At 72.2% G+C, this 112844-nt stretch carries 95 protein-coding genes, 2 tRNA genes and 1 riboswitch; of the genes, 39 read left to right on the forward strand and 58 right to left on the reverse strand.

Annotated elements, in window-relative coordinates:
* Window positions 1–303: 303 nt before the first annotated feature.
* On the reverse strand, window positions 304–1308 hold the full coding sequence (locus ACFYO5_RS36505; RefSeq protein ID WP_388717711.1) for a stage II sporulation protein M: 1005 nt from the start codon (window positions 1306–1308) through the stop codon (window positions 304–306).
* Window positions 1309–1433: 125 nt separating this feature from the next.
* Between ACFYO5_RS36505 and ACFYO5_RS36510 the strand changes: the two genes are divergently transcribed.
* A complete protein-coding gene (locus ACFYO5_RS36510; protein WP_388717714.1) occupies window positions 1434–2390 on the forward strand; it encodes an RDD family protein in 957 nt (318 codons plus the stop codon).
* A gap of 25 nt (window positions 2391–2415) precedes the next feature.
* Here the strand turns inward: ACFYO5_RS36510 and ACFYO5_RS36515 are convergent, their stop codons facing one another.
* The 8 genes from ACFYO5_RS36515 to ACFYO5_RS36550 form a co-directional block, all read right to left on the reverse strand.
* Entirely contained in the window at window positions 2416–3030 is a 615-nt protein-coding gene (locus tag ACFYO5_RS36515; protein ID WP_388717717.1) for a hypothetical protein, read from the reverse strand.
* Window positions 3031–3218: 188 nt separating this feature from the next.
* On the reverse strand, window positions 3219–4676 hold the full coding sequence (gene ahcY, locus ACFYO5_RS36520; protein WP_388717720.1) for an adenosylhomocysteinase: 1458 nt from the start codon (window positions 4674–4676) through the stop codon (window positions 3219–3221).
* A gap of 321 nt (window positions 4677–4997) precedes the next feature.
* Window positions 4998–5978, reverse strand: coding sequence for a cation diffusion facilitator family transporter (locus ACFYO5_RS36525; RefSeq protein ID WP_388717722.1), 981 nt, complete (start codon window positions 5976–5978; stop codon window positions 4998–5000).
* A gap of 192 nt (window positions 5979–6170) precedes the next feature.
* Window positions 6171–7322 carry a mannose-6-phosphate isomerase, class I gene (gene manA / locus ACFYO5_RS36530; protein ID WP_388717725.1) on the reverse strand — a complete coding sequence of 384 codons (1152 nt, stop codon included), beginning with the start codon at window positions 7320–7322 and terminating at the stop codon, window positions 6171–6173.
* A 540-nt stretch (window positions 7323–7862) separates the two neighbouring features.
* Complete coding sequence (locus ACFYO5_RS36535) at window positions 7863–8996, reverse strand: SIS domain-containing protein (protein ID WP_356568527.1); 1134 nt, start codon at window positions 8994–8996, stop codon at window positions 7863–7865.
* Between the two features lie 125 nt (window positions 8997–9121).
* Entirely contained in the window at window positions 9122–9292 is a 171-nt protein-coding gene (locus ACFYO5_RS36540) for a Trm112 family protein (protein WP_150471318.1), read from the reverse strand.
* Between the two features lie 817 nt (window positions 9293–10109).
* On the reverse strand, window positions 10110–11477 hold the full coding sequence (locus tag ACFYO5_RS36545) for a phosphomannomutase/phosphoglucomutase (RefSeq protein ID WP_388717728.1): 1368 nt from the start codon (window positions 11475–11477) through the stop codon (window positions 10110–10112).
* Between the two features lie 210 nt (window positions 11478–11687).
* Complete coding sequence (locus tag ACFYO5_RS36550) at window positions 11688–12110, reverse strand: DUF3499 domain-containing protein (RefSeq protein ID WP_383237281.1); 423 nt, start codon at window positions 12108–12110, stop codon at window positions 11688–11690.
* Between the two features lie 294 nt (window positions 12111–12404).
* Here ACFYO5_RS36550 and ACFYO5_RS36555 point away from each other — a divergent pair, with 294 nt between their 5' ends.
* Window positions 12405–12854 (forward strand): metallopeptidase family protein, encoded by a 450-nt coding sequence (locus tag ACFYO5_RS36555; protein WP_356568724.1) that lies wholly within the window; start codon window positions 12405–12407, stop codon window positions 12852–12854.
* 135 nt (window positions 12855–12989) lie between these two features.
* Here ACFYO5_RS36555 and ACFYO5_RS36560 read toward each other — a convergent pair whose 3' ends face one another.
* The 3 genes from ACFYO5_RS36560 to ACFYO5_RS36570 form a co-directional block, all read right to left on the reverse strand.
* Complete coding sequence (locus ACFYO5_RS36560; RefSeq protein ID WP_388717732.1) at window positions 12990–14609, reverse strand: DUF5719 family protein; 1620 nt, start codon at window positions 14607–14609, stop codon at window positions 12990–12992.
* Complete coding sequence (locus tag ACFYO5_RS36565) at window positions 14606–18274, reverse strand: glycosyltransferase (protein WP_388717735.1); 3669 nt, start codon at window positions 18272–18274, stop codon at window positions 14606–14608. Before ACFYO5_RS36565 ends, ACFYO5_RS36560 begins: the two co-directional genes overlap by 4 nt.
* A gap of 168 nt (window positions 18275–18442) precedes the next feature.
* Window positions 18443–18712: a WhiB family transcriptional regulator gene (locus tag ACFYO5_RS36570; protein WP_020128551.1), complete on the reverse strand. Its 270-nt coding sequence runs from the start codon at window positions 18710–18712 to the stop codon at window positions 18443–18445.
* A gap of 716 nt (window positions 18713–19428) precedes the next feature.
* Between ACFYO5_RS36570 and ACFYO5_RS36575 the strand changes: the two genes are divergently transcribed.
* The 4 genes from ACFYO5_RS36575 to ACFYO5_RS36590 all read left to right on the forward strand — a co-directional run bounded on the left by ACFYO5_RS36575 (window position 19429) and on the right by ACFYO5_RS36590 (window position 23569).
* On the forward strand, window positions 19429–19959 hold the full coding sequence (locus tag ACFYO5_RS36575) for a cysteine dioxygenase (RefSeq protein WP_388717739.1): 531 nt from the start codon (window positions 19429–19431) through the stop codon (window positions 19957–19959).
* Window positions 19960–20109: 150 nt separating this feature from the next.
* Window positions 20110–21069 carry a 2-phospho-L-lactate transferase gene (cofD, locus tag ACFYO5_RS36580; RefSeq protein WP_388717742.1) on the forward strand — a complete coding sequence of 320 codons (960 nt, stop codon included), beginning with the start codon at window positions 20110–20112 and terminating at the stop codon, window positions 21067–21069.
* The gene (locus ACFYO5_RS36585) at window positions 21066–22370 is read left to right on the forward strand and encodes a coenzyme F420-0:L-glutamate ligase (RefSeq protein ID WP_388717745.1); all 1305 of its coding nucleotides are present in this window, start codon (window positions 21066–21068) and stop codon (window positions 22368–22370) included. Before cofD ends, ACFYO5_RS36585 begins: the two co-directional genes overlap by 4 nt.
* Window positions 22371–22558: 188 nt before the next feature.
* Window positions 22559–23569 (forward strand): DNA-3-methyladenine glycosylase family protein, encoded by a 1011-nt coding sequence (locus tag ACFYO5_RS36590; protein WP_388717747.1) that lies wholly within the window; start codon window positions 22559–22561, stop codon window positions 23567–23569.
* 289 nt (window positions 23570–23858) lie between these two features.
* Here ACFYO5_RS36590 and ACFYO5_RS36595 read toward each other — a convergent pair whose 3' ends face one another.
* Entirely contained in the window at window positions 23859–24941 is a 1083-nt protein-coding gene (locus ACFYO5_RS36595) for a sugar phosphate nucleotidyltransferase (RefSeq protein ID WP_388717750.1), read from the reverse strand.
* Window positions 24942–25070: 129 nt separating this feature from the next.
* The gene (locus tag ACFYO5_RS36600; protein WP_388717753.1) at window positions 25071–26600 is read right to left on the reverse strand and encodes a peptidoglycan recognition protein; all 1530 of its coding nucleotides are present in this window, start codon (window positions 26598–26600) and stop codon (window positions 25071–25073) included.
* A 129-nt stretch (window positions 26601–26729) separates the two neighbouring features.
* Between ACFYO5_RS36600 and ACFYO5_RS36605 the strand changes: the two genes are divergently transcribed.
* From ACFYO5_RS36605 to ACFYO5_RS36620, 4 genes are all read left to right on the forward strand, one after another.
* On the forward strand, window positions 26730–27488 hold the full coding sequence (locus ACFYO5_RS36605; RefSeq protein ID WP_388717756.1) for a TIGR03089 family protein: 759 nt from the start codon (window positions 26730–26732) through the stop codon (window positions 27486–27488).
* Window positions 27489–28229: 741 nt separating this feature from the next.
* On the forward strand, window positions 28230–29360 hold the full coding sequence (locus tag ACFYO5_RS36610) for an LCP family protein (protein ID WP_388717759.1): 1131 nt from the start codon (window positions 28230–28232) through the stop codon (window positions 29358–29360).
* 265 nt (window positions 29361–29625) lie between these two features.
* The gene (locus tag ACFYO5_RS36615) at window positions 29626–31455 is read left to right on the forward strand and encodes an LCP family protein (RefSeq protein WP_388717761.1); all 1830 of its coding nucleotides are present in this window, start codon (window positions 29626–29628) and stop codon (window positions 31453–31455) included.
* Window positions 31456–31508: 53 nt separating this feature from the next.
* Window positions 31509–33182, forward strand: a complete 1674-nt coding sequence (locus ACFYO5_RS36620) for an LCP family protein (RefSeq protein ID WP_388717764.1) — start codon at window positions 31509–31511, stop codon at window positions 33180–33182.
* Window positions 33183–33210: 28 nt separating this feature from the next.
* Here ACFYO5_RS36620 and ACFYO5_RS36625 read toward each other — a convergent pair whose 3' ends face one another.
* On the reverse strand, window positions 33211–34254 hold the full coding sequence (locus ACFYO5_RS36625; protein WP_388717767.1) for a glycosyltransferase family 2 protein: 1044 nt from the start codon (window positions 34252–34254) through the stop codon (window positions 33211–33213).
* 239 nt (window positions 34255–34493) lie between these two features.
* Here ACFYO5_RS36625 and ACFYO5_RS36630 point away from each other — a divergent pair, with 239 nt between their 5' ends.
* On the forward strand, window positions 34494–35858 hold the full coding sequence (locus ACFYO5_RS36630; protein WP_388718074.1) for an LCP family protein: 1365 nt from the start codon (window positions 34494–34496) through the stop codon (window positions 35856–35858).
* 21 nt (window positions 35859–35879) lie between these two features.
* Here the strand turns inward: ACFYO5_RS36630 and ACFYO5_RS36635 are convergent, their stop codons facing one another.
* The gene (locus ACFYO5_RS36635; RefSeq protein WP_356568558.1) at window positions 35880–36437 is read right to left on the reverse strand and encodes an acyl-CoA thioesterase; all 558 of its coding nucleotides are present in this window, start codon (window positions 36435–36437) and stop codon (window positions 35880–35882) included.
* 118 nt (window positions 36438–36555) lie between these two features.
* On the opposite strand from ACFYO5_RS36635, the gene ACFYO5_RS36640 reads away from it, so the two are divergent.
* The 7 genes from ACFYO5_RS36640 (at window position 36556) to ACFYO5_RS36670 (ending at window position 41514) form a co-directional block, all read left to right on the forward strand.
* Entirely contained in the window at window positions 36556–37842 is a 1287-nt protein-coding gene (locus tag ACFYO5_RS36640) for an LCP family protein (protein WP_388717771.1), read from the forward strand.
* Window positions 37835–38464, forward strand: coding sequence for an HAD-IA family hydrolase (locus ACFYO5_RS36645; protein ID WP_388717774.1), 630 nt, complete (start codon window positions 37835–37837; stop codon window positions 38462–38464). The genes ACFYO5_RS36640 and ACFYO5_RS36645 overlap by 8 nt, the downstream gene beginning before the upstream one ends.
* 204 nt (window positions 38465–38668) lie before the next feature.
* On the forward strand, window positions 38669–38860 hold the full coding sequence (locus ACFYO5_RS36650) for a hypothetical protein (protein WP_356568564.1): 192 nt from the start codon (window positions 38669–38671) through the stop codon (window positions 38858–38860).
* Window positions 38844–39368, forward strand: a complete 525-nt coding sequence (locus tag ACFYO5_RS36655; protein ID WP_388717776.1) for a DUF6879 family protein — start codon at window positions 38844–38846, stop codon at window positions 39366–39368. The genes ACFYO5_RS36650 and ACFYO5_RS36655 overlap by 17 nt, the downstream gene beginning before the upstream one ends.
* Window positions 39365–40195, forward strand: coding sequence for a helix-turn-helix domain-containing protein (locus tag ACFYO5_RS36660; protein WP_388717780.1), 831 nt, complete (start codon window positions 39365–39367; stop codon window positions 40193–40195). Before ACFYO5_RS36655 ends, ACFYO5_RS36660 begins: the two co-directional genes overlap by 4 nt.
* Window positions 40196–40729: 534 nt before the next feature.
* A complete protein-coding gene (locus tag ACFYO5_RS36665; protein WP_356568570.1) occupies window positions 40730–40954 on the forward strand; it encodes a DUF397 domain-containing protein in 225 nt (74 codons plus the stop codon).
* A 92-nt stretch (window positions 40955–41046) separates the two neighbouring features.
* Window positions 41047–41514 (forward strand): hypothetical protein, encoded by a 468-nt coding sequence (locus ACFYO5_RS36670; RefSeq protein WP_388717783.1) that lies wholly within the window; start codon window positions 41047–41049, stop codon window positions 41512–41514.
* Between the two features lie 409 nt (window positions 41515–41923).
* Here the strand turns inward: ACFYO5_RS36670 and ACFYO5_RS36675 are convergent, their stop codons facing one another.
* Window positions 41924–43081, reverse strand: coding sequence for an acyl-CoA dehydrogenase (locus ACFYO5_RS36675; protein WP_388717786.1), 1158 nt, complete (start codon window positions 43079–43081; stop codon window positions 41924–41926).
* A 206-nt stretch (window positions 43082–43287) separates the two neighbouring features.
* Between ACFYO5_RS36675 and ACFYO5_RS36680 the strand changes: the two genes are divergently transcribed.
* Window positions 43288–44631, forward strand: a complete 1344-nt coding sequence (locus ACFYO5_RS36680; protein ID WP_356568576.1) for a UDP-glucose/GDP-mannose dehydrogenase family protein — start codon at window positions 43288–43290, stop codon at window positions 44629–44631.
* 209 nt (window positions 44632–44840) lie between these two features.
* A complete protein-coding gene (locus ACFYO5_RS36685; protein ID WP_388717789.1) occupies window positions 44841–45239 on the forward strand; it encodes a VOC family protein in 399 nt (132 codons plus the stop codon).
* A 4-nt stretch (window positions 45240–45243) separates the two neighbouring features.
* Here ACFYO5_RS36685 and ACFYO5_RS36690 read toward each other — a convergent pair whose 3' ends face one another.
* The 4 genes from ACFYO5_RS36690 to ACFYO5_RS36705 all read right to left on the reverse strand — a co-directional run bounded on the left by ACFYO5_RS36690 (window position 45244) and on the right by ACFYO5_RS36705 (window position 49401).
* Window positions 45244–46368 carry a dipeptidase gene (locus tag ACFYO5_RS36690; protein WP_356568579.1) on the reverse strand — a complete coding sequence of 375 codons (1125 nt, stop codon included), beginning with the start codon at window positions 46366–46368 and terminating at the stop codon, window positions 45244–45246.
* A gap of 188 nt (window positions 46369–46556) precedes the next feature.
* The gene (locus tag ACFYO5_RS36695) at window positions 46557–47735 is read right to left on the reverse strand and encodes a dipeptidase (protein ID WP_388717792.1); all 1179 of its coding nucleotides are present in this window, start codon (window positions 47733–47735) and stop codon (window positions 46557–46559) included.
* Between the two features lie 5 nt (window positions 47736–47740).
* On the reverse strand, window positions 47741–48265 hold the full coding sequence (purE, locus tag ACFYO5_RS36700; RefSeq protein ID WP_356568583.1) for a 5-(carboxyamino)imidazole ribonucleotide mutase: 525 nt from the start codon (window positions 48263–48265) through the stop codon (window positions 47741–47743).
* Window positions 48262–49401, reverse strand: a complete 1140-nt coding sequence (locus ACFYO5_RS36705) for a 5-(carboxyamino)imidazole ribonucleotide synthase (protein WP_356568585.1) — start codon at window positions 49399–49401, stop codon at window positions 48262–48264. The genes purE and ACFYO5_RS36705 overlap by 4 nt, the downstream gene beginning before the upstream one ends.
* A 199-nt stretch (window positions 49402–49600) precedes the next feature.
* Between ACFYO5_RS36705 and ACFYO5_RS36710 the strand changes: the two genes are divergently transcribed.
* A complete protein-coding gene (locus ACFYO5_RS36710) occupies window positions 49601–50098 on the forward strand; it encodes a GtrA family protein (RefSeq protein WP_388717796.1) in 498 nt (165 codons plus the stop codon).
* Between the two features lie 108 nt (window positions 50099–50206).
* Here ACFYO5_RS36710 and ACFYO5_RS36715 read toward each other — a convergent pair whose 3' ends face one another.
* Together ACFYO5_RS36715 and ACFYO5_RS36720 are read right to left on the reverse strand one after the other, a co-directional pair.
* Window positions 50207–51481, reverse strand: coding sequence for an ATP-binding protein (locus tag ACFYO5_RS36715; RefSeq protein WP_356568589.1), 1275 nt, complete (start codon window positions 51479–51481; stop codon window positions 50207–50209).
* Between the two features lie 146 nt (window positions 51482–51627).
* Window positions 51628–52305: a response regulator transcription factor gene (locus ACFYO5_RS36720; RefSeq protein WP_356568591.1), complete on the reverse strand. Its 678-nt coding sequence runs from the start codon at window positions 52303–52305 to the stop codon at window positions 51628–51630.
* 510 nt (window positions 52306–52815) lie between these two features.
* Here ACFYO5_RS36720 and ACFYO5_RS36725 point away from each other — a divergent pair.
* Window positions 52816–54312 carry an oligopeptide:H+ symporter gene (locus ACFYO5_RS36725; RefSeq protein ID WP_388717800.1) on the forward strand — a complete coding sequence of 499 codons (1497 nt, stop codon included), beginning with the start codon at window positions 52816–52818 and terminating at the stop codon, window positions 54310–54312.
* 64 nt (window positions 54313–54376) lie between these two features.
* Here the strand turns inward: ACFYO5_RS36725 and ACFYO5_RS36730 are convergent, their stop codons facing one another.
* From ACFYO5_RS36730 to ACFYO5_RS36755, 6 genes are all read right to left on the reverse strand, one after another.
* Entirely contained in the window at window positions 54377–55639 is a 1263-nt protein-coding gene (locus ACFYO5_RS36730) for a hypothetical protein (RefSeq protein WP_388718077.1), read from the reverse strand.
* Between the two features lie 62 nt (window positions 55640–55701).
* Window positions 55702–56844, reverse strand: a complete 1143-nt coding sequence (locus ACFYO5_RS36735) for a hypothetical protein (protein ID WP_388717803.1) — start codon at window positions 56842–56844, stop codon at window positions 55702–55704.
* On the reverse strand, window positions 56841–57662 hold the full coding sequence (locus ACFYO5_RS36740) for a hypothetical protein (RefSeq protein WP_388717806.1): 822 nt from the start codon (window positions 57660–57662) through the stop codon (window positions 56841–56843). The genes ACFYO5_RS36735 and ACFYO5_RS36740 overlap by 4 nt, the downstream gene beginning before the upstream one ends.
* Before the next feature lie 25 nt (window positions 57663–57687).
* The gene (locus tag ACFYO5_RS36745; protein WP_388717809.1) at window positions 57688–58389 is read right to left on the reverse strand and encodes an LPXTG cell wall anchor domain-containing protein; all 702 of its coding nucleotides are present in this window, start codon (window positions 58387–58389) and stop codon (window positions 57688–57690) included.
* Window positions 58390–59293: 904 nt separating this feature from the next.
* On the reverse strand, window positions 59294–59779 hold the full coding sequence (locus tag ACFYO5_RS36750; protein WP_388717812.1) for an ATP-binding protein: 486 nt from the start codon (window positions 59777–59779) through the stop codon (window positions 59294–59296).
* Window positions 59780–60121: 342 nt separating this feature from the next.
* Window positions 60122–60499, reverse strand: a complete 378-nt coding sequence (locus tag ACFYO5_RS36755) for an STAS domain-containing protein (protein ID WP_356568601.1) — start codon at window positions 60497–60499, stop codon at window positions 60122–60124.
* Between the two features lie 234 nt (window positions 60500–60733).
* On the opposite strand from ACFYO5_RS36755, the gene ACFYO5_RS36760 reads away from it, so the two are divergent.
* A complete protein-coding gene (locus tag ACFYO5_RS36760; protein WP_356568603.1) occupies window positions 60734–61651 on the forward strand; it encodes an RNA polymerase sigma factor SigF in 918 nt (305 codons plus the stop codon).
* A 378-nt stretch (window positions 61652–62029) separates the two neighbouring features.
* Window positions 62030–63010, forward strand: a complete 981-nt coding sequence (locus tag ACFYO5_RS36765; protein ID WP_388717816.1) for a DMT family transporter — start codon at window positions 62030–62032, stop codon at window positions 63008–63010.
* On the opposite strand, the gene hutI is transcribed toward ACFYO5_RS36765, so the two are convergent.
* From hutI to hutU, 4 genes are all read right to left on the reverse strand, one after another.
* A complete protein-coding gene (hutI, locus tag ACFYO5_RS36770; RefSeq protein ID WP_388717819.1) occupies window positions 62950–64122 on the reverse strand; it encodes an imidazolonepropionase in 1173 nt (390 codons plus the stop codon). The two genes, ACFYO5_RS36765 and hutI, sit on opposite strands and share 61 nt — an antisense overlap.
* Before the next feature lie 59 nt (window positions 64123–64181).
* Window positions 64182–65555, reverse strand: a complete 1374-nt coding sequence (locus tag ACFYO5_RS36775; RefSeq protein WP_388717822.1) for a formimidoylglutamate deiminase — start codon at window positions 65553–65555, stop codon at window positions 64182–64184.
* A complete protein-coding gene (locus tag ACFYO5_RS36780) occupies window positions 65552–66754 on the reverse strand; it encodes an allantoate amidohydrolase (RefSeq protein ID WP_388717825.1) in 1203 nt (400 codons plus the stop codon). Before ACFYO5_RS36780 ends, ACFYO5_RS36775 begins: the two co-directional genes overlap by 4 nt.
* A 302-nt stretch (window positions 66755–67056) precedes the next feature.
* The gene (hutU, locus tag ACFYO5_RS36785) at window positions 67057–68721 is read right to left on the reverse strand and encodes a urocanate hydratase (protein ID WP_388717828.1); all 1665 of its coding nucleotides are present in this window, start codon (window positions 68719–68721) and stop codon (window positions 67057–67059) included.
* Window positions 68722–69387: 666 nt separating this feature from the next.
* Here hutU and ACFYO5_RS36790 point away from each other — a divergent pair.
* Genes ACFYO5_RS36790 through ACFYO5_RS36805 form a run of 4 tightly spaced genes read left to right on the forward strand, consistent with a single transcriptional unit; the run spans window position 69388 to window position 71521 of the window.
* Complete coding sequence (locus tag ACFYO5_RS36790) at window positions 69388–69789, forward strand: hypothetical protein (RefSeq protein WP_388717831.1); 402 nt, start codon at window positions 69388–69390, stop codon at window positions 69787–69789.
* Window positions 69786–70610, forward strand: coding sequence for a transcriptional regulator (locus ACFYO5_RS36795; protein ID WP_388717834.1), 825 nt, complete (start codon window positions 69786–69788; stop codon window positions 70608–70610). The genes ACFYO5_RS36790 and ACFYO5_RS36795 overlap by 4 nt, the downstream gene beginning before the upstream one ends.
* Before the next feature lie 34 nt (window positions 70611–70644).
* Window positions 70645–71127, forward strand: a complete 483-nt coding sequence (locus ACFYO5_RS36800; RefSeq protein WP_388717837.1) for a roadblock/LC7 domain-containing protein — start codon at window positions 70645–70647, stop codon at window positions 71125–71127.
* Between the two features lie 19 nt (window positions 71128–71146).
* Window positions 71147–71521 carry a hypothetical protein gene (locus ACFYO5_RS36805; protein WP_356568617.1) on the forward strand — a complete coding sequence of 125 codons (375 nt, stop codon included), beginning with the start codon at window positions 71147–71149 and terminating at the stop codon, window positions 71519–71521.
* Between the two features lie 27 nt (window positions 71522–71548).
* Here the strand turns inward: ACFYO5_RS36805 and ACFYO5_RS36810 are convergent, their stop codons facing one another.
* Window positions 71549–72133 (reverse strand): hypothetical protein, encoded by a 585-nt coding sequence (locus ACFYO5_RS36810; RefSeq protein ID WP_388717840.1) that lies wholly within the window; start codon window positions 72131–72133, stop codon window positions 71549–71551.
* Window positions 72134–72297: 164 nt separating this feature from the next.
* The gene (locus ACFYO5_RS36815; protein ID WP_388718080.1) at window positions 72298–73296 is read right to left on the reverse strand and encodes a MurR/RpiR family transcriptional regulator; all 999 of its coding nucleotides are present in this window, start codon (window positions 73294–73296) and stop codon (window positions 72298–72300) included.
* A gap of 307 nt (window positions 73297–73603) precedes the next feature.
* Between ACFYO5_RS36815 and ACFYO5_RS36820 the strand changes: the two genes are divergently transcribed.
* The gene (locus ACFYO5_RS36820) at window positions 73604–74029 is read left to right on the forward strand and encodes a hypothetical protein (protein WP_388718083.1); all 426 of its coding nucleotides are present in this window, start codon (window positions 73604–73606) and stop codon (window positions 74027–74029) included.
* 461 nt (window positions 74030–74490) lie between these two features.
* On the opposite strand, the gene ACFYO5_RS36825 is transcribed toward ACFYO5_RS36820, so the two are convergent.
* Window positions 74491–75249, reverse strand: coding sequence for an SDR family oxidoreductase (locus ACFYO5_RS36825; protein ID WP_388717843.1), 759 nt, complete (start codon window positions 75247–75249; stop codon window positions 74491–74493).
* A gap of 146 nt (window positions 75250–75395) precedes the next feature.
* Between ACFYO5_RS36825 and ACFYO5_RS36830 the strand changes: the two genes are divergently transcribed.
* Complete coding sequence (locus ACFYO5_RS36830) at window positions 75396–76238, forward strand: helix-turn-helix transcriptional regulator (RefSeq protein ID WP_388717846.1); 843 nt, start codon at window positions 75396–75398, stop codon at window positions 76236–76238.
* Between the two features lie 426 nt (window positions 76239–76664).
* Here the strand turns inward: ACFYO5_RS36830 and ACFYO5_RS36835 are convergent, their stop codons facing one another.
* Window positions 76665–78053: a cystathionine beta-synthase gene (locus ACFYO5_RS36835; RefSeq protein ID WP_388717848.1), complete on the reverse strand. Its 1389-nt coding sequence runs from the start codon at window positions 78051–78053 to the stop codon at window positions 76665–76667.
* A gap of 151 nt (window positions 78054–78204) precedes the next feature.
* On the opposite strand from ACFYO5_RS36835, the gene ACFYO5_RS36840 reads away from it, so the two are divergent.
* From ACFYO5_RS36840 to ACFYO5_RS36850, 3 genes are all read left to right on the forward strand, one after another.
* On the forward strand, window positions 78205–79224 hold the full coding sequence (locus ACFYO5_RS36840; protein ID WP_388717851.1) for an SGNH/GDSL hydrolase family protein: 1020 nt from the start codon (window positions 78205–78207) through the stop codon (window positions 79222–79224).
* A gap of 395 nt (window positions 79225–79619) precedes the next feature.
* Complete coding sequence (locus tag ACFYO5_RS36845) at window positions 79620–80840, forward strand: acetyl-CoA C-acetyltransferase (RefSeq protein WP_388717854.1); 1221 nt, start codon at window positions 79620–79622, stop codon at window positions 80838–80840.
* Between the two features lie 294 nt (window positions 80841–81134).
* Window positions 81135–81914, forward strand: coding sequence for a hypothetical protein (locus tag ACFYO5_RS36850; protein ID WP_388717857.1), 780 nt, complete (start codon window positions 81135–81137; stop codon window positions 81912–81914).
* Between the two features lie 20 nt (window positions 81915–81934).
* Here ACFYO5_RS36850 and ACFYO5_RS36855 read toward each other — a convergent pair whose 3' ends face one another.
* On the reverse strand, window positions 81935–82216 hold the full coding sequence (locus tag ACFYO5_RS36855; RefSeq protein ID WP_356568738.1) for a hypothetical protein: 282 nt from the start codon (window positions 82214–82216) through the stop codon (window positions 81935–81937).
* 134 nt (window positions 82217–82350) lie between these two features.
* Between ACFYO5_RS36855 and ACFYO5_RS36860 the strand changes: the two genes are divergently transcribed.
* Window positions 82351–82581: a DUF4287 domain-containing protein gene (locus ACFYO5_RS36860; protein ID WP_356568632.1), complete on the forward strand. Its 231-nt coding sequence runs from the start codon at window positions 82351–82353 to the stop codon at window positions 82579–82581.
* 101 nt (window positions 82582–82682) lie between these two features.
* Here ACFYO5_RS36860 and ACFYO5_RS36865 read toward each other — a convergent pair whose 3' ends face one another.
* From ACFYO5_RS36865 to ACFYO5_RS36885, 5 genes are all read right to left on the reverse strand, one after another.
* Window positions 82683–83597 (reverse strand): Bax inhibitor-1/YccA family protein, encoded by a 915-nt coding sequence (locus tag ACFYO5_RS36865; protein ID WP_388717860.1) that lies wholly within the window; start codon window positions 83595–83597, stop codon window positions 82683–82685.
* Window positions 83598–83875: 278 nt separating this feature from the next.
* Window positions 83876–85051: a 4-hydroxybenzoate 3-monooxygenase gene (locus tag ACFYO5_RS36870; protein ID WP_388717863.1), complete on the reverse strand. Its 1176-nt coding sequence runs from the start codon at window positions 85049–85051 to the stop codon at window positions 83876–83878.
* A gap of 419 nt (window positions 85052–85470) precedes the next feature.
* Window positions 85471–85860, reverse strand: coding sequence for a hypothetical protein (locus ACFYO5_RS36875; protein ID WP_388717865.1), 390 nt, complete (start codon window positions 85858–85860; stop codon window positions 85471–85473).
* Between the two features lie 383 nt (window positions 85861–86243).
* Window positions 86244–86317: transfer RNA gene (locus ACFYO5_RS36880), tRNA-Leu, on the reverse strand.
* 575 nt (window positions 86318–86892) lie between these two features.
* Window positions 86893–86975, reverse strand: a tRNA-Leu gene (locus ACFYO5_RS36885).
* A gap of 391 nt (window positions 86976–87366) precedes the next feature.
* Between ACFYO5_RS36885 and ACFYO5_RS36890 the strand changes: the two genes are divergently transcribed.
* The gene (locus ACFYO5_RS36890) at window positions 87367–88137 is read left to right on the forward strand and encodes an ABC transporter ATP-binding protein (protein WP_356568640.1); all 771 of its coding nucleotides are present in this window, start codon (window positions 87367–87369) and stop codon (window positions 88135–88137) included.
* 164 nt (window positions 88138–88301) lie between these two features.
* Complete coding sequence (locus tag ACFYO5_RS36895; protein ID WP_388717868.1) at window positions 88302–90830, forward strand: ABC transporter permease; 2529 nt, start codon at window positions 88302–88304, stop codon at window positions 90828–90830.
* 66 nt (window positions 90831–90896) lie between these two features.
* Here ACFYO5_RS36895 and ACFYO5_RS36900 read toward each other — a convergent pair whose 3' ends face one another.
* The 12 genes from ACFYO5_RS36900 to ACFYO5_RS36955 form a co-directional block, all read right to left on the reverse strand.
* Entirely contained in the window at window positions 90897–92186 is a 1290-nt protein-coding gene (locus ACFYO5_RS36900; protein WP_388717871.1) for a class I SAM-dependent methyltransferase, read from the reverse strand.
* Between the two features lie 409 nt (window positions 92187–92595).
* The gene (locus tag ACFYO5_RS36905; RefSeq protein ID WP_388717874.1) at window positions 92596–93999 is read right to left on the reverse strand and encodes an NAD(P)/FAD-dependent oxidoreductase; all 1404 of its coding nucleotides are present in this window, start codon (window positions 93997–93999) and stop codon (window positions 92596–92598) included.
* Window positions 94000–94452: 453 nt separating this feature from the next.
* Window positions 94453–95394, reverse strand: a complete 942-nt coding sequence (locus ACFYO5_RS36910) for an exopolyphosphatase (RefSeq protein WP_388717877.1) — start codon at window positions 95392–95394, stop codon at window positions 94453–94455.
* Entirely contained in the window at window positions 95394–95996 is a 603-nt protein-coding gene (locus ACFYO5_RS36915) for a DUF501 domain-containing protein (protein ID WP_388717880.1), read from the reverse strand. Before ACFYO5_RS36915 ends, ACFYO5_RS36910 begins: the two co-directional genes overlap by 1 nt.
* Before the next feature lie 55 nt (window positions 95997–96051).
* Entirely contained in the window at window positions 96052–96531 is a 480-nt protein-coding gene (locus ACFYO5_RS36920) for a septum formation initiator family protein (protein ID WP_388717883.1), read from the reverse strand.
* Window positions 96532–96701: 170 nt separating this feature from the next.
* Window positions 96702–97988, reverse strand: a complete 1287-nt coding sequence (gene eno / locus ACFYO5_RS36925) for a phosphopyruvate hydratase (RefSeq protein ID WP_388717886.1) — start codon at window positions 97986–97988, stop codon at window positions 96702–96704.
* A gap of 328 nt (window positions 97989–98316) precedes the next feature.
* Window positions 98317–99042, reverse strand: coding sequence for a transglycosylase family protein (locus ACFYO5_RS36930; protein ID WP_388717889.1), 726 nt, complete (start codon window positions 99040–99042; stop codon window positions 98317–98319).
* Window positions 99043–99045: 3 nt separating this feature from the next.
* A riboswitch (cyclic di-AMP (ydaO/yuaA leader) is annotated at window positions 99046–99227 on the reverse strand.
* A gap of 203 nt (window positions 99228–99430) precedes the next feature.
* The gene (locus ACFYO5_RS36935; protein WP_388717891.1) at window positions 99431–100420 is read right to left on the reverse strand and encodes a transglycosylase family protein; all 990 of its coding nucleotides are present in this window, start codon (window positions 100418–100420) and stop codon (window positions 99431–99433) included.
* Window positions 100421–100600: 180 nt separating this feature from the next.
* Window positions 100601–101899 carry a cytochrome P450 gene (locus tag ACFYO5_RS36940; protein WP_388717894.1) on the reverse strand — a complete coding sequence of 433 codons (1299 nt, stop codon included), beginning with the start codon at window positions 101897–101899 and terminating at the stop codon, window positions 100601–100603.
* Window positions 101900–102429: 530 nt separating this feature from the next.
* Window positions 102430–103413, reverse strand: coding sequence for a nucleoside triphosphate pyrophosphohydrolase (locus ACFYO5_RS36945; protein ID WP_388717897.1), 984 nt, complete (start codon window positions 103411–103413; stop codon window positions 102430–102432).
* 73 nt (window positions 103414–103486) lie between these two features.
* On the reverse strand, window positions 103487–104137 hold the full coding sequence (locus ACFYO5_RS36950; RefSeq protein WP_388717899.1) for a SurA N-terminal domain-containing protein: 651 nt from the start codon (window positions 104135–104137) through the stop codon (window positions 103487–103489).
* Between the two features lie 141 nt (window positions 104138–104278).
* Window positions 104279–105109 carry a glycoside hydrolase domain-containing protein gene (locus tag ACFYO5_RS36955; protein ID WP_388717902.1) on the reverse strand — a complete coding sequence of 277 codons (831 nt, stop codon included), beginning with the start codon at window positions 105107–105109 and terminating at the stop codon, window positions 104279–104281.
* Between the two features lie 227 nt (window positions 105110–105336).
* Here ACFYO5_RS36955 and ACFYO5_RS36960 point away from each other — a divergent pair, with 227 nt between their 5' ends.
* Entirely contained in the window at window positions 105337–105726 is a 390-nt protein-coding gene (locus tag ACFYO5_RS36960; protein WP_356568666.1) for a hypothetical protein, read from the forward strand.
* Between the two features lie 116 nt (window positions 105727–105842).
* Here the strand turns inward: ACFYO5_RS36960 and ACFYO5_RS36965 are convergent, their stop codons facing one another.
* The gene (locus ACFYO5_RS36965; protein ID WP_388718086.1) at window positions 105843–106541 is read right to left on the reverse strand and encodes an HNH endonuclease family protein; all 699 of its coding nucleotides are present in this window, start codon (window positions 106539–106541) and stop codon (window positions 105843–105845) included.
* Between the two features lie 230 nt (window positions 106542–106771).
* Between ACFYO5_RS36965 and ACFYO5_RS36970 the strand changes: the two genes are divergently transcribed.
* Window positions 106772–106957 (forward strand): antitoxin, encoded by a 186-nt coding sequence (locus ACFYO5_RS36970; protein ID WP_356568670.1) that lies wholly within the window; start codon window positions 106772–106774, stop codon window positions 106955–106957.
* A 290-nt stretch (window positions 106958–107247) separates the two neighbouring features.
* On the opposite strand, the gene ACFYO5_RS36975 is transcribed toward ACFYO5_RS36970, so the two are convergent.
* Window positions 107248–108171: a hypothetical protein gene (locus ACFYO5_RS36975; RefSeq protein ID WP_388717905.1), complete on the reverse strand. Its 924-nt coding sequence runs from the start codon at window positions 108169–108171 to the stop codon at window positions 107248–107250.
* Between the two features lie 108 nt (window positions 108172–108279).
* Here ACFYO5_RS36975 and ACFYO5_RS36980 point away from each other — a divergent pair, with 108 nt between their 5' ends.
* Window positions 108280–108873 (forward strand): TetR/AcrR family transcriptional regulator, encoded by a 594-nt coding sequence (locus ACFYO5_RS36980; RefSeq protein WP_388717908.1) that lies wholly within the window; start codon window positions 108280–108282, stop codon window positions 108871–108873.
* A gap of 58 nt (window positions 108874–108931) precedes the next feature.
* On the opposite strand, the gene mfd is transcribed toward ACFYO5_RS36980, so the two are convergent.
* The gene (gene mfd, locus ACFYO5_RS36985) at window positions 108932–112462 is read right to left on the reverse strand and encodes a transcription-repair coupling factor (protein ID WP_388717911.1); all 3531 of its coding nucleotides are present in this window, start codon (window positions 112460–112462) and stop codon (window positions 108932–108934) included.
* Window positions 112463–112844: the final 382 nt, after the last annotated feature.

Below are 112844 nucleotides of genomic sequence, written 5' to 3' on the forward strand. Positions count from 1 at the left end.
AGACCGTTTCCGGTTCCGATTTCCTCGGTGCTTTCCAGGTTCCCGCTTTTGTTTCGCGGTTTCCTTTCCGGCGGTTCCGACTTTATCAGAAGTTCCGGGCCAGTCTGACCGGCCGCTTTTTCCGATTCATCGGGGTGCTTCTGCGGAATCCAGTTCCGAGAGGCTTTATAGATACTAACCCTGCCGCCGACCGGTTCAAGTCCAGTCCAGGCAACTGTTCGAATCTACCTCCCCGCACGACCCGTGTCAACAGGTCCTGTGGGGCGAAGAGGAGACTAGCAGTTCACCTGCCGTACATGCACATCAGGCGGCGGTCGGCACCGTGGCGCTGCGTTCTGCCGCTTCCACGTCGCCCGTGTCCCCGGCTCGGGCGGCCCTGCCGCCCAGGACGTAGACGTAGGCGAGGAAGGTCAGCTCGGCTGCGATGCCGATCGTGATGCGGGTCCAGGTGGGCAGGCCCGAGGGGGTGACGAAGCCTTCGATGGCGCCCGAGACGAAGAGGATCAGGGCCAGGCCGATGGCCATGCCGAGGGCGGCGCGGCCCTCCTCGGCCAGGGCTGTGCGACGGGTGCGGGGGCCGGGATCGACAACGGTCCAGCCGAGACGCAGACCGGTGCCGGCGGCGACGAAGACTGCGGTCAGTTCGAGCAGGCCGTGGGGAAGGACCAGCCCCAGGAAGGTGTCGAGGCGGCCCACCGAGGACATGAGGCCCGTTCCGATGCCGAGGTTGAGCATGTTCTGGAAGAGGATCCACAGGACGGGGATGCCGAGGAAGACGCCGAGCACCAGGCACATCGCGGCGGCCTGGGCGTTGTTCGTCCAGACCTGGGCGGCGAAGGACGTCGCGGGGTGGCTGGAGTAGTACGTCTCGTACTGGCCGCCGGGGCGGGTGAGCGCGTGCAGTTCGTCCGGGGCCGCTATGGAGGACCGGACCTCCGGGTGGGTGCCGATCCACCACCCCAGGAGCGCCGCGAGCGCGGTGGAGGCGAGGGCCGTGGGAACCCACCAGTGCCGCGAACGGTAGACCGCGGCGGGGAAGCCGAGGGTGAGGAAACGGGTGGCGTCGCGCCAGGAGGCTCTGCGGGTGCCCGTCACGGCACTGCGCGCGCGTGCCACCAACTGGCTGAGCCGGCCCGTGAGCTGGGGGTCGGGTGCGCTGGACCGGATGACGGACAGGTGGGTGGCGGTGCGCTGGTAGAGGGTGACGAGTTCGTCCGCCTCGGTACCGGTGAGGTCGCGGCGGCGCAGCAGGGCGTCGAGGCGGTCCCATTCGGCTCGGTGTGCGGAGACGAAGACGTCCAGGTCCATCGGGTGCCTGCTCCTCGGCTGTTCGTCGGCGGACCGGTCGAGGTCAGCTTGTCGTACTGCGGCGCGATGTGCCTCCAGCTTGGCAGACTGGCCGTGTCGGGGCAGGTCAGGGAAGGGGCACGGGCGTGAGCGAGCTGGTGACGGGTGAGGCGGTGGCGTTGGAGCTTCAGCCCGCGCGGCTGCCCAGCAGGGCACTGGCGACGCTGCTGGATCTGACCGTGGCTCTGGTGGTCTACGTGGTGGTGGGTGTGGCGTTGCTGGTGGCGACGGCGTCGTTGGACGAGGCGGCACAGGTCGCGGTGTCGATCGCCGCGTTCCTGCTGGTGCTGGTGGGCGGTCCGGTCGCGGTGGAGACGCTCAGCCACGGGCGGTCGCTCGGGAAGGCGGCGTGCGGGCTTCGGGTCGTGCGGGATGACGGCGGGCCGATCCGATTCCGCCACGCGCTGGTGCGGGGCGCGCTCGGGGTGGTGGAGCTTCTGCTGACGGCCGGGGTGGTGGCATGTGTCGCCTCGCTGGTGTCGGCGCGGGGGCGTCGGCTGGGTGACGTGTTCGCGGGGACGCTGGTGGTGCGGGAGCGGGTGCCCGCGGCGCGGGCGGGGTTCGTTCCGTCTCCCCCGCCGTGGCTGGCCGGGAGGTTCTCCGGGCTCGATCTGTCGGGGGTGCCCGATGGGCTGTGGTTGGCCGTCCGGCAGTACCTGGGGCGGATGAACCAGCTGGATCCGCAGGTGGGGCAGGCGATGGCGGTGCGTCTGGCGGGTGACCTCGCGGAACGTACGGGGGCCGCGGTGCCGCCGGAGGTCGCGCCGGTCGCGTTCCTGGCCGCGGTGGTGCAGGAGCGGCAGGCCCGGGAGGCGCGGCGGGCCTTCGCAGGGGGTGCGGTGGTGGGGCAGGGTGCGGTCTGGCCGGGTCCTTCGGTCGCGCCGGTCACGGGTCCGCCGGCTGCGCAGCGGGGTGACGGGGCCGGTCGCGCGCCGACTGCGGCGCCGGAGTCAAAAGCGGGGGCGGGGGCGGGGTACCCGGCGGTTTCGGTGGAGCGGCCGTCGGGTGAGCGGCCGGCCACGGGGTTCGTACCGCCGGCGTAGCCGTCGTGGGCTTCACGGGTGGGGTTCAGTCGAAGGTGGACGGGGGCGATTCGAGGTCTTCCAGCTCGATTCCAGGAGCGGCGAGGACGACGTCCCCGGCGATGTGCACGCTGTGCTGTTCGCCGGTGTCCAGGGCTGTGACCTGGTATTCGTCCACGGTCAGCGGTCCGTTGTCAGTGGCGTGTGCTTCTCTTCCCAGCAAGGCCCAGGACTGGTCCACGGTGCGCGGGGCGAGCACCGGGTCGGTGAAGGCGACGAGGCGTACGCGGGTCGCCGTCGTGGAGGGGGTGAGGCGCAGGAGGCGGGTGGTGGCGACCAGGAAGGCGGGGGATGTGCCGGTGAAGGCGTGAGCGGGGACGTTGCCTTCTGTGGCATGGACGCCGGTGGGGTCGGTGCGGACCCAGGTGACGCCGTCGAGGGCCGCGCCGCGTACCTGCCAGTCGCTCGCGTGGAGTTCGAGGCGGAGGGGGCGTCCGAGGGCGTCGAGGGTGAGGTCGACGGAGCCGTGGTGATCGCCGGTGGGGGTGGTCAGCCGGGAGACGTAGCGCCAGCCGGAGGGGCCGGGGGCGCATTGGAAGTGCTCGTGTGCGAGGAGGGTGTGATCGTGCGGATCGGAGAGCGCGTAGCGGCCGCGGGGCATGGGGGTCCTGGGGTGTGACGGGCTGGTCCGGTCATCTCGGCGTGCCGGACCTGGTGCGGGTGACGGCCGGTCCGGCCGGAGGCCGACGGGGCAGGCCCCCGACACGGGGGTGCGGGGGCCTGTCTCGGAGGGACCTGGTGCTGAGGAGTGCGTCGGTGACGGACGCGCTCCTCAGCGGCGGGCCGGGCTCAGTAGCGGTACTGGTCCGACTTGTACGGGCCGTCGACGTCGACGCCGATGTAGGAGGCCTGCTCGGGGCGGAGCGTCGTGAGCTTCACGCCGAGCGCGTCCAGGTGGAGACGGGCGACCTTCTCGTCGAGGTGCTTGGGCAGCACGTAGACGCCCACGGGGTACTCGTCGGGCTTGGTGAACAGCTCGATCTGGGCCAGGGTCTGGTCCGCGAAGGAGTTGGACATCACGAACGACGGGTGGCCGGTGGCGTTGCCCAGGTTCAGCAGGCGGCCCTCGGAGAGGACGATGAGCTTCTTGCCGTCGGGGTAGGTCCAGGTGTGGACCTGCGGCTTGATCTCGTCCTTGACGATGCCGGGGGTCTTGGCGAGGCCGGCCATGTCGATCTCGTTGTCGAAGTGGCCGATGTTGCCGACGATGGCCTGGTGCTTCATCTTGGCCATGTCGGAGGCCATGATGATGTCCTTGTTGCCGGTCGTGGTGATGAAGATGTCGGCCTTGTCGACGACCTCGTCGAGGGTCGTGACCTGGTAGCCGTCCATCGCCGCCTGGAGGGCGCAGATGGGGTCGATCTCGGTGATGATGACGCGGGCTCCCTGGCCGCGCAGGGACTCGGCGCAGCCCTTGCCGACGTCGCCGTAGCCGAAGACGACCGCGGTCTTGCCGCCGATGAGGACGTCGGTGGCGCGGTTGATGCCGTCGATCAGGGAGTGGCGGCAGCCGTACTTGTTGTCGAACTTCGACTTGGTCACGGCGTCGTTGACGTTGATCGCCGGGAACAGGAGGATGCCGTCGCGCTGCATCTCGTACAGGCGGTGGACGCCGGTGGTGGTCTCCTCGGTGACGCCGCGGATCTCGGACGCCAGCTGGGTCCACTTCTGCGAGCCGTCGGTGATGGTGCGGTTGAGGAGTTCGAGGACGACGCGGTGCTCGTCGTTCTCGGCGGTGTCGACGGAGGGGACCTTGCCGTCCTTCTCGTACTCGACGCCCTTGTGGACGAGGAGGGTGGCGTCACCGCCGTCGTCGAGGATCATGTTCGGGCCGCCGGTGGGGCTGTCCGGCCAGGTGAGGGCCTGCTCGGTGCACCACCAGTACTCCTCCAGCGTCTCGCCCTTCCAGGCGAAGACGGGGACGCCCTGGGGGTTGTCCGGGGTGCCGGTGGGGCCGACGGCGATGGCCGCGGCCGCGTGGTCCTGGGTGGAGAAGATGTTGCAGGAGGCCCAGCGGACCCGGGCGCCGAGGGCGACGAGGGTCTCGATGAGGACGGCGGTCTGCACGGTCATGTGCAGGGAGCCGGTGACGCGGGCGCCGGCGAGGGGCTGGGCCTCGGCGTATTCCCTGCGGATCGACATCAGGCCGGGCATCTCGTGCTCGGCGAGGGTGATCTCCTTGCGGCCGAACTCGGCCAGGGAGAGATCGGCGACCTTGAAGTCCTGCCGGTTGTCGACAGTCGTCATGTGGAGCTGCTCCTCGGGTTGGGAGAGGTCGGGGTACGGCTGGTCTGCGCGGCGGCGGACACAGGGGTGCCCGAAAGGGGACACAGGCATGCCCGCGTGCGCGCAGCGCAGTCCGTCGGAGGCCCTCTCTCCCTCGGACGATCCGGTGTGGGACCGCCCGACCGCCATCAGCAGCGACGTCTGGCTCCGTTCCAAGCTACACCGGTGGCGGCGGACGGCCCCAGTCCATCGGCGAACAGATCACGCCGATATGGCGGCCGGGGCCGGAAAAGGCGGCGGGGCCCGCCGGTTCTCGGCGGGCCCCGTCGGGTGGGCCGGGGGTCAGTGCGCGGCCGGGGGGTGGGCCGGGCCGCCCGGGGCGGCCTCGGGGTCGGGGCCCTTGGTGGCCTCGGTCTCGCTGTAGATGTCGGGCTCGAGGTAGATGACGCGGGCGATCGGGACGGCGTGGCGGATGCGGGACTCGGCGGCGTCGATGGCCCGTGCGACCTCGGTGGCCGTGTCGTCGTGCCGTACGGCGATCTTCGCGGCGACGAGGAGTTCCTCGGGGCCGAGGTGGAGGGTGCGCATGTGGATGATGCGGGTGACGGTGGTGCCGTCGACGACGGCGGCCTCGATCTTGCGGGTCTGCTCCGGGCCGGCCGACTCGCCGAGGAGGAGGGACTTGGTCTCGACGGCCAGGACGAGGGCGATCAGGACGAGCAGGACGCCGATGCAGACGGTGCCGACACCGTCCCAGACGCCGTCGCCGGTGGCCAGAGCGATGCCGACGCCGCCGAGGGCGAGGACGAGGCCGACGAGCGCGCCGAAGTCCTCCAGGAGGACGACCGGGAGTTCGGGGGCCTTGGCGCGGCGTACGAACTCCGTCCAGGAGAGGTTGCCGCGCTGCGGGTTGGACTCCTTGATGGCCGTCCGGAAGGAGAAGGACTCGGCGATGATCGCGAAGACGAGGACGCCGACCGGCCAGTACCAGTGTTCGATCTCGTGGGGGTGCTTGATCTTCTCGTAGCCCTCGTAGATGGCGAACATGCCGCCGACCGAGAACAGGACGATGGAGACCAGGAAGGCGTAGATGTAGCGCTCGCGGCCGTAGCCGAAGGGGTGTTGCGGGGTGGCCTCGCGCTGGGCCTTCTTGCCTCCGACGAGGAGGAGGGCCTGGTTGCCGGAGTCGGCGAGCGAGTGCACGCCTTCGGCGAGCATCGACGACGAGCCGCTGAACGCGAACGCCACGAACTTCGATGCCGCGATCGCGAGGTTGGCGGCGAGTGCCGCCACGATCGCCCTGGTGCCGCCTGACGCGCTCATGTGTTCGCGTTGTCCCTTCGTCCTCGGGTCGTTCTCGGGGTCGTCCCCGTGGCGTGTGCGGTCGCCTCGGGGTCGCCTCGTGCGGGTACCGGTCGGGCTGCGCGCCGTCGCCGGCTTTGCCCGTCCTTTGCGGTGGGCCATTGTTGCAGTCCGGCCCGTGGTGCGTGTGCCCGGACGGGCGGGTGGGATGCGTCAGGCGATGACGGTGGCCCTGAAGACGGTGCCGCTTCCGGACACTTCGGCCGGTTCGGCCGCGGGGACGAAGACGGACTGACCGGGTGTCAGGGTGTGCTCGCCCGCTCGGACGGTGCCGGCCGTGCAGAGCAGGATCTGCGGGGTCGTCAGGGTGAGGTCGTGCGGGGCGGCGCCCTCGGGGAGGACGTAGCGGGAGAGGCGGAACTCGTCGATGGGCGTTTCGTAGACCTCCTCGCCGTCGGGGGCGGCCTCGGGGCGCAGCACGCCCGGGTCGCCGGGCTCGAAGCGGACGACGCGCAGGAGTTCGGGGACGTCGACGTGCTTGGGGGTGAGGCCGCAGCGCAGGACGTTGTCGGAGTTGGCCATGATCTCGACGCCGAGGCCGTCGAGGTAGGCGTGCGGGATGCCGGCGCCGAGGTAGAGGGCCTCGCCGGGCTGGAGGCGGACGTGGTTGAGGAGCATCGCCGCGATGACGCCGGGGTCGCCGGGGTAGTGGTGGGCGAGGCCGGCGTAGGGGGCGTGGTCGCCGCCGAGGCGGTCGCAGGCGGCTGTCGCGGCCGCGACCGTGTGGGCCATCTCGTCGGGGTCCGCGGTGAGGATCGCCGTCAGGACCTCGCGCAGGGCGGCTTCCTCGGGCTGGGCGTGCAGCAGGTCGACGTACGGCTTGAGGGAGTCGACGCCGAGGGCGTCGAGGAGGTCGGCGGCGCGGGCCGGGTCCCGGAAGCCGCACAGGCCGTCGAACTCGGTGAGGGCGCAGATCAGTTCGGGCTTGTGGTTGGCGTCCTTGTAGTTGCGGTGCGGGGCGTCGGCCGGGACACCCCGGCGTTCCTCGTCGGCGTAACCGTCCCTGGCCTGGGCGAGGTCGGGGTGGACCTGGAGGGAGAGCGGGGCGCCGGCGGCGAGAAGCTTGAGGAGGAACGGGAGGCGGGGGCCGAACCTGGCGACGGCCTTCTCGCCCAGTTCCCGTTCCGGGGCGGCCGCGATGACCTCGTTGAGGGTGCCCCGCCCGGTGCGGGAGGGGGCGCCGGGGTGGGCGCCCATCCACATCTCGGCCTGGGGTTCGCCGGTGGGTTCGACGCCGAGCAGGTGCGGGAGCGCGGTGGGGGAACCCCAGGCGTAGGGGCGGATGGTGTTGTCGAGGCGGTCCATGCGGTGTCTGCCTGCCTGTTCTGTCTGTCCTGGGGTCGGGCGGCGGGCGGCGGGGCGCTCTGCCGCCCGCCGGCGGCTTGGTTGCTGTCGCCGCCCGGTGCTGCCTCTGCCCGGGATCGGCCTGGGTCCGCCGGCGGCTGTGTGCCTGCTGTCGGCCGCGCGTGCTGGCGCTGGTCGGGGGCTTGGCCCTGGCCGGGTGCTTGCCCCTGGCTAGGTGCTTGCCCCTGGCCGGGTGCTTGCCACTGGCCAGGTGCTTGCCCCTGGCCGGGTGCTTGCCACTGGCCGGGTGCTTGCCGCTCGGCGCGTCGGCTGTCCGCAGTCGACTTGTCGACGTCGGCGGTCGGGTGGCGGTGGTCGGGTGGCGTCGGTCGGTTGCCGGCGATCGGGCGCCGGCGATCGGTTGCCGACGATCCGTTGCCGGCGATCGGGCAGATCTTCGTCGAGGGATCGGCTGGACGGCCGCCGGGTGGGCGGCTACCGGCCGCCTGTCCGGGGCGGCCGCCCGTTCCCGCTTGCGGGTGCCGGGCGGCCGTCGTCGGATCAGGCTCCCGAGGCGAGCGCCAGGTAGACGGCGGCGAAATCCGTCATGGCGATGAGGTCGGCGAGGGTCACGAGTTCGTCGCCGGCCTCCGGTTCCAGCTCGCTGATTGGTGTGTCGTGGCTGAGGGCCAGTTCGCGGGCGGCCGGGGCGGCGGTGAGACCGCCGATCGGACGGTCGCGCAGCAGCACCACGCGCGCGTGCAGGGCCGGCGCTTCCTCGACGCGGTCGCGGAAGAAGTCGTCCGGGTCGGCGCCTGCGGCGAGCGGACCCGCGAGCAGGGCGTTGTGCGCGGCGAGGGCCTCGGGGAGTTCGGCCACGAGGGAGGGGCGGCCGGCGAGTTCGGCGAGCGCGGCGGCGAAGCGGCGGCCCGCGGGGCCGGCCGAGACGCCCTCCGTCCAGATCACGGGGAGGGAGTCGGCGAGTTCGGTGGCCAGGGTCTTCGCGGGGTTGCTGTAGGTCGCGACGGCCGGGCCGCAGCGTTCGGCGATGTGGTCCAGGCGGTCGGCGACCTTCTCGAGTTCCCCGGGTGGGGCCGAGATCAGGGTGATGCGGTCCAGGAGCACGAGGAGGGGGGTGAGGAGCGCCCACAGGACACCGGGGGCGGAGGCCGCGACCGGAGGTTGCTCGTCCTGTTCGTACGGGGCGGTCGCCATCGGCACGAACAGGCCGTGCGCCGCGTCGGCCGCCTCGGCGAGCGGGGAGCCGGCGGGGGCCACGGCGACGACGGTGCAGCCGCGGCGGTACGCCTGCTCGGCGAGGAGCGAGAGGCCGGGCTCGGTGCCGTCGGGGGTGGTGATGAGGAGGAGGTCCACGGAGCCCGCCCAGCCGGGGAGTTCCCAGCGGAGGGCGCCCGCGGCGGGGGCGACGCCGGCGGGCGCGAGGCGGGTGACCGGGCAGGCGGCGCCGGCGAGGGTGCCGAGGAGATCGGCGACGCAGGTGGCGGCGGCACCGGGGCCCGCGAGGAGGATGGCGCGCGGGCGGCCGTCGGGTACGAGCTGCTGCACACCTGCCTCGGTGGCGTGCCGCACGGCGGTGCGGACGCGGGCGCCGGCCTCGGCCGCTCCGCGCAGAAGGGCGCGGTGGTCCGCCTCGGCCAGGGCCTCCGGCGTGTCGAGCAGCGATTCGTCGAGCATGGCGTCAGGTCTCCGATCGCCTGTGGTCGTCGGTGTGCGGGGGCGCCGCGCGGCCGGTGCGGGTCGCTCGCGTGCGCTCGCCCCGCTTGCGGCCGTTTCGGCCCGTACGGCGGGCTGGGCGGCCGTTACGCGGGGCGGCGGGCCTCGTCGATGAGGAGGACGGGGATGCCGTCGCGGATCGGGTACGCCAGACCGCAGTCCTGGCCTGTGCAGATCAGCTCGGTGTCCTGCTCCTTGAGGGGGGCGTGGCAGGCGGGGCAGGCGAGGATCTCCAGGAGGCCGGCTTCGAGCGGCATGGGGTGTCCCTTCGGGGCGAGTTCGGGTGTGTTCCGTGTGGGTGGGGCTGTGGATGTGCCTGGTCAGGGTACCGCTGGTGGGGGTGGGGTGGGGGGTGGTTCGGGTGGGGGGTTCGTCGCCCCCGCCGCCCCTTCCCGTCCCGTCCTGAAGGGGCGCTGCCCCTTCGAGACCCCGCAGAGGTTCCGCGCACTGGACCCGATCGGCCTGGCCCCCGATCGGGCCGGACCCGACCGGTCTCGATCTCGGCCCCGATCGGGCCGGACCCCGACCGATACGGACCCCGTCGACTCGGACCCGACCGGTCTCGACCCTGATCGAGCCGGGCTCTGATCGAGCCGGGCTCTGATCGGGCCGGACTCTGATCGGGCCGATCCACGACCGACCCCGGCTCCCGCCCGACCCGGTCCCCGGCGGGACTCGCCCTCGCTCGGCTCCGGCTCCCCGGCCGACCCGGACCCCGGCCGACGTCGTCCCCGCTCGCTCCGGCTTCCCGACGGACCTCGTCGCCATTCGACTCCGGGTTCCCGACCAACCTCGTCCCCCCGTTCGCCTCCGGCTCCCCGACTGACCCGGTCCCCGCCCGACATCGACCCCGACCGGCCTCGCCCCGTTCGACTCCGGGTCCCCGACCGACCCCGGCCCCAACCGACCTCGCCCCCCGTTCGACTCCGGCTCCCCGACCGACCTCGCCCTCCCCCCGCTCGGCTCCGGCTCCCGGCCGCCCCCGACCCCCGGCCGACCCGGCCGGCCTCGGCCCCGTCGTCGTATCGGCTGGAGGTGACCGGCGTCGACGGGTTCGTTCGGCGGGCTCGTGCCTCAGCCTCTGATGACCGCCAGCACCTCGTCCCGGATCCTCCTCATCGTCGCCTCGTCGCGGGCCTCGGCGTTGAGGCGGAGGAGGGGTTCGGTGTTGGAGGGGCGGACGTTGAACCACCAGTCGGGGGCGGTGACCGTGAGGCCGTCCAGTTGGTCGAGGGTGGTGTCGGGGCGGGCGCCGTACATGGTCCTGATCGCGGCGATGCGGGCGCTCTGGTCGTCGACCGTGGAGTTGATCTCTCCGGAGCCGGCGTAGCGGTCGTACTGGGCGACGAGGGCGGAGAGGGGGGTGTCCTGGCCGCCGAGGGTCGCGAGGACGTGGAGGGCGGCCAGCATGCCGGTGTCGGCGTTCCAGAAGTCCTTGAAGTAGTAGTGGGCGGAGTGCTCGCCTCCGAAGATCGCCCCGGTGCGGGCCATCTCCGCCTTGATGAAGGAGTGGCCGACGCGGGTGCGGACGGGGGTGCCGCCGTTCTCCCTCACGACCTCGGGGACGGTCCAGGAGGTGATCAGGTTGTGGATGACCGTGCCCTCGCCGCCGTGGCGCGCCAGTTCGCGGGCGGCGACGAGGGCGGTGATCGCGGACGGGGAGACCGGGTCGCCCTGTTCGTCGATCACGAAGCAGCGGTCCGCGTCGCCGTCGAAGGCGAGGCCGAGGTCGGCACTCTCCTCGCGGACCCGCTTCTGGAGGTCGACGAGGTTGGCGGGGTCGAGGGGGTTGGCCTCGTGGTTGGGGAAGGTGCCGTCCAGTTCGAAGTACAGGGGGACGACGGTCAGGGGCAGGCCTTCGAGGACGGTGGGGACGGTGTGTCCGCCCATGCCGTTGCCCGCGTCGACGACGACCTTCAGGCTGCGGATGGAGGTGATGTCGACGAGGGAGCGGAGGTGGGCCGCGTAGTCGTTCAACGTGTCGGCCCGGGTGATCGTGCCGGGCCGGGCGGCCGGTTCGGGGCCGCTCGTCGCGGACCAGGTCTCCACCAGTTCGCGGATCTGCGTCAGGCCGGTGTCCTGGCCGACCGGGGCGGCGCCGGCACGGCACAACTTGATGCCGTTGTAGCGCGCCGGGTTGTGCGAGGCGGTGAACATCGCGCCCGGCAGGTTCAGCGCGCCCGAGGCGTAGTACAGCTGGTCCGTGGAGCACAGGCCGATCTCGGTGACGTGCACGCCGAGGGCGGCGGCGCCGCGGGCGAAGGCGCCGGACAGGCCGGGGGACGAGGGGCGCATGTCGTGGCCGACGACGATCGCCTCGGCGTCGGTCACCCGGGCGAAGGCCGCCCCGAACAGTTCGGCCAGCGACTCGTCCCACTGATCCGGGACCACCCCGCGTACGTCGTACGCCTTCACGATCTGCGACAGATCAGCAGCAGCCACGGCCAAACCTTCCTGGAAGTCCTGTCGGTCACCACAAACTACCCGGCGCCGTTCACGGGCCGTCCTGGGTGCGCCGGGCCGGCCCGCGGGGGTGACGTGCGCCATAACCTCAGGTCAGTGCCGCTTCGCCAGGATCATCCGGGCGGTTCCGGTCGCCGGCGACGGCACGTGCGGGGGCGCTCGGCGGGGCCGCGGAGGGGAGCGGGCGGATCAGTTGTCCGGTGAGCGCAGTACTCGCAGGTGGCCGCGGCGGGCGACCTCCATCGGGTCCGCCCCGCGGCTCGCGCCGCCGGCGCCGGCCGCGCGTCCCTGCGGGCGGGCTGCCTCGCGGACCGCGTTGGCAAGCGCTTCCAGGTCGTCGCCGCTGGGGCGGGCGGGAGCCGAACCGTCGAGGAGCCGGACGACTTCCCAGCCGCGCGGGGCGGTGAGGCGCTCGGAGTGCTCGGCGCACAGGTCGTAGCAGTGGGGTTCGGCGTAGGTGGCGAGCGGGCCGAGGACTGCGGTCGAGTCGGCATAGACGTACGTCAGCGTCGCGACGGCGGGTCGGCCGCAGGCGGTTCGCGAACAGCGACGTACAGGGCTCACGACGTTGGACGGTACCGCACTCTTGAGCGGGCCGCGACGACTCTCCACCAGGTCACTCCACCGTGTCGGGTTGTGAAACGCCCCACAGACCACTCCAGTCATACCCCGCTGACCTGCGCGAACACCAGTCCTGAGGGTGAGGAAGGCGTTCAGGTCCGGTCACCGGTGCGGACAAACGCCATCAATTGCCATGAGTTCAACGGCCGTGGAGAGATACGGAATCGAGCCGGACCTTGGCCGGAACGGTCATTCCGCGACATGCGGAGCGGGACGGCCGGACGGTGCGCGGTTGCCGCGTGGAGCGGGGCGGCCGGTGGCGGCGGGGACTACGCTTCGGTAGTGATGGACAGCCCCGTACCGCCTCGTGCCGCAGCCCCCGGCCCTCGTCGTCGTGATCGCCACGGACGGGGCATGCGCGGGCCGATCGCGCCCCCTCAGGTACCGCTGGCCGCGAGCCGCGCGGAAGTGTTCGCGGATCTGGTGCAGGACTCCGTGGACCGGCTGGAGCGGCGGTGGCCGCAGCTCGCCGACATCGACTTCATGGTGCTGGAGGTGCCGCGGCTGGACGGGGCCGGGGAACCGTGGAACGACGAGGCGGTTCCGCTGGGCGGCACGATCTCCGCCCAGGACGGCCGCCGCGCGCGGGTGGTCGTGTACCGGCGGCCCGTCGAGATCCGCACCAAGGGCCGGGACGAACGGGCCGCGCTGGTGCACGAGATCGTCGTCGAACAGGTGGCGGAGCTGCTGGGCCTCACTCCGGAGACGGTGGATCCCCGCTACGGGGAGGACTGAGCGCGCGGACGCCCGCGGGCCCCTCCGGGGGTCCGGGGGCCAACTCCACCAGTGCCGAGTCCACCCGGCGCCTACGTCTCCGGGCGCCGACCTCTCCGGGCGCCTGCTTCTCCCGGCGCCCACTTCTCCCGGCGCCTACCTCTGCACCACCGTCAGGTCCTCGTCCGCCTCCGGGACCGCCACCGTGCCCCGGTCGTCCGGCAGCGTCTGGACGGTGAAGCCGGGGACGCCGCCCTCCGTCGCCGTCAGGGTGCGGGAGGCGTACACGGGGGCCGCGGTGAGGTTCTCCACGGTCAGCGCGCAGGTGCCCTTCAGGCCCGCGGGGACCGGGAGTTGGACGTCCTGGGTGGTGCCCTGCCTGATCGTGTAGGTCCTGGAGGCCGCCGTGCCTCCCCCGGTGCCCGTCGACGCGGTCACCTTGACCTTGGCGGTGCCCGTGGGCGCGGTCAGGGAGAGCGTGGCGTCCTTGGCTCCGTTGCCCACGACGGACGCGCGGGTGCCGACCGGGCCGGTGGCGGGGATGAACGCCGACTCCTGCTTGTCGCCCTTGCCGCGCACGACCCGGACGGCCGCGACGACCGGCGCCGACCCGTCGGTGGGCGTCAGGACGAGCGAGCCGGCCTCGCCGCGCGTGACGTCGCCCAGGTCGACCGCGGTGGTCATGCCTCCCTTGACGTGCATCGTCTCCTGGCCGGCGGGGGTGATCAGGCCGGTGGGGGAGGCGAGGCGGACCTTGAGGTCGGCGTCGGCGTCGCCCGGCGCGAAGGCGACCAGGCGGACCGCCGTGGCGTCCTTGGGAATGCCGGGGACGACCAGGGTGCCCGCCGGATCGGTGGACGCGGCCAGCCAGTCGCCGCCGAGCTTGTCGTCCAGGGCCTGTACGGCGGCGCCGACGCGGCCGCTGCGGACGTTCACATGCACGGTCAGGTCGTCCTGCTTCTCGCCGGTGAGCGTGGAGAGCAGGATCGGCTCGCTGGAGTGGGCCGGGATCGTCAGGCCCTCGCCGACCGTGGTCGCCACGGCGCCGTCCTTGCCGTACAGCTCGATGTCGGCGACGGCCGCGGAGTCGTCGGGGTTGGTGAGATGGACGTAGTCCGTGCGGTCGGCCGCCGTGCTGACGCCCGGGAACCAGAACTCGGTGTCCGGGGCGGTGCAGGTGACGCCGAGCAGGCCGCGGCCGCTGCCGGCGGTGACCTGGGTGGTCTGCTGGACCGTCCAGCCGGGCGCGAACCCGCCCTCGGCGGTGCCCACGAGCGCGGGCTCGTCGGCGCCGGAGGTCTCGGCGCTGACCGGTGTGCCGGGCGCCTTGGGGGTCAGGACCGGCTTGGCCGCGGCCTTCTCGTCGCCGGCCTTCTCGTCGCCGGACGTCTTGCCGTCGGCCGTCTTGCCGTCGGTCTTCTTGTCGTCGGTCTTCTTGTCGGTGTCCGTCTCGTCCGCGCTCTTGTCGTCCTCGGTGGTCTTCTCGTCGTCCTCGCCGGCGGCCGGACCCGTCGAATCGCGGGCCGCCGACCGGAGTTCGGCCGAGCCGTCGCTCCCGGCGCCCTTGGTGACGGGCGTGAACGAGGTGTACGTCGTCTCGGCGAGGTCCGAGGCGCTGGGCGCCGGGCAGAGCAGGCCGGTGCGCTCCACGGGCAGGACGGCGGCCGCCTCGGCGGTGTCCGTGCCGGACGCGTCGGGCTCGCTGAGCGTGGCGAAACCGGTGACGGCGGCCAGGGCGACCGTGCCGGCGATCAGGGACAGGGTGGTGCGGTTCACTGCTGGCTCCCGTCGGGGCGCTCGCTGCCGGTGCCGTGGGGGTGCCGCGCCGGGTCGTAGGCGGGGTCGTAGCCGCCCTGCTCGTACGCCGACGGGTCGTAGCCCTGCTGGTACGTCTGGTCGTACGCGGCGGTGGCCTCGGGTCGGGCCTCGTAGGCGTACGGGTCGTACTGGCCCGCCCGGTAGGGGTCGTAGGCGGTCGGGTCGTAGGTGTCGGCCGGGTACTGCTGGGGGGCGTCCTGGTACTGCTGGTCGCCGTAGGCGTCGTACGGGGCGGGCGGCTGGGCCGGTGCCTCCCAGTCGGCGTAGGACTGCTGCTGCGGTACCGCGGCCGGGATCTCCTCGGGCGCGGGGGACGTGACGTCCTCGTCCTGGCCGGGGTCCTCGGACTCGGCCTGGGCGCGCAGGCGACGGGCGCGGCGGCCCTCGCCCTCGACGGCCTGGGCGGGGATCGGCTGCTCCTCGGGAAGGTCGTCGTCGACGTCGCGGCGGCGGCCGGGCAGGGCGAGGACGACCAGGACGAGGGCGAGGAAGCCCTGCGCCCACAGCCAGGCGGTGTGGCCGAACGGGTCGTCGTAGGTGACGTCGAGTCGGCCGCCCGAGGCGGGGAGTTCGAAGCCCTGGGCCCAGCCGTCGACGGTGGTCCGGGTGAGCGGCTCGCCGTCGAGGGTGGCGGTCCAGCCCTCGGCGGCGGCGTCGGCCAGGCGCAGGATCCGGCCGGCGGCGCCCCCGGCGATCGTGGTGTGGATGTCGACGGGGCCCGCGGCGACCGGCGTCGGGGTGCCCTTGCCGGACGCGGTGACGATCGCCGCGCGGGAGACCTCCTGGTCCACCCGCCACAGGGCGCTGCCGTCCTGCTGGCTGAGCCGGGACAGGCCCGGCGTGGCGTCCAGGACGCGGGTGACCTCGCGGGGCGCGCCCTTGTGGACGAGGACGTAGCGCACGGCGAACTTGCCGAGCTGGTCGGCCTGGTCGGCGCCCGAGCCGGCGACGAGGTTGGCGACGACCTTGCCGAGCGTGCCGTTGCGCCCGTCGGCCGCGGCGAGTTCGGCGTCGCCCATGCGGGCGCCGGAGCCGCGGACCAGCACGTAGCGGACGTGGGCGGCGGAGTCGCTGTCGAGGACGAGGGTGCGGGCCTGGTCGCGGGTGTTGCTCTCCTCGGCGACGAACGCGGGTACCTGCACCGGGTCGCGGCGTTCCAGAGGGCCGTCGGCGCCGCCGAGCATCCAGCCCGCGGCGACGAGCAGCGGGCCGGCGGCCGAGGCGAAGGCGATGAGGGCGGCGACCGGCTGGCGCCAGCCGAAGCTCTGCTCGGCGACGCGCGTGCGTGCGCCGTCGGCGCCCATGAGGGCGGCGGCGAGCAGGGCGATGCCGTAGACGAGGGTGGCGGGGCCGGCCCAGGTGGAGGTGTTGGACAGGACCGCGAAGACGAGTCCGACCAGGGCGACCGCCCAGGCCGTCCAGATGCCGGACTGACGCTCCGTGCGCAGCAGGGCGGCCAGGGCGGCCAGGACGACGCCGATGAGCATCAGTCCGCTGACCGTGCCGGGGCCGCCGGGGCTGATGCCGAGCAGGTCGGTGGCGGTGGCCGCCGAGGGCCCGTACTCCAGGCCGGCCTCGGTGAAGAAGCCCAGCGGGAGCAGCGACAGCGACCAGGGCGCGAGGATCAGCAGGGGGGTGCCGAGCTGGACGAGGAGACGCAGGCCGCGGGCGGGGATGTCGGTGCGGCGCACGGCGAGGACGGCGAGGCCGAGGATCAGCGCGATGGGCCAGATGATCGGCGTGAACGCGGTGGTGAGCGTGAGCAGCAGGGCGTACGCCCAGGTGGCGCGCCAGCTGCCGCGCGCGCCGGAGGAGGTGGCGAGGCCGCTCGCGGCGATGCCCGCGCGGGCGATGAGCGGCAGCAGCACGGCCAGGACGGCGGTGCCGATGCGGCCGCCGGCGAGAGCGCCGGTGGCGGCGGGCAGGAAGGCGTAGACGACGGCGCCCCACGCGCGCAGGAGGCTCGACCCGATGAGCGGGCGGGAGGCGAAGTAGGCGGCGAGGCCCGCCAGCGGCACGGAGCAGACCAGCAGCACCGTGACGGCGAGGCCGGTCGAGCCGAACAGCAGGGAGGCGAACAGGGCGACGACGGCGAGGTAGGGCGGAGCGGACGCGGTGCCGCCCGCGCCGACCGGGTGCCAGGCGTCCAGGTAGCGCGACCACAGTTCTGAGGCGTCGGCCGGGGCGGGCAGCATGGCCCCTCCGGCGAGGGCGCCGGCGCCCACGAGGTCACGGCAGGCGACCAGGGAGACCAGCAGCAGCACCAGGAAGAGCACCGGGCCCGGTTTGCGGGCGATGCGCTTGAGGCGGACGAACTGCTCGACCTCGAGGAAGTCGGCGTCGTCGCCGCCGGGTCCCGATTCGACGGCTCCGCCGTGCCGGCCGGCTCCGGTCGTGGTCTCGGTGTCGGTGGCGCCGAACAGGTCGCCCGCGACCTGCTCGACGGTGGCCCGCACGGTCGCGCCGGGCGGCGGGAACAGCGGGCGCAGCTCCTCCTTGTCGGCCTGGGAGCTGCCGCGCAGGCGTCGCCCGGCGATGATCCGCTCGGGCCGCAGCAGGGTGCCGAGCAGGCCGCGGATCTCGTCGAGGGCCTGTCCGGGGACCTTGCCGACGAGGTTGGCGACGGTCCGCAGGAGGGTGCCGAGGACCAGGCGGACCAGGATCCAGGGCAGCAGGGCCGTACGGCTGTTGACGAGGAGGGTGTAGACGGCGCCGGCCTTGTCCACCTTGTGGGGGGAGGCCGTGGTGCGGCCCGCGCAGTCGACGGCGCGCCGCTCGCGGGAGGCGGCCTCGGCGTGCCGGACGACGGCGTCGGGGGCGACGAGGACGCGGTGGCCGGCGGCGTGCGCGCGCCAGCACAGGTCGATGTCGTCACGCATGAGGGGGAGGCGGCGGTCGAAGCCGCCGAGTTCCTCGAAGACGTCGCGGCGGATCAGCATGCCGGCGGTCGACACGGCCAGCACCGGGCGCACGTGGTCGTGCTGGCCCTGGTCCTGTTCGCGGCGGTCCAGGCCGGTCCAGCGGCGGCCGGAGTGGGCGATGGTGACGCCGACCTCGAGGAGCTGGCGGCGGTCGTACCAGCCGCGGAGCTTGGGGCCGACGACGGCGACGTCGTCCCGGCCCAGTTCGAGTTCGTTCTCCGCGACGCGCAGCAGTTCTGCCAGGGCGTCGGGTTCGGGCGCGCAGTCGTCGTGCAGCAGCCACAGCCACTGGACGGGTTCGCCGTGCGGAAGGTCGGGCAGGTCGTAGGCGTCGTCGCGCCAGGTGCGCGTGACGGGGTCCCAGCCGCTGGGGCGCTTCAGGTACGGCAGTTCCTCGGGGGTGAGGACCGGGGCGCTGCGGTTGGCCTCCTCGACGGCCTGGCCGAATCCGGTGCGCCGGGCGAGGTGCAGGACGCGGTCGGCGCCGAGGGCGTCGGTGACCAGCTGGGCCGAGTCGTCCGCGCTGCCGGTGTCGGCGGCCACGACGGCCTGGACGGGACGGTCCTGGCCGAGCAGCCCGGCGAGCGCGTCGGGCAGCCAGCGGGCGCCGTCGTGGGAGACGAGGACCGCGGTCACCACGTGGCGCGGGAACTCAGGAGTGGCAGCGTCGCGGTGACCTGCCGTTTGGCTGTGCACGGACATCGAGGTACGGGCCCCGGTTCGGTGGACTGCGGTGGACGCCTGCGCCGCGTAGGGGCGGCGGGGTGTCTCGGACGAGCGCCCACACTATCGGCTGGGCACGACGGCGGCCCGCCGCCTGTGGACAACCCACCGGCGACGGGCCGTTCGCGGCCTCGGGCCCGGCCGTGCTCAGACGGCCGCCTTCTTGAGCCGGCGGCGTTCCCGCTCGGAGAGGCCGCCCCAGATCCCGAATCTCTCGTCGTTGGCGAGGGCGTACTCGAGGCATTCGGAGCGGACCTCGCAGGCGAGGCAGACCTTCTTGGCCTCGCGGGTGGAACCGCCCTTCTCGGGAAAGAAGGACTCGGGGTCGGTCTGGGCGCACAGTGCGCGCTCCTGCCAGCCGAGTTCCTCGTCCGCGTCGTCGACGTCGACCAGCAGTTGCTGCACCAGCTCGGTCATGTGCGCCCCTCGCTCTGTCATTCGCGTCCCCGTGACGTGGCCGTTACCGATGGCGGCTGAACGACACGAGTGAAATTACAAGTGTGCTGCTCCGGGCGAGTCAAGCTGAGATCTGCTATTGGGCCTCTTATTCACTCTGCGGAACCAAGGCCATGCGTTAAGTGTTCAAATCGCCATAAACCTTGACAAGCAGAAGAGGCCCCCGAGGACCCCCGTCCCGCACAGCGCCTGTGCGGGAAAAGACGCCCAGGGGAGCGATCCCGTTCCGACACGCGCCCGGAAGCGAACCGGATCACCTGAGGATCACGGGGTCGCAACGGGTCCACGCGCCCGGCTTGTGCGCCATGTGTCCCGGTGGGGGCATGGACAAACCTTTCGCCTCACAGATGAACCTGATGAGGTGAACCCGTCTCGCAGGGCGGCTGCCGAGTTGACACCGCAGGTGTAACCCGCTGTCCTTGTGGGCATGCTCGCGAACTTGGCCGTCACCTCGACCCGCACCGCCGGGTCCCACGGTGCTGCCCGCGCTCGCTGTAGCTGTTGTTGCTGTTCCAGCTGTTGAGCCTTCCCCCTCGCTCCGGCTGCTCCTGAGTCCGACCGCGACTCGGCTGCCTGTTCCACGCCCGCACCAGGGCGCCCCTCCCGCCCGCGATCCGGGCGGACGGCACGTGACACCCAGCCCCCCACCTCTTCTTCGCCGAGGAACCACCGCATCCATGAACAGCGACAGCGACCTCCAGATCGCCGGCGACATCCTCGAAGTCCCGCACCTCCTCCAGGCTCCCCGTGAGCACCCGGCGACCGTGGCGGAGTTCGCCGGCCTGGCCCGTTCCCTCGCCGCCGACCGCTCCCAGTGGGAGCACCTCGTCCGCTACGACGCGACCAGCCGCTGGTACCACCGGCTCCGCACCGGCCCCGGCTACGAGGTGTGGCTGCTGTCCTGGGTGCCCGGACAGGGCAGCGGACTGCACGACCACGGCTCCTCCTCGGGCGTGCTGACCGTCCTGGAGGGCACGCTGACCGAGCGCACCGAGCACGGCACGCGCGCGTTGACGGCGGCCCCGGCGGGGGGCACCCCGTCGGAGCGGAGCCGTGAGCGGCAGAGGGTGTTCGCTCCGGGGTACGTCCACGAGGTCGTCAACGACACGCTGGAGCCGGCCGTGAGCCTGCACGTGTACTTCCCCGGCCTGACCGAGATGCCGATGCACGAGGCCCCGCACTGCGAGGGACGCGCCGTCACGGCGTGACGCGTCGGCGGGCCGGGGGCCGTGTGTGCGGCGTGACGCGTCGGCGGGCCGGGGGCCGTGTGCGGTGTGCCGCATGCCGCGGGCGGGGGGTGCGGGTGGTGTGCGGTGACTGGGTGACCGCTTGTCGTACCCGCCTGCAAGACTTGGCGCATGCGCATTGTGGTTCTGGCAGGCGGCATCGGTGGTGCCCGGTTCCTGCGCGGTCTGAAGCGGGCCGCGCCGGACGCGGACATCACGGTCATCGGCAACACCGGGGACGACATCCACCTCTTCGGGCTGAAGGTCTGCCCGGACCTCGACACGGTGATGTACACGCTCGGCGGGGGCATCGACGAGGAGCAGGGCTGGGGGCGGGCCGACGAGTCGTTCCGTCTCAAGGAGGAGCTGGCGGCGTACGGCGTGGGGCCCGAGTGGTTCGGGCTGGGTGACCGGGACTTCGCGACGCACATCGTGCGGACGCAGATGATCGGCGCCGGGTATCCGCTCAGCGCGGTCACCGAGGCCCTGTGCGACCGGTGGAAGCCGGGCGTCCGGCTGATCCCGATGAGCGACGACCGCGTCGAGACGCATGTCGCCGTCGAGGTCGACGGCGAGCGCAAGGCCGTCCACTTCCAGGAGTACTGGGTGCGCCTGCGGGCCTCCGTGCCGGCCGAGGCGATCGTGCCCGTCGGCGCCGAGCAGGCCAAGCCCGCGCCCGGCGTGCTCGAGGCGATCGCCGAGGCGGACGTCGTCCTCTTCCCCCCGTCGAACCCGGTCGTCTCCATCGGCACGATCCTCGCCGTACCCGGCATCCGCGAGGCGATCGCGGAGGCCGGGGTCCCGGTCGTCGGCCTCTCCCCCATCGTCGGGGACGCGCCCGTGCGCGGGATGGCCGACAAGGTGCTCGCGGCGGTGGGCGTCGAGTCGACGGCCGCGGCGGTCGCCGAGCACTACGGATCCGGGCTGCTGGACGGCTGGCTCGTGGACACCGTCGACGCCGGTTCCGTGGAGCGGGTCGAGGCCGCCGGCATCCGCTGCCGGGCCGTCCCGCTGATGATGACCGACGTCGACGCGAGCGCGCGGATGGCCCGGCAGGCGCTGGCGCTGGCCGAGGAGGTGCGGGACGCGTGAGCGCGGAGACCGGCTACCGGGTCTGGGCCGTGGGCGGGCTGCCCGAGGTGCGGGCCGGTGACGACCTCGCCAAGCTGATCGCCGTCGCCGAGCCGGGGCTCGCCGACGGCGACGTCCTGCTGGTGACCTCGAAGATCGTGTCCAAGGCGGAGGGCCGCGTCGTCCGGGCGGACGACCGGGAGGCCGCCATCGACGCGGAGACCGTGCGGGTCGTCGCCCGGCGCGGGGCGCTGCGCATCGTCGAGAACCGGCAGGGCCTGATCATGGCCGCGGCCGGTGTCGACGCCTCGAACACCCCTGCCGGGACCGTGCTGCTGCTGCCCGAGGACCCGGACGCCTCCGCGCGCGCGATCCGCGACGGGCTGCGCGACGCGCTCGGCGTGGAGGTCGGGGTCCTCGTCACCGACACCTTCGGGCGCCCCTGGCGCGCGGGGCTCACCGACGTGGCCATCGGTGCCGCGGGCGTCCGCGTGCTGGACGATCTGCGGGGCGGCACGGACGCGTACGGAAATCCGCTCAGCGCCACCGTCGTGGCCACGGCGGACGAGCTGGCCGCCGCGGGCGACCTGGTGAAGGGCAAGGCCGCGGGGCTGCCCGTGGCCGTGGTGCGGGGTCTGGCCCATGTCGTGGCCGACGGCGACGGGGAGGGCGCCCGTGCGATGGTGCGCGGCGCGCGCGACGACATGTTCCGGCTCGGGACGTCGGAGGCGGTACGGCTGGCGGTGACCCAGCGCCGGACCGTACGGGCCTTCACCGACGAGCCGGTCGATCCCGGCGCGGTACGACGGGCGGTGGCCGCGGCGGTCACGGCGCCGGCCCCGCATCACACGACACCCTGGCGGTTCGTCCTGCTGGAGTCGGCCGAGTCCAGGGTCCGGCTGCTGGACGCCATGCGGGACGCGTGGATCGGGGATCTGCGGCGGGACGGGAAGTCCGAGGAGTCGATCGCCAAGCGGGTGCGGCGCGGGGACGTCCTGCGCAACGCGCCCTACCTGGTCGTGCCGTGCCTGGTGATGGACGGCTCGCACACCTACGGCGACGCGCGGCGGGACGCGGCCGAGCGGGAGATGTTCGTCGTGGCGACCGGGGCCGGAGTGCAGAACTTCCTCGTCGCGCTGGCCGGGGAGCGACTGGGATCGGCGTGGGTGTCGTCGACCATGTTCTGCCGGGACGTGGTGCGGGAGGTGCTGGAGCTGCCCGGGGACTGGGACCCGATGGGGGCGGTGGCGGTCGGGCACCCCGCGGAGGAGCCGAAGGCCCGGAGCGGGCGGGAGGTGGAGGGGTTCCTGGAGGTGCGGTGAGAGGCTGGGGGCGTCTTCCGGTTCGTCCGGCATGCTTATGGAGCCCGGAGCCCGGAGCCCGGAGCTAGACCCGCAGCCGGAGCCCGGAGCTAGACCCGCAGCCGCAGAGCCCAGAGCCCGAAGCCCACACCCCAGATTCCGGATTCCGGATCGCAGACCCCGCAACCCATCCAGCTAGGACCTCATTCGTGGCAGGACGATTCGACCCTCACACCTCGCGTACGACCGTGCGCGGCGGGCAGGTCGCCGTGCCCTCCGCTGTGCCTCGGCAGGCGTCCGCCGGCGGGCGGGTGCGGACCTGGGTGCCGGAGGGGCCGCTGGATCTCGGGCTGGTGCTGGGGCCGCTTCGGCGCGGGCCCGCCGATCCGACGTTCCGGGCGATGCCCGACGGGTCGTTCTGGCGGGCCAGTCTGACGCCCGGCGGGCCGGGCACCCTGCGGGTCCACGTGCTGCCCGGCGAGGGTGCCGTACGGGGGGAGGCCTGGGGGCCGGGTGCCGAATGGCTGCTGGAGCGGCTGCCCGAGCTGCTCGGGGCCTGCGACGATCCCGACGCCTTCGTGCCTCGGCGCCGGCTCCTGGCCGTGACCCGGCATCGGCGGCCGGGGCTGCGTCTGCTGCGGACCGGGCTGGTGCTGGAGTCGTTGATCCCCTCGGTCCTGGAGCAGAAGGTCACCACCGACGAGGCGTACCGGGCGTGGCGGCTGCTCGTGCGCAAGTTCGGGGAGCCGGCGCCGGGGCCCGCGGCGGGTGGGCGGCTGTGGGTGATGCCGGCGGCCCGGACCTGGGCGCTGATTCCGTCCTGGGAGTGGCATCGGGCGGGGGTCGACAACAAGCGGGCTTCGACGATTCTGCGGGCCGTGCGGGTCGCCGCGCGGTTGGAGGAGGCGGTGCGGATGCCTCCGGCGGAGGCGCAGGCCCGGCTGGAGGTGGTGCCGGGGGTCGGGCCCTGGACGTCCGCGGAGGTGGTGCAGCGCAGCCACGGGGCGGCGGACGCGGTGACCGTGGGGGACCTGCATCTGCCGGGGATCGTGGGGTGGGCGTTGGCGGGGGACCGGTCCGCGGACGACGCGGCCATGCTGGCGTTGCTGGAGCCCTACGCGGGGCAGCGGCATCGGGCCGCACGGCTGATCCTGCTGAGCGGGAGGACGCCGGCGCGGCGGGCTCCCCGGATGTCGGTGGGGGACATTCGAGGGCTTTGAGGGTGTCCCGGGGAGGGTGGGTGACGTCGAAGGTCTCGCCCCAGCCGCCCCTTCCCGTCCCTCCCGCCCCTTCCGCTCCGTCCCTCCCGCCCCTGTCCCGTCCCCCTCCGTCCCGCTCCGCCTCCTCCTGAACCCTGAGTGGCCACCGCCCGAGGCCACCGCCCGAGGCCACCGCCCCGGACCCACCTTCCGGCCCTGAACGGGCCTCGTCCTCAGGTCCCGCCACTCGGCGGCCGTCGCAGCCACCGGACGGGCGGGGGCGGCACGGGCGGCGCCTCCCGTCCGGCCGTCACCGGTCCGAGGAGAACCTCAGGGCGGCCGCCGGGATTCTCGCGTCGCACCACACCCTCGCTCCGTCGCGGAGTTCGTTGTCGGCGCCGATCACCGCGCCGTCGCCGATGACCGTGCCGGTGAGGACCGAGCGTTCGCCCACACGGGCTCGGGTGCCGATGAGGGAGTCGGTGATGACGGCGTCGGGTTCGATGACCGCGCCGGGGAGGATCGTCGAGCCGAAGACGCGCGCGCCCTCCGCGACGAACGCGCCCTCGCCGACCACCGTGCCGCCGGTCAGCTTCGCGTCGGGCGCGACCGTGGCCGTCGGGAGGATCAGCCGGTCGCCGCAGCGGCCGGGGACCGCGGGGGACGGGGCACGGCCGAGGACCAGGTCCGCCGAGCCTCGGACGAACGCCGCCGGGGTGCCCAGGTCCAGCCAGTACGTCGAGTCGACCATCCCCTGGAGGTGGGCTCCGGCGGAGAGGAGGTCGGGGAACGTCTCGCGTTCCACCGAGACCGGCCGGCCGGCCGGGATGGTGTCGATGACCGAGCGGCGGAAGACGTACGCGCCCGCGTTGATCTGGTCGGTGACGATCTCCTCGGGGGTCTGGGGTTTCTCCAGGAAGGCCAGGACCCTGCCCGTGTCGTCGGTGGGGACCAGGCCGTACGCCCTCGGGTCCGTCACCTTCGTGAGGTGCAGGGAGACGTCCGCCGCCGTCGCCTCGTGGGTGGCCACCAGGCGTTCGATGTCCAGGCCGGTGAGGATGTCGCCGTTGAAGATCAGCACCGGGTCGTCGGGGCCCGAGTGGAGCCGGGACGCCACGTTGCGGATGGCGCCGCCGGTGCCGAGGGGCTCGTCCTCCGTGACGTACTCGATGTGCAGGCCCAGCGAGGAACCGTCGCCGAAGTACGGTTCGAAGACCTCCGCCAGATAGCTCGTCGCGAGGACGATGTGGTCCACGCCCGCCGCTCTCGCCCGCGCCAGCTGGTGCGTGAGGAACGGCACCCCCGCCGCCCTGACCATGGGCTTGGGCGTGTGCACCGTGAGCGGGCGCAGCCGGGTGCCCTTGCCGCCGACCAGGAGGATCGCTTCTGTCACCTTCGTCTCTGCTTCCTGCCGGGACCGGCCGAACTGTCTTTCGGCCGGCCAGTGTATGCAGACCGTGGTGTGGCGATTCCGATGGCCGTGCGGTGTCGCACCCGGGGTCCCCCCGACGGCGTCCTGACGTCAGCGGCCCTGGTAGCCGGCCGCGGTCGAACGGGCCGAGCCGAGCTTGCCGTAGAGCTGCCGGCCCGGGCATTCCGTGGCGAAGCCGTCGCGGTGTCCGGAGATCACGTGCAGCCGTACGCTTTTGCCCTTCTGGTAGAGATTGCCACCGCCGGACGTCAGGTAGGTCTTTCCGTTCGGATTGGCGCCGAACAGACCCAGCTTCCATGCCGTCAGGCGGGCGATGCCCTTGACCGCGGCGGCGGGCGGCTTGGCGGTGGTGAACGTGCCCAGGACGGCGATCCCCATGCTGTTGCTGTTGAACCCGAGGGTGTGGGCGCCGAGGACGGCCTTCGCCACACCCCCCGCGCGGCCCTCGTAGATGGTGCCGCACTTGTCGACGAGGAAGTTGTAGCCGATGTCCCGCCAGCCCATGCTCCTGACGTGGTAGCGGTAGATACCGCGGATGAGGGACGGCACCTGCGAGCACGTGTACTTGTTGCCCGAGGCCGTGTGGTGCACGAAGGCCGCCTTGACCTTCTTGGTGTACACGAAGCCCTTCTCCCGCAGGTTCTCGTCGGCACCCCAGCCGCGGCGGGTCACGATGCCGGGACGGGGGCCGATGTACGGCTTGGCGCGCTGAGCCGCCGTCAGTTCCCCCGAGCGGAGGGTGAGGAGTTCGCGTTCGGTGCCCGCGCGGTCGAGGGCGGGAATCTCGGTGGCGCCCAGGGGGGCGAGGCCGGTGTTGGCGGCGGAGGCGGCGATCGACTCGGCCGTCGTGGCGGAGGCGGTACCGGCGGCCGTGTCCTCGGCCGTGCCTTCGGCCAGTTCCGCCGCCATGCCCGCCTCCGCGTCCACCGCCGCGTCCGGGGCGTCGGCCCGGGGGCCGGCCGGGGCCTGGGCGGTCGCGGCCCGGCTGCCGGGAGGGCCCGCGGGGGCGCGGGCCGGTTCGGTGCCCGGATCGACGAGTTCCAGGCGCATCCCGGAGGGGAGCCCGAGGAGCGAGGACATGGTGCGGGCGCCGCCGGCGGTGTCCTCCGTACGCCGCTGGGCTTGGGGACTGACGCGGACCTCGACGCCGTCGGACTCCCCCACCCACAGGGGGGCGGTGGCACCGCGGACGTGACCCGAGGCCCGTTCGGGGGTGTCGGGGTCGGCGCCGTGGTCGGCGTTGTGCGTCTCGACGTCCTGCCAGTCGGACCAGGTGCCGGTGCCGGCGGCACGGGTACGGACCTGGACGCGGCCGTGCAGCTCGGCGTCCGGGTCGTCCCAGACGACGCCGAGGAGGGAGAAGGACCGTACGTCCCGGCGGGGCAGGCCCTGTTCCGCTCCGGTGCCGCCGGGGGCCCGGTCGCGGGCGAGGGGGGTCAGGGGCAGCGACTGGGTGCTGCCGGCGAGCGGGGCGGCGGGGCCGGCGGGCCGGGCCGCGGCGGGCGCCGCCTGCACGGCCGGCGCCGGACGCGCCGTCACCGCGGAGGCGGGGGGCGTCAGCGGGAGGGCTAGTGCGGCCGCACAGGTGACGCCGATCGAGGAAGCAAGCAGTCCACGCATGCCACCGATCCTGGACATAGTCATACATTTCTGTCCATCGGTGACTTGACGGGGCGTCGAAGGGCGTTCGGCCGAACCGGTGGCCCGGTGACGGGTGTTCGCCGAGGGGTGGCGCGTACGCTGACGCGGGTGAACGCCACTGACCGCACCCCTGCCGACCTGCTGCGTTCCGCGCTCGCCGCGGATCCCGCGCGCCCCCTGGTGACCTTCTACGACGACGCCACGGGCGAACGGGTCGAATTGTCCGTGGCCACCTTCGCCAATTGGGTGGCCAAGACCGCGAACCTCCTCCAGGACGGGCTGTCCGCCGAGCCCGGGGACCGCGTCGCGCTGCTGCTGCCCGCGCACTGGCAGGCGGCGGTGTGGCTGGTGGCCTGTTCGTCGGTCGGGGTCGTCGCGGACGTGGCCGGTGATCCGGCCCGCGCGGACTTCGTGGTGGCCGGGCCCGGCCGGTTCGAGGCGGGGCTGGCGTGCCGGGGCGAGCGGTACGCGCTGTCGCTCGCCCCGCTCGGCCGGCGGTTCGTCCCGGCGCCGCCGGACGGATACGCCGACTACGCGGTGGACGTCCCGACCCACGGCGACCGTTTCGCGCCGTACGCGCCGGTCGACCCCGAGGCGCCCGCGCTGATCGTGGCCGGCGCGGAGTACACGAGCGCGGAACTGGTGGAGCGCGCCCGCGCCGACGCGCCCGTCCTCGGCCTCACGGGCCCCGGCTCCCGCCTCCTGTCGGGCCTTCCGTACGACACCTGGGAGGGCCTCAGCGCCGGCCTGTACGCCCCTCTGGCCACCGGCGGCTCCGTCGTCCTGTGCCGGAACCTGGATCAGGCGTCGGAGGAGACCCTCACCCGGCGCATCGACAGCGAACGGGTGACGACGACGGCCTGGTAGCCGCGGCCCCGTCGACCGACGTGGCGGAGCGGGGACCGGCCCGGCCTGCGCGCACGGCTCGACCGGCAGACTCACCTCAGCGACGGCCGCGGGGGCAGCGGCGTCCGGCTCGCTCGACGGCCACGGCCCGGCCGCAGCCGGAACCGGCGGCTGGGGTCCCAGCCAGGCCGACCGCCACGGTCCCGCCGCAGCCGGACCGACAGCTCGCCCCAGGTCGACCGGCGGCTGCGGCGGCAACGGCGTCCCGCCGCCGCGAGGCCGTCCCCAGGCCGCTCCCTCAGCCACCGGCCATCCCGCCGCGAAGGGGCTCGGCAAGGGCAGCGCGACGGCGGACGGTCACCCCAGCGCGGCGGGCCGGCGCCCGGCCGATGCCCGTCACCCCCAGCACGCCCTTTCCCGACCCGGCCGTTCCCCTGCGCGCCCACCCTCACCCCGGCACCCGCCTACAGCCGCTCCCGGCTCTGCCGGTCGAACCGGTGACCGGCGCCCCGGCAGACGCCCCTCACCCGTCGCCCAATCACCCATCACCCATCGCCCCGTCACCCGTCCGGCCCCTCCCCGCCCGCGCCGCGCCCCCGCTCGCGGCATCGTCGTAGGGACTGCACGGCGTTTTCGTCCGGTGAGGTCCGGTGAGTGGGAGGGGTGGGTGCCGGCGTGAGTGGGAGCGAGGGGGTCACCGAGCCTCCCGGGCCGGGGGCCGGCGAGCCTTCCGGGCCGGGGGCGGGGGCCTCCGCTCTCGGGGTGGGGCTGGTGCGGCGGCGTCGGCGGCGGTGGGTGGGGGTCGGGTCGGGGGTGGTGGGGCTGCTGGTGGTGGGCGCCGGGGTGGCCGGGTGGGTGGTGTACGCGCGGCTCGACGGGAACATCACCGCGGACGAGGCGGCCGCGGCGGAGCTGGCGCGGTACGCGAGGGAGCGGCCGACCGCGCTGGTGAAGGACGCGCAGAACGTGCTGTTGATCGGTTCGGACTCGCGCGCGGGGGACGGCAACGGCGAGTACGGGCGGGATTCGGGGACCGAGCGGTCGGACACGACGATCCTGTTGCATCTGTCCGCCGGGCGGCGCGGTGCGACGGCGGTGTCGATACCCCGCGACCTCATGGTGGACGTGCCGGCCTGCCGGCGGCCGGACGGTTCCCGGTCGGCGCCGATGTTCGCGATGTTCAACTACTCTTTCCAGACGGGCGGTTCGGCCTGCACGATCCGGACCGTGGAGAAGCTGACGGACATCCGGATCGACCATCACGTGGTCGTCGACTTCCACGGCTTCAAGGAGATGGTCGACGCTCTCGACGGGGTCGAGGTGTGCCTCAAGGAGCCCATCCGCGACGAGGCGGCCAAGCTGCGGCTGCCCGCGGGGCGGGTGACGCTCGACGGCGAACAGGCCCTCGGCTACGTCCGTGCCCGCAAGACCCTCGGCGACGGCAGCGACACCGACCGGATGGACCGGCAGCAACGGTTCCTCGGCGCGCTCGTCAACAAGGCGCAGAGCAATGACGTCCTGCTGAATCCGGTGAAGCTGTATCCGGTGCTGGACGCGGCCACGTCCTCGCTCACCACCGATCCGGATCTGGCGAGCCTGCGCGGCCTCTACGAACTCGTGCGCGGCCTGCGTGACATTCCCACCGAACAGGTGCGGTTTCTGACCGTTCCGCGGGAGTCGTATGTCTACAACTCCAATCGCGACCAACTGGTGGAGCCCGCTGCGGAGAGGCTGTTCGAACGGTTGAGGACGGACGCGCCCGTCTCCGTCACCGGCAAGGACCCCGGGAAACCCACCTCTGCGGAGTCGCCCGATCACGATCGGTACGCGTCGCCGAGCCCCTCGGTGCCGACTTTCCGGGGGAACACGGCGGGCGATCACACCTGCACGTGAGCCGTGTCCGCGGTGACGGGTAAAGCGCTTGCCAAGGGGGCCGGTCACGGCGAACTCCAGTTCAAGAAAATAGACCGTATTGCCCGGTTGTAGGGACGTGGAGTTTGTCACCGTCGTCGCTTCGCGCCGAACTTGGCGGATAGTGTGAGCGATCCGGTGCATCCGGCCTGAGGACCTTTCTGGGGCCGAGCACTGCGTGACCGAGACCCGAGCGCCTTGGAGGGGGAAAGGCGCCGCGTGGCCCCGACGGAGGATTCGGACAACCGTGGACGCGCAAGGCCGTGGGCGGGCGGACAACATCGACCCCGCAGACCAGTGGGTGCTCAATCCGGACACCGGCGAATACGAACTGCGACTGACCCCTTCCGCACCGCAGTCGGCGGTCCCCGGACCCCGCAGCCGATCCGCCCGTGCGGCGGCCGCCGGGACGGAGCCCGAGTCCGCCGCGGGCAGGCGCGGGACGGCTGATACCGAACCCGCCCCGGGCAGGCGCAGGGCGGCCGAGCCGGAGTCCGCCGCGGGCAGCCGTACGACGGCTCCGGAGCGGGACGCTCCGGAGGTGCCGGGGCCGCGCCGTCGGCGGGGCGTGCCGGAGGAGCCGTCGCCGGGCAGGCGCGGGCGTCGGCCGGTGAAGAAGAAGTCGAGGACGAAGAAGGCCCTGCTGTGGACCGGCGGGGTCATGGCCTTCGTCCTGGTCGGCACCGCCGGTGGGGCCTACCTCTATCTCGAGCACCTCAACGACAACATCACCTCCGTCTCCGACGACGGCGCGAGCACCGGCGGTTTCAGCAAGGACAAGGCGATCAACATCCTGCTGATCGGCACCGACAAGCGCACCGGCGCGGGCAACGAGGGCTACGGCGACTCCGGCAGCGCGGGCCACGCCGACACGACGATCCTGCTGCACGTCTCCAAGGACCGGACGAACGCGACCGCGCTGAGCATCCCGCGCGACCTGATCGTGGACGTTCCCGACTGCCCGACCGAGCAGGAGGACGGCAGCAGCGAGATCATCAAGGGGACGGTGGGCGTCCGCTTCAACACGAGTCTCGGCCAGGACGGCCGTACGCCCAGCTGCACCATGCGCACGGTGACGGAGCTGACCGGCATCACCCCGGACAACTTCATGGTGGCCGACTTCAACGCGGTCAAGACGCTGACGACCGCGGTCGACGGGGTCGAGGTGTGTCTGGCCAAGGACATCGACGACCCGGACTCGCATCTGAAGCTGTCGGAGGGCACGCACACCATCCAGGGCGAGCAGGCGCTGGCGTTCCTGCGCACCCGGCACTCGGTGGGCTTCGGCGGCGACCTCAGCCGCATCGCGATCCAGCAGCAGTTCCTCGGCTCGCTGATGCGCAAGCTGAAGTCGAACGACACGCTCACCAGCCCCACCAAGATGATCAAGCTGGCGGAGGCGGGCACGAAGGCCCTCACCGTCGACTCCCAGCTGGACAGCATCACCAAGCTCAAGGACCTCGGCCTGGAGCTGGGCAAGCTCAACACCAAGAACCTGACGTTCACCACGGTGCCCGTCGTCGACAACCCGGCCGAGAAGGTCAAGGCCACCGTCGTCCTCAACAAGGGGACGGCGCCCACCGTCTTCCGGATGATCCAGGACGACGTGTCCTTCACCGAGGTGAAGGAGCAGGCGAAGGCATCGAAGGACGCGGCCGCCGCGGCCGCCGCGGCCCGCCTCAAGGGCACCCGGTCCGCGGCCTCCGAGGTGCGGGTGCGGATCATGAACGGCGGCGCCGAGTCCGGCAGCGCACAGGCCACTCTCAGCTGGCTGCAGAATGATGCGGGGGTGACGAAGTCCGAGAACGCGGGCAACGCGCCCAAGGTACTCAGCAGGACGACGCTCGAATACGCGCCGGAACAGGCCGCCCAGGCACGCAAGCTCGCCGCCGTCATGGGGCTGCCCGGGACCGCGCTGAAGCCCGGCGAGAGCGTCACCAACGCCCAGGGTCTGCCGACGATGACCCTGACACTGGGCAAGGACTTCGAAGGCGCGGGCGTCTCGCTCACGGCCCCGACGACCGTGCCGGACACGGTCGACAAGTCCACGGCGGACAAGGTCGAGTGCGCCAAGTAGGTAACCCTGCGGGCCCGTCAAGCGTCTGACTTGACGCGGGACGGGCCCGTGTCATGTCAGGCGCACGGCGGGGAGGGGCAGGGCCAGTGGGGCGGAGCACTGTACGGGGGACGGATCCCGGAGCCGGGGACAGCACGTCCACGGCGGCGGACGACACGACGACGACCGGGGAGGAAGCGGGCGGCGAAGCCGATGAGGGCGGGCGCAGAGCCGGCCGCGGCATCGACCGCAGACGGCGCAGACGGCGCGTGCTGCGCTGGTCGGCGACCGTGCTCTCGCTGGTGATACTCGGCGGCGCGGGGGCCGGATACCTCTACTACGAGCACCTCAACGCGAACATCAGGAGCGACCGGCTGAACCTGGGCGACGCGAAGGACCGGGCGGCCGAGACCAGGACCAACGAGGCCGGGCAGAAGGCGCTGAACATCCTGCTGATCGGTTCGGACGCCCGGGACACCGCGGAGAACCAGAAACTCGGCGGGGCCAGGGACACCTTCAACGGCACCCCGCTCGCCGACGTCCAGATGCTGCTGCACGTCTCCGCGGACCGCAGCAACATGTCGGTGGTGAGCATGCCGCGCGACACCCTGCTCCCCATCCCCAGGTGCACGGACCCCGACACCGGCGAGGTGTACCGGGCGCTCACCCGGGAGATCACCAACTCCTCGCTGGGCCGCGGCGGTCCGGGCTGCACGGTGGCCACCTGGGAGAAGCTCACCGACATCCACATCGACCACTTCATGATGATCGACTTCGCCGGTGTGGTCTCGATGGCGGACGCCATCGGGGGCGTCCCGGTGTGCGTGGACGCCAACGTCTACTCGCACACCGGCACGGGCAAGGGCTCGGGCCTGAAGCTGGCGGAGGGCACCCACGACATCAAGGGCAAGCAGGCCCTGCAATGGCTGCGCACCCGCTACGGCTTCGAGGACGACACCGACCTGGCGCGCGCCAAGGCTCAGCACATGTACATGAACTCGATGGTCCGTCAGCTGCGTTCGGAGGCGAAGCTGACCAACCCCAACGGGCTGCGCAGGCTCGCCGAGGCGGCCACGCGGGCCATCACCGTCGACGACGGTCTGAACACCATCAAGAAGATGTACGACCTGGCGACCGAACTCCAGAAGGTGCCCACCGAGCGCATCACCATGACGACGATGCCCAACCGGTACGACACCGTCCAGACCGGCCGGGTGGTGCCCACCGGGGACGCCGCGAAGCTGTTCCGGCTGGTGCGCGAGGACATCGCCCTGGACGGCAAGGACGCCGCGAAGGCCACCGCGAGCCCGTCCCCGACCATCACGGACGCGGCCGCCGCGGACGCCGAGATCGCCGTACAGGTCCACAACGGCACGTACACCGACGCGTTGGGCGCGGCCCGCGGACGGGCCACCGCGGTGACGGAGCTGCTGGTCGGCAAGGGCTTCACCGACGCCAAGGCGGACACCTCCCCGGCGGACTCCGAGAAGACGACGGTGATCCGCTACCCGAGCGCCGATCTCCAGGCCGACGCCCTGCGGGTGGCGAAGGTCCTCGGCATCCCGACGGGCCAGGTGAAGCAGTCCACCGAGGTCTCCGGGGTCACCCTCTTCGTGGGCGCCGACTGGCGCTCGGGCACGGCGTACAAGGCGCCGGTGCAGGACGACAGGACGCCCACCTCGGCGGAGACGATGAACGCCGCCGACACCAGCCAGTGCATGCACGTGGACCCGGACTACACCTGGTAGACCGGGCCCTTCCGCCGCCGCGCGGTGCTCAGTGCGAGCTGAGCACGGCCGGCCGGCGGGAGGCGATGACCTTCCTCGCCAGCGACTTCGGGCTGGTCAGGAAGCCGAAGCCCCACGACATGTGCATGGTGGCGAGGGCCACGGGGATCCGCAGGCGGGCCTTCAGCGGCAGTCCCCGGCCGGCCGGCAGCGAGCCGAGGACGATCGCCGCGAGGTAGCCGCCCGGGACCAGGAAGCCGAGCGGGGTGAGGACCGCGCCGACCACGGTCCCGGCGGCGATCGCGCAGACCGCGGCCGGCGGGGCGAGGTAGCGCAGGTTGATGGAGCCCTCGTGGTAGCGGGCGACGACGTGCCGCCAGCGGCCGTAGTCCTTGTACTGCTTGGCGAGCGCCCTGACGGTGGGCCGCGGGCGGTACGACACCTTCAGCTCCGGTGAGAACCAGATCAGGCCGCCGGCCTCACGGATGCGGAAGTTCAGCTCCCAGTCCTGGGCCCGGACGAACTCCTCGTTGTAGCCGCCCTGTCGCTCCAGCGCCTCGCGCCGGAACACCCCGAGGTAGACGGTCTCGGCCGGGCCGGCCACTCCCCCGGTGTGGAAGGCGGCGTTGCCGACCCCGATCTTCGAGGTCATCGCCGCGGCGACCGCGTGCTCCCAGTCGTTCTCGCCCTCGGCGTGCATGATGCCGCCGACGTTCTGCGCGCCGGTCTCCTCCAGGAGCCGTACGGCGGTGGCGATGTAGTTCGGCGAGAGCATCCCGTGCCCGTCGACGCGGACGACGACCGGATGGCGCGAGGCCTTGATCGCGGCGTTCAGCGCGGCGGGGGTACGGCCCGTCGGGTTCGGGACGGTGTGCACGCGCTTGTTCTGGCGGGACCCGGTCTCGGCCACGAGTTCGGCGGCGATCTCGTCCGTGCGGTCCGTGGACGGACCGAGGGCGATCACGACCTCCATCTCGCCGGCGTACTCCTGGGCGAGGATCGCTTGGACGGCTCCGCGCAGATGCCGCTCCTCGTTGAGGACGGGCATGATCACGGACACGGCGGGGAGCTGCACGTCGGACTTCGCGTTCATAGGGGCATCACGTTACCGCGAACGGGGGACACGGGTGCGCGCCGCCGGGTGCCCTGCGGCGGGCGGCAGATCGTATCGGCCTACGGTGCTCACGGCTCCCCTCGTACGCCTCGTACGGCCGTCGCCCGGAGGTGACCCGCTTGTCCCCCACTCCGCCCCGGTCCCCCGCCTCCCGGCCGCCGCGCCGCCCGCAGCGCCGGCTGGCCGGCTCCGCGCCGAAGAAACGTCCCCGCTGGGCCATGCGGGCGACCATGACGCTGTCGGTCGTCGTGCTGGCATCCGCCGGGATCGGCCACTCCCTGGTCGCCAGCCTCGACTCCGGGATCGCCCGCGTCGACCCCTTCAAGGACATGAAGAACCGCCCGCGAGCCGGTCACGGCATGAACGTGCTGATGGTCGGCACCGACGGCCGCGACCGGATCACCGAGGACGAGCGGCAGCGCTACCGGCTCGGCGGCGCGCCCTGCCACTGCACCGACACGCTGATGATCGTGCACATCTCGGAGGACCGGGAGCGGGCGAGCGTGGTCAGCCTGCCGCGCGACTCCTACGCCGAGACGCCCCCGCACACCGACCGGACCACCGGCGAGAAGCACCGCGGCCACCCCATCAAGATCAACGCGGCGTACGCGGAGGGCGGCCCCCAGCTGACCGTGCGGACCGTCGAGAACATGACCCACGTGAAGATCGACCACTACCTGGAGGTCGACTTCACCAGTTTCATGAAGACCGTCGACGTCCTGGGCGGTGTGAAGATCTGCACGGACCAGCGGCTGACGGACTCCTACACCGGCCTCGACCTCGCCCCCGGCGACCACACCCTGCGGGGCGGCGAGGCCCTCCAGTACGTCCGCTCCCGGCACGCCGACGCCTCCTCCGACCTCGGCCGCATGAAACGGCAGCAGCGGTTCCTGGCGGGGCTGGTGGACCGGGCGACCTCCTCCGGGATCCTGCTCAACCCGCTGAGGTTCCGCGACGTGGCACGGGCGGTGCTGGGCTCGGTGCGGGCCGACCGCGGCTTCGGCACGGAGGAACTGCTGGACCTCGGGCGGGCGATGCGCACCTTCTCCCCCTCCTCCTCGGAGTTCGCGACCGTCCCCATCGGGCGGCTGGGCTACGCCGTCGAGGGCGTCGGCTCGACCGTGAAGTGGGACCCCGTCCGCTCCGAGCACCTCTTCAAGGCCCTGCGCGACGACAGGCCCCTGGCCACGACGCCGCGGGCCCGCGCCACGGCCGTCCGCGTGGAGGTGGCCCCGCAGCAGATCAGCGTGCAGGTGGAGAACGGCACGCGCGCCTCCGGCCTGGCCAAGCGGGTCGACGCGGCGCTGCGGGCCACCGGCTTCCGCACCACCGGGCGGCCGACCACCGCGCGCTCCACCTCGGTGCGCCGCACGGTCATCTCCCACGACCCCCGCTGGGACCGCTCCGCGCAGTCCCTGGCCGCCGCCCTCCCCGGCAGCGAACTGCGCCCCGTCCCGGGCCTCGGTCCCACGCTGAGGGTCACCGCCGGCGCGGAGGCCCACCAGGTCCGCAGGGTCCGGGCGGACGACCCGGAGCAGGGCGAGTCCGCGGTGGTCCGGGGCGACGAGGTGGGCTGCTCCTGAGACCGGGGCGGCGGCGCCGCCTCAGTCGTCGAAGCCCTCCGCCGCGCGTCGCTCCCGCAGTTCCATGATGGCGCGGCGGCGGGACAGGCGGTGGGTGCGGCGGATCTGGGCTTCCTGGTAGCGGCGGCGGTCGCGGTCGGTCTCGGGGAGGACCGGGGGGACGCGGCGGGGCTTGCCGTCGGCGTCGACGGCGGCGAAGACGAGGTAGGCCGAGCCGACCTGGGTGGGGGGAGCGGACTCGTTCCAGCGTTCGGCCAGGACCCGGACGCCGACCTCCATGGAGGTCCGGCCGGTCCAGTTGACCTGGGCCTTGACATGGACGAGGTCACCGACGCGGACCGGCTCCAGGAACGCCATCTCGTCCATGGACGCGGTGACGGCGGGGCCGCCGGAGTGCCGTCCGGCCACCGCGCCCGCCGCGTCGTCGACGAGCTTCATGATCACGCCACCGTGCACCGTGCCCAGCAGGTTGGTGTCGTTGTGGCTCATGATGTGGCTGAGCGTGGTGCGGGACGCGGAGGTGGGCTTACCCGGGATGTCCGAGGTGTCCGAGTCCACTGTGGTGACCTGGTCTGTCATGTCCTCCACCTTATGCCGAGGCGGACAAGCCGGGACTTTGTGTCAGGTTGGCAACAGCGGAGCCCTGATTCTCCGACGCCCCTGTATGCGACACGGCGCCGCCCTGCACACTGGGCGCATGAATGACTGGCCCGAGGGATGGTCCGACAACAACCGCGGCTCCGGGTACGGAAACGGCGGCGCGAGCGCACAGCCCGAGGGCGCGCGCGTGATGCGACAGGTCCGCCGCGGTCCGGCCGCCCCGCCGCAGGGCGCCGGCGTCCCGCCGCAGCCGTCGTACGTCGACGGCCAGGGTTACGGCGACGGCGGTGACTACACCAACGCCCGCAACACCGGCTACGACAGCGGGTACAGCACAGGCCAGGTCTACGGCGGCGGCGGATCCGACGGGCCGGGCGGCCACGACGGCCGGGCCGCGCGCCCCGCGCCGAACTGGCGGCGCCGCATCAAGTGGACGGCGATCAGCGTCGTGACCGTCCTGGTCGTGACGACCGTCGGAACGTACTTCTGGGCCGACTCCAAGCTGCAGCGCGAGGTCGACCTGTCGAAGGTCATCGACCGGCCGGAGGGCGGCGAGGGCACCAACTACCTCATCGTCGGCTCCGACAGCCGCGAGGGCATGTCCGCCGAGGAGAAGAAGGAGCTGCACACCGGCTCCGCCGAGGGCAAGCGCACGGACTCGATGATGATCCTGCACACCGGCTCCAACGGCGACACGCTCATCTCGCTGCCCCGCGACTCGGACGTGGAGATCCCCTCGTTCGTGGGCTCGGAGTCCGGCAAGCGCTACGAGGGCAGGGGCCGGCACACCAAGCTGAACGCGGCGTACGCGATGGACGGCCCGGAGCTGCTCGTCCGCACGGTGGAGTTCAACACCGGGCTGCGCATCGACCACTACGTGGAGATCGGCTTCGCCGGCTTCGCGAACATCGTGGACGCGGTCGGCGGCGTCGAGATCGACATCCCGCAGGACATCAAGGACACCAAGTCCGGGGCGGACTTCAAGAAGGGCAAGCAGACCCTGAACGGCGAGGAGTCCCTCGCCTTCGTCCGCACCCGGTACGCGCTCGCCGGTTCCGACCTGGACCGCACGAAGAACCAGCAGAAGTTCCTCGCGGCCCTCGCAGGCCAGGTGGCCACGCCGGGCACGGTCCTCAACCCCTTCAAGCTGTACCCGACCATGAGCGCCGGTCTGGACACCCTCATCGTCGACAAGGACATGGGCCTGTACGACCTGGGGTCGATGTTCTTCGCGATGAAGGGCGTCAACGGCGGCGACGGCAAGTCGATGAACATGCCCATCTCCGGCTCCAGCGGCGGCAACCTCGTCTGGGACAAGGCGAAGGTGAAGCAGCTGGTGAGCGAGTTGAAGAACGACGAGAAGGTCACGGTGTCGGGTGGCTGACCGGCCCGCCGCCGCACGGCCCTACGACGCCGTCCTGTGTGACGTCGACAATGTGATCCGCACCTTCGACTCCACCCACCTGGAGTCGCTGGAGCGGCTCGCGGGGATCGCGGAGGGCACCACCAGGAAGGTGGCGTTCTCCCCCGAGGTCGACCGGCCGCTGCTGCTGGGCCGGATCACCGAGCAGGAGTGGGTGGCGTCCGTCGCGAGCGGGCTGACCGGGCTCGTGGACGAGGAGACGGGCTGGGCGCTGGGCACCGCCCTGCTGGAGTCGCCCTTCCGGGCCGACGGGACCGTGCTGGAACTGCTGCGCCGGGCCCGCGTCCGGGTGCCGCTGGTCCTCGTCACCAACGCCACGCTCGGTCTGGAGCGCGACCTGGAGGCCATGGGCCTGACGGAGCTGGCCGACCACGTCGTCAGCAGCGCCCGGGTCGGCATCACCAAGCCCGACCGCCGCATCCTCGAACTGGGCGCGGCACGGGCGGGCGTACGCCCCGACCGCTGCCTGTTCGTCGACGACACCCTGGAGAACGTGGAGGCGGCCACCGCCCTCGGCATGACGGCCGTGCACTTCCGCGCGGCGGCCGATCTGGAGAAGGCGCTGGAGCCGCTGTTCCGCTAGGACGGCCCGCGTACGACGGTCGCCCCCGCCCGAGGAATCGGGCGGGGGCGACCGTCGTACGGCGCGGGGGCGCCGGGGCAGGCTCCGGGAGGTTACGCGGTTTCCCGTTCCGTCAACCGTGATCGCTTGACCCGCTCGCCCTGACCTCGGGAGCATCGACCCAGATGCGGGGTACTGGCAGCACGGGAGAGGGGAACCCAGACCATGAAGGTCACCAAGCTGGTCAGCACGTGCGACATCAAGGACTGCCCGACGATCTACGCGACGGATCGCGGCACGCTCTTGGTTCAGGGGGAGACTCCGACCGACCACGGGCTTCGGATTCCCGCTCACGAAACCCTGGTCGAGATCCCGATCGAACTGATCCAGAAGGCCATCCGTGACGACCTCATCTAGGACCCTTGGCGACCTCTTCGACACGTTCCAGCGTGAGGCGTTCCGGCTCGAAACCCTCGACGACTACAGCAAGTCGGGGAACGTCGACGCCTATCGCGCGTTCCTGGCCGGGGAGCCGCAGCCGGACGACTACAACGCTGGCTGGGTCGAACAACTCCGCTCACACACCGGAAAAGGGAAACGAGTCTGCCGGGTTCACATTCTGCGCCGGCCGCTCACGGACTATCTCAGGTTCGAACTCGGATGGGGGTACCGGAAGAACATGTCCGGGGGTGAGGAGTTCTTCATCCTGGACGTCACCGACAGGCCGAACCCCCTACAGGGCGTACCTGACTTCTGGCTCTTCGACTCCGAGTCCGTGGCCTTGATGAACTACGACGGCGCCGGAAAGTACCTGGGCTCGGACGTTCTGCCATCGGAACGAACGGCGGAGTTCAACGGGCACCGTGACGCGGCACTCACCCACGCGGAACCGTTCACGCGATGGTGGGACAAGTACGGAGCGTGAACAGAGCACAGCTTGGGGCCGCGCTGCGGGCCCTGCGAGTAGCTTCCGGCAAGGAGGCCAAAGCGGTGGCCCGCAGCGCCCTCATGTCTCCGTCCAAGCTGTCCAAGATCGAGAACGCGAGGCTCGCGGCCAGCGCGACGGACGTGGAGCGCATCCTGACCGCCATCGGTGTCTCTGATGAGGCCAAGGCGGAGTACACCGAGGCTGCGCGGGCATCGGCAACGGAGGCAACGGCATGGCGCCTGTTGAAGCGCATCGGAGTCCACAAGGGCCAGCAGGCCGCCAAGGCCCTTGAAGCCCAGATGTCCACGCTCCGGCTGTTCCAACCGGCCCTGGTGCCGGGCTTGCTCCAGACGCCGGAGTACATCCGTGCCGTGCTCCAACGGCACGATCTGAGCGAGGACTCTCTCTCCCGGACAATCAATGGCAGGCTTGAACGGCAAGCGGTCCTGTACGACAACGCCAAGTCGCTGCGGTTCATCATCACGGAGCCTGTCCTGCGGTGGCGCATTGTCCCGCCACAGATGATGGCGGCACAGCTCGACCGAATCGTTTCCCTTTCCCGCCTGCCTCATGTGGACATCCGCATAGTCCCGTTGCGGATTCAGCAGCGCGACATTGCGAATCATGCATTCGTCATCCGCGACGATCGAATGGTCACGGTCGAGACCGTCCACGCCGAGGTAGCCGTAACGGACCCGAGGGACGTCGGTCTCTACGTCGAAAAGTTCGAGGGATTCGAACGAGTGGCATTGTCGGGTGACCGCATGCGGGGCCTGGTCGAAGGTATCCGCGACGACTTTTTGCGGGAACAGGAAACAGGCTAGAGCCGCATCCGTGGCCCGTCGAAGATGGCGCCATGGAGAGCGAAGAGAGAAATTCCGATCCTGGAACCCACACGACAGCACGGACGTGCCTGTCGGAGCCACCTCGCGAGCAGTCGCCCGAACCCGGCTGCGCTGACTGCCTGTCCCTATCGGTAGCACGCGAGAACGCCCGCTCCAGGTTCGATTACAGCGCCGTATCCGACGCCAACGTACGGATGCGCCGGCACCACGCCGTGGCGCACGCGTCATGAACAAGGGAACAGGCTCAGGGCTCTTCGCCGACCGCCCTCTGATGACCATGCGGGTCTCTCGCGACTCAGGGCAGACCTGGGGGCCGGAGCAGGCCGTGGCCACGACGGACGATCTTCCGCCGTTGCTCACCAGCGCTTGGCCGCCATGCGAGTGCCGGCGCTGCACGGAACGCGGCCAGGGTTCCAGGCGCTGAAGTCTCTCCCTCTCCTCCATGAACTCCCGCCCGACATGGGCGGCGGCGGTCAGCCATGGCCGCGATCAGTTGAGCAGGAAGGCGCAGTGATGCTGAACGGAACCGACCTGTACGCGCTCGACACCGACGGGGCCTCGTTCGTGAAGGCGTGCGGCGGCCCCTGCACCGAAGGGTGCGTGACCCTGGCCCGCATCGGCGACGACGCATGGGCTCTGGGTGACAGCAAGCGGCCGGGCGCCGAGCCGCTGAGGTTCACCACGGAGGAGCTGGACGCGGCCGGGATCGACCCGGCGCGGTTCGGTCTGTCCGTCTGACCCACCCCTCTCCAGCCGGTCCCGGCCCATCCCTCCATCGGGTCGGGGCCGGCTGGCCCTTCGCCCCTCAAGAGGATTGAACGGGAACGCTGGTGCACCATCACGGCTATCTGTGGACCGGTCCGAAACAGCGTTTCGACCAGGAAGCGCTACGGCGGCCCCCACATCCCGAGCCGCCCCCGGCCGGAAGCAATCCGGAACTCATCCAGCGCTACCGGGAAGTGGCGGCGGAGTTCCCAACCGTTGATCTCCCTCCGCTGGAAACTGCGTATTGGCTGGTCAAGCCGCGTTCGTTGGTTCGTGGCACGTGGGATGAGGCGAAGGAAGGGGCGGCCTGGCTCGGAGAGCGGTTGGCGGAGTGCGCGCCCCGGTTCGCCTCGGAGAGGGACCGTGACACCACCCGTCTGGCCGCCCTGATCAACTCCGCTGCTGAGCAGTTGGGTTCGGGGACTGATGTGTCACTCGGGTTCTACCTCGAACGGCCCTCGTACCTGTCGCTGGCGGTGGTGACGTGTTCCCCGAATCGCTTGAGGCCTGAACTGACGTGCCCTGCTCCGTAGTCGAAGCAACTAAGGCTCACTCACTCCGCACCACTACCGGTCGCGGCTGCTGTACGCCGGAGTCCCCGAGAACGACGTGGCCGACTGGATGGGCCACAGCAGTACGGACGTACTGGGGGTGCACTCCACTACATCTCCGAAGGGGCCGAGCAGCGCTGCCGGGCCGCCATCGCCCGGCGCCGACGACCCTACGGAGGCATCAGAGGTTGCCTGATCCGCATACGACAACAGCCCCCGGCATCACGCCGGGGGCTGCGTTGTCTGTGCAGGTCAGTGGCCGTTTCCAGCCCGGCGTCCGCCCAGGATTCCCTCAGCATGACGCCCAGGAACGGCCCTGATCAGGCCGCGACGGACGGAAAGCCCAGGATGCCCATGCGGACCCTCGCCCCCCTGACCTGCAAAAACCCTGCTAGGGAAGGTTCCTTGCCATCACGATCCGCTGCACCTGGTTCGTGCCCTCGTAGATCTGGGTGATCTTGGCATCGCGCATCATCCGCTCGACCGGGTAGTCGCGGGTGTAGCCGTAGCCGCCGAGGAGCTGGACGGCGTCCGTGGTGACCTCCATGGCGACGTCGGAGGCGAAGCACTTGGCCGCCGCGCCCTGGAAGGTGAGGTCGCTGTCGCCGCGCTGGGACTTGGCGGCGGCGGCGTAGGTCAGCTGGCGGGCGGCCTCGATCTTCATGGCCATGTCGGCGAGCATGAACTGGATGCCCTGGAAGTCGGCGATCGCCTTGCCGAACTGCTTGCGCTCGGTGACGTAGCCCTTGGCGTAGTCGAAGGCGCCCTGGGCGACACCGAGGGCCTGGGCGGCGATGGTGATGCGGGTGTGGTCCAGCGTCTTCATCGCGGTGGCGAAGCCGGTGCCCTCCTCGCCGATCATGCGGTCGGCGGGGATGCGGACGTTGTCGAAGTAGACCTCGCGGGTCGGGGAGCCCTTGATGCCGAGCTTCTTCTCCGGAGCCCCGAAGGAGACGCCCGGGTCGGACTTCTCCACGACGAACGCCGAGATGCCCTTGGAGCGCTTGGCCGGGTCGGTGACGGCCATCACCGTGTAGTACTCGGAGACGCCCGCGTTGGTGATCCAGCGCTTCACGCCGTTGAGGATCCAGTGGTCGCCGTCGCGCACGGCGCGGGTCTTCATGCCGGCCGCGTCGGAGCCGGCGTCGGGCTCGGAGAGGCAGTAGGAGAACATCGCGTCGCCCTTGGCCAGCGGCGACAGGTACTTCTTCTTCAGGTCCTGGGAGCCGGACAGGATCACCGGGAGCGAGCCGAGCTTGTTGACGGCCGGGATCAGGGAGGAGGACACGCAGGCGCGGGCCACCTCCTCGATGACGATGACCGTGGCGAGCGCGTCGGCACCGGTGCCGCCGTACTCCTCGGGGACGTGCACCGCGTGCAGGTCGCTGGCGACCAGCGCGTCGAGGGCCTCCTGGGGGAAACGGGCCTCCTCGTCGACCGCTGCGGCGTACGGCGCGATCTTCGCCTCGGCCAGCGAGCGGATGGCGTCCCGGAGCATGTCGTGCTCCTCGGACGGGCGGTACAGGTCGAAGTCAGCCGATCCGGCCAAGGTCTCTCACGCTCCAAGAACGCTGGGTGTGCTCTCGCTAATTACCGTTAAGTAACTCAAATTTTAGAGGCCTGCCCACGCGAGTGATACGTGAGCTTGGCGACAGGGGCGGCCACACCGGTGAACTGCCCGGTGAGGGGCCCGGGTACGCCCCGACTATGCTCGTTGCGCGCATCCGGTCCCGCCCCGCCCACCCAGGAGCACGCATGGCCCTCAAGATCACCGTGATCGGCACCGGTTATCTCGGTGCCACGCACGCCGCGGCCATGGCCGAGCTGGGCTTCGAGGTACTGGCGCTCGACATCGTGCGCGAGAAGATCGAGATGCTGGAGCGGGGCGAGACCCCGATGTACGAGCCGGGCCTGGAGGAACTGCTGCGGCGCCACGTCGCCGGGTTCGAGGGTTCCAGCGGTCGGCTGCGCTTCACCCAGGACTGGGCGGAGGTCGGCGCGTTCGGCGACGTCCACTTCGTGTGTGTCAACACCCCGCAGAAGCACGGCGAGTACGCCTGCGACATGTCGTACGTCGAGTCGGCGATCGCCTCGCTCGCCCCGCATCTGGAGCGGCCCGCGCTGGTGGTGGGCAAGTCGACGGTGCCGGTGGGCTCCGCGGACCGGCTGGCCCGCACGATCGCGGAGCTGGCGCCGGCCGGCGAGGACGCCGAGCTGGCGTGGAACCCGGAGTTCCTGCGTGAGGGGTTCGCCGTGCAGGACACCCTGCACCCGGACCGGATCGTGGTCGGGGTGCGCAGCGAGCGGGCCGAGCGGACGCTGCGGCAGGTGTACGCCGGGCCGGTCGGGGAGGGCTCGCCGTTCGTCGTCACCGACTTCCCGACGGCCGAACTGGTGAAGACCTCGGCGAACTCCTTCCTCGCCACGAAGATCTCCTTCATCAACGCGATGGCGGAGGTCTGCGAGGCCGCCGGCGGCGACGTGGCCAAGCTGGCGGAGGCCATCGGGTACGACGACCGGATCGGCAAGAAGTTCCTGCGGGCCGGGATCGGCTTCGGCGGCGGCTGTCTGCCCAAGGACATCCGGGCGTTCATGGCGCGCGCGGGTGAGCTGGGCGCGGACCAGGCGCTGACGTTCCTGCGGGAGATCGACTCGATCAACATGCGTCAGCGCGGGCAGATGGTGGAACTGGCCCGGCAGTCGCTGGGCGGGGGTCCGTTCCTCGGCAAGCGGGTCGCCGTGCTCGGCGCGACCTTCAAGCCGGACTCGGACGACGTGCGGGACTCGCCGGCGCTGAACGTCGCCGGGCAGATCCACCTCCAGGGCGGCCAGGTGACCGTCTACGACCCCAAGGGCATGGACAACGCCCGCCGGGTCTTCCCGACGCTCGGCTACGCCGACTCGGCGCTCCAGGCCGTCCGGGGCGCCGACGTGGTCCTGCACCTGACGGAGTGGCGGGAGTTCCGGGAGCTGGACCCGGCGGCGCTCGGCGAGGTCGCGACCGCGCGGCTGATCCTGGACGGGCGCAACGCGCTCGACCCGGTGCTGTGGCGCAAGGCGGGCTGGACGTACCGCGCGATGGGACGCCCGACCGCCTGAGAAGGCCGGGTTCGGGGAGGCCGCCCGGGGCGGGGCCGGACACGGGTGACGCCGGTTCGGCCGAGGCTCAGTCGGCCGAACCGGCGTCACCCGCATTCTGCCGCACCAGGGCGCCGCGTGACGTGTGAACCCGCTGTGGGTTACGGCGGCGGCCCGTCCGGGCACTCGGTCGCCCACGTGTCCGTCGCACACCGACCGAGGAGTTGCCCATGGCACCCGCCGTCCGACTGCGTTCCGTCGTGCTCGACTGCCCCGACCCGCGCGCCCTCGCCGAGTTCTACGCCGCTGTCGTGGGCGGTACTCCCGAGGCCGAGGAGGGCGCCGAGGACTGGTACGTCCTCCAGGTGCCCGGCGGTCCCCGGCTGGCCTTCCAGCGGGCGGAGGGGCTGACCCCGCCCGAGTGGCCGCGGGCCGACCGCAACGCGCAGCAGTTCCACCTCGACTTCGACGCCGGTGCCACCTGGGAGGAGGTCGACGCGGCTCACGCGCGCGTGCTGGAGCTGGGCGCGCGGCCGCTGGACCTGGAGGACCGGGAGAAGAAGGACTTCCAGGTGTACGCCGATCCGGCGGGGCACCCGTTCTGCCTGTGCCGGATCGCCTCGGCGTAGCCGTTCAGGCGTCGAGTTCCGTGATCGTCGCCGTCGACGGCTCTCGGCGCTGCTGTGCCGTCTGGGCGGTGAAGTCCGCGCTGCGCAGGACGCGTTGGACGTTCCCCCAGGTCAACTGGGTGATGTCGGTGTCCGGCCAGCCTCGGCGCAGGAGTTCGGCGATGAGGTGCGGATAGCCGGCGGCGTCGGCGAGGTCCTGCGGATGGGCGGCGCCGGAGTCGTGGGTGCCGGACAGGCCGACGCAGCCGGGTCCGGCGATCTCACGGACGTGGTCGAGGTGGTCGGCGACGTCCCTGAGGGTCGGGCCGGTCTGTTCGGCGGCCAGCGGCACCATGCACAGGCCGCCCGCCGCGCCGAGGGCCGCGAGGAGTTCGTCGGGCAGGTTGTCGGGGTGGGGCCGCAGGGCGCGGGCGGCGGAGCGGGTGCACAGGGCCGGGGTCCTGGAGAGGGTGAGGGTCCGCAGGATCGTGGCGTCGGAGGCCCCGGAGAGGTCGGCGAGCACGCCGAGCCGGTTCATCTCGCGCACGACCTCCTCACCGAACCGGCTGAGCCCCGCCTCGCTGGCCCAGGAGGTGCCGGCGAGGGTGAGGAGGCGTACGCCGAGGGAGTGCAGGACGCGCAGGATGCCGAGGGAGTCGCCGAGGGCGGTGGCCGGGGCCGGTCCGAGGACGACGGCGACGCGGCCGCAGTTGCGGGCGTCGATGACCTGGCCGGCGCCGAGCGCGGGGCGCAGGCCCTCGGGGTGGGCGCGGATCACGGACCGGACGAGGTCGAGCTGTTCCAGGGTGGCGGTGACGGCCCGGCCGGTGGCGAGTGCCGTGGGCGGGTGCAGTGACCAGAACAGGGCGCCGACATGGCCCTCGCGCAGTCGGGGCAGGTCGGTGCCGACGGCGCTCTCGCCCAGCTGGAGGTCGTAGAAGGGCAGCCGGCGCAGGGCGCGGGGCAGGGCGTTGTGCCCGTCGACGACGGGGTGGGTGGCGAGGAGGGCGCGGGCGCGGTCGAGGGGTTCGGCGTCCGGGTCGGACAGCGCGGTGGTCCCGGCGTCGGGGGGGTCCCCGAAGGGAGCGAACGGGTCCGGCAGCTCGCCGACCTCCGGCGTGGTGTGCAGTTCGTGCTGGAGGTCGGCCATGGCGGTCTCCGTACGTCGATCAGCAGTACGGTCACCGTCGCACGGCGGGCGGGCCGCTTCCTGGTGGAAGGTGCGTTCGGGGTACGTGCGGGGAACGGAGGCCGGCGATCACCGGGTCGACGCGTCGCGGCCGGCGGTCGGGGCGGTGACCGGCCGCGCCGGTCGTGGCGCGGCCGGCGAGCCCTGACTCAGCCGTCGAGCGAGCCGATCGTCGCGTTGGACGGGGCTCGGGTGGCCCGCAGGTCGCGGGAGACGTCCTCGGCGGCGCCCAGGACCCGGACCGCGTTGCGCCAGGTGAGCTTGGCGAGGTCGGGCCCGGACCAGCCCCGGCGGAGGAGTTCCGCGAGGAGTCGCGGGTAGCCGGAGACGTCGTCGAGGCCCTCGGGGGTGAACGCGGTGCCGTCGTAGTCGCCGCCGATGCCGAGGTGGTCGATGCCGGCGACCTCGCGCATGTGGTCGAGGTGGTCGGCGACCGTCGCCACGGTCGCGACCGGACGCGGGTTCGCCTCCTCGAAGGCGCGGTGCACCTTCATCGCCTCGGCGGTGGCGGCCAGGTGGTGGAAGCCGTGGGCCCGCATGTTCTCGTCGGCCGCTGCCGTCCAGTCGACCGCCGCCTGGAGCACGAACTTCGGCACGAACGTCACCATGGCGATGCCGCCGTTGGCGGGGAGCCGCTCCAGCACGTCGTCCGGGATGTTGCGCGGGTGGTCGCAGACGGCGCGGGAGGAGGAGTGGGAGAAGATCACCGGGGCGGCGGAGACGTCCAGCGCGTCGCGCATCGTCGTCGCCGCCACGTGCGAGAGGTCGACCAGCATGCCCTCGCGGTTCATCTCCCGCACGACCTCGCGGCCGAACGCCGTCAGCCCGCCGGCCCTCGGCACGTCGGTCGCGGAGTCCGCCCAGTCCACGTTGTCGTTGTGGGTGAGGGTCAGGTAGCGCACGCCGAGCGCGTACAGGCCGCGCAGGGTGCCCAGCGAGTTGGCTATGGAGTGGCCGCCCTCCGCGCCCATGAGCGAGGCGATACGGCCCTGGGCGCGCGCCGCCTCCATGTCGGCGGCGGTCAGCGCGGCCATGAGCGTCTCGGGGTGGCGCTCGATCAGCTGCCGTACGCAGTCGATCTGCTCCAGGGTGGCCGGGACCGCGTCCGGCTGGTCGGAGCGGACGTACACCGACCAGAACTGCGCGCCGACGCCGCCGGCGCGCAGCCGGGCGAGGTCGGTGTGCAGGTGGGCGCTCTGGTCGGTGGCGATGTCGCGGGCGTCGAGGTCGTAGCGGACCTGCTCGCGCAGCGCCCAGGGGAGGTCGTTGTGGCCGTCGGCGACCGGGTAGGCGCCGAGCAGTTCCCGGGCCTGCTCCAGCAAGGTCATCGGCGTCACTTCCCGAAGCCGAATCCGCCGCCGGAGCCCTCGGCCTTGGCGCGCAGCCGCTTGCCCTTCTCGGTGGCCTGGTCGTTGAGGTCTTGCTGGAACTCGCGGATCCGGGTGAGGAGGTCCTCGTCGTGGGCGGCGAGGATGCGGGCGGCCAGCAGACCGGCGTTGCGGGCGCCGCCGACCGAGACCGTCGCCACCGGGACGCCGGCCGGCATCTGCACGATGGACAGCAGGCTGTCCAGGCCGTCGAGGTACTTCAGCGGCACGGGCACGCCGATGACGGGCAGCGGGGTGACGGAGGCCAGCATGCCGGGCAGATGGGCGGCGCCGCCCGCGCCCGCGACGATCACCTTGAGTCCGCGGTCCGCTGCCTGCTCTCCGTAGGCGATCATCTCGCGCGGCATGCGGTGCGCGGAGACGACGTCGACCTCGTACGCGATCTCGAACTCGTCGAGGGCCTGGGCGGCGGCCTCCATGACGGGCCAGTCGGAGTCCGACCCCATGACGATGCCTACAACAGGGCTCATTCGGTGATCGTGCCTCTCAGGTAGCCGGCAGCGTGACGGGCGCGTTCCAGCACGTCGTCGAGGTCGTCGCCGTAGGTGTTCACGTGGCCGACCTTGCGGCCGGGCTTCACGTCCTTGCCGTACATGTGGATCTTCAGCTGGGGGTCGCGGGCCATGCAGTGCAGGTACGCGGAGTACATGTCCGGGTAGTCGCCGCCGAGGACGTTGACCATGACCGTCCAGCGGGCGCGCGGGCGCGGGTCGCCGAGGGGGAGGTCGAGGACCGCGCGGACGTGGTTGGCGAACTGCGACGTGATCGCGCCGTCCATGGACCAGTGGCCCGAGTTGTGGGGGCGCATCGCCAGCTCGTTGACGAGGATGCGGCCGTCCCGGGTCTCGAACAGCTCCACGGCGAGGTGGCCGACGACGTCCAGTTCCTTGGCGATGCTGAGGGCCATCTCCTCGGCCTTGAGGGCCAGGTGCCGGTCGAGTCCGGGCGCGGGGGCGATCACCGTGTCGCAGACGCCGTTGACCTGCTGGGACTCGACCACGGGGTAGGCGACGGCCTGGCCGTGCGGGGAGCGTACGACGTTGGCGGCCAGCTCGCGGACGTAGTCGACCTTCTCCTCCGCGAGGACGGGCACGCCCGCGCGGAAGGGCTCGGCGGCCTCCGCCTCGCTGCCGACGACCCAGACGCCCTTGCCGTCGTAGCCGCCGCGGACCGTCTTGAGGACGACGGGGAACCCCTCGCCCTCCGCGGCGAAGGCGGCGACGTCCGCCGCGTCGGCCACGATGCGGTGCCGTGGGCAGGGGACGCCGATCGCGTGCAGTTTCGCGCGCATCACGCCCTTGTCCTGGGCGTGCACGAGCGCGTCGGGGCCCGGACGGACGGGGATGCCGTCCGCCTCCAGAGCCCTGAGGTGCTCGGTGGGGACGTGTTCGTGATCGAAGGTGATCACGTCACAGCCCCGCGCGAACTCGCGCAGCGTGTCCAGGTCGCGATAGTCGCCGACGACGACATCGCTCACCACCTGGGCCGCGGAATCCTGGGGAGTGTCACTGAGGAGCTTGAACCTGATGCCCAACGGGATGCCCGCCTCGTGTGTCATACGAGCGAGCTGACCCCCGCCGACCATGCCGACTACCGGGAACGTCACGCCCCTAGGGTATCGGCCACGTCGCCCGGCTGAATCCGAGCCTCCGTCCCGGTCCCCACCGGCCTCGTACCGGCGGTTCCGCCGCTTCTCGCCGTCCCGATCCGCACCGGGAAGCCGGCAGCACAGGAAAACCCCCGAGAAGGGTGGTTAGCATGGCTGGGTTGACGAAACCGACACCCGGACGGGGGCCTGTACGACCATGGCACATGGTTCCTCGGGGGAAGGACGGCTGCGCAGACTCACCCGTGAGCTGGCCAAGTTCGGCGCAGTGGGCGGGGCCGGGCTGCTGGTCAACCTCGGTGTGTTCAACTTCGTGCGGCACGTCACCGACCTCCCGGTGGTGCGCGCGAGTGTCGTCGCCACGGTCGTCGCCATCGCCTTCAACTACGTCGGGTTCCGGTACTTCACCTACCGGGACCGGGACAAGGGTGGGCGCACCAAGGAGATGACGCTGTTCCTGCTGTTCAGCGCGGTGGGACTGGTCATCGAGAACGGGTTGCTGTTCCTGGCGACGTACGGGTTCGGGTGGGACAGTCCGTTGCAGAGCAACGTGTTCAAGTTCATCGGGATCGGGGTCGCCACCTTGTTCCGGTTCTGGTCGTACCGGACGTGGGTGTTCAAGGCGATTCCCCTGCGGGGGGCGGTCCTGGGAGAGTCCCGGCCGGCCGGGACCGCGCCCAAGCAGCGGGTCGGCTGAGGGGCGTTCCCCGCCCCCGCCGGGTCGCCGCCCGGCTGAACGGCGCCTGGTCCGCGACCGCCCCCGGTCCTCAATCGCCGCCCCTCGACCGCCGGACGGGCCGGTGGGTCATCTCACCGTGGGTTCCGCCTCCGGAGGTGCTTTCTTCTCCGGGGCCGTCGTCGACAGGAACAGGCCGAAGACCGGGGGCTTGGTCTGGAGCATCTCCAGACGGCCGCCGTCGGCCTCGGCGAGGTCCCGGGCCACCGCGAGGCCGATGCCCGTGGAGTTGCGGCCGCTGATCGTGCGCTCGAAGATGCGGGCGCCGAGGTCCGCGGGGACGCCGGGGCCCTCGTCGGTGACCTCGATGACGGCCTGGTTGCCGGTGACGCGGGTGCGCAGGGCGACCGTGCCGCCGCCGTGCATGAGCGAGTTCTCGATCAGGGCCGCCAGCACCTGCGCGACCGCGCCCGGCGTGCCCACCGCCTGGAGGTGCCGCTTGCCGGAGCTGACGATCGCGCGGCCGACGCCGCGGTAGGCCGGGCGCCACTCGGCGAGCTGCTGCTGGATCACCTCGTCGAGGTCGAAGGTGACGGCGGAGCCGGTGCGGGGGTCGCGGGAGTTCGTCAGCAGGCGCTGCACGACGTCGGTGAGGCGTTCCACCTGCGTCAGGGCGATCGTGGCCTCCTCCTTCACCGTGTCCGGGTCGTCGGTGAGGGTGATCTCCTCCAGGCGCATGGACAGGGCGGTGAGCGGGGTGCGCAGCTGGTGGGAGGCGTCGGCCGCGAGCCGGCGTTCCGCCGTGAGCATGCGGGCGATGCGCTCGGCGGAGGAGTCCAGCACATCGGCGACCCGGTCCAGCTCGGGGACGCCGTACCGCTTGTGGCGGGGGCGGGGGTCGCCGGAGCCGAGGCGTTCGGCGGTCTCCGCGAGGTCGGTGAGCGGGGCGGAGAGCCGGTTGGCCTGGCGGATGGCCAGCAGGACCGCGGCGATCACGGCGAGCAGCGCCACCAGGCCGATGATGAGGAGCGTGCGGCCGACCTCGCGGGTCACGGAGGAGCGGGGCTCCTCGACGACGACGCTCTCGCCCTCCTCGCCCGTCGCCTCGCCGCGGATGACATCGCCGGAGGGCCGGCTGCCCACGGCGATGGCCGGCTTCCCCGGCATCCGGATGACCGCGTACCGCTCCTTGGTGAGCTGGTCCCGCAGCACCTGCGCGTCGACGGTCCCGGCGCCGATGAGCCTGCTGTCCACGATGCTGGCGAGCCGGGCCGCCTCCAGCTCCACGCGTTCCTGCGCGCTGTTGCTGATGGTGCGTGTCTCGACGATGACGAGGGACACCCCGAACACGGCGATGACGACGAGCACGACGGCCAGCGTGGACTGGATCAGACGGCGACGCACAGGGCCCTCCGGGCAGGTGACTTACGTGAAGCGGTGGGCCGTCGCCCGCCGGCCGGACCTTCACCGGGCGGACCTTCGCCGGTCGGCCGGACCTTCGCCGGGCGGACCTTGGTCGGCCGACTCCTCGCCGGCCGACCCTTCGCCGGCTAGCTCTTCTCGAAGCGGAAGCCCACGCCCCGCACCGTGGCGATGTAGCGCGGGTTCGCCGCGTCGTCGCCCAGCTTCTTCCTCAGCCACGAGATGTGCATGTCCAGGGTCTTGGTCGAGGACCACCAGGTGGTGTCCCAGACCTCGCGCATCAGCTGGTCGCGGGTGACGACCCGGCCGGCGTCGCGCACGAGGACCCGCAGCAGGTCGAACTCCTTGGCCGTGAGCTGGAGCTCCTCCTCGCCCATCCAGGCGCGGTGCGACTCGACGTCGATGCGGACGCCGTGCGTGGCGGGCGGCTGCTGGGGTTCGGCGGAGCCGCGCCGCAGCAGGGCCCGGACCCGCGCGAGGAGTTCGGCGAGCCGGAACGGCTTGGTGACGTAGTCGTCGGCGCCCGCGTCCAGTCCGACGACGGTGTCGACCTCGTCGGCGCGCGCGGTGAGGATCAGGATGGGGATGGCGTGACCGTCGGCGCGCAGCCGGCGGGCCACTTCCAGGCCGTCCATGCCGGGGAGCCCGAGGTCCAGCACGACCAGGTCGATGCCGCCCTGCATGCCGGCGTCGAGCGCGGTGGGTCCGTCCTCACGCACCTCGACCTCGTACCCTTCCCTGCGCAGTGCGCGGGCCAGCGGCTCCGAGATGGACGCATCGTCCTCGGCGAGCAGTACACGGGTCATGAAGGCGATGGTAGTCCGCGTGGGGCAGGGCGAGTGGTGTGATGCCCGACCGGGCCTCTTACTCGCGGACAAGCCGGACAAGCCGCCCGCGACAGCCTCGGCGATCTTGGTACGGACCTGGGCTCGCGGGATGACATCCTGGTATGGACCTTGGAAACCGTGCCGCGGTTCCTCCGGGGCCTGTGATGTGTGCCTCAAGTCCTTCCATATCCGGTTCTGTCCTGCCGTATGGTGAAAGCACGCCTGTAGCACCGCGGGGACCTTTGGCGCTCGACTTGACGCTGAGGGTCTCTTTTGTGTGCGGGCCGGCTCTCCGCCGGCCTTGCAAAGGAATGACCTGTGGCCGGGCCCCCACTCGCGGGGCGTGGATCCCGGTGGTCGCCGTCCGCCGTTCCGTGACCCGGAGCGGCTCCCCCGTGGGCGTGGGTGGACGGGCCGATCAAGCCGGTGCCGGCCGCCCCAACCGGGCGCACACGCTCCACCGCGCGTCCCGACCAGCAAGGAACGACCATGGCGTCCAGCCTGACGAAGGACCCGGTACGCCCGGGTACCCCCGGAACCGGGAAGACCTTCTTCGGCCACCCCCGCGGACTGGCCACTCTCTTCATGACCGAGATGTGGGAGAGGTTCTCCTACTACGGCATGAGGGCTCTCCTCCCGCTGTACCTCGTCGCACCGGGCGGCCTGCACCTGAACGCCGGCACCGCGACCGCGATCTACTCCGTGTACGTGTCGCTGGTGTACCTGCTCGCCATGCCCGGCGGCTGGTTCGGCGACCGGGTCTGGGGTCCGCGCAAGACCGTCGCCGTGGCCGGTGCGGTGATCATGCTCGGTCACCTCACCCTGGCCCTGCCGTCCTCCGGGACCTTCTACGCCGGTCTCGGCCTGGTCGCGATCGGCTCCGGGCTGCTCAAGGCCAACATCTCCACGATGGTCGGCCACCTCTACGACGGCCCGGACGACCCGCGCCGCGACGGCGGCTTCACCGTCTTCTACATGGGCATCAACCTCGGTGCCTTCGCCGCGCCGCTGATCATCGGCACCATCGGCGAGAACGTGAACTGGCACTTCGGCTTCGCGCTGGCCGCGCTCGGCATGGCGCTGGGCCTGGTCCAGTTCCTGCTGGGCAGCCGCCACCTGGCCGACCGCTCCAGCGTCGTGCCCAAGCCGCTGTCGCCCGAGGAGAAGACCAGCACCCTGCGCAAGGCCGCGATCTGGCCCGGCATCGCCGTCGTGGCGTACGCCGTCGTCGGATTCTCCGGCCACTACACGCTCAACTGGATCCTGGTCCCGCTTACCCTGCTCGGCGTGATCATCCCGGTGATGGTGCTGGTCAACATCAAGCGGGACAGGGAACTCGACCGCCCCGAGCAGTCGAAGATGTCCGCGTACATCTGGTTCTTCGTGGCCGCGGCCGTGTTCTGGATGATCTACGACCAGGGCGGCTCGACCCTGTCGATCTTCGCCGACTCCTCCGCCGACAACACCGTCCTCGGCTGGGAGTTCCCGGTCTCCTGGTACCAGTCGGTCAACCCGGTCCTGATCATGGCGCTGGCGCCGGTCTTCGCCTGGTTCTGGCTCGCGCTGAACAAGCGCGGCAAGGAGCCGAGCACGATCGTGAAGTTCGCCTCGGGTCTGGTCCTGGTCGGCGCGTCCTTCTTCCTCTTCCTCGCCCCGCTGTCGATCGCCGACGGCGGTCACAAGGCGGCCGCGATGTGGCTGGTGGCGATCTACTTCGTGCAGACCGTCGGTGAGCTGCTGCTCTCCCCGGTCGGCCTGTCGGTCACCACGAAGATGGCGCCCGCGAAGTACGCCTCGCAGATGATGGGCGTCTGGTTCCTGGCCGTCACCGCCGGCGACGCCACGACCGGTCTGCTCTCCATCGCCGGCGTCGACCTGAACAGGACGGGCATCGTCGCCATGGAGGCCACCCTCGCGGTGGTCGCCGGCGTCGCGGTGTGGATGTACCGCAAGCGCGTCAAGGAACTCATGGGCGACGTCCGCTGACGTCCCCTCCCCCACGGCTTCCCGAGGGCCGCCGCGACTCCGGTCGCGGCGGCCCTCCGCGCGATCAGCGGGTCCGTCGGCGCCCCGGCAGACACGTGAACACCGCGGCGCCCAGCAGCACCGCCGTGCCCGCGAGGAGGCCGAGCGCCTTGAGGGCGGCGTGGTCGCCGGCGCCCGTCTCGGCGAGGCCGCCGCCGGTCGACGTACCGCCGCCGGACGAGGACGAGGACGAGCCGTTGCCGCCGCCCGAGGCGCCGCTCGCCTGTTCGGCGGTGTCCAGGGTGAGGGAGACCGTCGATCTGTCGGGGGTGCAGGTGGTGGTCGTACCGAGGGCCTCGATGGTGAGGACTCCCGGCGCCAGGGTGGAGGTGCCGGTCGCGCCCGGCTTGTAGCTGCCCGTCAGGTCGGGGATCTGGATCGGCGTGCCCGACCTGACGGCCTCCTTGTTCGTCGGGCCGGTCACCCGCACCGAGCCGTGGTCCGCGCCGCCGAGGACGATCCGCATCGACGGCTTCACCGAGTCGGCGGGGATGTCGATCGGGCTGTCCATCACCGACTTCTTGAACTGCACGGTGAGGTCGTAGCCGCCGCCGTTCTTCCTCGCGTTGATCTGCACCGGCGAGGTGGCCTTCTTCTCACCGATGGGCGAGGCGCAGGTGTAGGGCACGTCGACGACCTTGCCGGTGAAGTCGGTCCGCCCGCCGCCGGAGGACGACGGGGACGGCGGCGGTGAGGCGGACGGACTGGCCGGCGGCGTCGAGGACGGTGGCGGAGACGACGAGGGGGGCGGGGACTGCGAGGGGTCCGGCGAGCCGCTGGAGGAGTTCCCGGCCGTCACCGTGATGCTCGCGGCCGGCCGCACCGGTTCCGTCGGGGCGCACTTGGTGTCCGTCGACATGGCGTTGACGACGTAGGCGTCCGGGGTCAGCGTCACCTGCCCCGCCGCCGTCAGCTTCAGGGTCGCCTTCATCGCGGACAGGACCATCGCGCCGCCCTTGGGGATGGCCGGGTTCTCCCGCGGCCCCCGCATCGCGATGTCCGCGGTCTGCGCGCCGGCCGCCTTGAGCGTGCCGGACGGCTGGACGGAGTTGGCGGGCAGATCGATGATGTCGGGGTTCTTCGAGGCGGCCTCGGTGAACTTCCAGACGATGTCGACGGTGTCGCCGACCTTCGCCGCGGCCGGCGCGGTGATCTCGACCTTGGTGGTGCCGTTCACCTCGGGCAGGCCCACGCCCGCGGGCGGGACGCAGCGGGTGGCGTAGGACACCTCCGCGGCCCGCGCCTGCGGGGCGGCCGGGCCGAGGAGGACGGCGGACCCGGCCGCCAGTACGGCGACGGCGCCCGCCGCCGCTCTCCTGCGCCCTGGGGGTACGGCTCTCTCGCGCTCGCTCACGTCATTCCCTTCCTGCCGGGAGTCGTCGGATCCGTCGGAGTCGCGGGACTCCTCGGCTGGTCGCCGTGCGGTGCGGAGAGCCGGCCCGCCGGGCCCGGACCGGAGTCCGGGGTGAACCACGGCAGGGTCGGGGCCGGGGGCGAGGCCGGTGCGGGCGCCTCGTCGGGGACGGGCCTGCGCCAGGGCAGGCGGGCGGACGGACGCGGCTCCCGGTGCCGGCGTGCGGGGGCCGTACCCCGACGGCCCGCGCGCATACCGCGCCGGCCGTCGGCCGGTCGCGGCCGGACGCGGTCCACCACCGCCATGCCGACGCGGAACACCGCCGCCGGCACCACCAGGCAGAGCAGGAGCCAGAACAGGAGCACGCCCCAGGGGCGGTCCACGCCCCACGGCTGCTCGGCGAGGACCTTGCCGCCGTACTCGAGGGAGACGGTGTAGTCGCCGTGGGCGCCGTCGGCGAGTTCCACGGGAAGTTCGACGCGGGCCTTCTCGCCGGGGGCGACCGTGCCGCGCCACCGGCGTTCGTCCCACTGGGGGGCGAACACGCCGTGGGCGGTGCCGACACGGAAGACCGGGTCCTTCACGGGCGCGGTCCCGACGTTGCCGACGGTGAGGACCAGCGTGCGGGTGGGGGGCGCGCCGAACCAGGTGAGCACCCCGTCGGAGCCCTCCAGCACGGTGTCGCTGAGGACCGACAGGCGGCCGCCGACCGTCTCGGCGGGCAGCGGTGCGACCGCGTGCCCGGCCACCTGGAACGCCGCGTCGGCCTGCGCCCGCGCACCGGTCGCGGTGGCCACGTGGACGACGCAGGGGCACGGCACCGGCGGTTCGGCCACCGGCAGCACGCGGCTGAAGCGGCCGTCGGCGTCGGTGGTGACGGCCCGGCCGTCGGCGTTGGCACAGGAGTTGGTGCCGCCGACGACGCCCCTCGACGGTTCGGCCTGGCCGCAGACCAGCAGCATCAGCAGGGCGCGGGGCCGCCATCCGCTGCCGCTGACGGTGAGGGAACCGCCCGTCCCCGCCTGCGACGCGGACAGCTTCACGGTGGGCGTCCCGGCGGCCTGGGCGGGCCCCGCCCAGGGCAGCACCAGCAGCGCCAGCACGACCGCCAGCACCGGAATCCGCGCCCTGGCGCTCACGTCGGCCCCACCTGCGGAAGCGGGCGTTCGGCCGTCGTGCGGCGCCTTCGCCGGCGTACGGCCACGGGGGTCGCGGCGAGCAGGAGGGCGCCGGCCGTCGTACCGGCCGCCGTACGCCAGGGCACGAACCGGACCGACGCCGTGCCCGTGGCCCGCGCCCCGCCGGACGCGGTCGCCGTCAGCCGGACGGTCACCGCGTCCAGGACCGGTCGGTTCGGCCAGGGCTCGTCGAGCCGCAGGCGGCCGCCCGGCGCCAGGCGGACGGGCAGGGTGCGCGGGGCACGGTCCAGGACGGTGCCGAGGACACCGTCCGCGCGCACGGCGAGCCGCGGCACGAGGACGGTCGTACCGCGGTTGACCAGCTCGTACGTGATCCGTCGCGCGCCCACGGCCACGTGTTCGACGGTCAGCGCGGCCAGCCGGGGACCGCCGACCCGCAGCAGCAGCCGTACCGTCGCCTCCCCGCCGTCCGCTGCGCGTACGACGATCGTGGCGGAGCGGTCACCGGGGGCCGCGTCCGGAACCGTCAGGGTGAAGGGCACCTCGGCGCGGGTCCGGGCGGGAACGCGCAGGGCGGCCCCGGCCAGGGTGATCGGCAGTCCGGTGGCGCGCAGCCGGACGGTGAGCGGCCGGGTGCCCCGGTTGGTGACGGCGAGGGTGTCCCGGAGCACCGTGCCGGGCGCGCCCTCCGCGTAGAAGGAGGGCCGGTCCCGGCCGGCGGGCGCGGCGGACCAGAGGGCGTCGGCGGGCGCGGTGGCCGACGGGAGCGGCAGGACGGGCAGGGTCAGCAGCAGGGCACAGGCGGTGGCGTACGGCATCGGCGGCGGCTCCCGGGAGGTGAGGTCAGCGCGTCTGGTCCCGCCGGGTCAGCCACAGGGTGCCCGCCGCGCCGGCCAGCAGGACCGTGCCGCCGAGGGTGGCGAGGGCGATCGCGGAGTCCTCGGGGCCGGTCTGCGGGAGGGCGCCGGAGCCGCTGTCGTCCTGCGTGCCGCCACCCGGCTGGGTACCGCCACCGGGCTGTGTGCCGCCGCCGCCCTGGACCGTTACGTCGAGGGTGAGCGAGGGCGGGGGGCTCTTGGTGGGGGTGCAGGTGGTGGTCGTACCGAGTGCCTTGATGGTGAGGACACCGGCGGTGAAGGTGACCTTGCCGGTCCTCTTCGGGGTGTAGGTGCCGCTCAGGTCGCTGATCTTGATGGGGGTGTCGGCCGGGACGGCCTCCTGGTTGGCGGGGCCGGTGACGTTCAGCGTGCCGTTGTCGGCGCCGCCGAGCCTGATGGTCGCGCTCGGTTTCATCGCGCCCTTGCCGAGTTCGACGGGGCTGGAGGAGACGCCCTTCTGCCAGGACATGGTGATCCTGTAGGTGCCGCCGCTCTCGACGCCCTTGATGTCGATGGGCGAGACGGCGCTCTTGTCGCCGATGGGCGTCTTGCAGGCGTAGTCGACGTCGACGACCTGGGCACTGGCCGCGGGGGCGGCCATCCACACCGCCGGTCCGGCGAGGGCCGCGGCGGTCGCGAGCACGGCGGTTGGCTTCCGGTAGGACACGGTCCCCTCATTCCTGACAGGTCGTCGAAGGCACCGCTTCCTGACGGCGCATCAGATAGGGCCGTCAAGGTACGCCCGGCACCGTGAGGAAGGAAGGGGAGGCGCACGCCGGAGTTGTGACGATCCGGCGTGCGGGGGGTGGGGATGGGGCTGGAGGGGACGGTTCCGGCGTGCGGGGGGTGGAGATGGGGCTGGAGGGGACGGTTCCGGCGTACGCGGGGGCGGGGAGGGGTGGGGGCTGGGGCGAGGTGGGGGCGGGGTGGACGGCCACGGCGCCGGCGTCGGCGTCGGCGCCGGGCGCCGGGCGCCGGGCGCCGGGCGCCCGCGTCGGCGGGACGGCAGCGATGGCCGCCGGGTGTGTGCCGTCGGCTGTGCGGGACGGCCGCGGCGCGTCGACGGCTGTGCGCCGTCGCCGGTGCGGGACGGCCACGGCGGGTCGGCGGCTGTGCGCCGTCGCCGGTGCGGGACGGCCACGGCGGGTCGGCGGTCACGGGCGGCACCTCAGCGGCGCGGGACGGCCACGGCGTGTCCGGCGGTGCCGCAGCACTCGGGGGGGTGCGGCAGCCGTGGGCGGGCGGCGCGGTCACCGTCCGGTCCGGCCTCGGTGCCGGGCCGAGGACGCGGGTGCGGGCGTCATCTCAGCGGCGCGGGACGGCCACGACACGTGGGCGTCACGGGCGGCGTGTCAGCGGTGCGGCAGCACTCGGGGGGTGCGGCAGCCGTGGGCGGGCGGCGCGGTCACCGTCCGGTCCGGCCTCGGTGCCGGGCCGAGGACGCGGGTGCGGGCGGCACCCGCAGGGGGACGCGGCACCGCCCACGGGGAACGGGGCACCGCCCGCGGGGGTCGCGGCGCCGCCCACACGCGGACGGAGCGCCGCTCCGCACGGGAACGGGACGCGGCGGCTTACGCCGGAGCGCCCAGCTCCGCCCAGACCGTCTTGCCGTCGGCGCCCGGAGTTCTCACGACTCCCCAGTCGAGGCAGAGACGCTCCACGATGAACATGCCGTGTCCGCCGGGGCGGCCGGCGCGGTGGGGGTTGCGGGGGGCCGGCTGGCCGGTGCCGCGGTCGGAGACCTCGACGCGGATCACCTTGTTGTCGCAGCCGAGCTGGAGGTGGTCCGGGCCCCCCTCGGCGTGCAGGCAGGCGTTGGTGACCAGTTCGGAGACGACGAGCAGCACGTCCTCGGCGGCGGCCCGCTGGTCGGCGCCGGCGGCGGGCAGCCAGCCCCACGCGTGCAACGCCTGACGGGCGAAGTCGCGGGCGAGGGGTACGACCCCACTCTCGCCGTCGAAGCTCAGTCTGCGGACCTGACGACCCGCCGACGCTCCGGAAGCGCCGCTGGGCTCCGGGCCGCGGTCGCCCGGCGAGTAAGGCCGGGTGGTGCTCATCAGCGCTTCACCTCACCGATTCCCCAGTTCAGGGTTCAATTCACAGCTCAGTTCGTGATGTCGTTCATCGTGCACACCATCGGGGATTCCACGGGTGCGCCGCACCTCGGCGACGCCGGAGCCGGTCCACACGGTCGGCGGCCGTCGCACGGTCGGTCTACGCATCCCGCCCTCTCCTCGTGCTGTGCCACCGACATGTCCAGATGTCTCCTGCCCGGCGGATCCGGCGGAACACCCCTCGTTCGCCCGTAGGTGAGCGCCCTGTCCGCCCTGCCGGGCCGCGGCGCGCCGGAGTACCGGTCGCGTCCGGCCGCCGGAAGGGCCGACGGGCGGGCCCCGGAGTCAGTCGTCGCCGTCCGCGAGGGCCGCCTCGACCGTGTCGTGCACGGTGAAGACGGCGTCCGCGCCGGTGATCTCGAAGACTCGGGCCACCACGGGCAGCATGCCCGCCAGATGCACCCCGCCCCCGGCCGCCTCCGCCTTCAGGCGGGCGCCGAGCAGCACGTTGAGCCCCGTGGAGTCACAGAACTCCAGTCGTGAGCAGTCCACGACAAGTCGACTCAGCCCCTTGTCGAGGCAGTCCTCCAGTGGCTCACGCAACAGATCGGCCGTGTGGTGATCAAGCTCACCGGCCGGGGTCACGACGGCACTGGAGCCCTCTTGCCGCACTTCCACCATGAGCCGGCCAGACTGTGCGCTGCCGACCGTCCCGCGGTCCATGCCCTGTCTCTCCCGAGGTCGTGACTGCTAGCTGACGCCCTCGAACACTACGCCTTCGATCCGCACTCCAACAGCCGAACAATCACCCACAAACAGACATAACCCAACAAACCGCACTTGCGATCGGCCGAGTAAAGCGGGTAGGGCTAGAGGAACACACCCGACATGGCCGGCTTTGGAGGCGCCGCACACCGTAGTGCACGCACTGGCTTCGGCAGCCATATGCCGAGAACGATGGAGGACATCATGTCATCCCGGCTCGACGCTCCGCATACCCACAGGGCGACGTCGACACCCCCTCCGGAACGCCTGAATCCCATCGAGCGGAGCGGCGGTCCCCGTGACGCCCTCGCCGGCCTCCCGGAGATCCCCCCGTACGACGAGGTCGGACCCGTCGACGCGCGGGCCCTGTCCAAGACGCTCTTCGAGCGGCTCGAGTCGCTGGAGGAAGGCACGTACGAGTACTCGTACGTACGCAACACCCTCGTCGAACTGAACCTCGCGCTGGTCAAATTCGCGGCCTCCCGCTTTCGCTCCCGCAGCGAGCCCATGGAGGACATCATCCAGGTGGGCACGATCGGCCTGATCAAGGCGATCGACCGGTTCGAACTCAGCCGTGGTGTGGAGTTCCCCACCTTCGCGATGCCAACCATCGTGGGCGAGATCAAGCGTTTCTTCCGGGACACGTCCTGGTCCGTGCGCGTCCCGCGCCGGCTCCAGGAGCTGCGGCTCGACCTGGCCAAGGCCGGCGACGAACTGGCCCAGCAGCTCGACCGCGCCCCCACCGTGGCCGAGCTGGCGGAGCGCCTCGGGATCTCCAACGAGGAGGTCGTCGAGGGCATGGCCGCCTCGAACGCGTACACCGCCGCCTCGCTGGACGCCCAGCCCGAGGAGGACGACGCGGAGGGCGCCCTGGCCGCCCGCATCGGCTACGAGGACCACGGACTCGAGGGAATCGAGTACGTCGAGTCGTTGAAGCCGCTGATCGCCGACCTGGCGCCCCGCGACCGGAAGATCCTCTCGCTGCGCTTCGTCGTCGGGATGACCCAGTCGGAGATCGGCGAGGAACTCGGCATCTCGCAGATGCACGTGTCGCGGCTGCTGTCGCGCACGCTGGTGCGGCTGCGCAAGGGCCTGACGCTGGAGGAGTGAGCGCGCCTCCCCGGCGGACGCCGGGCAGGCCCGGAGACCAGTGCGGTCGGCGCCCGGGTGAGCGGCCGGATGCCGCCACCCGGGCGCGGTCCTGCCTCGGCCGCGCGGACGGCCGCCTCCGCAGCCCCTCTTCCCGCGCGGACGGCCGCTCCGTCACCCCCCTTCCGCGCGGACGGCCGCCCCCTCGGCGGCCCCGCCACCCGCGCCGACGGCCGTCCTCATCGCGTGTCGTCCCGCGGGCGGCCGTTTCATCGCGTGTCGTCCCGCGGGCGGTCGTCCTCATCGTGAGACAAGGCGCTGACCTGGCCCGGTGTCCTCCCTTACCCTGTGCCGACCCTCTGGCCAGCAGTGGGGCCGCCCACTGCCGTGAGGACACCGATGCCCGCTTCCGTCACCCGCCTCGGCCGGCTCGCCGATCTCCCCGTCCTGTTGGTCGCCGTGGTCTGGGGCTCCAGTTACCTCGCCGCGAAGGGCGTGACCACCACGGACACCGTGCTGGCCGTGCTCGTGCTGCGGTTCGCCGTGGTGCTTCCCGTGCTGGTCGTCGTCGGGTGGCGGCGGCTGCGGTCGCTGAGCGGCGCGCAGTTGCGGGGGGCGGGCCTGCTCGGGCTGATCCTGGCGGGGATCTTCCTGCTGGAGACGTACGGGGTGGTGCACACCTCCGCCACGAACGCCGGGCTGATCATCAGTCTGACCATGGTCTTCACGCCGCTCGCGGAGAGCCGGGTGCGCGGGGTGCGGCTGCCTGGGGCGTTCCTGGCGGCGGCGGGGGTGTCGGTGGCGGGCGTGGCGCTGCTGACGCAGGGCGCCGGATTCACCGCTCCGTCCGGGGGCGATCTGCTGATGCTGGGGGCGGCGGTCGTCCGTACCGTGCACGTGCTGGCCATGGCGCGCATGGAGTCCGTGCGGGGCGCGGACGCGCTGTCCCTGACGACCGTCCAACTGGGTGGTGCCGTCGCCGTGTTCGCGGTGCTGGTGGCGATGCCGGGGACGGGCGCGTCGCCGTGGTCCGCCGCGGCCGGCTTCGGCGCCGGGGACTGGGCGGGCCTGGTCTACCTCTCCGTCTTCTGCACCCTGTTCGCGTTCTTCGTGCAGATGTGGGCCGTCCGCCGTACGTCGCCCTCCCGGGTCAGCCTGCTGCTGGGCACCGAGCCGGTGTGGGCGGCGGTCGTGGGCATCGCGCTCGCCGGGGACCGGCCGGGGTGGCCGGGGTTGGCGGGCGCGCTACTCGTCCTCGTCGGTACGGCGTGGGGGCGGTCGGTGGCGGACCGCGGCCGGGCCTCCCTGGACGAGCCCTCTCAGACCACCCGTACGCCCCGTCGCCAGACCCCCGAGACGAGCGGTACGCCCGGGCGGTAGGCCAGGTGGACGTGGCTCGGGGCGTCCAGGAGGGTCAGGTCGGCGTAGGCGCCGGGCGTCAGGCGGCCCACGTCCGTGCGGCGCAGGGCCGCGGCGCCGCCCGCCGTGGCCGACCAGACCGCCTCGTCGGGGGTCATCCCCATGTCCCGCACCGCGAGCGCGACGCAGAACGGCACGGACGACGTGAACGACGAGCCGGGGTTGCAGTCGGTGGAGAGGGCGACGGTGACACCGGCGTCGAGGAGGCGGCGGGCGTCCGGCCACTTCGCCCGGGTGGAGAACTCGGCGCCGGGCAGCAGCGTGGCGACCGTCGCGCTGTTGGCGAGGGCGTCCACGTCGGCGTCGGTGAGGTGGGTGCAGTGGTCCGCGCTGGCCGCGTCGAGTTCGACCGCCAGCTGTACGCCGGGGCCGTGGGAGAGCTGGTTGGCGTGGATGCGGGGGTGCAGGCCCCTGGCCCTGCCGGCGGTGAGGATCGCGCGAGCCTGCTCGCCGTCGAAGGCACCCTTCTCGCAGAAGACGTCGATCCAGCGGGCGTGCGGGGCACAGGCGTCGAGCATCTCGCCGGTGACGAGGGCGACGTAGCCGGCGGGGTCGTCGGCGAAGTCCGGGGGGACGATGTGGGCGCCCAGGTAGGTGACCTCGTCGGTGTGGGCGGCGGCGACGCGCAGGGCGCGGGCCTCGTCGGCGACCGTCAGGCCGTAGCCGGACTTCGTCTCGAAGGTGGTCGTGCCCTGGCGGAGGGCCTCGGCGAGGTAGCGGGTGAGGTTGGCCTCCAGCTCGGCGTCCGTGGCCGCGCGGGTCGCCGCGACCGTCGTACGGATGCCGCCCGCGCTGTAGGCCCGGCCGGACATGCGGGCGTTGAACTCCTGTGTGCGGTCGCCCGCGAAGATTAGGTGGGAGTGGGAGTCGACGAAGCCGGGGAGCACCGCCCGGCCACCGGCGTCGACCCGGTTGTCGGTGGCGGGTGCTTTGCTTGATTCACCGGTCCACGCGACGCGGTCGCCGTCGATGACGACGGCCGCGTCCCGGACCGGACCGAGGGGGGATCCGTCACCGAGGGAGGGGTCGTTCGTGACGAGCGTGGCGATGTTGGTGATGACGGTGCTGCTCATCGTGTCCTCGTGGGCGTCGGCGTGGGCGGAGGCGTCGGTGGGGGCGTCGGTGGGTGGTGTCAGGAGCGCAGGGCCCGGACGGCCCGTGCGAGGGCCTGCGGCACATCCGGTACGAGCGTGTGCGCCCCGTCCCGCACGACGTGCCGCCCGGCGACGACCGTATGCCGTACGTCCGCCGCGCTCGCCGCGAATACGGCCGTCTCGGCGCCCAGCCTGGGCAGCGGGCCCGCTGTCCTGACCGAGTCGAGGGCGATCGTCGTGAAGTCGGCGGCCGTGCCGGTCTCCAGGGTGCCCGCGTCGTCCCGGCCCAGGGCTGCGTGACCGTCGGCGGAGGCGGCCCGCAGCAGGGCCGCGGCCGTCCAGTGGCCGCGGGTGCGGGTGCGCAGCCTCTCGTTCAGCTCCATCGCGCGGGCCTCTTCGAACAGGTCGATCACGGCGTGGCTGTCGGAGCCGAGGGAGAGCGGGGAGCCGGCGCGTTGGAGGGCGACGGCCGGGCCGATGCCGTCGGCGAGGTCCCGTTCCGTCGTCGGGCACATGCACGTGCCGGTGCCGGAGCGGCCGAGGAGGGTGATGTCCTCGGCGGTGAGGTGGGTGTTGTGGACGCCGGTGGTGCGCCGCCCGAGGACGCCGTGCTCGGCGAGGAGCTGCGTCGGGGTGCGGCCGTGGGCCTCGCGGCAGGCGTCGTTCTCGGCGGTCTGCTCGGACAGGTGGACGTGCAGCGGCGCGCCGCGCTCCTCGGCCCAGCGGGCCACGGTCGCCAACTGCCCGGCGGGCACGGCCCGTACGGAGTGGATCGCGGCCCCGATCCGTGCGTGATCCCGTTCCTTGAGAAGTGAACAGCGTTCGGCCCAGGCGTCCGCGTCGCCGTCGGAGAAGCGGAGCTGGTGGGCGTTGGGGGGTTGTCCGAAGCCGGCGGAGAGGTAGGCGGTGTCGAGGAGGGTGATGCGGACACCGGCTTCGGCGGCGGCCTCGATCAGGGCCTCGCCCATCGCGTTGGGGTCGGCGTAGGGGGTGCCGCCGGGCCCGTGGTGCACGTAGTGGAACTCGCCGACGGCCGTGATGCCGGCCAGGGCCATCTCGGCGTACACCGCGCGGGCCAGCTGGTGATAGGTCTCCGGGGTCAGCCGGTCGGCGACCGCGTACATGACCTCGCGCCAGGTCCAGAAGGTTCCGGAGCCGACCTGGACGGTGCCGCGCAGGGCGCGGTGGAAGGCGTGCGAGTGGGCGTTCGCCAAGCCCGGGAGAGTCAGCCCGCGCAGGATCTCGGCGCCGGGCGGCGGAGTGCCGACGCCCGTGCGGACGGCGGTGATCCGGCCGTCCGCGCCCGCGGCGGAGCCGCCTGTCGAGACGGTGAGGGCGACGCCCGGCTCGACGTGGGTGTCGAGCCAGGCGTACTCCAGCCAGTAGGTCCGCGTCCGCTGCGTGGGGGTCACGTGCAGGCCAGCCCTTCCAGTACGTCGGCGAGTGCGAGCACCCCGGCCACGCAGTCGTCCTCGGCCGCGGATTCGGCCGGGGAGTGCGAGACGCCCGTGGGGTTGCGCACGAACAGCATGGCGGTCGGGATGCTCCCGGAGAGGATCCCGGCGTCGTGTCCGGCGCCCGTGCCGAGGACGGGGACCCTGAGGCCGGTGTCCTGGCCCAGGAGGCGGGCGAGTTCGTCGCGCAGGGCGTGGTCGAACTCGACGACGGGCGTGAAGGACTCGCGGACGACGTCCAGGTCGACGCCGTGCGCCGCCGCGTACTCGCGGGCCGCCTTCTCGACGCCGCCGACCACCTGGTCGAGGCTCCCCTGGTCGGCGGCGCGGGAGTCGAGCCAGCCGCGCACCAGGGAGGGGACCGCGTTGACGCCGTTGGGCTCGACCGAGATCTTGCCGAAGGTGGCGACGGCACCGGCCAGCCGTGCCTCACGGCGGGCGGCGAGCACGGTCTCGGCGTACGGCAGCATCGGGTCGCGGCGGTCCACCAGGCGGGTGGTGCCGGCGTGGTTGGCCTCGCCCCGGAAGTCGAACCGCCAGCGGCCGTGCGGCCAGATGGCGCTGGCGATGCCCACCGGGTCGCCGCTGAGGTCGAGGGCGCGGCCCTGCTCGACGTGGAGTTCGACGAAGGCGCCGATCCGGCCGAGCCGCTCCGGGTCCGGGCCGATGGCGTCGGGGTCGTGACCGGCGGCCTCCATGGCCCGCGGGAGGGTGATGCCGTCGCCGTCGGTCAGCCGGTGGGCCTGCTCGACCGTGAGGTGTCCGGCGGTGAGCCGGGAGCCGACACAGGCGAGCCCGAAGCGGGCGCCCTCCTCGTCGCCGAAGTTGACGAGGGCGAGGGGCTTGGCGAAGCGCGCTCCCCTGCGGCGCAGTTCGTCGAGGGCGGCGAAGGACGACACGACGCCGAGCGGTCCGTCGAAGGCGCCCCCGTCGGGCACGGAGTCCAGGTGCGAGCCGGTGACGACGGCGTCCCCGGCGGCGGGGTCGCCGAGCCAGGCCCACTGGTTGCCGTTGCGGTCGACCTCGTGGGCGAGCCCGCGGGCCTCGGCCTGCTCCTTGAACCAGGCCCGGCAGTCGGCGTCGGCGGCCGTCCAGGCGTAGCGGCGGTAGCCGCCCGAGTCGGCGTTCCGGCCGAGGGGACGAAGGTCGCGCCACATCTCGTGGAAGGAACCACCGACGGCGGCGGTCGGCGTGCTTCCGCCGCTGCCACCGGCCACGGCCGGCTCGGACCGCGGGCCGTCCGGCGCCGCGGCCCGTGCGGGTCGTGGGCTGTCCGGCGCTGCGGCCCGTGCGGGTCGCGGACCGTCCGGCGCCGCGGCCCGTGCGGGTCGCGGACCGTCCGGCGCCGCGGGCTGCTGGGGCCGCGGGTCGTCGTTCCGCGCGGTGGAACGGGTGGGCACGGCCGGATCCGCGTCCGGCGACACGGGACCCGCTCCCGGCGGACGGTTGCCGGCGGCCTTCATGTGCCCTCACCCTCGCGCATCGGCACCCGCACGCCCCGCTCGTCCGCGACCGATTCCGCGATGTCGTAGCCGGCGTCCACGTGCCGGATGACGCCCATTGCGGGGTCGTTGGTCAGTACGCGCCGGACCTTCTCGCCGGCCAGCTCGGTGCCGTCGGCCACGGTCACCTGGCCGGCGTGGAGGGAGCGTCCCATGCCGACGCCGCCGCCGTGGTGGATCGACACCCAGGAGGCGCCCGAGGCCACGTTGACCATCGCGTTCAGCAGCGGCCAGTCGGCGATCGCGTCGGAGCCGTCGAGCATGGCCTCCGTCTCGCGGTAGGGCGAGGCGACGGAACCGGAGTCGAGGTGGTCCCGCCCGATGACCAGCGGCGCGGCCAGCTCGCCGCTGGCGACCATGTCGTTGAACCGCTCGCCGGCCTTGTCGCGTTCGCCGTAGCCGAGCCAGCAGATGCGGGCGGGCAGTCCCTGGAAGTGCACGCGCTCACCGGCCAGCTTGATCCAGCGGGCGAGGGACTCGTTCCGGGGGAAGAGGTCGAGCATCGCCTTGTCGGTCTTGGCGATGTCGGCGGGGTCGCCGGACAGGGCGGCCCAGCGGAAGGGGCCCTTGCCCTCGCAGAACAACGGGCGGATGTAGGCGGGGACGAAGCCGGGGAAGGCGAACGCGCGGTCGTATCCGGCCAGTTGGGCCTCGCCGCGGATGGAGTTGCCGTAGTCGAAGACCTCGGCACCGGCGTCGAGGAAGCCGACCATCGCCTCGACGTGCCGGGCCATCGACTCGCGGGCCCGGGTGGTGAAGCCGGCCGGGTCCTTCGCGACGGCGTCGGCAATGTCCTCGAAGGCGACCCCGGTGGGCAGGTAGGCCAGCGGGTCGTGGGCCGAGGTCTGGTCGGTGACGATGTCGATGGGCGCGCTCATCGCGAGGAGCCGCGGGACCAGGTCGGCGGCGTTGCCGAGGACGCCGATGGAGAGGGGCTTGCGCTGGTCACGGGCCTCCACGGCCAGCTGGAGGGCGTGCTCCAGGCTGTCGGCCCTCACGTCCAGGTACCGGTGCTCGATGCGGCGGTCGATGGCGCGCGGGTCGCAGTCGATACAGATCGCCACGCCGTCGTTCATGGTGACGGCGAGCGGCTGGGCGCCGCCCATGCCGCCGAGGCCGGCGGTGAGGGTGATCGTCCCGGCGAGACTGCCGCCGAACTTCTTCGCGGCGACGGCGGCGAAGGTCTCGTAGGTGCCCTGGAGGATGCCCTGGGTGCCGATGTAGATCCAGGAGCCGGCGGTCATCTGGCCGTACATGGTCAGCCCGAGCTGCTCCAGTCGGCGGAACTCCTCCCAGTTCGCCCAGTCGCCGACGAGGTTGGAGTTGGCGATGAGCACGCGCGGCGCCCACTCGTGGGTCTGCATGACGCCGACCGGGCGGCCGGACTGGACGAGCATGGTCTCGTCCTGCTTCAGCGTCCGCAGGGTACGCACCATCGCGTCGAAGGAGCGCCAGTCACGGGCGGCCTTGCCGGTGCCGCCGTAGACGACGAGCTTGTCCGGGTGCTCGGCCACCTCGGGGTCGAGGTTGTTCTGCAACATCCGCAGGGCGGCCTCCTGCTGCCATCCCAGGGCGCTCATTTCCGTGCCGCGCGCTGCTCGGACGGGGCGGGGTCCTGACATGGTCTGCCTCCTGGAAGGTGGGCGATCCCGACGGATTGTTGCAGTGGTTATTCACATCCTGGCCCGCTGAATATGACTAGTCAATACGTGGCGTGCTCGCGGCGGGAGTGGTGGGTGCGGAGCGAGAAGGGGGAGGTTCGCAGCGGGGCCGGCGTGGCGGAGGCCGGCGAGGGGGCGCGGTGAGGCGGAAGCCGATGAGGCGCGGTGAGGCGGAGGCCGGTTGGGCGCGGGTCGGCTAGGCGCAGGTCCGCAGGCGGAAGCGCGCGAAGCGGGGTCGGTGAGGCGGAGGCCGGCACGGCGAGCGCCAGGCAGGGCGGAGGCCGACACCGCGCGGGTCAAGCAGGGCGGAGACCGGTGACGCGAGGGCCGGGACCAGGCGGAGACCGACACGGCGGAGACCGGCGGAGACCGGCCACCGCCGCAGGCCGCGCGCAAGGGATCCGAGGAGCGCGACCCCCGGCCCGCACCACCTCTGACCGCCTGCGCGCCCTGGACGCGCGCCCGACGGCACGGTGTTGAACTGGCGGGGAAACGAGGTCAGTTGACCCACCTTAGTCACCGCCGCGCATGTTCCGCCGGAAAATGCCAGAAGACTCACTCGTCCCGCACACGGTGCGTAGCTTCTTCCTCACTCAGCCGAACGGCAAGGCAGGAGGGGAGCCAACGGTGCCCGGAATCGACGAGTGTCTACTGGAGGCCATGCGGCTGCCCGGAGCCCGGGGAGCCGCGTTGGTCGACTGGACCAGCGGGCTGGCCCTGGGCACGGTCGGGGAGTTTCCGGGCGGTGACCACGAGGCCGCGGCCGCCGAGGCGGCGGAGGTCGCGCGGCTGACGGCGGAGCAGCGGGCGTTCGCGCCCGACGACCGGGGCGAGGGCGAGGCGGCCGCCGATCCGCCGGTCGAGGACCTGATCATCAGCAACCGGGACAGCTACCACGTCCTGCGGTTCGTGCCCACGTCCTTCGACAGCAGCGTGTTCCTGCACGTCTGGCTGGGCCGGTCGGACGGCAACCTCGCACTGGCCAGGATCCGGCTCGGCGAGATGGCCGGACGGCTGGTGCTGGGATGACCGTCGTGGGGACCACTCCGCCGCCCCGGCTGCCGGTGCGGGACCGGACGGCGGGCCGGGAGCGCGCGGGCGGCGCGGTGTCGCCGATGCTGACCCGCCTCGCCGCCGAGCGGGCCACCGGCGTGCTGGAGCGCGAGCGCGGGGCGCTCTACCTGGCCGAGGGCCGGGTGGTGCACGCCGAGAGCCCCTTCGCCCCGGGCCTCGACGTGCTCCTCCTGACCCACGGCACGCTGGAGCCCGGCGTCTGGTGGGAGGCGGTGCAGCGGGCCGGCGAGGAGCGCGGCGCCGCCCGGCTGCTGCTCGACGCCGGCCGTATCGAGCGGGGCGCGCTGGAGGTGTGCCATCTGGGGGCGCTGTACGACGCCGCGTACTTCGCGCTCGCGCCGAGCAGCACACCGGGCCGCTTCCGGTACGGCACCGGTCACTGGTTCGGCGCGCTGCGCCCGGTCCCGGTCGACGCGGTGGAGCGGGAGACGCTGCGCCGCCGCGAGCTGCTGCACCGGCTGTGGCCCGATCCGCTGCCGGACAGCGCGCCGCTGCTGCGGGCCGACCCGGCCGCCGCGCCGCCGCCGTCCGCCCGGCAGCGCGCGGTGCTGGCGCTGGTGGACGGTGTGCGCACGGCGTCGGACATCGCCGGGGAGCTGGGCCGGCCGGCGTTCCCCACGCTGGTGGACGTCCGGCGGCTGGCGGCGGCCGGGCGGCTGACGGCCCAGTTCCCGCCACCCGCCCCACGACCACCGCAGGCCCTCGCCCTGCCGCCCGTCAACGACCCCGACATCACCTTGCTGAAGAGGCTCAGGGATGCGCTGGAGGCCCTTTGAACGGCAGCGACCGCGCGCCGGGAGGAGCAGGCTGATGGCGGCGGAACCCGAGATGCTCGCCGAACTGCGGCGGCTGCGGGCCAGGGTGCCCCAGCTGACCGGGGCGCTCGTGGCCGGTGTGGACGGCCTCGTCCTCGCCCAGGACACGCCCGGCGTGGAGGCGGAGGGTGTGGCCGCGCTCACCGCGACCGCCCTGGCCGTCGCCGTGCGGCTGACGGACACCACCGGCCGGGGCGAGTTCCGCGAACTGCTGGTGCGCGGCGTCCACGGCTACGTGGCGACGTACGCGGCCGGGCGGAGCGCCGTGCTGACGGTCCTCGCCCAGGACCGCGTCAACGTCGGCCGCCTGCACCTGGAGAGCCGCCGGTCCGGCGCCCTCGTCGGCGAGATCGTCGACGCCGCCGAGCGGGCGCGGGCCCCGGCCCCGGCCAGGCCAGCCCCGGCCGCCGTCCGGACCAGGGGCGTCCGCCCGGCCCGACCCACGACCACCGAACCCCGTACCACCACCGAAAGTTGAAGGGAACCGAGGACCAGACATGGCCAACACCGAAACCGCGCTCAAAGAAGCACTCGCCTCCATCGAGGGCGCGACAGGCGTCGCGCTCGTCGACTACACCAGCGGCATGGCGCTGGGCACGCTCGGCGGCGGCAAGACCTTCGACCTGAACGTCGCCGCCGCGGGCAACACCGACGTGGTGCGCTCCAAGATGCGCACCATGGAGCACCTCGGGCTGAAGGCCCAGATCGAGGACATCCTGATCACGCTGTCCGACCAGTACCACCTGATCCGTCTGATCAGCGGGCGTGGCGGCAACGGTCTCTTCCTCTACCTGGTGCTGGACGCCAAGCGGGCCAACCTGGCGATGGCCCGCCACCAGCTGAAGAGGATCGAGGAGGACCTGGAGGTCTGATCCGCCGGGTCCTCCCCGGACCGCGAGCTACACGAGTGCCGCGGTGCGGCGGCGCGCTCCGCCCGGGGCCGCGTCGCCCGCCGCGATGCCCGTACTGCGGTAGGACCTGACCGCCTTGCCGACCGGGCGGCCGCCGTTCTCGGCGAGCCAGTCGACGCGCACCCAGAGCAGCGCTTCCCCGGTCCGTTCCAGCTTGCCGAGCCAGGCGGCCTTGAGCCGCAGCCCCGTGCCGCATCCGGCGAGCAGCAGGCCGGCCGCGGCGGGCACGGCGAACGCGCTGCCCAGCGCGGCGGCGAGGGCGAGCAGCAGCCACCAGCGGTGACCCCGCCGCCAGTCCCGCGCGGTCACCGCGCGGTCCTGGAGCACATCGTGCTTGCTCGCGCGGACCGCGGCGCGGGCGAGTGCGGTGTACCGCTTGCGCCGCGCCAGAAACACCACGGCCGCCGCCACGATGAACAGCGCGGCCCCCGCCAACACCCCGATCCGCCGCCCCGTGATCCCGGGCGGCAGTACGCCGACACCGGCCGCGAACACCCCGCACCACCACAACGGCGCGGCTCCGGCCCGTACGACGACGGCCACCCGAGCCAGTCCCTGACCTCCGCGTGCCACGTTCCGCCTCCTCGTCGCCCGGACGACTCACGTCCGTCCCACGTCCCTTTCTGATCGAGCAGATTAGCGAGCGAACGTGAGACGACAATGAGAACGGCACGAGGAACCGCGAGGAACCGCGAGAGCGCGAGAAGGTTCGAGCGGGTGCGGGAAGGCGGACGGGCTCACTCCACGAACAGGCCCCGCAGCGCCGCCCTGGCGTCGAACTCCTCCAGCCGGGCCTGCGCGTCGGGCAGGTCGTCGCACATCGCCTCCAACAGCACCCGTCCCAGCAGCATCGGGGCGCACGCGGTGTCGAAGGCGAGGCCGGTGCCGACGGCGGCCGGCAGCAGCAGGTCGGAGACCTTGGCGACCGGTGCGAACGCGGAGTCGGCGACCGTGACCACCGTCAGCCCGGCCTCCTTGGCGTAGGCCAGGGTGTCGACGACCTCGCGCGGGTGACGCGGGAGCGCGAAGCACAGCAGCGCGGAGGCGCCCGCGCGTACGGCCGCGTCGACACGGTCGTGGATCATCGTGCCGCCCTCGTGCAGCAGCCGGACGTCGGGGTGGACCTTCGCGGCGAAGTAGGCGAAGCCGTACGCCTGGGAGGCGGCGGCCCGCAGTCCGAGCACGGGCAGTGGTCGGGAGGCCGCGAGCAGCCGCCCAGCCCTGCGCACCGGTCGCGGGTCGGCGAGCACCTCGGCGAGATGCCGGAGATTCTCGATCTCGGCCTCGACGGCCTGCTGGTACTCGTTGTACGACGCCGAGTCCACGCTCTGTTCGGCGGGCGCGACCTCGCGCAGGTGCCGGCGCAGGGCCGGGTAGCCGTCGAAGCCGAGGGCGACCGCGAAGCGGGTGACGGAGGGCTGGCTGACCCCGGCCAGTTCGGCCAGCTCGACGCTGGACAGGAAGGGCACGTCGGCGGCGCGGCGCACCATGCTGTGCGCGATGCGCCGCTGGGTGGGCGTCAGCCGGTGCCCCTCGAACAGGGTGTGGAGCCGGTTGGCGGGGCTGTCGGCGGCACCCGGCCCCAAGCCCGCCACGGGCCCCGCACCCGGACCCGAGCCGGGTCCCGCACCGACGCCCGCGCCCGCACCTGGCCCGGAACCCGCACCGGCGCCCGGTTCCGACCCACCGACCGGTCCCGGCCCCACGTCCGCACCCGCTTGCCTGTCCGCGCCCATGCCCCGCTCCCCCTCCGAACGTCCCTCGACCGGTCCGACCGCCGACGCCGCCGGACGCCCCGGCTCGGGCCGCAGGTCGCGTCGGCGCGGCGCCCGTACGGCGGCGACCGGTTCACAGCCGACGACGAGACGGTACGCGCCGCCGACCCGCCGCGTCTGCCGGGTGGTCATTCACACACCAAGAACTCTGCATGAGGTTATACAGCCGGGCAAGCGGCCGTCCCCCGTACCGACTGGGGGGCTAACCCCAGTGTCCCCGCCGCGTCCGCTGCCTACCGTGGAGGCAATGACGGGACGGGAGACCACGATGGACGCGCAGGACACGGAACTGAAGAAGGAACTCGACGCCACTCTGCACGCCCGCAGGGAGCTGGGCGACGAGTACGAGTCCGCGCTGGTGGACTCGTTCCTGGAGAAGGTCGACCAGCGCATCGACGGCGCGGTCGAGCGCCGGGTGCGCCGGCAGTTCGCGGAGCAGCAGATGGTGTCGGCCCGCGGGAGCCGCTCGTCCGGGGCCACCGACTCCTGGGGCGAGCGCTTCGGCTTCGGGATCGTCTCGCTGGTGCTGGCGATCCCGCTGTCCGCGATCGGCGCGGGCGTGGCGCACCTGCCGGGCCTGATCGTGTCCTGGGTGGGCATCGTGGGCATCAACGTCGTCCAGGCCGCCCGCATCAACCCCGGCCTGTTCGGCCGCCGGGGCGGGTCCGCCCCGAACAGCGACTGGGAGGCCTGACCCACCCCGGCCCGGACCTCGCAGCCCGCCTGGACCACCGGCCGGTCGGCCCACACCGCACCGGACCGCCGACTCCGGCCGGCCGACCTGCATCTGCCGGGCCACAGGTACCGGGACTGCCAGACCTGCGGGGCCACAGGTACCGGGGCTGCCAGACCTGCGGGGCCACAGGTACCGGGGCTGCCAGACCTGCGGGGCCACAGGTACCGGGGCTGCCAGACCTCCAGGCCCGGCCCGGACCCACCGCCTCGGGGCCCACCGCCTCGGGGCCCACCGCCTCGGGGCCCACCGCCTCGGGGCCTGCTAGCTGCCAGACCTGCCGGACCACACGTACGGGGGCCGCCGAACCTGCCCACCAGACCCACCGCCTCCGACCTGCCGGTTCACGCCTGCCGAGTAACGCCTGAGCCCTGCCTGCCAAGCCCCGCCTGCCGGGTAACGCGTCGGCCACGTCGGCCGGTTCACGCCTGCCGGGTCGGCAGCACCATGATCTGGCGCAGGTTGACGTGCCGGGGCCGGCTGGTGGCGTAGGCGACGACGTCGGCCAGTTCCTGGGCCGACAGGCCACCGATGGTCTCGAACATGTCCTGCACCACGCCGGCCAGTTCGGCGTCGACGTGCGAGAGCAGCTCCGTATCGGTGAGTCCCGGCTCGATGTTGGTGACCCGGACGTCCCGCGGGCCGAACTCCGTGCGCAGGGCCTGGGAGAGGTAGGTGACGGCGGCCTTGGTGGCGCCGTACACCGCGTAGTCGGGGAACACCATGTGCGCGGCGACGGACGACACGTTGACCAGGTCGGCGGTGCCGCCCTCGGCGGCGGTGTCGATCAGGTCGGCGGTGAAGGCGCGGATCACCCGCAGGACACCGGTGACGTTGGTGTCGAGCATCCGCTGCCACTCGTCGTCCCGGCCGTCGGCGAGGGGGTGGGCCAGCATGACCCCGGCGTTGTTGACGACCAGGCCGACCCGGCCGTAGGCGTCCCGGACGCGGGCGGCGGCCGCGTCCACCGACGCCTGGTCGGTGACGTCGGCGACCACGGCGAGCGCCTCGCCCCCGTCGGCGCGAATCTTCTCGGCGAGCGCGTCCAGCCGCTCCCCGCGCCGTGCGACCAGCGCGACCCGGGCGCCGTGCGCGGCGAGCAGGACGGCGGTGGCCTCCCCGATGCCACTGGCGGCACCGGTGACGACAGCGGTGCGGCCGGCCAGGTTCTTGTACGACATGTGGTGCTCCTCGGCAGCTCGGCCGGGGCGTTTCCCCGGCGGCAGGCACCACACTGGCCGCCCGCCCCACCGTTACCCAGGGATGCGCTTTTCCTGGGTCTGGCAGAACCAGGTTGGGATCGGACCCCTCACCTAGGATCGAACCCATGGACGGGGATCTCGGAGATTTTCTGCGCTCGCGCCGCGCCCGCATCCGGCCGGAGGAGGTGGGACTGCCCTCGTACGGGCGGCGCCGCGTCCCGGGCCTGCGCCGCGAGGAGGTGGCGCAGCTGGCGGGAGTGAGCGTCGACTACTACATCCGCCTGGAGCAGGGCCGGGGTCCGAGCGTCAGCGACGCCGTCCTGGACGCGATCGCGCGCGTCCTGCGGCTGGACGAGACCGAGCACGTCTATCTGCGCGCGGTGGCCCGCCCCCGCAGGCAGCAGGGCCGCTCGGCCACGCCCGCGCCGCGGGTCCGTCCGGGTGTCCAGGCCCTGCTCGACGGCATGGACCGCACCCCCGCCTTCGTCCTGAACCACCGCATGGACGTCCTGGCGTGGAACGCCCTCGCCGACGCGGTGTTCCAGTACGAGGAGACGGCTCCCCGGGACCGCAACATCGCCCGGCAGGTCTTCCTCGACCCGGCCGCGAGCGGCTACTACCCCGAGTGGCACGCGGTCGCCGCGCAGTGCGTCGCGCATCTGCGGTTGCAGGCCGGCCACCACGCCGACGACCACGGACTTACCTCGCTGGTCGGCGAACTCTCCCTCAAGAGCGAGGACTTCCGCCGCCTGTGGGCGGATCACCCGGTCGCGGAGTGCGCGTACGGCGTGAAGCGGATCCAGCACCCGGTCGCCGGCCTGCTCACCTTCCCGTACGAGACGCTGGGGATCACCGCCGATCCGGAGCAGACCCTGCTCGTGTACACCCCCGAGCCGGGTTCGGAGACGGAGGAGCGGCTGGCGCTGCTGGGGAGTTGGACGTCGGCGGTGGCCGCGGAACGCGCCTGAGACCTGCCCGGGACGGACCGAGGGCATCGGGAGGCGCGAGGAAGGGGTATGCGCGGGGAAGAGGTATGCGCGGGGACCGCCGCACCCCCTTGACGGGGGGCGGGACGACGGCGGTCCCCGCGAGGGACGCGGGCCGGGTCAGGCCAGACCTACGCGTCCATGGCGTCGGTGGAGGTCCGGGAGCCGCTCCGGAGGTCCGTGACGCCGTTTTGGTGCCGGTGGGGCGGGGAGCCGCTCCCGCCCTGCCGACATCCACAAATATGCCGGACGCGTGTTAAGCGTGTGCTGCGTGGACGTGACGCGCCGGTACCACTTCCGCGAAGTCCGCTCCGAAGTCCACCTTTTCGGTAGGCAAACGGAAGTCCGCCGTCGCCGGGGACGGTTCACCGCAGGTTTCCCCGGTGTTCCGCCCCCGGACGCCGGAAGCTACTTCCCGCCCTTGGCCAGGAAGGCCAGCAGGTCCTGTCGGCTGACGACCCCGGTCGGCTTGCCCTCGACGAGCACGATCGCCGCGTCCGCCGTGCCCAGGACCGACATCAGGTCGCCGACCGGCTCACCGGAGCCGACCTGCGGCAGCGGGGCGGACATGTGCTTCTCCAGCGGGTCCTCCAGCGAGGCCCGCTTGCTGAACAGGGCGTCCAGCAGCTCGCGTTCGACGACGGAGCCGACGACCTCGGCCGCCATCACGTCCGGGTGGCCGGCGCCGGGCTTGACGACCGGCATCTGCGAGACGCCGTACTCGCGCAGGACCTCGATGGCCTGGCCGACGGTCTCCTCGGGGTGCATGTGGACGAGGGACGGCATGGCGCCGTGCTGCTTGTCGCTGAGCACGTCGGCGACGCGGGCGCTGGGGCCCTCGTCCTCCAGGAAGCCGTAGTCGGCCATCCACTCGTCGTTGAAGATCTTGCTCAGGTAACCGCGGCCGCTGTCGGGCAGCAGCACGACGACGACGTCGTCCGGGCCGAGCCGCTCGGCGACGCGCAGGGCGGCCACGACGGCCATGCCGCAGGAGCCGCCGACGAGCAGGCCCTCCTCCTTCGCCAGCCGACGGGTCATCTGGAAGGAGTCCTTGTCGGACACGGCGACGATCTCGTCGGCGACGGTCCGGTCGTAGGCGGTCGGCCAGAAGTCCTCACCGACACCCTCGACGAGGTACGGCCGTCCGGAGCCGCCCGAGTACACGGACCCCTCGGGGTCGGCGCCGACGACCCGGACGCGGCCCTCGCTGGCGTCCTTGAGGTATCGGCCGGTGCCGGAGATGGTGCCGCCGGTACCCACGCCGGTCACGAAGTGGGTGATCTTCCCCTCCGTCTGCTCCCACAGCTCGGGGCCGGTCGAGTGGTAGTGGGAGAGCGGGTTGTGGGGGTTGGAGTACTGGTCGGGCTTCCACGCGCCGGGCGTCTCACGGACCAGCCGGTCGGAGACGTTGTAGTAGGAGTCCGGGTGCTCGGGGTCCACGGCGGTCGGGCAGACGACGACCTCGGCGCCGTACGCCCGCAGCACGTTGATCTTGTCGGTGCTCACCTTGTCGGGGCACACGAAGATGCACTTGTACCCCTTCTGCTGCGCCACGATGGCGAGGCCGACGCCGGTGTTTCCGCTGGTCGGCTCGACGATCGTGCCCCCGGGCTTGAGCGCTCCGCTCTCCTCCGCGGCCTCGATCATCCGCACGGCGATGCGGTCCTTCACGGAGCCGCCCGGGTTGAAGTACTCCACCTTGGCCAGGACGGTCGCCCGGATGCCCGTGGTCACGCTGTTGAGCTTCACCAGCGGGGTGTTGCCGACGAGGCTGATCATCGAGTCGTGGAATTGCACCGTTGTCTCCGGTTGCTTGCAAAAAACAGTGGTCGTAGTGGTCACGCCAGCCTACGACCCCGGCCGGGACGTTCACTCCCCGTGGAGATTGGCCGACGGTGCGTACGGGGCAAGGAGTGGGTGTACGGACACGAGGAGGTGGCGGCGGAGCATGACGAGCATGTCCAGGGCGAGAGTGGCCCGACGCATCGCGGCCGGGGCGGCCTACGGCGGCGGCGGCATCGGACTGGCCGGAGCGGCGGCCGTCGGACTGGTACTGGCGGAGATGCGGCTGGCCCGGCGCCAGGTCGGCAACGGCGCCCACCCGCACGTCCCCCAGGCGGACGGCCGCTACGGCCGCGCCTACGACACCCCCGGGCCCGGCGTGGAGCCCCTGCGCCTGACGCTGCTGGGTGATTCCACGGCGGCGGGCCAGGGCGTGCACCGGTCCGGGCAGACGCCGGGCGCACTGCTGGCCTCGGGGCTCGCGGCGGTCGCCGAGCGACCGGTGGACCTGCGCAACGTGGCGCTGCCCGGCGCCCGGTCCGACGACCTCGACCGCCAGGTCGCGCTCGCCCTCGGCGACTCCGCCGCCGTGCCCGACGTCTGCGTGATCATGATCGGCGCGAACGACGTCACCCACCGCATGCCCCCGACCCGCTCGGTACGTCACCTTGCGGCGGCGGTACGGCGGCTGCGCACGGCCGGCGCGGAGGTGGTCGTCGGCACCTGCCCCGACCTGGGCACGATCGAGCCGGTCGGGCAGCCCCTGCGGTGGCTGGCCAGACGGGCCTCCCGCCAGCTGGCGGCCGCGCAGACCATCGGCGTCGTCGAGCAGGGCGGCCGCACGGTGTCGCTGGGCGACCTGCTGGGCCCCGAGTTCGAGGCCAACCCCGGCGAGCTGTTCGGCCCCGACCACTACCACCCCTCGGCGGAGGGCTACGCCACGGCGGCGATGGCGGTCCTGCCGACGGTCTGCGCCGCGCTGGGCCTGTGGCCGGCGGACGAGGAGCGCCCCGACGTCTCCCGCCGCGAGGGCTTCCTCCCGGTCGCCCGGGCGGCGGCGGAGGCGGCGGAGGAGGCGGGCACCGAGGTCACCGCGGCGATGCCGACGGGGCCGCGGGGACCCTGGGCCCTCCTCAAGAGGCGCCGCCGCCGGCGCGTCACGGAGCCGGAACGGATCCCGCAGTAGCCGCCCGGGGCGCGCGGCCCCCGCCCCGGGCCATGCGCACCGGCCACGGGACGCGGCGGGACGCGCACGGAAGCCCCTTCCGGGGGAGGTCGAGCGCGTGCGGAGGCGGGTGCCCCCTTCTGGAGGACTTCGAGCGCGCGGGGGCGGGTGCCCCCTTCCGGGGGACTTCGAGCGCGCGGGGGCGGGCGCCCCCTCCCCGGGAGTTCGAGCGCGCGGGGGTCCGTGGGCGGCGTCTTCCGGGTTCGGATTGGGAAAGAGGCCGCGAGGCGAAAAAAGCAAGCGCTTAGAAAACTGCGGCCAGGGTCACACCACGACACCAGTGACCTGGGCCATACGTACGGGTAACTTCCAGACCAGCCCCGCAGGAAACCACCCCGTAAGCCAATGGAGCCGTGATGCCCGAAGCCGTCATCGTCTCGACCGCCCGCTCCCCCATCGGCCGCGCGTTCAAGGGCTCCCTCAAGGACCTGCGCCCGGACGACCTGACCGCCACCATCATCCAGGCCGCCCTCGCGAAGGTCCCCGAGCTGGACCCGAGGGACATCGACGACCTGATGCTCGGCTGCGGCCTCCCCGGCGGCGAGCAGGGCAACAACCTCGGCCGCATCGTCGCCGTCCAGATGGGCATGGACCACCTGCCCGGCTGCACGGTCACCCGCTACTGTTCCTCGTCGCTGCAGACGAGCCGCATGGCGCTGCACGCCATCAAGGCCGGTGAGGGCGACGTCTTCATCTCGGCCGGCGTCGAGACCGTCTCCCGGTTCGTGAAGGGCAACTCCGACAGCCTGCCCGACACGCACAACCCGTTCTTCGCCGAGGCGGAGGCGCGCACCGCGGCCGTCGCCGAGCAGGCGGGCGCCACCTGGCACGACCCGCGGGAGGACGGCGTCGTCCCGGACGCCTACATCTCGATGGGTCAGACCGCCGAGAACCTGGCCCGCCTCAAGGGCGTCACCCGCCAGGACATGGACGAGTTCGGCGTCCGCTCGCAGAACCTCGCCGAGGAAGCCGTCAAGAACGGCTTCTGGGAGCGGGAGATCACTCCGGTCACCACCCCCGACGGCACGGTGGTCAGCAAGGACGACGGCCCGCGGGCGGGCGTGACGATGGAGGGCGTGGCCGGCCTGAAGCCGGTCTTCCGCCCCGACGGCATGGTCACCGCCGCCAACTGCTGCCCCCTCAACGACGGCGCCGCCGCGCTCGTGATCATGAGCGACACGAAGGCCCGCGAACTGGGTCTCACCCCGCTCGCCCGCATCGTGTCCACCGGTGTCTCCGGCCTCTCCCCCGAGATCATGGGCCTCGGCCCGGTGGAGGCGAGCAAGCAGGCCCTGCGCCGGGCCGGCCTCACCGTCGACGACATCGACCTGGTCGAGATCAACGAGGCGTTCGCCGCCCAGGTGATCCCCTCCTACCGCGACCTCGGCATCCCGCTGGAGAAGCTGAACGTCAACGGCGGCGCGATCGCCGTGGGCCACCCCTTCGGCATGACCGGCGCCCGCATCACCGGCACGCTCATCAACTCCCTCCAGTTCCACGACAAGCAGTTCGGTCTGGAGACGATGTGCGTCGGCGGCGGCCAGGGCATGGCGATGGTCGTCGAGCGCCTCAGCTGAGCCGTACGGGAGGCCTGTCGGTGACCTCTCGGTAACCGCCTTAGCACCCAACGTGAGCCGTCGGCCCGGAGTCTGGGAAACACCTGGATTCCGGGCCGTTTTGTGATCGAATCTCCCTCAGGATGTGACCTATCTCCCTCTCCGGAGGGATTCACGCAGCTCAGAGCCGTTTCGGCACGTGAGGCAGGATCAAATCTCCTGCCCGTTTCGTGACGTTACGCACTGACAGCTGGATAGTCCGCCCTTCAAGCTGATGTAGGAAGTCGGGGGTCGACTTGAACCGGGAGTACGTCAGTGAGCGCCATGCCGATCGCCTTGCTGGTCACCACGGCCGCCACGGGCGCCGTGGGGGTCGCCGTCCTGCGCACCGTGCTACAGCTGCGCCGTCAGGTCGCGGCGCTGCACACGCAGCTCGCCGAGACCGCCGCCGGGACGCGCGGCTTCGTTCCGGCGGCCCGCGCCACGGCCGACACGGATGAGATACGCGCGGCGGTGGCCGAGGCCCTCGCCGAGGAGCGGGAGCGGGAGCTGGCCGAGGCGCGTGCCTTCTGGGCCGCGCAGGAGGCCCGTGACGTCACCGACGCGCCCTCGCTGCTGGGTCTTCCGGACGGCGAGCTGTTCCTGCCCCGGCAGGCCGACTTCGTGGGCCTGGAGCCGGTGACCGAGCCGCCCGCGGACGCCGACGAGTTCGCCGGCGACTCCCCCGAACTGGCCGCGGCCCGCCGCCGTCACCCCTCCCACCCGGACTTCGTACCGGTCCAGTCACCGATCGTGAACGACCACGAGCGCACGGTGTCCGCGCTGGAGGAACTCGCCGCCGCCCGCGTCGAGCTGACCGATGTGCGACCCGGCCCGCTCGGCACGCTCGACGTCTACGTCTTCGCCGACGGCACCACCCTGTGCATGACCCCGGGCCACCGGGAGACCGCGGACCGCCTCGCGCGGGCCCTCGCGGCCGGCGAGACGCCGTACCTGCTGGGCGGTTCGGGCATCTCGGGCGCCTACACCCTGACCTTCGCCTGCGGCGAGGAGAGCGTCTACATCCTGGCGGACCGGGTCATAGCGAGCCTCTGAGACGCCGCGCGCGGATCCCGTCAGACCCCGGCCCGCTTCCGCGCCTCCCCCACCAACCGCACGGCCTCGTCGACCTGGCCCTCGTCCGTGAGGACGAGGGCCAAATCGTGCACGGCCACGGTGATCTGGTCGGCGGCGGCGAACATCCCGGCGTCGGGCATCTCCCGGGGCACCGCGCCGGGCGCCTCCGCGAGCTGAGCGCGCCGCGCGAACTCCCTGGCCAGGCCCAGCGCCTCCGCCGCGGCGCCCCGCTGGAGCCGACTCTGCGGCGCCGCCCGCAGCCGGTCGGCGAAGTGATCCACAGCCTGCGTCAGACGCTTCGTATCCACCACGCCGCGAGCGTACGCGCCGTACCGGGACTGTTGCCAACGGGCGAACGCTCAGGCACGGTGACCTGAAGGACCGGCTTACATCCCCTTTGCGTCCGGAGGCGCCGATGTCCCACGTCCTCTCCGAGGAGACCCACCGCAACATGCTCGCCCGCATCCCCCACTGCACCGGTCGTGAAGTCGCCGACTGGCTCCGCACCGTCGACGAGGGCCCCTCCCTCTTCCGCTTCGAGGAGAAGGTGAGCTGGCTCCGCCACGAGCACAACCTCGCGTACGGCCACGCGAAGGCGATCGTCCACGAGTACGACCTGAGGAGGGCCGCGCGCAAACTCCTGTAGCGCGCCCGCACGACACCGCACCGGACCCGTACACGCCGAAGGGCCCCGGGGTGACCCGGGGCCCTTCGTGGCGTCGGCGCGTCGGCGCCGAGGCGCTCGCGCTAGTCGCTGCTGTTGAGGATGGACAGGAGTCGCAGGAACTCCATGTAGATCCACACCAGGGTCAGCGTGAGGCCGAAGGCGGCGAGCCAGGCCTCCTCGCGCGGGGCGCCGTAGGCGATGCCGTCCTCGACCTGCTTGAAGTCCAGGGCGAGGAAGCAGGCACCGAGGATGATGCCGATGACACCGAAGACGATGCCGAGGCCGCCGCTCCGGAAGCCGAGGCCGTCACCGCCGCCGAAGACGCTGAACAGCAGGTTCACCGCCATCAGCAGGACGAAGCCGAGCGCGGCCGCCATCACGAAGCCGTAGAAGCGGCGGTTGACGCGGATCCAGCCCGCCTTGTACGCCACGAGCACGCCGGCGAAGACCGCCATCGTGCCGAGCACGGCCTGGGCGACGACTCCGTCCGCGATGTACGTGGACACCGCGCTGGAGATCACGCCGAGGAAGACGCCCTCGAGGGCGGCGTACGACAGGATCAGCGCGGGCATCGGGCGGCGCTTGAAGGACTGGACGAGCGCCAGCACCATCGCGATCAGGCCGGCCCCGACGCCGATGGCGTAGGACTTGTTGAGGTTCGCCTCGTCGACGGGCAGCAGCAGCCAGGACAGGACCGCGGTGACGACCACGGTGCCGAGCGTGGTCGCGGTGCGCGCGACGACGTCGTCCATGGTCATGACGCCACCGGTGGTGACCGGGGCCTGCGGTGCGCCGTACTGGCCGTCCTGCTGGGCGTAGGGGTTCTGCGCGTAGGGGTTGCCGGTCGGCTGGGCGGACGCGCCGCCCTGCGCGTACGGGTTGCCCTGCTGCGTGCCGACAGCGGGACCCCCGGCCTGCGGCGCGGCGTTGAAGCCCGCGTAGCCGTTGTCGCGGCTGAACCCCCGTCGCGAGAAGACCGGGTTTCTGCTCCTCATTGCACTCCTCCATGGCCGCACAGCGCGGCCTTGGCTCAAGAGTAATAGGTAGGCAAAGGATTGACCCTAGTGCTTGGGGAGGATCTTTCCCTTGTCATGGTGCGCAACACGCTATGTCGATCTCTGATTCCCGGAGGTGGGGGGTCTCATTCATGACCAACCCGGTACCCGTCCGGAACCGGTCGGTGACCACCCGCTGACGCCGCCCCTACATCGGTCCTACGTCCGCCGGGATCCGCCGGGATCCGCCGGGATCCGCCGGGATCCGCCGACGACGGTCACCCGAACGGGAACCCGGTGTAGGCCTCCGCAAGGTCGGTCTCGGCGGCCCGTGAGGAGGCGATCCGTTCCAGGCGGGCGAGCTGGAGGCGTTCCTCGAAGGGGGTGGCGTCGGGGGCGCGGTGCAGGAGGGTCGTCATGTCGTGGGAGAACCGCTCGGCCTGCCAGACGCGGCGCAGGCAGGTCGCCGAGTAGGCCTCCAGCAGCTCCGCCGATCCCGTCCGCCGCTGGTGGACGAGGGCACGGGCGAAGGTGACGACGTCGCCGACGGCCAGGTTCAGGCCCTTGGCGCCGGTGGGCGGCACGATGTGGGCCGCGTCGCCGGCGAGGAAGAGGCGGCCGTGCCGCATGGGCTCGTGGACGTAGGAGCGCATGGGGGTGACCGACTTCTGGGTGATCGGTCCGCGCTCCAGCGTCCAGTCGTCGTCCGTCTCGAAGCGGCGCTCCAGCTCGGCCCAGATCTCGTCGTCGCCCCAGGCCTCGGCGTCCGTCCCCTCGGGCACCTGGAGGTAGAGCCGGGACACGGACGGGGAGCGCATGGACAGCAGGGCGAAGCCTCGGTCGTGGCGGGCGTAGACCAGTTCGTCGTGCGAGGGCGGCACGTCGGCGAGGACGCCGAGCCAGCCGAAGGGGTACGTGCGCTCGAAGACACGCGTCAGTTCGGCGGGTATCGCCGTACGGGAGACCCCCCAGAAGCCGTCGCAGCCGACGACGTAGTCGCATTCCAGGACGTCCTCACGGCCGTCGCGCCGGAACCGCACGCGGGGGCGGTCGGTGTCCGCGCCTCCGACGGCGAGCGCCTCCGCCTCGAACAGCAGGGGGCCGCCCTCCTTCAGCCGCAGGGCGATGAGGTCCTTGCACACCTCGGTCTGGGCGTAGACGGTGACCGACCGCCCGCCCGTCAGGGCGGGGAAGTCGACGCGATGGCGCCTGCGGTCGTACCGCAGCTCGATCCCGTCGTGGCGCAGCCCCTCGCGGTCCAGGCGTTCCCCGGCCCCGGCGGCGCGCAGGACGTCCACCGTGCCCTGCTCCAGGATCCCGGCGCGCTGGCGGTGTTCGACGTAGGCCCGGTCACGGCTCTCCAGGACGACGGAGTCGATGCCGGCCTCGTGCAGCAGCCGCGCGAGGAGGAGGCCGGCGGGGCCGGCGCCGATGATGCCGACGGTGGTGCGCATCGGACGTTCCCTTCAGACGGGCGTCATCGCCACGGGGTCGTTGGGTCACGGGTGTCAGGGACACTTGTTCGCAGAGTGAAAATTTCTTCACTGTCGCCGGACGTGAGTCTGCGCGCGTGTTCCCCGGGTGTCAACGGGTCGGGCGGGAGGGGACGGGGGCGCGACGCCAGTTCGACGGACGGCGGGCCGTCGTGAGGCGCGAGGTGCCCGGAACCGGACCTCGAACCCGACCCGTCACTCCGTTCGCCCCTCGTGGCCCCGTGGGCGGAGGCCACTCAGGGCGATCTCGCGCGGGTGGCATGAAGAAGCCCCGCATCCGGTGCTGCGGGGCGGTCGCCGCCGGTGGTGCTACGCGCGATGGCTGGGGACCCCCTCGATCCATTCGAAGGGGTGACTGCGGAGGGTGTGGGGGTGGGCGGTCAGGCGTCGGGGTCGACTTCGGGGTGCGTGAACCGCACGGGCTTGCCCAGCGACCGGGCGTAGGCGATTTCGGCTCGGGTGCTGTCTCCGATGTAGTCGCCGACCACGAGCACCTCATCAGCGAGCCGGACCTTCGCTCGGTGCAGATCGTCGAGTCGACTCTTCAGCGCCTCGGCCTCGACAGGATCGGACCAGAGGTCGTGCGGCGACTTCACGTCGCAACCCGGCTTGACGACAATCCTTCCGGCTTCGGTCTCCCGCAGATCGGCCTCGGTCATCTCGGCCATGAAACGGGTGGAGCCGCAGATCACGACGATACGCGGGAGGCTCAAGCGCTTCTTCGCGTCGGCGAGTTTCTCCTCGGGGGTGAGCGGTCGCGGGTATGACACTGGTTCCTCCCGGTGGTGCGAGAACGAGGGTGTCCAAGATCGTTGGAGAGCTCGGCCTCGAACGGTACCGAGGGCCCACTCCCGGAGGGGTCATAGCCGCGTCACGCAAAGCATCCTCGCGCCGACCGCCGCGATCCGGCACAAAGACGCCACCGGACAAACCGTCCCGCGCTCACTGATCGCCCACGATCACCGACCCCTTGGAACAGATCATCCAGCCGGCCGACACTGGCGGCTCCGGCGCGGCCGTTCAGGCTGCGGCTCCGCCGGAGTCCTCGTCGTCGTTCCGGGCGCCGCCCCGTCTGCCAGGCGGGATCTCGATGACACGCCCGTCGCGGAGGACGCCACAAACAGGACAGCCCGCCTCCTAGAGGCGGGCTCGGTGCCCGGGGCGGGATTCGAACCCACACTGCTCCGCGTTTAAGGCGGCTGCGTCTGCCAGTTGCGCCACCCGGGCCCTGACCGGAGGGCGGACAGCGACCTTACTGGGCTCAGGTGACGGTCGCTCACATCGCCCGCGCGGGAGCCGGGTTGAGCCGGCGCCGGACTGCCGGTTCCGCGCCTCGATCATGACTTGCCGGGATGCGTTCCCCACTCCGTTCGGGGCGGGAACACCGGCCCCACCGCGCCGGGGCCGAGCCGCTCCAGCCGCTCGTTCGCGAGGCCGACGGCGACTTGCCGACGGGCACGACGAGGTCCTCAACGGACGACCGAGCACAGCTGGCGTCACCGGCCGGCCGCCACCGCCACGTGGCCGCGAGCCGACAGGACCGGCCGCAGCCGCAGGCCTTCGCGCGGCCGGGCATCGAGGGGCGGACACCGTCCGAACCGCCGCGCCTGGACCTCCACAGAGAGGCGGACCGCGTCCTCACGCGCACCTCCTCGCGCCGCTCCGGCTTCCCCACCCGACGTACGCCACGACGGCGAGCCGGAGGCGTCGGGCGCCGGCGGTGCTTCGGCGGTGCGTCGGCGACACCCATGAGCGACGGCGCCGACCGGTCATTCACCAGTCAGGCGCCGTGAGCATCGAAGTGCCCGGAACCGGACTTGAACCGGTACGCCCGCGAGGGGCAGCGAGGTTTAAGCTCGCCGTGTCTGCATTCCACCATCCGGGCAGGCCATCGGCTCCGCGACGAAGCTCGACCCTATCGGGAGGCGTCGGATCAACAGGGGCTGGGCGGACCGATGTTGTCTTATTTTATTGAGTTCTGAGGGGTCATCAGCCCTGGAACAGGCCATCCGCACATGCCAACAGCCTCATGTGCGGCGTCCGCCCATGCGGACGGAATGACGGGATTTCACCGTCCAAACAAGGGTGCTCCACCCGTTCTCGACGAACGCTCCCTCAGGGGTGTGTGTCATCCCCTGGTATGACGAGGCGGCCCGTGGTCCCTCCGAAGTCTGCCCCCGGAACCGGAACAGCGGCTGACTACACGGCGCCGGACGGCCGGGACGATGGAGTCAGTCCCGAAACGAACAACGCCGTCGTCCGACAGGAGCCCTTCCGTGACCACCACGCCCCTCGCCGACCGGACCACCGCCGTGGCCGCACGTGCCACGGATCTGTCCAAGACCTACGGACAGGGCGAGACCCAGGTGGTCGCCCTGGACCGGGTCTCCGTCGACTTCCGGCAGGCCGAGTTCACCGCGATCATGGGCCCCTCCGGCTCCGGCAAGTCCACGCTGATGCACTGCGTGGCCGGGCTGGACACCTTCTCCTCCGGCTCCGTGCGCATCGGCGACACCGAGCTGGGCTCCCTGAAGGACAAGCAGCTCACCAAGTTGCGCCGGGACAAGATCGGGTTCATCTTCCAGGCGTTCAACCTGCTGCCCACCCTGAACGCCCTGGAGAACATCACCCTCCCCATGGACATCGCCGGCCGCAAGCCGGACAAGGAGTGGCTGGACAACGTCATCCGGATGGTGGGGCTCGCCGACCGGCTGCGCCACCGCCCCTCGCAGCTCTCCGGCGGCCAGCAGCAGCGCGTCGCCGTGGCGCGCGCCCTGGCCTCCCGGCCGGACATCGTCTTCGGCGACGAACCGACCGGAAACCTCGACTCGCGTTCGGGCGCCGAAGTGCTCGGCTTCCTCCGCAACTCCGTGCGCGAGCTGGGCCAGACGGTCGTCATGGTGACCCACGACCCGGTGGCCGCGGCGTACGCGGACCGCGTGGTGTTCCTCGCGGACGGCCGGATCGTCGACGAGGTGTACGGCCCCACCGCCGAGTCGGTCCTCGACCGCATGAAGCAGTTCGACGCCAAGGGCCGCACCAGCTGATCCCGGTCAGGACCCACGGGACCCACGGGACCCACGGGACCGACCGCACCGGCAGGACCGGCAGCACCGGCACGCCCGACACCACCGGCAGCACCGCAGCACCGGCACGCCCGACACCACCGGCAGCACCGGCAGCACCGGCAGCACCGAGAAGAAGAGAACCCATGTTCCGTACCGCCCTGCGCAACGTCCTCGCGCACAAGGCCCGGCTCCTGATGACCGTGCTCGCCGTGATGCTCGGCGTGGCCTTCGTGTCGGGGACCCTGGTCTTCACCAACACCATCTCCGACGCCTTCCAGAAGAGTTCCGCCAAGGGATTCGGCCAGGTCGACGTCGCCGTCACGGCCGAGTCCGGCGAGGACGAGGGCGACCGCATCGGCAAGACGCCCGAGCTGACCCAGGCCCTGCTCGACGAGAGCGCCAGGGTTCCCGGCGCCGCGTCCGCCATCGGCGTCGTCGGCGGCTTCACCGCGATCGCCGACAAGGACGGCAAGCTCGTCGGCGGCGGCTTCCAGTCGCAGGGCGGCAACTACTGGGGCGACAAGGACCCCCGGTACGCGCTGACGGAGGGCACCGCCCCGCGCGGCCCCGACCAGATAGCCCTCGACTCCGAGACCGCCCGGCGGGCCGGCTACGAGGTCGGCGACACCGTGCGCCTCTCCGTGGACGGCCCCGTCCTCACCCCGAGGATCACCGGCGTCTTCACCACCGACGACGGCAACGTCGCCGCGGGCGGCAGCCTCACCCTGTTCGACACGGCCACCGCCCAGCGGCTGTTCGGCAAGAGCGGCACGTACGACGAGATCGACGTCAAGGCCGCCGCCGGCACCTCGCAGACCGCGCTGAAGGCCGCCCTCGACAAGGCGCTGCCGAAGGATTTGGTCGAGACCACCACCGGCGAGCAGCTCGCCGACGACCAGGCGGAGATGATCTCCGCCTCGATGAGCGGTCTGAAGCAGGGCCTGCTGGTCTTCGCCGGCATCGCGCTGTTCGTCGGCACCTTCATCATCGCCAACACCTTCACCATGCTGGTCGCCCAGCGCACCAAGGAACTGGCACTGCTGCGCGCGGTCGGCGCCTCCCGCCGGCAGGTGACCCGGTCGGTGCTGATCGAGGCGTTCGTCGTCGGTACGGTCGCGGGTGTGACCGGGCTCGTCGCGGGCGTCGGCATCGGCGCCGGACTGCGCTCGCTGATGGGCACCCTGGGGGCGACCGTCCCCGACGGTCCGCTGGTCGTCTCGCCCGGCACGGTCGCGACCGCCCTCGCCGTCGGCGTCGTCATCACCATGCTGGCGGCCTGGCTGCCCGGCCGCCGGGCCGCGAAGATCCCGCCGGTCGCCGCGATGAGCAGCGTGCACGCCACGGCGTCCGCCAAGTCGCTGGTGCTGCGCAACACCATCGGCGCCCTGTTCTCGGCGGCCGGCGTCGCGGTGGTCATCGCGGCCACCACCATGAGCGGCTCCGACGGCCAGGCCCCCATGGGGCTCGGCGCGGTCCTGCTCGTCGTCGGCGTCTTCGTGCTGACCCCGCTGTTGTCCCGGCCGCTGATCGCGGCCGCCTCGCCGGTCCTGCGGATCTTCGGGGTGTCCGGCAAGCTGGCCCGGCAGAACTCGGTGCGCAACCCGCGCCGGACGGCCGCCACGGCCTCCGCGCTGATGGTCGGCCTGACCCTGATCACCGGTATGACGGTGATGGCGGGCAGCCTGCAGAAGTCGATCGACAAGATGGCGGCGGAGGCGATCAAGGCCGACTACGTCGTGTCGATGGCGAACGGCAACGGCCTCTCCCCCGACGTCGAGAAGAAGCTGAAGGCGACCGACGGGGTGGCCGTGACCAGCCCGCTGCGCAACGCCCCCACCCGCATCGACGGCCGCACCGAGTACGTCACCGGCGTCACCGGCTCCGCCATCGGCCGGCTGACCGATCTCACGCTCGACGACGGCTCCTTCGAGGTCGGCGGCGCCAAGGTCGTCGTGGACGACGACACCGCCACGTCACACGGCTGGAAGGCCGGCTCGGACTTCACGGTGTCGTACGAGGACGGCGAGAAGCAGCGGCTGACCGTCGCCGGGGTCTACCAGGGCAACGAGATGATCCAGGGCATCATCCTGGACAACACGGCCCTCGCCCCGCACCAGGACGAACCGACCGACATGCAGATCATGGTCAAGACGTCCGGCGGCGCCTCGGACGCGACGAAGGACAGGCTGGAGAAGGCCCTCGGCGTCAACCCGGCCATCGTGGTGCAGAGCAAGCAGGACCTCTCCGACGAGATCGCGCAGATGTTCACGCTCGTGCTGAACATGCTCTACGGCCTGCTCGCGATGGCCGTGATCGTGGCGGTGCTCGGAGTCATCAACACGCTGGCGATGTCGGTGTTCGAGCGCTCGCAGGAGATCGGCATGCTGCGGGCCATCGGGCTGGACCGGCGGTCGGTGAAACGGATGGTCCGACTGGAGTCGCTCGTCATCGCGCTGTTCGGCGGAGTGCTCGGCATCGGGCTCGGCGTGTTCTTCGGCTGGGCCGCCGGTGAGCTGCTCGGCAGGTCGATGGCGACGTACGAACTCGTCCTGCCCTGGGGCCGGATGGCCCTGTTCCTGGCGCTGGCCGGCGCGGTCGGCGTGCTCGCGGCGCTCTGGCCGGCGCGGCGGGCGGCCCGGCTCAACGTGCTGACGGCCATCAAGTCCGAGTAGGGGAAGGTGGTTCGGGGCCCCGTCGGACGCGCCGACGGGGCCCCTTCCCATGCCTGCCCGGAGCGGTCAGTTCCAGGTGCGGGAGCGCAGGGGGAGCCCGGAGCTGCCGGAGGGCGGGGTGCGGACGGCCAGGACCTGGTTGACGCCGATGCGGTGGCGCTCGAAGGCGAGCACGGAGGCCGCCATGTAGAGACGCCAGACACGGGCCCGGCCCGCACCGGTCAGCCGCACCGCACGGTGCCAGTCGGCCTCCAGCCTGGCCACCCAGTGGCGCAGGGTGAGGGCGTAGTGCTCGCGGATCGACTCCACGTCACGGACCTCGAAGCCGGCGCGCTCCAGCTGGGTGACGGTGGAGCCCAGGGGGGCGAGTTCGCCGTCCGGGAAGACGTAGGCGTCGATGAACTCGTCGATCTCGTAGCTGCTCTCCTCGCGCCGGGGGCGGCGGGCGATCTGATGGTTGAGCAGCCGTCCGCCCGGCTTGAGGAGGGCGTGCAGGACACCGGCGTACTCCAGGTACGTGTCGGCGCCGACGTGCTCGGCCATGCCGATGGAGGAGATCGCGTCGTACGGCCCGTCGGTGACGTCCCGGTAGTCCTGGACGCGGATCTCGACCCGGTCGGTGAGGCCGGCGTCGGCGACGCGCTTCCGGGCGTACGCCGCCTGCTCCTGGGAGAGGGTGATGCCGACGACGCCGACGCCGTGCTCGCGGGCCGCGTGGATCGCCATCGAACCCCAGCCGCAGCCGACGTCCAGCAGGCGCTGACCCGGTGCCAGCGCGAGCTTGCGGCAGACCAGTTCGAGCTTGTCGTGCTGGGCCTCCTCGAGGCCGGCGCCCGGATCCGGCCAGTAGGCGCAGGAGTACACCATGGACGGACCGAGGACGATCTCGTAGAAGTCGTTGCCGACGTCGTAGTGGTGGCTGATCGCCCGCCGGTCGGTGCGGCGGGTGTGGAGGTGGGTGGTGCGGCGGACCTCCTCGGGCGGCGGGGCGGGCGGCAGCGGAGGGCCGGCGAGTCTCAGCAGTCCGCGGACCGCGGCCCGGACGTCGGGGTCGCGCAAGGCCCCGGCGAGGGTACGGGCGTCCTCGCCGCGGTCCCAGATGTGGCCGGAGAGCAGGCCGAGGGCCGTGTACAGGTCGCCCTCGACGTCCAGGTCCCCGGCCACCCAGGCGCGGGCCAGACCCAGTTCGCCGGGCTTGAAGAGGAGCCGGCGGATGGCCCGGCGGTGGCGTACGACCAGGGCCGGAGCGTCGGGTGGGCCGGCCTGGGAGCCGTCCCAGGCTCGGATGCGCAGCGGGAACGGGGCTCCCAGCAGCTGTTGGACGAGGGCATGGAGCCGCGGCGCGGCGTCTGCCATGGTGCACACCTCCGTGACGGTGATCCCGGATGTCCTTGCACCACGTAAACACCTGCGGGGCCTCACCGCAGTCCCCTCCGGGGGTTATGGCTGGGCAAACCATCCGGGTGGGTTCGGTTCCGCCGCGGGGCTTTGCCCCGGACCCCGGATTCGCCCACCCGCCCGCCCGACTCGGTGGGCTGCCAGTCGCCGCCGCGGGGCTTCGCCCCGGACCCCGGATTTCGCCCACCCGCCCGCCCGACTCGGTGAGCTGCCAGCCGCCGCCGCGGGGCTTCGCCCCGGACCCCGGACCTTGCCGCGGGCTTCGCCCTGGGTTGCTTGGGGGTTTGGGGTGGTCCGGCGTGCCGGAAGGGGCCGCTCGCACCACGGATGGCGAGCGGCCCCTTCCGGGGTGTTCAGTGGCCGGAGGTCAGGAGGCCTTGGCCTTCTCCGACTCGGGCTTCTCGGTCTTCTCCGCTGTCGGCTTCGCCGCTACCGGGGCCGGCTTCGCGGCCTCGTAGAACTCCTCGCGGGGGGACTCCAGCGCGCCGAGGGCGACGACCTCGCGCTTGAGGAACATGCCGAGCGTCCAGTCGGCGAAGACGCGGATCTTGCGGTTCCACGTCGGCATCGCCAGGCCGTGGTAGCCGCGGTGCATGTACCAGGCGAGACGGCCCTTGAGCTTGATCTTCATCTTGCCCATGACGATCATCGCGACGCCCTTGTGGAGGCCGAGGCCCGCCACCGCACCCTTGTTGGAGTGCGAGTACTCCTTCTGCGGGAAGCCCCGCATACCGGAGATCACGTTGTCGCCGAGGACCTTGGCCTGACGGAGCGCGTGCTGCGCGTTCGGCGGGCACCAGGCGTTCTCGACGCCGGCCTTGCGGGCGGCGACGTCGGGGACCTGGGCGTTGTCGCCGGCGGCCCAGATGTAGTCGGTGCCCTGGACCTGGAGCGTGGCGGCCGTGTCGACGTGACCACGGGGGCCCAGCGGGAGGCCGTAGCGGGAGAGGACCGGGTTCGGCTTGACGCCGGCCGTCCAGACGATCGTGCTGGAGTCGACCTCGAGTCCGTTCTTCAGCACCACGTGGCCGTCGACGCAGGAGTCCATCGAGGTGGAGAGGTAGATCTCCACGCCGCGGCTCTCCAGGTGCTCCTTGCCGTAGGCGCCCAGCTTGGGGCCGACCTCGGGGAGGATCCTGTCGGCGGCGTCGACGAGGATGAAGCGCATGTCCTCGCGGGACACGTTCTTGTAGTACTTGGCCGCGTCGCGGGCCAGGTCCTCGACCTCACCGATGGTCTCCGCACCGGCGAAGCCGCCGCCGACGAAGACGAAGGTGAGCGCCTTGCGGCGGATCTCCTCGTCGGTGGTGGAGTCGGCCTTGTCGAGCTGCTCGAGGACGTGGTTGCGCAGGCCGATGGCCTCCTCGATGCCCTTCATGCCGATGCCCTGCTCGGCGAGGCCGGGGATCGGGAAGGTGCGGGAGACCGCGCCGAGGGCGATGACCAGGTAGTCGAAGGGCAGCTCGTACGCCTCGCCGACCAGCGGGGCGATCGTGGCGACCTTGCGGTCCTGGTCGATGGTGGTGACCCGGCCGGTGAGGACCTCCGCCTTGGGCAGCACGCGTCGCAGCGGGACGACGACGTGGCGCGGGGAGATGTTGCCGGCGGCGGTTTCGGGAAGGAAGGGCTGGTAGGTCATGTACGACCGGGGGTCGACGACCGTGACGGTCGCCTCGCCGTAGCGCATCTTCTTCTGGATACGCCGAGCTGCGTACAGGCCTACGTACCCACCGCCTACTACGAGGATCCTGGGACGCTCCGTGGTGCTCATGCCATCGAGTATCCACCCGGTTGAGGGGGGTCGCTCGTGCGCCCCTTCACAAGCTTCCTCGGCGTGTGTGCTATCCTCCGCCGCTCACGTGATCCACGTCATGGTGCGCGAGGGGAACCCGTGGGCCTCCGGTGCCGTTGTCAATGCCGCGTGAGCTGCCTCTCCAGGCTTCGAGGTGCCGAGTGAGGGCTCGGAAACAGACCTCGTGCACCTCTCGCGCCGTGTCCGCGTCCTCTGCTTTTGAACATGTTCACCCACCCTCCGGGACCCCGGAAGGGTCAACCGGCCCCTCTTCGTCCTCCGGCAGGGCCGTTTCTCTTGTGAAGAACTTCACGAAGTTTTCCGGAGGGGTGCGACCGAGGGGCGTGTCCCGGCCGGACCGAGCCCCTCGATCACGCTCAAACGGTGTCCCACCTGCTCAGCGGAGACCCCTCGGCCGGGAGGACGGAGCGGCTACGCGACGGACCAGGCGATGCCGTCGAGGATGTCGTGCTCGCTCACCACGACCTCCTCCGCGCCGATCCGCTCCATGATCGACAGCAGCACCAGCGCGCCCGCGGCGATGACGTCGACCCGGCCCGGATGCATCGACGGGACCGCCGCACGCTCGGCGTGGGTGGAGCCCAGCAGCCACTCGGTGATCTCGCGGACCCGTTCCCGGGAGACGCGGGAGTGGTGGATGGCCCGCGAGTCGTACGCCGACAGCTCCTGCGCGATCGCCGAGACCGTCGTGACCGAGCCGGCCAGGCCCACCAGCGTGCGCGCCTCGCGCAGCGGGACCGCGCGCTGCGCGAGGTCCAGCGCCGCCTCGACGTCGGCGCGCATGGCGGCGACCTGCTCCGCCGTGGGCGGGTCGGTGACCGTCCCGTCCACGACCAGGTGCCGTTCCGTCATGCGCACGCAGCCGACGTCCACCGAGCGTGCCGCGCGCACCCGGTCGTCCCCGACGACGAACTCGGTCGAGCCGCCGCCGATGTCCACGACGAGGTAGGGCTTCGCCAGGTCGTCACGGCCCGTCAGTTCCCTGGTGGCGCCGGCGAAGGAGAACTCCGCCTCCTGGTCGCCGGAGATCACCTCGGGCTCGACGCCCAGGATGTCCAGCACCCCGCGCACGAACGCGTCCCGGTTCTCCGCGTCGCGCGAGGCGGAGGTGGCCACGAAGCGCAGCCGCTCGGCGCCGTGCTCCTTGACGACCGCCGCGTACTCCCGGCAGGCCGCGAAGGTCCGCTCCAGCGCCTCGGGCGCGAGCCGCCCGGTCCGGTCGACCCCCTGTCCGAGCCGCACGATCGTCATACGCCGGTCCAGCTCGGCCAGTTCGCCCGTCCCGGGGTCGGCGTCGGCGACGAGCAGACGGATGGAGTTCGTACCGCAGTCGACGGCGGCGACGCGCGTCATCAGGCGTCTCCCTCGACCGGTTCGAAGGCGAAGTGGCCCGCCCCGTCCTGCGAGGTGTGGACCTCGCGGCCCGCACCGGACGGCGGCTGGGCGAGCGTCACGCAGGTCCCCTTGGCCCACCACTGCGGCAGCATGGCCAGAGCCTCGTCACCGAGCGGGTTCACGCCCGGCCCGGCGGCCAGGGAGTGGGCGACCAGCACGTGCAGGCACTTCACCCGGTCCGGCATTCCTCCCGCGCTGGGGAAGTTCCTCAGCTCCTCGATCTCGTCCCGGCGCCGCACATAGTCCTCGTGCGCCGCGCGGTACGCCGCCGCCAGCTCCTGATCGGTCTGGAGCCGTTCCGTCATCTCCTTCATCACGCCGTTCGCCTCCAGCGTGCCGATCGCCGAGTTGGCCTTCGGGCACGTCAGGTAGTACAGCGTCGGGAAGGGGGTGCCGTCGGGGAGGCGGGGAGCCGTCTCCACCACGTCCGGCTGGCCGCACGGGCAGCGGTGGGCGATCGCGCGCAGTCCGCGCGGCGGGCGCCCGAGCTGCTGCTTGAAGGCCTCGACGTCGGCGTCGGTGGGCTCGGTGCGGGGAGTGGTCGGCGGGGGGGTTTCCATGCCTGTACGAGAGTCTCTCTGTCAGTTCATCGGTCGCGGGTTCAGCGGTCGCCGTTCAGCGGTCGCCGGCGGCGTCGGCCTTGTCGACGGCGTCCCAGACGTTCGAGTACCAGGGGCCGTCGGCGGCTCCCTGGTCGGCGCGGGACTGTTCGGCTGCGTCGGGGTCGATGACGATGAAGCCCGTCTCGCCCGGCATCACGTAGTGCAGCCGGAGCCGGATCTGCTGTTCGGCGTAGGCGTCGTCCTGCCAGCGTGCCTTGAGGTCGCGCAGTTCTTCCACCCGCTCGCGGGCCTGCTCCCGCTCGCGCTGGACGTCGGCCATCTCGGCGCGCTGGGAGACGTACTGCCGCATGGGGTAGGCCAGGGCCACGATCAGGGTGCACAGGACGAGCGCGAGGAGGGCCGCGCGGCCGGTGAGGCGGGAGCGGCGGGCCTGCCGCTTGGTCTGGGACCGGTAGACCCGGGCCGCGGTCTGCTCGCCGAGCAGTTTGATCCTGGTCGCGGTGGAGAAACGGTCCCGGTCCTTCACGGCCATGTCGTCCCCGCCTCCCGTCTCACACGTGCGTACGTCCCCGGACACGGTACGGGACCGGTACGGGGACGTACGTACGACTGGCTCAGGATGGGCCCTTACGGCTCAGCCGAGCCCGCTCCACCCTGTTCGGCTGTTCGGCCCAGCCCTGCGAGGCTCGGCCGTGTCGGGGCTCAGCCCTTGAAGCGGGGGAACGCGCTGCGGCCGGCGTACACCGCGGCGTCGTCGAGGATCTCCTCGATGCGCAGCAGCTGGTTGTACTTGGCGACGCGGTCCGAGCGGGCCGGGGCGCCGGTCTTGATCTGGCCGCAGTTCACCGCGACGGCGAGGTCGGCGATGGTGACGTCCTCGGTCTCGCCGGAGCGGTGGGACATCATGCACTTGAAGCCGTTGCGCTGGGCCATCTCGACGGCGTCCAGGGTCTCGGTCAGCGAACCGATCTGGTTGACCTTGACGAGCAGGGCGTTGGCGGAGCCCTCCTCGATGCCGCGGGCCAGGCGCTCGGGGTTGGTGACGAAGAGGTCGTCGCCGACGATCTGGACCTTGTCGCCCAGCTTGTCGGTGATGACCTTCCAGCCGGCCCAGTCGTCCTCGTACAGCGGGTCCTCGATGGAGACGAGCGGGTACGCGGAGACCAGCTCCTCGTAGTACTCGGTCATCTCGGCGGCCGAGCGGGACTTGCCCTCGAACTCGTACGTGCCGTCCTTGTAGAACTCGGACGCGGCGACGTCGAGCGCGAGCGCGATCTGCTCGCCGGGGACGTAACCGGCCTGCTTGATGGCCTCGATGATGAGGTCGAGCGCGGCGCGGTTGGACTCCAGGTTCGGGGCGAAGCCGCCCTCGTCGCCCAGGCCGGTGGACAGACCCTTGGTCTTCAGCACCTTCTTGAGCGTGTGGTAGACCTCGGCGCCCCAGCGCAGGGCCTCGGAGAAGGACTCCGCACCGATCGGGGCGATCATGAACTCCTGGATGTCCACGTTGGAGTCGGCGTGCGAGCCGCCGTTCAGGATGTTCATCATCGGGACGGGCAGCAGGTGCGCGTTCGGGCCGCCCAGGTAGCGGAACAGCGGCAGGTCGCTGGCCTCGGAGGCGGCGTGCGCGACGGCGAGGGAGACGCCGAGGATGGCGTTGGCGCCGAGCGAGCCCTTGTTGTCGGTGGCGTCCAGGTCGAACATCGCCTGGTCGATCAGGCGCTGCTCGGTGGCGTCGTAGCCGACGAGTTCCGGGCCGATCTGCTCGATGACCGCGAGGACGGCCTTCTCGACACCCTTGCCGTGGTAGCGGTTGGGGTCACCGTCGCGCAGCTCGATGGCCTCGAAGGCACCGGTGGAGGCGCCGGACGGGACGGCGGCACGACCCGTGCTGCCGTCGTCGAGGCCGACCTCGACCTCGACGGTGGGGTTGCCTCGCGAGTCGAGGATTTCCCGGGCTACGACGACGTCGATGGACGGCACGAGCATCTCCTTCTTGGGATGTGACGCTGGTTGTGCGGGGCACGAGAGGGCCGTGATGAGCCCTTGCTGAGCCTTGCGACTAGAGCCTAACCGCCTCGGGGCGTCGGTCGGCCGACCGACCGTCCCGTGGACAGGGAGACCGTACCCATTGTTTCCGTCCGGAACAAAGGGGGGTGGCCGGCGGAAGCGGCCGAGGGAAGGAAAAACCCCGCCCCGGTGCGTACGGGGGAGAACGCACCGGGGCGGGGAGACCGTGGGGACGGGGCCCCTCACGAGGGCTTCGGCACGGCGGCCTCGGCGGTGAGGGGGCCGTGGTCCGGCCGGGGGCCTGATGTCACTTCAGGTGCAGCTGCTGACCGGGGTAGATGAGGTCGGCGTCCTGGACGATGTCCTTGTTCAGGTCGAACAGCTTGGCCCAGCCACCCTTGACGCCGTGCGCCTCGGCGATGGAGCTGAGGGTGTCACCCTTGACGACCTTGTACTCGCCGTCACCCTTCTTGACCTTCTTGCCGGTCGGGGTGGTGACCGTCTTCTGCGACTTGGCGGCCGGACGCTCGGCGGAGCGGGAGGCGCCCTGCTGCTCGGTGGAGCGGGTGGTGGTCTCCGAGGAGCCGCCGGACGAGGAGCTGCCGCTGGACGAGGAGCTGCCGGCGGACGAGCCGTTGGAGGACGAGCCGCCGTTGGAGGAGGCGCCGGACAGACCCACGCCGCAGACCGGCCAGGCACCCTTGCCCTGGCCCGCGAGGACCTTCTCGGCGATCTGGATCTGCTGGGACTTGGAGGCCTGGTTGGCCTGCGCGGCGTACTGCGTGCCGCCGTACGCGGCCCAGGTGGAGGCGGAGAACTGCAGACCGCCGTAGTAGCCGTTGCCCGTGTTGATGGACCAGTTGCCGCCGGACTCGCACTGGGCGACCGCGTCCCACTCGGAGACGGTGGCGGCGGAGGCGTTGCCGGCCGCCATGAGCGGGGCGGCTATGGCGACGCCGGTGACACCGGCGAGCGCGGCGACGCGGGTGGCCTTGGACGGACGGCGGTGCTTGCCCTTACCGGAAAACAGCATGGTGGATCCCCTCACCGACGCCTGCGAGGTGAGCTGTCGGGTTCGGGCCGTGTGAGTTGCCCGGCCACCGTTCCCCGGGAGCACTGCTCCCCGGGAGGTGACTTCACCCCAAGCCGTTCCGGTCGACTGCCCCGGTACGGCACTTACCTTGGGTCCCCCGCTCCTGCCTACGGCGCTTGCGCGACGACTGTTCCCGGGCCGCCACTGGCAGGATTCGGCGTTGCGGCGGCCGGGGCCCGGATTGCCGAGCGGTCCCGACCGTAGACACGCGCCCGGCGGAATTTCAAAGAGGATCACGCCTTCTGAGACTCATCCCACACTTTCACCAAAGCGGACATTCGCCGCGAAGTGTGACGCGAACTCCCGTTGTTTTTCCCGTTTTTCCGCCCTATTCCGCCGCTGTGTCGAGCGTCTGACCGGCGGAGATGTTGTTCGGGTCGGAGCCGATGGCGTCCTTGTTCTCGTCGTAGAGCGCGCGCCATCCGCCGTCGAGGCCAAGGGAATCGGCGATGGAGACGAGGGAGTCGCCCTCGCGGACGACATAGGTGCCCGCGGCGTGGCGGCCCGAGGAGGCGGTGGTGGTGCCGTCCGCGGCCTCGTCGGCGGTGGTGCCGCGATGACGGCCGGAGGTGAGGGAACCCGTGTCGACGAGGCTCCAAGAGCCCGCCTCCTGGACCGACTTGTCCGAGTCGTCCACTTCTGGGGTTGCCGTGGACGGGCTGTCGCCCGTTCGCGAGGTGTCCGCACCGGCGGGCTCGCCGGACTTCGAGGCCCCGTCCGGCGTACCGGAGGAAGGGGACGAAGCGGACGGAGACGCCTTGTCCGTGGCATCCGCCGCATCCGCGGCATCCGTGGAGGATTCGGCCGACGGAGAGGCGGACGCCCCCGAGGAGTTGGAGGCCGAGGAGCCGGACGACCCCTTGGACAGGTCGGACAATCCGGACGTCACGGGGGAGTCGGACGAGGGGTCCGCCACACCGGTGTCCACGCTGCCCGCGCCGTTCTCCTTGCTGAGCCCGGACGTCAGTCCGCAGGTGCCCCAGGCGCCGACGCCCTGAGCGGCGAGGACCTTCTGGGCGACGGATATCTGCTGGTTGCGGCTGGCGAGGTCGGGGCGCTCGGCGAAGTCGAGGCCGCCGTGCGCCTCCCAGTCCTCCTGGCTCAGCGCCAGGCCGCCGTACTCGCCGTTGCCCTGGTCGGCACTCCAGGAACCGCCGGTCTCGCACTCCGCCACCGTGTCCCACACCGTGCCGTCGGCCGCGCTCGCGCCGGTGGCGCCCAGCAGCGGGATGGCGATCGCGGAGCCGGTCACGCCGGCCGCGACGAGGAGGGCCGGAGCCTGACGGGGGCGCCGGTGACGACCGTTCCCGGAGAGCATGCGAGGGCCTTTCTCGAGACAGCAGTGCCTGCGCGGCGCATGAAACGGGGCGCCGCGCTGACAGGTGAACGTATCGGCAGACGATCAGTTGTCACAAGTTAGTGCCGCGCAGATCACGTGAAGATCACAGAGTTGAGGAACGGTCACCTTTGCTCCGTGCCTCGGGCACATGACGGACGGTCAGCGGACGGCTGCGGCGGGTCCACCGGGGGCCGCGGGGGCGAACTCCACGGGCAGGGTGCGCAGTCCGCGCATGATGAGGCCGCCGCGCCACCTCAAGTCAGCCGGGTCCGCGGCGAGCCGCAGATCGGGCAGCCGGGTGAGGAGGGTGGCCAGGGCCGTCTGTCCCTCCAGGCGGGCGAGGGGGGCTCCCAGGCAGTAGTGGATGCCGTGGCCGTAGCCCAGGTGCTGGTTGTCGCGGCGGGAGAGGTCGAGGACGTCCGGGTCGGTGAACCGCTCCGGGTCCCGGTCGGCGGCCGCCAGCACGACGAGGACGGGGTCGCCGGGGGCGATGTCCTGCCCGCCGACCGTGAGGGGCTCGGTGGCGAACCGCCAGGTGGCGAGTTCCACGGGGCCGTCGTAGCGCAGGAGTTCCTCCACCCCGGTCGCCAGGAGGTCGCTCTCGCCCGCGGACAGGGCCTCCTGGAGGCGGGCCCGCTGCTCGGGGTGGGTCAGGAGGGCGTAGACGCCGTTGCCGATCAGGTTCACGGTCGTCTCGAAACCCGCGAACAGGAGGATGAAGGCCATGGCGGCGGCCTCGTTCTCGGTGAGGTGCTCGCCGTGGTCGGAGGCGCGGATCAGAGCCGAGATGAGGTCCTCGCCGGGGACCGGGTCCTCCGGCAGCTCCGCGCGCTTGCGATGGATCAGCTCCAGCAGGTAGCCGCGCATCTTCTTCACCGACCGTGCGACACCGCCGCGCGGGCCGCCGCCGTGCCGGATCATCATGCCCGCCCAGTCACGGAAGTCGTCCTGGTCCTCGCGGGGGACGCCGAGCAGGTCGCAGATGGCGTAGATGGGGAGCGGGAAGGCGAAGTCGTGGATCAGGTCGGCGGTCCCCTTCTCCGCGAACCGGCCGATGAGTTCGTCCGTCAGCTCCTGGACGCGGGGCGCGAACTCGGCGACCCGGCGGGGCGTGAACGCCTTGCTGACGAGGCGTCGCAGCCGGGTGTGGTCCGGCGGATCGATGTTCAGCAGATGGGTCATCAGCTCGGCCTTGCGCTCACCGGGGATCCCGGTCTTGCCCTTGGCGTGCGCCGGCTCGTCGTGATGCGCCGGGTTCTTGCTGAGCCGCTGGTCGGCGAGGGCCTGCCGGGCATCGGCGTACCGGGTGACCAGCCAGGCCTCCACACCGCTGGGCAGCCGGGTGCGGTGCACGGGCGCGTGCTCGCGGAGCCAGGCGTAGGCGGGGTAGGGGTCGGTGGCGAACTCCCAGGTGAACAGGGCCGGCGCGGACGGTTCGGGTGCGGGCTGGTGGGTCACGCCTCGACGGTAGCCGGGATCGGGACGGGGCCCTCGCGCGGCCTGGCGACGGGCGCCCCGGCACGGCACGCCCACCCGACGCGGGCACCACCCCGCCCCCCGACTCTCGGTTCGCCGGTCCCGGCGGCCGAGCCACGCACGCCCCGGGCGCCGGGACCGGTGGCCCTACGGCCCCGGTGTGTGTCCCGGTCGCGGGCGTCCCGCTACCTGGTCGCGGGCGTTCCGGCACAGCAGACCCCTGCCCACGCGGGCCCCAACTTCCGGTTCGCGGGATGCCGGCCGAGCCACGCACGCCCCGGCCGCCGGGACCGGTGGCCTTTACGGCCCCGGCACGCGCCCCGGTCGCGGCCGTCCCGCCGCCCGGCCATGCGAGGGGACCTGTCGGTGCTCCAGCCGACGGCGTCGCCGAGCGGCCCCCGGCCGCCTCACCGAACGGGCACCTCCCACCAGGACTCCACGCCCCTCCGCCAGGCGCCGCCCACCAGGGCTCCACGCCCACCCGCAGGTGTCGTCGACGGGCCGCTGCCCGCCTACTCGCCCACGCCCTCGGCCGCCCGGATCGCGTCCCGGTAGGCGCGGGCCGCCGCCCGCAGGGCCGCCTCCGGGTCGATGCCCTCCGACTCCGCGCGGGCCGCCAGGGCGAGCAGTTCGTAGCCGATGCCCTGCGCCGCCGGGAGCGGTACGTCCAGGTGTGCCGAGCGGGCTCTGGACGCGAGCTTCGCGGCCAGGGCGAGGCCGGGCTGGTGGAGGGGGACGCCGTCGGTGACCGACTCGCGGCGCTTCTCGGCCGCCTTGGTGCGCAGCCAGTGCTCCTTGACCTCCTCGGGGGTGGTCGCGGTGGCGTCGCCGAAGACGTGCGGGTGGCGGTGGACGAGCTTGGTGACGATCGTGCCCGCCACGTCGTCGACGGAGAACGGGGCCTCCTCGTCCTCCTCGGCGATGCGGGCGTGGAAGACGACCTGGAGCAGGACGTCGCCCAGTTCCTCGCACAGTGCGTCGCGGTCGCCGTCCTCGATGGCCTCGACGAGTTCGTACGCCTCCTCGAGGCCGTACTTGGCGAGGCCCTTGTGGGTCTGCCGGGAGGACCACGGGCACTCGGCGCGGATGCGGTCCATGACCTGGACGAGGTCGAGGAGGCGGGCGCCGGGGAGGTCGTAGGAGGCGGGGAGCAGCTCCAGGTCGGGCATGGTCACGCGGCCGGAGCCGGCGAGGCGGGCCAGGCCGTCCGTCAGGGCGGGTTCGCCCTCGCCGGTCGCCACCACGACGACCGTGCGGCCGCCGGCGCAGGCCGCGAGGAGGTCCTCGGCGGTGGGGGCGGTCTCCGCCACCTCTATGCCGGCCTCGCGCAGGTACGGCAGCTGCGGATGGGCGCCGTCCGCGCACAGGACGCGGTCCGCTTCGCGCAGGGCCTGCCAGGCGGGCCAGGACAGCAGGCCGGGGGCGACCCGGTGGCTGGTGGTGAGCAGGACGACACGGCCGGGGGTGGGGGTGCCTTCGGGACTCGTTGCGTTCACCGTCCGAACGTAACCCACCCCGTCGGCGCCCCCGGGGCCGTCTCCGCGGGCCGGCGGGGGGACCGGCGTGCCGTCAGGCGGTCTGCGGGGCCTGGGACGCGGCCGTCACGTCGCGCACCCACGGTGTTCTGGCGTCGACGCGGCTGACCTTCTTCGCGTCCCAGTCGCCGTACCGCGGGTTGAGGTCGACGTCGAGTTCCCGGGACGCCTTCGACAGGGCGTTCCAGAACTCGGGCCGGCTGGTGTCGGTGCCGAGCCGCGTGGCGAGTTTCTGGGCCTCCAGCTGGAGGCGGAGGTTCTCGTCGAGGCGCTGCGGCGGGATGCCGTACTGCTGGAGCCAGGTGGTCTCCAGGCCCTTCGCGCCGCCCGCCTGCTGTTCCAGGCCGGCCCGCATCTCCTGGACCTCCTTGCGGCTGACCGTGATGCCCGCGTCCTCGGCGGCGCGGTGCAGCACCCGGTCGAGGACCATGCCGTGCAGCGTGTCGCGGGTGAGGGTGCCGGTGCGGGCGACGGCCTGGGCGTACTGGGCGTCGTCGGGGACGGCGGCGCGCTGTGCCTCGCGCACCTCGTTCACCCGGTCCTCCAGTTGCGAGACGGTGATCCGCCGGCCGCCGACGACGGCCGCCGCTCCGGGGTGGGCCTCGTTGCCGCAGGCCGTGAGGAGGGGGCCCGCCGCGACGATCGCGGCGGACAGCAGGAGCGCGGTGCGACGACGGCGGTGCAAGGAAGCCTCCCGAGGAGATTGTGCGGCGGTGCACAAGGTCTTGCGGTGATCGATGGTAGGCAGTGGCGGGGCTGGGGCCAACCCATTGGACCAACGATTCACCAGGACTTCGGGCACCGCCGCGCCCGCACCCGTGCGGGGTCAGCCCACGAGGGCGACCGGGGCGTCCCACGCGTCGCGGTCCACGGTGATCGTGTAACCGCCGCGGGTCTCCTTGCTGTTGACCAGGTACTGGTGGCCACGGCTGTGGCCGGTGTACTGGGTCGCGCCCCACGGCCAGTCCGCGGTGGTGGTGTTCTGCTTGTCCCACAGCGCGTACCAGAGGTTGCCCGGCAGGTCCGTCTTGTCGGTCGCGGTGGCGACGGCCTTGGCGCTGGAGCTGCTGAAGCCGTAGTAGCCGGCCCGGTAGGTCTTCGCGCGCAGGGTCTTGGTGAAGGAGCGGACGTACGTCAGCACGGCGTCGTTGCACGCCTTGTTCGTGATGGCGTACGGCTCCATGTCGAGGTAGATGGGGCTGCCCGCCTTCATGCCGAGCGCGGCGGCCTTGGCGACGGCGTCCGCGGCGTCGGTGGCGCCGAGGGAGGCGGCCGTGGCGGCGCTGATCTTCTCGGGGCTGGTGCCGGTCTGGCAGGGCGGCTGGGCGCCGACGTAGAGGGGGATGAGTTTCCAGCCGGCCGCGTTGACCGACTTCACCCAGGACGCGGTGAGGTTGGGCTGGGCGCAGCCGCGGTTCCTGCCGCCGACGTACACGGCGGCGGCGCCGTAGAAGCCGTCGCTCCTCCAGGCCTTCATCGCGGACAGCGAGGGCGCGGTGCAGGTGTCGAAGGCCCGGCCGGTGTAGGTCTTCTGGGCGGGCCAGGTGGTGGCCGCCATCGAGTTCTGCGCGGCGATCCCGGCCCCGGCGAGGACGGCGGCGCCGGCCACTCCCCAGGTGAGGTATCTGCGTTTTCTGGACTGCCGGTGCTCGGCCATCCCCACCCCATCGTTCGTCCGCGCGCGTACGGTCCGGTCCCGGCGTACGGCGTGCGTGTGCGTGTAGAGCCCCCTGAATCGAACGCACCGTACCCCGCGGCTCGTCCGTGGTCGGAAAACAGGGGTCTCTCTCCGGGGCAAGATTCGCTCATGTCACGGTAAAGACAGGGAGGTCCGGGCGGGCCCGGCCGTGCCCTAATCTTGCTCCCTGGCTACTAGGGGGCGACATGACGGCAGTGATGACGGGTGCGGACGGACGGCTCGAGGCGGGGTGGCTCCAGCGGATCGCCTGGGTGGCCCTGGCGTGGTTCTCGTTCGGCCTGCTGGCGTGGGTGCCGTTCCTCTACGTGGCGATCCGCCGCGGGCGTTCCGCGGACTGGGCCGCCTTCGGCGCGTTCGCGCTGTACGAGTGCGTGACCATCCCCTGGATGGCGACGGACGACAGCCCGGACGGGGACGGGTACATGGGTCTCGCCATCATGGTGACGCTGGTGACGGCGGCCTGCATGCTGCTGTGGGCCATGTTCGACAAGCGGGTCCCGGCCATGCCGGCGATGGTCTACGGCGCGCCGGGACAGCAGGGGCACTACCAGCAGGGGTACCCATACGGCCGGTAGCCCCCCGCAGCGGGCACGGCAGGCGGCGCACAGGCCGCGGGGGTGCGGGTCACAGGCCGCGGGGGTGCGGGTTCTCGTGCGGCCGCGGGCGGTCGCCGAGCGGGCGGGCGGCGTGCTCAGTTCGCGTGGAAACGTTCCGGCGCCTTCGTCGGGTTGCCGCCCGCGGGGAGTTTCTGGCCGGGGCAGCCGGAGAGGACCTTCTTCATGGCGGCCTGCTCGGCGGCGGTGACCCACAGTTCGTACTTCTTCTTCACCGCGACCTGCGCCGCCACGTACGGGCACCGGTAGGCCTTGTTGGGCGGCAGCCAGGTCGCCGTGTCGCCGTCCCCCTTGGAACGGTTGGTGCTCGCGTCCACGGCCAGCAGGTTGAGGGGGTCGTTGGCGAGGGCTATGCGCTTGCTCGCGTCCCAGTACTTGGCGCCCTTCTGCCAGGCGTCGGACAGGGCGACGACATGGTCGATGTCGACCTGGCTGCTGCCGCGCCGGTAGGTCACGTCCTTGCCGGAGTAGGGGTCCGACTCCAGCACGCCGTAGGACACCTTGCAGGTGCCGTCGGAGAACCGGACCTCGTCCAGGTCGCGTTTGAGGATGTCGTCGCGGGTTCCGCAGTCGTTGGAGTCGGTGTCGGCCCAGGCGGAGCCGAACTTCTCCCGGTCGTAGCCGGTTTTGGGCGCCCGCCCCTTCACGGTCAGCGCCTCGGCCGCCGCGAGGGCCGCTCCGCCGCTCCCCGCTCCACCGCCCGCCGTCGCTCCCGCACCACCGGGGTCCGAGCCGGTGATCTCCTCCTCGCATCCGGCCACCGTCACGGCGCACATCAGTACGGCGGCGACCGCCGCCCCGCCCCTCAGACGCTTCACGCGCCCCTCCCCTGCCTGCCCGACGCCACCCCGCACAGGGCGTTTTCCCCTGACGGGCACTGGCACACACGGTAGCGAGCGGTGCTGGGCGAGCGGTCGGGAGGTCCAGACCACGACCGACTCAAGTGGGCATACCGCACTTGTCGGGAATATCGTCGGTGGAGAGTCACCTCCGGAAGGAGCCTCGGATGGGCATCCTCGACAGGTTCAAGAGCAACAAGACGGCACAGGACAAGGCCAGGAAGATGTCCGACGCCGCGGAGCGGAAGGCGAACGAGAGGACGGGCGGCCAGTACGAGTCCCAGGTCGACTCCGGGCAGCAGCAGCTGCACCGGCGGGCGGGCCTGGACGAGGAACGGCCCGAACAGCCCTAGCCCTAGCCCTAGCCCTAGCCCTAGACCGCGGACGCGACCGGGACCGGCCGCCGGCCGGCCGCAGCCCGGTCCGAGGCCTCATGGACCCGAGGGCTCACGGACCCCGAGCTTTACGGGCCCGAAGCCTCATGGACCCCGAGCCGCCGAGATCGACCGGCACCCGGCACCCGAAGCCGTCCGCGTGGAGCGATCCGCTGCGGGCGGCTTCACCGTCGCCCGTGGACGGCCGCGGAACTGGGGCTGGTCTCCGCCGGCCAGGCTCCCTGCCACGCCGGCTTGCAACGCCGCTCTCACACCTTCCCGATGCCGAGGGTGTTCTCCGAGGGCAGCAGACCGGATCCCAGCACCGCGACCCAGTAGTCGCCGAGCAGCACGGCCAGGCGTTCCGTCGACTCCGGGCCGAGGGTCTGCCAGGGACCGAGGGCCATCCGGTCGGTGTCCCGTTCGACGCGACGCCGCAGATCACGGCCCGCCTCCGTCGCCGTGCCGTCCGCCTCGAGCAGGCCTCTGGCCGTCAGCCGCTCACTCGCCGCCGCCCACTCCTCTCGGGTCCAGCCGCGGCTCGCGAAGCGCTCGCCGGGCGCGGCGCCTATCGCGGCGAAGGACACCAGCGATTCGGCCGGGTCGAGGCCGGCGAGGAGCAGAGCGGCAAGGTGGCCGTCACCACGGTGCTCGCGCAGGACGGTCGCCGCCTGCCAGAGCTGGAGGTGGGGCTCGCACGGCCACTCCAGAGCGGCGTTGGCCGCGGCGAGCGGGCGCCCCGCCGTGCCTGCCGCCTCGGCCGCGCGGCGGGCGAGAGCGGCGGCCTCGGCCAGCTCGGGACTGTCCACCAGGTCACCGAACAGCGTGCGGTACTGCCGGTCGACGCCTCTGCGTCTCGCCGCCAGGACGGCTTCGGGGCCGGCGACCTTCCAGGCGTCCTCGACGTACCGGGCGACCATGCCGGGCTGGAAGCTGTAGAAGGCGGAGACCACCGCCTCGGTGCTCACCGGGCCCAACGGAGCGGCGCGGAACGGGAAGTAGCTCCCCCAGCGCTCCTCGGTCGGATAGCCGAGCGCGCGGGCCTCCTCGAAGGCCTCCGGCGCGTAGTACAGCACCGCGTGCAGCGGTTCCAGCAGATGCCAGAGCCTGCGCGCCTGAGCCGGCGCGACCTGTTCGCCCCGCTCGCCCGGCCCGGCCTGTTCGACTGCTCGACGCTCATGATTGCCGGACATGCCGCCTCCCCCTCGTCGCGTTCGGACATCGACCACAACTTGACACTGACTAGATTGCCCGCACCCAGGCAACTTGTCAATGCCTAGATGCCGCGTACGCTGCTGTCCATGAACGACCGCCCCTACCACCACGGCGACCTGCGGCGCGCCGTCCTGGTCGCCGCCCTCGACGTCATCGCGACCGACGGCCCCGCCGGGCTGAGCCTGCGCGACCTGGCCCGCCGCGCCGGTGTCTCGCACGCGGCCCCGGCCCACCACTTCCGCGACCGCACCGGTCTGCTCACGGCGATCGCCGCGGAAGGGCACGCGCTGTTGGCCGCGGAACTCACGGAGGCGACGGATCTGCGGGACGCGGGCGCGCGCTACGTCCGCTTCGCGCGCGAACACCCGGCGCACTTCCAGGTGATGTTCTCGCCCGAGCTGCTGCGCGCCGACGACCTGGAGCTGACCACGGCCCGCGCCCTGTCCGCCGCCGCCCTGACCGGCGCCGTCACCACCGACGCCGTCACCACCGACGCCGTCACCACCGGCGCGCCCGCCGGGGACGGCCCGGACGCGCGGCTGGCCCGTATCGCCGTCTGGTCCCTCGCCCACGGCTTCGCCACGCTCCTGCTCGGCCACAACCTCGACGGCCTCCTGGACGGCGAGGACCCGGAGGCCGTACTCCGCGCCCTGCCGATGATGCTGATGCCCCCGGCCTGAGCGCGGCGGGCCGCCGGCGGACGGATCCGACCGGTGGCCCGCGAACGACCGCCTCCTCCTACCCCAGTACCGTCACCAGGAACTCGCCCACCCAGCCCAGCAGTTCGCGCCCGACCACCGGCTTGCCGCCCATCTTCGCGGGCTTCGGCCGGGGTACGAGGAGCTGGTGCGCGGCCGGCTTGATGACCGACCCCGGATACACCCGCTTGAGCCGCAGCTCCTGCGACTCCCGCAGCTCCACCGGCGCGAACCGGATGTTGTTGCCCTGGAGCACGATCTCCCCCACGCCGCACGAGCGCGCGAGCATCCGCAGCCCGGCCACCAGCAGCAGGTTCTCCACCGGCTCGGGCAACTTGCCGTACCGGTCGACGAGTTCCTCGCGGACCGCCTTGACGTCCTCCTCCGAGTTGGCCGAGGCGATGGACCGGTAGGCCTGGAGGCGCAGCCGCTCGCCGGGCGCGTAGTCGTGCGGGACGTGCGCGTCGACGGGCAGCTCGATCTTGACCTCGAGGGGTGCCTCCTCCTCGATCTCGCCGGACTCCAGTTGGCGCCGGTAGTCCGCGACCGCCTCGCCGACCATGCGGACGTACAGGTCGAAGCCGACGCCCGCGATGTGCCCGGACTGTTCGCCGCCGAGCAGGTTTCCGGCGCCGCGGATCTCCAGGTCCTTCATCGCCACGTACATGCCCGCGCCCATCTCCGTGTGCTGGGCGATGGTCGCCAGCCGCTCGTGGGCGGTCTCCGTGAGCGGCTTCTCCGGCGGGTACAGGAAGTAGGCGTAACCGCGTTCGCGGCCCCGGCCCACCCGGCCGCGCAGCTGGTGGAGCTGGGAGAGACCGAAGTTGTCGCCGCGTTCGACGATCAGGGTGTTGGCGTTGGAGATGTCGATGCCGGACTCGACGATCGTCGTCGACACCAGCACGTCGAACCGCTTCTCCCAGAAGTCGACGACGACCTGCTCCAGCGCGGCCTCCGACATCTGGCCGTGCGCGGTGGCGATCCGCGCCTCGGGCACGATCTCGCGCAGCCTCGCCGCGGCCCGGTCGATCGACTCCACCCGGTTGTGGATGTAGAACACCTGGCCCTCGCGGAGCAGTTCGCGGCGGACGGCGGCACCGATCTGCCTCTCCTCGTACGGGCCGACGAAGGTGAGCACCGGGTGGCGCTCCTCCGGGGGCGTGGTGATCGTCGACATCTCGCGGATGCCCGTGACCGCCATCTCCAGGGTGCGCGGGATGGGCGTGGCCGACATCGTCAGGACGTCGACGTTGGCCCGCAGCTTCTTCAGCTGCTCCTTGTGCTCGACGCCGAAGCGCTGCTCCTCGTCGACGATGACCAGGCCCAGGTCCTTGAACCTGGTCTCGGAGGAGAACAGGCGGTGGGTGCCGATGACGACGTCCACGGAGCCCTCCCGAAGCCCCTCGAGAACCGCCTTGGCCTCCGTGTCGGACTGGAAGCGCGACAGCGCCTTCACCTTCACCGGGAACTGCGCGTACCGCTCGCTGAAGGTGCCGAAGTGCTGCTGCACCAGCAGCGTGGTGGGGACCAGGACGGCGACCTGCTTGCCGTCCTGGACGGCCTTGAAGGCGGCGCGGACGGCGATCTCCGTCTTGCCGTAGCCGACGTCGCCGCAGATCAGGCGGTCCATCGGGACCGTCTTCTCCATGTCGTCCTTGACCTCGGCGATGGTGGTGAGCTGGTCGGGCGTCTCCACGTACGGGAAGGCGTCCTCCAGCTCGCGCTGCCAGGGGGTGTCCGCGCCGAAGGCGTGCCCGGGGGCGGCCATGCGGGCGCTGTACAGCCTGATCAGGTCGGCGGCGATCTCCTTGACGGCCTTCTTCGCGCGCGCCTTGGTCTTCGTCCAGTCGGCGCCGCCCAGCCGGTGCAGGGTGGGTGCCTCGCCGCCGACGTACTTGGTGATCTGCTCCAGCTGGTCGGTGGGGATGTAGAGACGGTCACCGGGCTGGCCGCGCTTGGCGGGGGCGTACTCCACGACCAGGTACTCGCGTGTGGCGCCCTGGACCGTGCGCTGCGCCATCTCGATGTAGCGGCCCACGCCGTGCTGCTCGTGGACGATGTAGTCGCCCGCCTCCAGGGTGAGCGGGTCGATGGTCTTCCTGCGGCGCGCGGGCATCCGGGCGCCGTCCTTGCCGGCCGCCTTCTGGCCGGTCAGGTCGGTCTCCGTCAGTACGGCGAGGTCGAGCGCCGGGTCGATGAAGCCGTGGTCGATCGAGCCGCAGGAGACGTGCACCAGCGAGCGGGTCAGCTCGGTCAGGTCGGTGTCCAGGCGGGCCGGGACACCCTCGCCGCCGAGCACCTCGACGGTGCGGGCGGCCGTGCCGTGGCCCTCGGTCACGAAGACCACGCGTCGGCCCTCGGCCAGCCAGCCCTTGGTGTCGGCGAGGGCCTTCGCGGTGTCGCCGCGGTACGCCTCCGGGGCGTGCATGCCGAGCTTGAGGGTGTCCGCCTCGGGCTCCAGGTCGGCGGCGAAGGGGGAGACGGACCACCACATCATGTCCAGCTCGCGCGCGCGGTTGCGCACGTCGGCGATGGACCACAGGGAGGCCGCGCCGACGTCGATGGGGGCCTCGCCGCCGCCCGCGGTCGCCGCCCAGGACGCCTGGAGGAACTCCTGGCTGGTCGCCACCAGGTCCGCCGCGCGGGTGCGCACCCGCTCCGGGTCGCAGACGACGGCCATCGACCCCTTGGGCAGCACGTCGAGCAGCAGCTCCATGTCGTCGACGAGGACCGGCGCGAGGGACTCCATGCCCTCGACGGCGATGCCCTCCGCGATCCTGCCGAGCAGCTCGCCCAGCTCGGGGTGGAGTTCGGCGAGCGCACGCGCGCGTGCGCGGACGTCGTCGGTGAGGAGGAGTTCGCGGCAGGGGGGCGCCCACAGGCCGTGTTCGGCGACTTCGAGGGAGCGCTGGTCGGCGACCTTGAAGTAGCGGATCTCCTCGACGTCGTCGCCCCAGAACTCGACGCGCAGAGGGTGTTCCTCGGTGGGCGGGAAGACGTCCAGGATGCCGCCGCGCACGGCGAACTCGCCCCGCTTCTCGACCAGCTCCACGCGCGCGTACGCGGCGGCGGCGAGGGCTTCCACGATCTCGTTCAGGTCGGCGGTCTGGCCGCCCCTCAGGGCCACCGGCTCCAGGTCGCCGAGACCCTTGACCTGCGGCTGGAGCACCGAGCGGACCGGCGCCACGACGACGGAGACCGGCCCGGTCTCGGGGTCGTCGGCGCGGGGGTGGGTCAGGCGGCGCAGGACGGCGAGGCGGCGGCCGACGGTGTCGCTGCGGGGGCTGAGGCGCTCGTGCGGGAGGGTCTCCCAGGAGGGGTACTCCACGACGCCGTCCGGGGGCAGCAGCGAGCGCAGGGCGGCGGCGAGGTCCTCCGCCTCCCGGCCGGTCGCCGTGACCGCGAGGACCGTGCGGGTGGTCTCCCTGGCCAGTGCGGCGATCGCGAAGGGGCGGGCTGCCGGGGGGCCGACGAGGTCGATGTGCATGCGGTTGCCGTCGGCGGCCGCGGGGATCGCTTCCGCGAGGGCGGGGTCCTTGACTACGGCGTCGAGCAGACCGTGCAGGCTCATGGAGGGGGTTTTCCGTCCGGGGGTCCGAGGTGGGTGATGGTCGGGGTGGGTGTGCGGGTGTGCGGTGCGGCCGGCCGCTGGGGCGGGTGGGCCGCGGTAGGTGGGCGGCGGGGTCTCGATGGGTCTGGGTGGCCAACGCGAAGGGCCCGACGCGTGTCACGGGCCGGGGGTGTCCAGGGTACGACGGGGCGGAGCGGTCCGCCTGGGGCTGTGGACAACGCGGGGGCGCCGCGAGGCGTGGGGGCGCGGGGCGCGAGCGCGGTGGGACGACGCGGTGCGCGAGGAAGCGGTGCGCGAGGAAGCGGTGCGCGAGGAAGCGGTGCGCGAGGAAGCGGTGCGCGAGGAAGCGGTGCGCGAGGAAGCGGTGCGCGAGGAAGCGGTG

This window comes from Streptomyces sp. NPDC006259, assembly GCF_042870975.1.
Lineage (GTDB): Bacteria > Actinomycetota > Actinomycetes > Streptomycetales > Streptomycetaceae > Streptomyces.

Coding starts and splice junctions, on each gene's coding strand:
- ACFYO5_RS36505 (WP_388717711.1), bottom strand. CDS start 1,308: ATGGACCTGGACGTCTTCGTCTCCGCACACCGAGCCGAATGGGACCGC.
- ACFYO5_RS36515 (WP_388717717.1), bottom strand. CDS start 3,030: ATGCCCCGCGGCCGCTACGCGCTCTCCGATCCGCACGATCACACCCTC.
- ahcY (WP_388717720.1), bottom strand. CDS start 4,676: ATGACGACTGTCGACAACCGGCAGGACTTCAAGGTCGCCGATCTCTCC.
- ACFYO5_RS36525 (WP_388717722.1), bottom strand. CDS start 5,978: ATGAGCGCGTCAGGCGGCACCAGGGCGATCGTGGCGGCACTCGCCGCC.
- manA (WP_388717725.1), bottom strand. CDS start 7,322: ATGGACCGCCTCGACAACACCATCCGCCCCTACGCCTGGGGTTCCCCC.
- ACFYO5_RS36535 (WP_356568527.1), bottom strand. CDS start 8,996: ATGCTCGACGAATCGCTGCTCGACACGCCGGAGGCCCTGGCCGAGGCG.
- ACFYO5_RS36540 (WP_150471318.1), bottom strand. CDS start 9,292: ATGCCGCTCGAAGCCGGCCTCCTGGAGATCCTCGCCTGCCCCGCCTGC.
- ACFYO5_RS36555 (WP_356568724.1), top strand. CDS start 12,405: ATGGACAGCCCCGTACCGCCTCGTGCCGCAGCCCCCGGCCCTCGTCGT.
- ACFYO5_RS36565 (WP_388717735.1), bottom strand. CDS start 18,274: ATGTCCGTGCACAGCCAAACGGCAGGTCACCGCGACGCTGCCACTCCT.
- ACFYO5_RS36570 (WP_020128551.1), bottom strand. CDS start 18,712: ATGACCGAGCTGGTGCAGCAACTGCTGGTCGACGTCGACGACGCGGAC.
- ACFYO5_RS36575 (WP_388717739.1), top strand. CDS start 19,429: ATGAACAGCGACAGCGACCTCCAGATCGCCGGCGACATCCTCGAAGTC.
- cofD (WP_388717742.1), top strand. CDS start 20,110: ATGCGCATTGTGGTTCTGGCAGGCGGCATCGGTGGTGCCCGGTTCCTG.
- ACFYO5_RS36600 (WP_388717753.1), bottom strand. CDS start 26,600: ATGCGTGGACTGCTTGCTTCCTCGATCGGCGTCACCTGTGCGGCCGCA.
- ACFYO5_RS36620 (WP_388717764.1), top strand. CDS start 31,509: ATGTCAGGCGCACGGCGGGGAGGGGCAGGGCCAGTGGGGCGGAGCACT.
- ACFYO5_RS36625 (WP_388717767.1), bottom strand. CDS start 34,254: ATGAACGCGAAGTCCGACGTGCAGCTCCCCGCCGTGTCCGTGATCATG.
- ACFYO5_RS36630 (WP_388718074.1), top strand. CDS start 34,494: ATGCGGGCGACCATGACGCTGTCGGTCGTCGTGCTGGCATCCGCCGGG.
- ACFYO5_RS36635 (WP_356568558.1), bottom strand. CDS start 36,437: ATGACAGACCAGGTCACCACAGTGGACTCGGACACCTCGGACATCCCG.
- ACFYO5_RS36640 (WP_388717771.1), top strand. CDS start 36,556: ATGAATGACTGGCCCGAGGGATGGTCCGACAACAACCGCGGCTCCGGG.
- ACFYO5_RS36650 (WP_356568564.1), top strand. CDS start 38,669: ATGAAGGTCACCAAGCTGGTCAGCACGTGCGACATCAAGGACTGCCCG.
- ACFYO5_RS36665 (WP_356568570.1), top strand. CDS start 40,730: ATGCTGAACGGAACCGACCTGTACGCGCTCGACACCGACGGGGCCTCG.
- ACFYO5_RS36680 (WP_356568576.1), top strand. CDS start 43,288: ATGGCCCTCAAGATCACCGTGATCGGCACCGGTTATCTCGGTGCCACG.
- ACFYO5_RS36685 (WP_388717789.1), top strand. CDS start 44,841: ATGGCACCCGCCGTCCGACTGCGTTCCGTCGTGCTCGACTGCCCCGAC.
- ACFYO5_RS36690 (WP_356568579.1), bottom strand. CDS start 46,368: ATGGCCGACCTCCAGCACGAACTGCACACCACGCCGGAGGTCGGCGAG.
- ACFYO5_RS36695 (WP_388717792.1), bottom strand. CDS start 47,735: ATGACCTTGCTGGAGCAGGCCCGGGAACTGCTCGGCGCCTACCCGGTC.
- purE (WP_356568583.1), bottom strand. CDS start 48,265: ATGAGCCCTGTTGTAGGCATCGTCATGGGGTCGGACTCCGACTGGCCC.
- ACFYO5_RS36710 (WP_388717796.1), top strand. CDS start 49,601: ATGGCACATGGTTCCTCGGGGGAAGGACGGCTGCGCAGACTCACCCGT.
- ACFYO5_RS36720 (WP_356568591.1), bottom strand. CDS start 52,305: ATGACCCGTGTACTGCTCGCCGAGGACGATGCGTCCATCTCGGAGCCG.
- ACFYO5_RS36725 (WP_388717800.1), top strand. CDS start 52,816: ATGGCGTCCAGCCTGACGAAGGACCCGGTACGCCCGGGTACCCCCGGA.
- ACFYO5_RS36740 (WP_388717806.1), bottom strand. CDS start 57,662: ATGCCGTACGCCACCGCCTGTGCCCTGCTGCTGACCCTGCCCGTCCTG.
- ACFYO5_RS36750 (WP_388717812.1), bottom strand. CDS start 59,779: ATGAGCACCACCCGGCCTTACTCGCCGGGCGACCGCGGCCCGGAGCCC.
- ACFYO5_RS36755 (WP_356568601.1), bottom strand. CDS start 60,499: ATGGACCGCGGGACGGTCGGCAGCGCACAGTCTGGCCGGCTCATGGTG.
- ACFYO5_RS36760 (WP_356568603.1), top strand. CDS start 60,734: ATGGAGGACATCATGTCATCCCGGCTCGACGCTCCGCATACCCACAGG.
- ACFYO5_RS36765 (WP_388717816.1), top strand. CDS start 62,030: ATGCCCGCTTCCGTCACCCGCCTCGGCCGGCTCGCCGATCTCCCCGTC.
- hutI (WP_388717819.1), bottom strand. CDS start 64,122: ATGAGCAGCACCGTCATCACCAACATCGCCACGCTCGTCACGAACGAC.
- ACFYO5_RS36780 (WP_388717825.1), bottom strand. CDS start 66,754: ATGTGGCGCGACCTTCGTCCCCTCGGCCGGAACGCCGACTCGGGCGGC.
- hutU (WP_388717828.1), bottom strand. CDS start 68,721: ATGTCAGGACCCCGCCCCGTCCGAGCAGCGCGCGGCACGGAAATGAGC.
- ACFYO5_RS36795 (WP_388717834.1), top strand. CDS start 69,786: ATGACCGTCGTGGGGACCACTCCGCCGCCCCGGCTGCCGGTGCGGGAC.
- ACFYO5_RS36800 (WP_388717837.1), top strand. CDS start 70,645: ATGGCGGCGGAACCCGAGATGCTCGCCGAACTGCGGCGGCTGCGGGCC.
- ACFYO5_RS36805 (WP_356568617.1), top strand. CDS start 71,147: ATGGCCAACACCGAAACCGCGCTCAAAGAAGCACTCGCCTCCATCGAG.
- ACFYO5_RS36815 (WP_388718080.1), bottom strand. CDS start 73,296: ATGGGCGCGGACAGGCAAGCGGGTGCGGACGTGGGGCCGGGACCGGTC.
- ACFYO5_RS36820 (WP_388718083.1), top strand. CDS start 73,604: ATGGACGCGCAGGACACGGAACTGAAGAAGGAACTCGACGCCACTCTG.
- ACFYO5_RS36825 (WP_388717843.1), bottom strand. CDS start 75,249: ATGTCGTACAAGAACCTGGCCGGCCGCACCGCTGTCGTCACCGGTGCC.
- ACFYO5_RS36830 (WP_388717846.1), top strand. CDS start 75,396: ATGGACGGGGATCTCGGAGATTTTCTGCGCTCGCGCCGCGCCCGCATC.
- ACFYO5_RS36840 (WP_388717851.1), top strand. CDS start 78,205: ATGACGAGCATGTCCAGGGCGAGAGTGGCCCGACGCATCGCGGCCGGG.
- ACFYO5_RS36845 (WP_388717854.1), top strand. CDS start 79,620: ATGCCCGAAGCCGTCATCGTCTCGACCGCCCGCTCCCCCATCGGCCGC.
- ACFYO5_RS36860 (WP_356568632.1), top strand. CDS start 82,351: ATGTCCCACGTCCTCTCCGAGGAGACCCACCGCAACATGCTCGCCCGC.
- ACFYO5_RS36865 (WP_388717860.1), bottom strand. CDS start 83,597: ATGAGGAGCAGAAACCCGGTCTTCTCGCGACGGGGGTTCAGCCGCGAC.
- ACFYO5_RS36870 (WP_388717863.1), bottom strand. CDS start 85,051: ATGCGCACCACCGTCGGCATCATCGGCGCCGGCCCCGCCGGCCTCCTC.
- ACFYO5_RS36895 (WP_388717868.1), top strand. CDS start 88,302: ATGTTCCGTACCGCCCTGCGCAACGTCCTCGCGCACAAGGCCCGGCTC.
- ACFYO5_RS36900 (WP_388717871.1), bottom strand. CDS start 92,186: ATGGCAGACGCCGCGCCGCGGCTCCATGCCCTCGTCCAACAGCTGCTG.
- ACFYO5_RS36905 (WP_388717874.1), bottom strand. CDS start 93,999: ATGAGCACCACGGAGCGTCCCAGGATCCTCGTAGTAGGCGGTGGGTAC.
- ACFYO5_RS36910 (WP_388717877.1), bottom strand. CDS start 95,394: ATGACGCGCGTCGCCGCCGTCGACTGCGGTACGAACTCCATCCGTCTG.
- ACFYO5_RS36915 (WP_388717880.1), bottom strand. CDS start 95,996: ATGGAAACCCCCCCGCCGACCACTCCCCGCACCGAGCCCACCGACGCC.
- ACFYO5_RS36920 (WP_388717883.1), bottom strand. CDS start 96,531: ATGGCCGTGAAGGACCGGGACCGTTTCTCCACCGCGACCAGGATCAAA.
- eno (WP_388717886.1), bottom strand. CDS start 97,988: ATGCTCGTGCCGTCCATCGACGTCGTCGTAGCCCGGGAAATCCTCGAC.
- ACFYO5_RS36930 (WP_388717889.1), bottom strand. CDS start 99,042: ATGCTGTTTTCCGGTAAGGGCAAGCACCGCCGTCCGTCCAAGGCCACC.
- ACFYO5_RS36935 (WP_388717891.1), bottom strand. CDS start 100,420: ATGCTCTCCGGGAACGGTCGTCACCGGCGCCCCCGTCAGGCTCCGGCC.
- ACFYO5_RS36955 (WP_388717902.1), bottom strand. CDS start 105,109: ATGGCCGAGCACCGGCAGTCCAGAAAACGCAGATACCTCACCTGGGGA.
- ACFYO5_RS36960 (WP_356568666.1), top strand. CDS start 105,337: ATGACGGCAGTGATGACGGGTGCGGACGGACGGCTCGAGGCGGGGTGG.
- ACFYO5_RS36965 (WP_388718086.1), bottom strand. CDS start 106,541: ATGTGCGCCGTGACGGTGGCCGGATGCGAGGAGGAGATCACCGGCTCG.
- ACFYO5_RS36970 (WP_356568670.1), top strand. CDS start 106,772: ATGGGCATCCTCGACAGGTTCAAGAGCAACAAGACGGCACAGGACAAG.
- ACFYO5_RS36975 (WP_388717905.1), bottom strand. CDS start 108,171: ATGTCCGGCAATCATGAGCGTCGAGCAGTCGAACAGGCCGGGCCGGGC.
- ACFYO5_RS36980 (WP_388717908.1), top strand. CDS start 108,280: ATGAACGACCGCCCCTACCACCACGGCGACCTGCGGCGCGCCGTCCTG.
- mfd (WP_388717911.1), bottom strand. CDS start 112,462: ATGAGCCTGCACGGTCTGCTCGACGCCGTAGTCAAGGACCCCGCCCTC.